We start from the raw sequence: 115,343 nt of genomic DNA, 5'->3' as shown, positions 1-115,343 counted from the left end.
CGGTGACCTTCCACCTGGTGCGCAATGCGGGCCTGTCGATGGCCGAGATCGACGACCTCTACAACAAGCAGTCGGGGCTCAAGGGCCTGGGCGGCCACAACGATATGCGGGTGATCGAGGAGCTCGCTGAGCAGGGCGAGCCGGATGCCTCGCTCGCTCTCGACGTCTACGTGCACCGGCTGCGCAAGTACGTCGGTGCCTACGCGGCGGTCATGGGCGGCCTGGACGCGCTGGCTTTCAGCGCCGGTGTCGGCGAGAACAGCCCCATCGTGCGCAGGCGTGCGCTCCATGGCCTGGAGTTCCTGGGCGTGGCGCTGGACGAGGATCGCAATGAGGCCGTGCAACGCGATGGATCCATCCAGGTCATCTCAGCCGAGGGATCCGAGGTCACGGTGCTGGTGGTCCCGACCAACGAGGAGCTCTCGATCGCCCAGCAGGCGCTCGCGGTGATCTGAACGGGTTTGCGACCGGGGCGGGTTCGAGACCCGGTCGCGTGCCCGGCTATGCCGGGTTCGGCGTACTCCGCCCCTGCTGTCCGCTGTCACCGTTGTTCTCCACAAAGGGCACGATGCTGGAGGCGTCCCCGACCTGACCGGAGCTGATCACCTGGAGGGCGATGTATCCCGCGACGACCGTCACGAGACTGTGGGTGATAGGGGTCCAGCCGGTCCAGAACTGCTCCATGTCCATCGTGTGATCTTGTCAGGATGCGGTTCACCTGGCGCGATGGGGTGACTCGGCAGTGGCGGTAGCCTGCATGTGATCTGTGGTTCCGCCCAGCATTGGACATCGAGGAACGATGACGCATTCAGGTTCTGCAGCTGCAGCCAAGCCCGGCGAGGATCTGCGCTGGCGCATTGCCCCACGCTGGGCGCAGGTCGCCCAGCTCGTGGTCGCATTGCTCTTTCTCGTCAATGTGGCGATTCAGAGCAACCTGAGTACGAGCGGTGGGTTGGTCAGCGTCGCGACGATGATCTCCTTCTTCGCGGCATGCACCTTTCTCGCGAACTTCATCGTGCTCGGCGGGTGGACCTCCGCGAACCGTGACGGACTGCGCACGTTCAACGGCCTCCGTCATTACGAGCTGCGCTGGGGCGAGATCGAGCAGATCGGGCGGAAGCGCCTCGCCATCTCGGCGACGGCCCGGAATGGCGAGACCGTCCGGCTCCCAGGGGTCATGCAGTCTCGCCTCGGCGAACTGACTCATATCTGGGCGCACTACCGGGGGGCCGACGTACCGCAGCAGGCGCTGGCCCACGATGCCCGTGGTGGACTGTGGCCCGTGGAGCCGTCGCGACGCTTCCAGATGCCCGGAGCGGTGCTCGCGATCCTCGCACTCGTCGGCGCGATGGTGACTGCTCTGGTCGTCGGCATCGCCGTTGGTCTCGCCACGGAGAACATCGTCTGGGTCATCCTCAGCATCAGCGTGCCCCTGGTGGTCTCCCTCATCCCGCCTGTGCGGATGGCCATTGCTGGGACCACGCTCACACCAGGCGGCATCGCCATCCGGTTGCCATGGACCACGCGAACCATCGCGTGGCAGGACGTGCAGCAGGTGGTCGGAGCCGGTGAGTACACCGGCGTCGTCAGCCGCGGTGGCCAGCGGTCGCTCTTGTACGGCGTGCCAGCAGCGCAATGGCAGGTGGTGGAGGGTCTGCGCGTGGCCGCTGGGCAGCGCCAGGGTTTTGCCTGAGGTTGACCTCTTGACGACGAATCGCTGACAAGGAACGATCAGCTCATGGAGCCCGCACCACGGCTGAGCCCCGGCGCACGATGGATCCCGGACGTGCGCGGGCACGGGCGCGGCGTGGTGGTGTCCGCCAGGCCTGAGGCCGGATTGATGACGATCAGCGTGTGGCGGGAGAACGTCTGCACGGCCACGCTCCGCCTCGAACCGGATGACGCTGCTGCGTTGATCAGTGCCCTCGCCGATGGTCTCGTCGACCTCGACGCTCCGGCGGAGCTGCGGCGACCGGCGTGAGGAACTCTCTACCACCCGGCGGGCGCCGGCAGTCATCCTGGCCGCGACACCGCAGACGGTGCCCACGCCGCACTCGAATGGGGAAATGATGACGAACCCGCGTTTCGGTGCGCACCACGGGCATCCTGGATCTGGCCCGCACGGCCCGTCCATGCCGGGCCTGGACTGACCTGACGGGGGACGGGCATACATCGGCCTGTAATACTTCCCGCTCGCCGGAAATACTCGGGGTGAGAGCAGGCTGTCGCAGCTGCCGACAGGGCATCCGAGTGGAAGGGCGCATGTGCCGGACTCACGAGGGCAGAGTGCCGACGACCACCGCGAGGAGTTCCGCGCCTTCTACACCGAGCATTATCGGCTGGTTCTCACCGTTGCCGAGCAGCGTCTGCGCGGACTCTCCGCCGCTGAGGATGCCACGGCCGAGACCTTCCGGATTGCCTGGGCGCACCATCGCGACGGCGCCGAGCTGAGCCTCCCCTGGGTCTACCGCACGCTCCGAAACGTCATCGGCAACGAGTACCGGCGTCGACGGCGCTCGGAGGAGTTCGTCCAGGGGGCAGGGCCGGTACTGGCGGGGGTCACTGAGGAGGAGCCGGCGGATGCGCTGCATGTGCGTCGCTGTGTCGCGGCGCTGCCCGAGGCGGATCGCGAGCTGATCCGGATGACCTATTGGGAGGAACTCAGCGGCGCGGAGATCGCCGGGATCCTGAGCTGCTCCGCTGCGGCCGCCCGTGTGCGCCTGCATCGCGCACGACGACGGCTGAAAGCGCTGCTGGCCGGGGACACCGGCGTCGTGGACATCGGTGCCGAGACGAAAGGGACGGCGTCATGAGCTTTGAAGACCGCATCCGCCGCGCCAGGCCTTCCAGCGGGCATCGCCATCTTCCGCTCACCCCGCGAGCCGAGCGCGACCTCAAGGAACTCCTCGACGGGACCACCACAACTGCGGATGGTGAGACCAGGCCGCAGGGCCACGTACCGCACGAACCTGCTTCGGTGGCGGCCAGCACGATGGTGCCGCTGAGACACGACGGAGGTGACGAGCGGCCCGCCAGGGCGCATCGCGCCTTGATGGCGCTGGTGGCTTGCGTGGTTCTCGCCATCGGTCTCCCACTCGGGATCCTCCTGTGGCCGGGCGAAGAGGACGCCGTACCTCCTGCTGTGCCGGGACCCGCCACCTCGGAACCGGCACCGAGTGATCAGCCAGCCGACGAGCCCGACGCGGAGCCAACGGACCAACCCAGTGGTTCCGCTGATTCAGCGGCTCCCGATGAACGCCTCACCGAGCTCCCCGACGGGGGAACGGAGCGTGTCGCGGACTCCGAGCTTCCCGGGCAGGACCGCACATCGCACGTCACGAACGCTGATCGAGTGGCCGATATCGTCATGGTCGATCACGACGACGTCCTCCACGTGCGTGCCGTGCCGGGCCCAGAGGGGGAGGTGGTCGGAGAGCTGCCGGCCGACGGTCACGTCGTTCTTGCCGGCCGCGAGCGGGCCCTCGGGCTCGAGGATGGCGAGGCGTGGTCGCCGGAGGAGAGCGTGTGGGCCGAGATCCGCCTGGACGACGGTTACGGCTGGGTGCACACCTACTACTTGGGATACCTGGGATACGTCGACGAGGATCCCGCGGTGGTCGACGATGTACCGCCGGCTACGGACCCCGCACAGATCGCTGCCTCGGTCGGAACGCGCGTGGCCTCGAGCTGGGAGCGGCCGGAGGGCGGTGCGGCCGCTCCGGCGCTCGGCGAGCCCGGCTGGTCTGTGGTGCACACCGAGCACGACGGCGGCCGCGCCCACTACTGGGTCGACGTCACGGGAATGGCCGACGATTCTGGCCGCGGCTCTCGCTATCAGCTCACCCTCCTCGATACCGGGCAAGGATGGGAGATCGACGAGGCGGTCGCCATCGCGATCTGCCGCCGAGGTGCCAGCGACGACTCGGGCTACTGCCAGTAGCTCCGCACGACCCTCGCGGGGAGCGGTGGGTGCCTGAGGGCCTGGGTGCCCGGACGTCGCGAGCGCACCCGGTAGCGTCGTGGCCGTGACATCTGCTTGCCGTCTTACGCAGCGTTTCCTTATGAGGGACTACCTCCGCACGGGGAACGCCCAGCAGCGGGCGGCTGCGCACACCCTCGACGCCCTGGAGCTGCACTCTCTGGTCACGGCGCGGGAATGGGTGCTGGCCGGCACGATTCCGATCGATATCGCCATCGATGGCTCGGACCTTGACGTGCTGGTGTGGGCCGACGACCCCGCGGCGACCCGCGATGAGCTGGCGGAGCGGTTCGGCGGGCGCCCCGGCTTTGCGAGCTGGCCGCACGGACGCGAAGCGAACGCCTGGTGTGTGAGCTTCGACGGGGACGGGGCGCCGGTGGAGTTCTTCATCCAGAACGTCCCGGTCGCCGAGCAGCGGGCCTTTCGGCACATGGTGGCCGAGGCCGCCCTGCTCGAGGCTCATGGGGTGTGGCTCCGCGAGCGCGTACTGGAGCTCAAGCGCGCGGGGATCAAGACGGAACCGGCCTTCGCGCAGGCATCAGGGCTCGAGCTGGGCGAGGACGGCGACCCTTACCTAGCGCTGCTCGACACCCAGGTGCTCGAGGCGGCCCTGCGCGGGTGACTGGTGTGCGCCCGGCTGGGGCGCAGCCGGGTATCTGGCCCGCGCCCGGCTGGCTCTCGCCCCAGCCCGTGACGGCAATGTCAGTGGCCGTACATATGTTTGATTCATGGCCAAGCGCGTCTTCGAGATCCCCGATCTGTCGGGCTCCGAACTCCTCGAGCAGTCCGCTCAGGTGACCGGACTGGAGCTCGCTGTGCTCGCCGACGCCGTCGCTGGCCCGCTCGATCCCTTCGACTCCCTCAATGCCGTAGCGCTGTGGGGCCGGGTGGCCTCCTGGGCTCAAGCACGGCAAGCCCAGGCCGCAGCCGCGGTCGAAGCACATGTCACAGCGATCTATGGTCCCGGTGATGTGGGGCGCCCTGACCCAACCTCGGACGGCCCGGGCGATTCCCGGAGCCGGCGCGCGATCGAGCCGCGCGCCTCCCGTGAGATCGCGATGCGGCTGGGCATCAGTCGTCCCGCTGCCGCCACCCTCATCAAGTCCGGCCGCGCCTGGCACGGTCCGATGAGTGCGACCGGTGAAGCCCTTGCCGAGGGCCGGCTGTGCTGGGCCAAGGCCCGCGCGCTCACCGGCGGCCTCGAAGGGCTCCCCGAACCACTGATCATGGACGTCGAGGACGCCCTGCTCCCCCGTGCGCCCGGCCGCACACCCGCGCAGCTCCGGCGCGACGTCGCCACGCTCGTCATCGCCGCCGACCCCGAGGGGGCGAGTGCCCGTCACCAGGCGGCTCGCGCCGAGCGCCGGGTGAACCGGCCTTCCCCCTTGCCCGACGGCATGGCCCGCATCTCGGCTGTCCTGCCCGCGGAAGACGCACTGGCGCTGGACCTCAGCCTCGATGGCGCAGCACGCCACGCGCGTACTCGGGCCGACGGCCGCACGAGCGATCAGTTGCGCGCTGACGCCCTCGCTGCCATCGGCCACCACGCCCTGACCACCGGTCGGGTCGAACTACCCGGCCAGGGGGCGATCACCGAGGAAGGTCAATCGGCACCTGCGCCACTGACCTTCCCTACGGCCGCCAGCACGGCTCCGCGGATCAACGTCACCGTCCCCGTCAGCACCCTTGTCGATGGCACCGTCGATGCCACGGGCAACGCCGATCCGTCTTCTGTAGACCTTCCCGAGGCGCAGACGGTAGCTGAACTCCACGGCTACGGCGCCATCGACCCCCTCACGGCGAGGTGTCTGGCCGCCGGTGGGATCTGGCGACGCCTGGTCACCGACGCCCCGACGGGCACGGTTCTGGATGTCGGCCGGCGCTCCTACCGGCCACCGGCGGAGCTGGCACGCTACGTCCGCGCACGCGATCACACCTGCAGCCGGCCCGGCTGCAGCGTGGGTGCCGAGGCCTGCGAACTCGACCATGTCCAGCCCTGGGAGCACGGCGGGGACACCTCGGCGACCAACCTGGTGGCCCTGTGCCCTAGCGACCACCGCGCCAAGTCCCGCGGCGACTTCCGGGTCAGCCGAGAGACCAACGGCACCATCGAGTGGACCTCACCGACCGGGCACATCTACCGCCGCGCGCCCGACGGCACCGTGGTCCACCTCGGGAAGCGTGACCACGAGTCGGCGCGGTCAGCCGGCCCACCGCCCTACTGATCGACAGCTGCCACGCTCGCAACAGCGGGCTCTCCCACGACCGCGGGCACACTCACGTCAGGTACCACTCTCGCGAAGGCTTGTGAAAGCGGCCCCACCCAGCAGGTCAGCGACCTCCCGGCAGGTTGAGGACGCAGCTCAGAAGTCCCCAGTCATGGAGCGCACGTCGAGAGCCGCGTCGAGCTGCTCCGCAGTGACCTCGCCGCGTTCGACGTACCCGAGCGCCTCCACGGCCTCGCGAACGGTCACACCTTCAGCCACGGCGTACTTGGCGATCTTCGCGGCTGCCTCGTAGCCGATCACACGGTTCAACGGAGTGACGATCGAGGGCGAGGACTCCGCGTACCGCAGCGTCTGCTCAGCGTCGGCCACGAGCCCGTCCACGGTCTTGGTGGCCAGCACCCGGGACATGTTGCCCACCAGGGTGATCGACTCCAAGATGTTGCGCGCCATCACCGGCAGCGTCACCAACAGGTCGAAGTTGCCCTGCGCGCCGGCGAAGGCGATCGCGGCGTCGTTGCCGATCACCTGGGCGGCCACCATCACGGTCGCCTCGGGAACCACTGGGTTGACCTTGCCCGGCATGATCGAGGAGCCCGGCTGCAGGTCGGGGATGCGCAGTTCACCCAGGCCGGTGTTCGGGCCCGATCCCATCCAGCGCAGGTCATTGGCGATCTTGGTCAGCGAGACCGCGATCGTGCGCAGTGCGCCGGAGGTCTCCACCAGGGAATCCTGCGCGGCCTGCGCCTCGAAGTGATTCGAGGCTTCCACCAGCGGAAGGCCGGTGTTCTCAGCGATCAGCTCGATCACGCGGGCCGAGAAGCCCTCGGGGGTGTTGATCCCGGTACCCACCGCGGTGCCGCCCAACGGCAGCTCGGCCAGGCGAGGCAGCGTGTTCTCCACCCGCGCGATGCCGTAGCGCACCTGGGTCACATAGCCCGAGAACTCCTGGCCCATCAGGATCGGCGTGGCGTCCATCAGGTGCGTGCGCCCCGACTTCACCACATCGCGGAACTCCTCGGCCTTGCGCTCCAGAGAGGTGGCCAGCACCTCCAGGCCGGGCAGCAGTTCCTGCGTCGCTGCCTGGTAGGCGGCCACATGGATCGAGGAGGGGAACACATCGTTCGAGGACTGCGAGGCATTGACGTGGTCATTCGGGTGCACCGCACGCCCCAGGCGCTTCGAGGCGAGATTCGCGATGACCTCGTTGGTGTTCATGTTCGAGGAGGTGCCCGAGCCGGTCTGGAAGACGTCCACCGGGAAGTGGGAGTTGTGCTCGCCGGCGATGACCTCGTCGGCGGCGGAGACGATGGCCTCCGAGACGTCCTGCTCCAGTACCCCGAGCTCGGCGTTGGCGATGGCCGCGGCCCGCTTGACCTGACCGAGCGCCGCGATGTGGTGCGCGGAGATACCCCGACCGGAGATCGGGAAGTTCTCCACCGCCCGCTGCGTCTGCGCGGAGTAGAGCGCATCGCGCGGGACGCGAACCTCGCCCATGGTGTCGTGCTCGATGCGGTACTCGGTCTCGGGCGTCTCGCTCACGCTGTCAGTCCTTGCCTTGTGGGTACGGAAAAGTCGGCGCGGCCATTCTCGCACCCGCGCGCACCCACCACGCGGGGAGACACCTGTCATCCAAGCGCACCGGCGCCGCGGAGACGCCGCACCGCGGGGCGCAGCATGCGTCCCGAGCGGCGACGGCGCCCCTCGTGGCGTCGTGGACCTACTCGTTGTCACCGCCGGTGTCGCGCAAGGTGCCGGCTGCCTCGCTGCCGCTCTGCCCGGCGTCCGGCCACACCCAGTCGGCCACCTCGGGGATGTCCTCGCCGAACTCCCGGGTGTACTCGCGGGCCGCCCACCGGGCATCCACCATCCGCTGCTTCAGCAGGCCGTGGCGCTGCATCAGGCCCGGCGTCCGGTCCAGCACGTCAATGACCAGGTGATAGCGGTCAAGGTCGTTCAACATGACCATGTCGAAGGGCGTGGTCGTGGTGCCCTCCTCCTTGTAGCCACGCACGTGCAGGTTCGCATGCCCCGCCCGGCGGTAGGTCAGCCGGTGAATCAGCCACGGATAGCCGTGGTACGCGAAGATGATCGGCTTGGAGGTGGTGAACACGGCGTTGAACTCGGCGTCGGTCAGGCCGTGCGGATGCTCACGCTCATCCTGCAGGCGCATCAGGTCCACCACGTTGACCACCCGCACCCGGAGGTCGGGGATCTCGCGGCGCAAGATGTCCGCGGCGGCGAGGGTCTCCAGCGTGGGCACGTCACCGGCACAGGCCAGCACCACGTCAGGCTCCTCGCCCGCCTCCTCGCTCCCGGCCCATTCCCAGATGCCGAGCCCCCGGGCGCAGTGGCGCGAGGCCTCCTCCACGGAGAGGAAGCTCGGGCCGGGTTGCTTGCCCGCGACCACCACGTTGATGAGCTGGCGCGAGCGCAAGGCGTGGTCATAGGTGACCAGCAGGGTGTTGGCGTCCGGCGGCAGGTAGACACGCACGATCTCGGCCTTCTTGTTCACCACGTGATCGATGAAACCCGGATCCTGATGGGAGAAGCCGTTGTGGTCCTGGCGCCAGACGTGGGAGGAGAGCAGATAGTTCAATGAGGCGATCGGCCGGCGCCACGGAATGTGGTTGGTGACCTTCAACCACTTGGCGTGCTGGTTCACCATGGAGTCGACGATGTGGATGAAGGCCTCGTAGGAGTTCATCATCCCGTGCCGGCCGGTGAGCAGGTACCCCTCCAGCCATCCCTGGCACTGGTGCTCGCTGAGCACCTCCATCACCTGGCCGGCACGCGCCAGGTGATCGTCCGCATCGGATGCGTGATAGCCCGCATTCCACTGCTTCGCTGTGTTCTCGTACACGGCCTGCAGCCGGTTGGACGCCGTCTCGTCGGGCCCGAAGATCCGGAAGCGCTCCGGATTCAGGCGGATCACCTCGCTGAGGTACTCACCGAGCACCCGGGTCGCCTCCTTCAGCGGGGCGCCAGGCGCCTCCACCTCCACGCCGAAGTCGCGCCAATCCGGCAGGCGAAGGTCTTTCAGGAGCAACCCGCCATTGGTGTGCGGGTTCGCCCCGAGGCGCAGGTCTCCGGCCGGCGCGAGGGAGGCGATGTCGCCCTTGAGCGCCCCGGTGTCATCGAAGAGCTCCTCTGGCCGGTACGAACTCAACCAGGACTTCAGGTCCTGCAGGTGCTCCTCGGTGTCCCGCGCGGAGGCGAGCGGAACCTGGTGGGAACGCCACGATCCCTCCGTGGGTTTGCCATCGATGCTCTTCGGGCCCGTCCAGCCCTTGGGCGTCCGCAGCACGATCATCGGCCAGCGCGGGTAGGCGTCATCGGTGGCATCGAACTCACCCTGCGCCGCACGTGCCTTGATCTCGGCGATCTCGTCCATGACTTGGTCGAGCAGCTCGGCGAAGCGGCGGTGGAAGGAGGAAGGCTCCTCGTCATCGAATCCCGCGGTGAAGAAGTAGGGCGTGTGGCCATAGCCGCGCATCAGCGCCGCCAGCTCTTCCTCCGGGATGCGGGCAAGCATCGTGGGGTTGGCGATCTTGTAGCCGTTCAGGTGCAGCACCGGCAGCACCACGCCGTCACGGCTGGGGTTGACCCACTTGTTGGAGTGCCACGAGGTCGCCAGCGGGCCGGTCTCAGCCTCGCCGTCACCGACGACGGCGAAGGCCAGCAGATCCGGGTTGTCGAAGATCGCGCCGTAGGCATGGGAGAGCGCGTAGCCGAGCTCGCCGCCCTCGTGGATCGAGCCGGGGGTCTCCGGGGCCACGTGGGAGGGGATCCCGCCGGGGAAGGAGAACTGCCGGAAGAGGCGCCGCACGCCCTCGGCGTCCGCGGTGATGTCCGGGTAGACCTCGGAGTAGGTGCCCTCCAGGTAGGTGCCGGCCACCAGACCGGGCCCGCCGTGGCCGGGGCCGGTCAGATAGAAGGCGCTCTGCTCCCGCTCGGCAATGACCCGGTTCAGATGCGCATACAGGAAGGTCAGCCCCGGGGTGGTTCCCCAGTGCCCGAGCAGGCGCGGCTTCACGTGCTCCGCCGTGAGTTCTTCACGCAGCAACGGATTGTCGAGCAGGTAGATCTGCCCCACAGAGAGGTAGTTGGCAGCCCGCCACCACGCGTCAATGCGCTGATAGGTGGCTTCATCCAAGGACACATCAGTGACCTCGGAGCGGCGACGCCATGCGGACGGGGCAGTGATGCGGTCCGGTGCACTCATACCGTCAGGCTACGGAATCCTCCCCGCTCCGCAGCCCCAACCACCGTCCCGAATGTGCGGGACCAAGGTCACCTGGCGAGCGCCTCGCCCGGCCGTGGTCACACCGGGTTGTACGGAGAGACGACGACCTCGACCCTCTGGAACTCCTTGAGATCGGAGTATCCGGTGGTGGCCATCGTCCGGCGGAGCGCGCCGATGAGGTTCAGGGTGCCGTCGGCGGAGTTCGAGGGGCCGTGCAGGATCTGCTCCAGGGTGCCGACGGTGTACACCTTGACCCGCTCTCCGCGCGGCAGCTCGGCGTGGTGCGCCTCGGAACCCCAGTGCCATCCTTGACCGGGAGCCTCCTCGGCCCGAGCCAGCGCAGCACCGAGCATGACCGCGTCGGCCCCGCACGCCACGGCCTTGACCAGATCACCGGAGCGGCCCACGCCGCCGTCGGCGATCACGTGCACGTACCGCCCGCCCGACTCGTCCAGGTAGTCCCGCCGGGCCGCAGCGACGTCGGCCACGGCCGAGGCCATCGGAGCGTGGATCCCCAGCGCCTGGCGCGTGGTCAGCGCCGCTCCCCCGCCGAAACCGACCAGCACGCCGGCCGCACCGGTGCGCATCAGGTGCAGCGCCGCCTGGTAGGTGGCCGCCCCGCCGACGATCACGGGCACGTCCAGCTCATAGATGAAGCGCTTGAGGTTCAACGGTTCGGCGCGCGAGGACACATGCTCGGCCGAGACGGTGGTGCCGCGAATGATGAACAAGTCCACGCCGGCCTCGACGACCACGCGCCAGAACTCATTCGTGCGCTGCGGGCTGAGCGACCCAGCCACCGTGTGGCCGGCGGCGCGCACCTCCTGCAGACGCGCGGTGATCAGCTCGGGCTTGATGGGCTCGGCGTAGAGGCGCTGCAGCATCGCCGTGGCCTCGGCCTCCGGAGCAGCGGCCACCTCCGCCAGCGCCGAGGTGGGGTCCTCGTACCGGGTCCACAGTCCTTCGAGGTCCAGTACCCCGATGCCGCCCAGGCGGCCGAGCTCGATGGCGGTGGCCGGAGACATGACGGAGTCCATCGGCGCCGCGAGCACCGGGATGTCCACGTGATAAGCGTCAATCTGCCACGAGACGTCAACGTCTTCGGGGTCCCGGGTGCGCCGGGAGGGCACGACGGCGACGTCGTCGAAGCTGTAGGCGCGCCGGGCACGCTTTCCGCGGCCGATCTCAATCTCGATACTCACAGCACCAGGCTAGCTGGATCACGCGCGGGGTCGAGCCAGGCAGGGCGCGGTGGCGTCCGAACTAGCCGTGGTAGTTCGGGGCCTCGGCCGTGATCTGCACGTCGTGCGGATGCGATTCCTGCAGCGAGGCCTGGGTGATGCGCATGAAGCGGCCCTGCTGTTGCAGCTCCGGCACGGTGCGCGCGCCGACGTAGAACATCGACTGATGGAGTCCGCCGACCAGCTGGTGCGCCACGGCGGACAGCGGCCCACGGTAGGCCACCCGGCCCTCGATTCCCTCGGGCACGATCTGGTCGTCCGAGGTGACCTCGGCCTGGAAGTACCGGTCCTTGGAGTAGGAGGTCTTGCCGCGGGAGGACATCGCACCCAGCGACCCCATCCCCCGGTACGCCTTGTATTGCTTGCCGTTCGCCAGCACCGTCTCACCCGGAGACTCCTCGCACCCGGCCAGGAGCGAGCCGAGCATGACGGCATCGGCACCGGCCACCAGCGCCTTGGCGATCTCACCGGAGTACTTCATCCCGCCGTCGGCGATGACCGGCACGCCGGCGGGCTTGCATGCCCGCGAGGCCTCGTAGACCGCCGTGATCTGCGGGACGCCCACCCCGGTGACCACACGCGTGGTGCAGATCGATCCTGGGCCCACGCCGACCTTGACGGCGTCCACGCCGGCGTCCACGAAGGCCTGCGCGCCAGAACGAGTGGCCACGTTGCCTCCGATGACCTGCACGTGGCGAGTAGCGGGGTCGCTCTTCAGGCGCTCGACCATGTCCAGCAGCAGCCGCACATGCCCATGGGCGGTGTCCGCCACCAACACGTCGACGCCGGCCTCGATCAGGGTGGTGGCACGCTGCCAGGCGTCACCGAAGTAGCCGATCGCCGCGCCGACCATCAACCGGCCCTGGGCGTCCTTGGACGCTTTGGGGAACTGCTCGGACTTCACGAAGTCCTTCACCGTGATCAAACCGGCGAGGCGCCCCGCGTCGTCGACCAGCGGCAGTCGCTCCAGCTTGTGCTGGCGCAGCAGTCCGGTGGCGTCCTCGCGAGAGATCCCGGCCGGCCCGGAGACCAGCGGCATGGGTGTCATCACGTCCCGCACGCGGGTCGTTGCCCACTCGGCCGCCGGGGTGAAGCGCAGATCGCGGTTCGTCACGATTCCCACCAGCGCGCCGTCGGCTCCGACCACCGGGAAACCGGAGATCCGGTACTGGCCGGCGCGGGTGTCGAGTTCTTCCAGGGTCGCGTCCGGCCCGATGGTGACGGGGTCGGAGATGATCCCGGTCTGCGTGCGCTTGACCAGATCCACCTGATAGGCCTGGTCCTCCACCGAGAGGTTGCGATGCAGGACGCCGATTCCACCCTGTCGCGCCATGGCAATGGCCATGCGCGACTCAGTCACGGTGTCCATGGCCGCACTGATCAACGGCGTACGCAACTCCAGCTCCCGCGTGAAGCGCGAACTCGTGTCGATCTCCGCAGGGGCGAAATCGGAGTATCCCGGCAGCAGCAGGACGTCATCGTAGGTCAGGCCGGTGGCCGCGAAGGGATCGGGCACAGCACCTTCCGGGGGCGGCGCCCCATGCTCCGAGGAACGCAGTGCATCGGGCGGGAAGGGAGGAAACTCGTTCGCCTGGGCCACGCCTCGATCCTAGGGGCGTAGCACGCCGCGGCGCATCGCCCCGGACGTGGCGGTGGGCACAGCGAAATGCCCTCCGGTCTATGCGCTTCGAACCGACTCGCGCGCCGCTGCGGCAATCTCCTCGACCGCGGCGGGGAGCGTGCGCACATGATGCACGCCCGGGAGCCACATCTTCGGCGCGTCCTCCCCCAGCAGGTAGACCGGGGTCTCTCCGCCTTCGGACAGTGATCGCACGACCTGCTCGAGGCCGTCAGGCGCGCCGAGCACAGCCAGGATCTTCGCCTGACCGGCGCGCGCCATATCGGGGGCCGAGCCGTCGAATCGCGGCACTCCGAGGATGCGGGAGGGTACGCCGGCCTCGGCCAGCGCTCCGCCGATGACGTGTGCGGAGAGCCGGTGACCCACCGGGGCGCAGACCAGCACGGGCGCGGCCTCGGGCTTGTCCTCCGTGGCAGCCTTTGCCGTGCTGGTGCGGAGCGCTTCCAGGAACGCCGCCCGCAGGACTGCCTCCGGCTCCACCCCGGGCAGGTTGGGCTTCTTGCGATCGGCCAGGGTCGCGAGCGCATCGGTGACCGTTTCGGTCCACGTGCGCGCCACACCTCGGTCCCCGATCTCCTGGGCAAGCATGCTCTCCACGCGGTCCGAATCTGCCTCGACGGCAGCCGCAGCCACAGAGAGCGGGTCCACCAGAACTCGCTCTCGCCTGTTCGCTCGTGGTGCACCATGGCGCCAGCGTGCCGGCGAGACGATCTCGGCGGAATCACTCGCCCGTGCCTCCTCGGCGAGCGAGCCTTCCGCCGGCGTACCGGTGAGCGGGACATCGGACACGGCAGCGCGGGCAGCATCTGCAGGAGCCACCCCTTGCAGGGTGAGCGCCCGCATGCGCTCGAGCCGGGCGACATCGTCGCGGGTGTACTTCCGGTGAGCGCCGGCGACATGCGCCGATGGCCCGAGACCATAGCGGCGGGCCCATGTCCGTAGCGTCGACGCAGCCACACCGAGCCGGCCAGCCACCCCCGCCACGGTCAGTGGAGCATCACTCCCGGTCGGAGAACCGGCCCCTGACACGGGATCAACCTCACCCGGAGTCGCTTCAGTCAACAGGCTCCCCCGAGCCGGTTGCGCAGATCGCGGTGGATGGCGCGCCCGGTCCCGCGATTCCCGGTGCTCGGCGCCGCTCTCCCCAGGGGGCGGAGCGCCACGCGGTGTCGACATGCCCACGATCTTGACCCTTTCTTGGCCCACGCGCCACTCGGCCCGCCGGTAGTGCACAACTTTGGTGGTGTCGCCACAGGAACGCCTCGCGACCTTCGTCGCAGGTACTGCACAGGGTTGTTCACTCCACGGATGCCGCACCGTGCCGCCGGATCCTCCCTGAGGGCGCTCGCCGCGAAGTTGTTCACAGATTGGTCGCCAGAGGGGGTTGAACAACTTCCGCAACGGCTGCTAGCTTGAGGCACAAGTTGTTCACAGCCTTGTTCAGCAGTTCTCCGGCACGCAGCCCGGGAACGCTTTGACACCGTACGAGAGGACCAGCCATGGCCGAACTATCCCGCCTCCCCGGCCCCGTGATGGACCTATGGGAATGGCAGTACGAGGGTTCCTGCCGCGAGGCAGACCCCGACCTCTTCTTCCACCCGGAGGGCGAGCGAGGCGGTACGCGCCGTCGGCGTGACGAGCAGGCCAAGCGCATCTGCGCAGGCTGCCCCGTCATCGAACAGTGCCGCGAGCACTCCCTCGCCGTTCGCGAACCGTACGGAGTCTGGGGTGGTCTCAGCGAAGACGAGCGCACCGACATCCTCACCGGCCGCCCTGCAGCAGTGCCGCCGGCCGCAGCCGCCTGAGGCAGTTGCCACCTGACCGCTCTCCTTCATTCACCGGCTGGTGCGGTGGCCGGTCGCGAAGGCGAGCGGCATGGCCCCCGGGTTCATCGTCCAGAGACGAGGAACCCGGGGGCCAGCTTGTCGGCGCTGATCAGAACCTGTCAGTTCCGATCTGCTGCCTGGCCCGGCTTGCGGCCTTGCGCTGCTCGGTGATCGTCAAGACACCACCGCACGCGATGAGCAGAAGCGCGACCAGCCCCATGCCCCACGGAAGCAGGGCGCCGGTGCTGGGCAGGCCCGGAACGGGAGGCTTGCCCGGGGCGTCCGGCGGGGTGGTGTGCTCGGTGGCGCAGCCGGCGTTGCCGTCGGCGGCGGGAACACAGACTGCCCGGTCGTCAGGGCTGGTGACCACATTGTGCAGCGTGGCCTCGGGCTCGTCGCCCACGGTGACGGAGTAGGTGATCTCGACCACCTGACCGATAGCCAGATCGCCGCTCCAGACCAACTCCTCATCCGCATAGGCGAGGTCGCCCGAATCGGCCTGCGCGTCATCGTTCCACTCCGCGTAGGCCAGCACCCCGGTGAGGTCATCGACCACGATCGCGTCCTGGACTCCCGCCGTGCCGTAGTGCTCGACCACCACCGTGTACGTCACCACCTCACCGGCCTCCACGACCGAACCCGAAGCCGGGTCCGAGGTCTTCGAGAAGGTGTAGGCACCGTTGTAGTGCTCCGTCGTACAGTCCGCGTTCTCGTCAGCTGCTGGAACACACACTGCGCGCTCGTCGGGGCTCGTCACCACGTTGACCATGGCGATCTCCTCCAGGTCACCCACGGTGACCGAGTAGGTGATCTCCACGACCTGGCCGACGGCCAGGTCACCCGTCCACGTCAGCGTCTCACCATCACGAACCACGGTGCCGTCTGTCGCCTCGGCGTCGTCATTCCAGGAGGCATACGGCAGCACCTGGGACAGGTCGTCGGTGACGATCGCCCCAGAGACGGGGGCGGTACCCACGTGCTCGACCTCAAGGGTGTAGGTCACGACCTCGCCGGGCCGAACCAGCGAGCCCGAGGGCGACTCGGAGCTCTTGGAGTAGGTGTAGGCACCGTTGATGTGCACGGTCCTGCAGGCCTCGTCCTGCCCCTCGGCCGGCACACACCAGCCATCGGTCGTCACGACGTTCTCCAGGTAACGGTCACCTTCAGCCGTGACGGTCACCGAGTAGGTCACCGTGACGACATCACCCTCAGAGAGGGCGCCCCACCAGGACAGCGTCTCGCCCTCGAAGCTGAACTCCCCGGCGCTGGCGCTCACGTCATCGTTCCAGATGGCGTCATCGAGAACGTCCGAGAGGTCGTCCACGAAAGAGGCCTCGACGTCGGCCAGACCGATGTGGGAGACGGTCACCGTGTAGTCGATGACGTCGCCGACCTCGACCGCCGACCCGGACTCGGGGTCCGAGACCTTGGTGACCTGGTAGTCACCGACGATGTGTTCCGTGGTGCAGTCGGGGTTCTCATCCGCGGCGGGAACACAGATCGCCTCGAGGCAGTCGGGGTCGTCCTCCGCGCACACCGAGCTGACCACGTTGCGCAGCTCGTAGTCACCCTCTCCGGTCACCGTCACCGAGTAGGTCACGTCGACAACGTCACCAACCTCCAGTGGGGCGGACCAGGACAGGATCGGCTCATCGAAGGACAGCTCACCATCGGTGGCTGCCGCGTCGTCGTTCCAGATCGCGTCATCGAGGACCTCGCTGAGGTCGTCAATGAAGAAGGCGTTATCGACCGCACCTTCGCCGTGCTGGGTCACCTGCACGTGGTAGGTGATCACGTCGCCGATGCGCACCGTCTCGCCCGGTGCGGGCTCCGCGGTCTTCGACACTGAGTAGTAGCCCACCAGGTGCTCCGTGGAGCAGGCTCCCTGGCAACCAGGCGAGGTGACCTGGTTGTTCAAGAACGTGTTGCTGTCACCTTCGCGCAGCTCCTCGGCGGCCTTCACCGTCACCGAGTAGGTGATCGTCGCGATCTCACCGACCGGCACGACGCCCTCCCACTCGAGGATGCCGTTCTCGAAGGACAGAACCTCTCCGTGGCTGGCAGTCACGTCACCGTTGTAGTCGGCGTCGTCCAACACATCAGACATGTCGTCAGAGAACCATGCACCAGCAGGCACATCACCCATCTGGGAGACGGTCACCGTGTACTCCACCACGTCGCCCGGGCGAACGGTGGAGCCGGACTCGGGGTTGGCGGACTTCTCCACCAGGTAGTCGGTCACCACCAGCGCCGCCGACGTCCGCATCACCAGTTCGGTGTGCTCGGCGCGCGCTTGCGCCCGGTTGACGAAGACGTCCTGGGCCTCAGCACCATCCGTGGTGATCGGCACCTGGAAGGAGAAGGAACCGCCGGTCGCCAGCGTCCCACCGATCACGCGGATAGCGGTCGGGTTCTCGGGCCTCTCGGTGCTCCACAGCGCCGAGGGAGCGTTGGGCGCACCATTCGACTCATGTGCCGGGTCGTCCGAGAGCGTCGCCGGGTCAGCGTCCGTGTAGTAGAGCGTGCCACCATCGAACAACACCACGTCACCCAGGGTGTAAGTACCAGAGAACGACGTCCCCCGACCATCGCCGTTGTACGGGAGGATGTCGATGGTGTCGGTCCAGGCCTGTGACTGCGGGTCGCGTGACTCGATCGTCACCGTCCACGAACCGCTGCCCACGCCGTCACCGAGACGGTTCGGGATGAACTCGACATCCGAGGTCTTCAGAATCGTGGTGAACCCGTTGTTCGCCGTGGTGACCGTGGCGCGTGCTGGTGAGGATGTCGTTCCGCCGAGACTGGCCGTGGCGGTATTGACCAACGGAGTGCCGGGGGCAACACTCGAGTCGGCCGCTGCCGCGTAGGTCAGCACGTTCTGCACATTGGTCGGCACGTTGTCGAAAGTCCACGTCAGCACCTGCTGGTTGTTCGCGTTCGTGGTCACCGTCGGCTCAGGATCTGAGGATCCCACCTCGTAGGTGACCAGCGGGGGCAGAGTGTCGACCACCGTGTAGCCATCGACGCTCTCCGGGATGCCCGCCCCGGTGTTGGCCGAGTAGCGCAGCGTGAACACCGTGGGCACCCCAGGGACAACTACGGAACGCTCCGCAGACTTCTGGATCGCTGGATTCGCGCTGATCACCCGAGCGATGTCGCGCCGCCCGTCCGTGTGGGGGTACCGAGCGTCAGGAGTCGGCGTAATAACCTCCTCCTGAGCGGGTCCGAACCACCCCCCATTACGCAGGCGGGAGCCGAACGTCCAAATATCTTGGCCCGGCTGGACGTCCTCGCGAACAGTGGTCCAACCCACAAGGTCGATAAATTCTCGACCCACCTCGTCGAAACTGGAGAAATCGTAGGTCACTCGTGCTGCGCGGATCGTCGAGAGATCGGCAGGCAGCTCGGTGGTCCAGCCACCGGGATCGCTGTCGCATTCGAACTGATCCGGGTTGTAGGCAGTATTGCCGGTGGCCGGATCGAGCAGCGTACTACCGCCCACGTAGTACTCGAGGACCGCCGAGGCGGGCCAGTCGTTCCGCGCCAGGAAGCCCGTGGCGACCGCGAGATCGAAATCGCGGTCGACGATCACGTATCGGGTGTCGAGCGCCAGGCAACTGCCGTACTGGGCGGTCGGTGCCACGTTCCGGTCACCGCTGTAGCCATTTCTGGCCTCGTTCCGCAGAGTGACACCGGGGGTGACGCGGTAAGAGTCGTCCCAGAAGGTCCCGCCGCTGCCGGTAGCCGATCGACGGAAGGAGGCGCTCCAGGCACCAGGAAGGGTGAAGGCCTTGGTGGTCTGGTTGTTGGTTCCCAGGTCCTCTGATGTCTGTCCGGTGGTCGCCGTGTAGGTCACGGGATCCATGGTCAGCGCCAACGACCCGTTACTGCCCGCGTTCACCTGGAACCACAGCGATCCACTAGCCACGTAATCCCAGTCCGCCGGCAACGGGGAGTTCGCGGTGCCGGCGTCATTCGTCGGCGCGTTCACCAGCGAGTAGTTGATGCCTTCCAGCGTGAGGTCGAAGACGCCGGGCTCGCCCGGCACCGCAGTCAGCGTGCAGGAGTCCACGAAGTTCGTGTGCCGCGGGTGCGGAGGGTTGGAGGAATACGGGTGGCCGGGGGCGTTGCTCAGGTCGAAGGGTGAGCAACCCACCACGCCGGTGTAGATGTGTGTGCCAACCTCCACCGTAGACCCCGCAGGAAAGATCGGGGCGATGCGCAATCGAAAGGTCTGGTTTGCCGGGCCCGGGTCCGAGCCCTTGCCCAACCTCAACGACCACTGCACGTCCAGATTGACGTTAGTGGGGTTCGATAGGCTATCCCACTCCCGCTGGTTGGTGTTCTGACCGAAATGCATGTCCATCCGGAAATCGTTCTGGATGGGAATCAAGGGCAGTTCCACCGTTTCGCCGGCCGGGCTGGTGCCGCTCAGGCTGACGTTCGTGCCCGTGACACCTTCGGTGATCACCGGGGTCTGCAGCGCGATCGAGCGACCCAGGGCCACCGTGCCGAAGTTGCAGGTCAGCAGCGAGCCATCGGCCGAGATCGAGGATGCCGGCTGCACCCCCGTGGTGAGGCAGAGGTCCGGAATGGTCTGGAAGACTGCGTTGCCGACATCGAAGGTGGCGACCACATTGTCGACCAGCTCGTTGCTCGGCGGGTTGTTGCCGTCGTTGACATTGATCCGCCAGTCGGCCACCACGGGGTTCCCCCGTGAGGTGACCTCCGGCTGCTCCAGCCAGACGCCGGTGATCTCGTAGACCGGGCTCGGCTCGGCGAAAGGGCTCACCTCGGCCAGCGTCGACACGTCATCGGACGACGTCGCTGGCGTGCCTTCGTCTGCCGTGTCCGAGAGCGTCTCGGTGTCCTCCTCCGCAGCAGCCTCGGTAGAGTCCGCCTCCGCTGCGGCATCGGCAGCGGCATCGGCATCCGCATCAGCATCAGCATCAGCATCAGCGGAGTCCGCTTCGATCGCGGGCTCTAGTGCAGTGTCGGCGGCAACCGGGACGGCCATGGCCATGGAACCCAGCACGCCGATCAACACCGCCATGAGCACGGCGATCCACCGCGGCGCGACAACCTCGAGATGACGACCGGCGAGCGCTGAAGCGCCCGCAGATCTTGAACGTTGGTGCATGGGGACCCCTAGAACGATGAATGCAGCCACTCCTGGCCACGGAGACGAACAGTGGGTCAGTTATGACAGGCAACACATGTGGTGTCCTTAAACGTGGTCTCTCGCCGTGGGGAATTTCACCCTGGGTTTCACCCTGCCGGTCTCCCACGCCCCCAACCGAGCGTGTCCCGGTGGCTCGGCGCTTCGGTTGCACGCCGGGCAGAACGGGCGCGACTCAGCCCGAGCACGATCAGGCCACCGGCCGATGCCGGCGCGATCAGAGGTCCGGGGAATGCTCCGCAGGCCCGGGGCGCTCAAGAAGGCCGGAGGCGAAAGCGACCGCCAAGGCCTCTTCCCTCCCTGTCGCCTCGAGCTTCCGGTAGAGGGAGCGCAGCTGACTCTTCACCGTGTTGGGCGAGACCACGAGATACTCGGCGATCTCGGCCTGGCTGCTGCGCTCGACCAGAGCATGGAGCACCACGCGCTCACGCTCGGTCAGCGAGACATCGGAGACCGCCTCGGGCAGCACCTCCGGAACACCCTCCAGGTCGAGGCAGCGCGTGACGAGACCGAGGTTCTTCTCTTCTGCCAGGACCCGCAGCGCCAGCAGGTCGCTCCGCGGAACCAGGGCGAGATGCGAGCGCAGCCCGCAGTCGGCCATCACGGCTGCCATCTTCTCCAGCGGCGCCACGGCGAGGTGCGGTCGATCAGCACGCAGCGCCGTGGCCGCCGCGAGCAGGTGAGCCAGTGCCGCGATACGCGGTGTGGTCTCGGGCGTGTGGGTGCGTGCCAGCAGACTGATGGCGCGTTCATGGTCCCCGGTGAGGTGCGACCGCAGTGCGCGGAGAATCATCACGACGGCACTCTTGGCCGGCAGCGACTTCAGGACCTGGTCGGCCCGGGCGACCTGGCCCTGCGCGAGGTGCAAGAGTGCCCGAACGGGCCCGAGGAGACGCTGGTCCAGCTGGGCGAGGTGACGGCGTCCCACGTCGCCCGTGGTGAAGCGGTCCAGGCGCTGCAGACCCAGTGCCGGGCTCCCCTCGGCGAGGTCGGCCAAGGCCTCGATGGCCACGAAGTAGGGCCGGTACTCGAGGGTCGCCATATGCGGGGCGAGCACCTCCACATGGCGGCGTGCACCCTCGACGTCGAAGTCCTCCATCGCCTGAATGGCCTTCGCCAGGTGGTAGGTGGCACCGGGGTAGTCATTCCGGATGGCGGCGGGCCACCGGCCCTCGTCGACAAGAGCCACGGAGGCGGCCGCCGACTTCATATCGCCGTCGAAGACCTGCAGAGCCGCCTGCAGTGACACAGTGGCCAGCGCTGGAGAGAGCGGAATCGACTCCAAGTCGGCCATGTTGTCACGCAGAGCAGCCCGCGCTTCGTCGGTGCGTCCGGCGCGCATGAGCGTCACGGCATTCTGGGACCGGAGGTAGGCGAGCTGGTCACGCAAGGGCGCGAGCAGCACAGGATCTCCGCGTAACAACCGCAGGGCTCGGCGGGCTGAGCTCACCCCTTGGGCGGGCCGTCCGGTGAGCCGGAACGCCACGCTCTCGACGGTCGCCAACGCGGCGCGCTCAGCCGGGCCGGCGCGCGAGCCCATCACCCGCGAGGCGGCGATCGCCACCGCGAAGTACTCGACAGCACGGAAACGCCGGTTCCGTCGTGCGTACGCGCCGACAGCAAGCATCAGGGCGATGAGCGGATGACGAGCAACTGCGGCCGCCGAGAGGTGGGACAGCATCGCGTAGACGTCCCGCTGAGGAAGGAGGCCGATGCCGTGAGCCAGCAAGATTTGGGAGACGAACTCGAGGTCGTGTGCCGCGACGGCGTGGCCGAGAGCTGCCTTCGGGGAGTCATGCGCCTCGCACCAGCGGGCCGCAATCCGGTGCAACCTGCTCAGCTCGCTCCCGAGCTGCGTCTCGCCCTCGATCAGCAGTGCCTCGCGCAACAGAGGGTGGTATCGGTACAGAGGTGCGTCTATGCGATCGGAACGCATGAGCACGCCTTGGGACTCCAGATGGTCCAGCTGCTCCTCCACGTTCTCACTGCCTGCGAGCGCCCGAGCGAGGGAGAGGTCGAACTCTTCTGGGATGGCGGTCTGCATCATGAAATGCCGCCGGGCCTCCGGCATGCCGCGGAGCAGATCGCTCACCAGTCCCTGGGCGACCACCCTGCTGCTCTCGTAGGTGATCGTGCCCGCGCCATGGCCACGGAGGAGGGCACGCAGGAGCAGCACGCTCCCGCCGGAGGCGTGGTGGAGCGCTGTGACCTCGGCAGGATCGGTGAGACCCGCCGCGGCGAGCACCTGGCCCGTCTCTTCCAGGCTGAGGGCCATGGACGGTGGCGTGATCACCACCCGGTCGAGCTTGGCGCCGGCGAGGCTTCCTTCCAGCGAACTCGGGGTCCGGGTGGTGACAGTGACCGACAGTTGAGGGCATGCCGCGAGGAGGTCGATGAGGTCCTCGGCCACCGTGTCGGGTTCCTGCAGGCTATGGAAGTCATCGAGGACGAGCATCACCGGCACACGCAGGGCGCTCATGGCAGTCCGCAGCAAGGGCTGGAGGTCGGAGACGGTGGTCGCCATCTCGCCCAACAGGTCAAGGCTGGAGCCCGGAGGCGCAAGGCCGGCACTCGTCAGCCGCCTGCCGACTGCCGACCAGAGTGCATGCCGCGAGCTGGTCGAGGAGTCGACGCTGACCCAGACGCCGGCAACGCCGGCCTCGTGCAACGAGCTGGCGACGAGGACCGTCTTGCCACAACCGCCCGGCCCTCGCACGACCGTCAGCGGCGCGCGTTCATCGAGGAGGCGCACCAGCCGATCGCGCCGGATCAGATCGGTGCTGAGGCGCGGAGCGCCATAGAGGATCGGGACGGCCACGAGTCGTCAGTCTAGGCCCGCTGCCTGAGCGTGCGAGAATGCCACCTGCTGCACGAGGCCCTCTTGTCGTTCTGGCAGGATGCTCACGTGCACCGCACCCTGCCATGGTCCCTGTTGGTGGCTGCCCTTTCCCTTCATCTGATCTTCGGTGCTCTCGCCGGGGTGATCGTGCCCGGGCTCGTGGCCCAGGCCGACGAGGACGCCAAGGAGACGAACCTCGCGCTCATCATGGCGGCGTCCTCACTGGCGACGATGCTGGTCTACCCCGCCATTGGAGCGTGGTCGGACCGGACCCGGACCCGCTGGGGCCAGCGGACGCCGTGGATCGTCGTCGGCGCTCTCGCCTCCGGGCTCGCCGTCGCCGCACTCGGGCGCGCAGAGACCGTGCTGGCGGTCGGCCTCGGATGGCTGCTCGTCCAGCCGCTGCTTCACCTCGTCCAAGCGCCGCTGGAGGCGGTGCTCGCGGATCGCGTCTCGCCCTCCCTGCGCTCGCGAGTGTCCTCGTCCTATACCTTCGGCGCAGTGCTCGGGCTCGCTGTGGGTGCCGCGAGCGCCGGGCTCCTGCTCGACCGGCCGGCTCTGCTGACCGCTGGACTCGCCATCGTCCTCGTCGTGACGATGCTGGGCTTCGTCCTCGTCGAGCCGGAACGGAGCGAGGTGCCGGGACCGCGCACCACGCAGGCGTGGTCGCGGGCATGGGCGATCCGCGACTTCCGGCTGGTGTTCCTCAGCCGGGCGCTCTTCACGCTCGGTAGCCAGTTCGTCGCGGGCTACCTGCTTTACATCGTCATGGACTTCAGCAACACCGATGAGGTCACGGCCGGACCGATCGTCGGCATACTCAGCGCCACCTACGTGGGCTGCCTGGCCGTGGGCACTCTCCTCGCGGCACGCATCGGCCAGAGGGACCGGGTGCGGACCGTGATGATCTCCACCGGTGTCTACGCCGCAGCGCTGGTGATCCCGCTGGCAACGCCCTCCGTGGGAGGCCTGGTGGCCTTTGTCCTCGTCGCGGGCATGGCGCGCGGCGCGTTCCTCTCAACCGGGCTCGCGCTCATGATCGACGTGCTGCCCTCCGGAACGAACCACGCTCGCGACCTCAGTGTGCTCGGACTGGCGACACTGCTGCCGTTGACTGTGGCGCCCCTGATGGCCGGGTCACTGCTCGCCGCGTCCGGCAACAGATACTCCGTGCTCTTCATCGCTGCCCTCATCACGTCCGTCGGATCGATCCCGGTGATCGGCCGGATCTCCCGCCCCCACCCTTCCGCTCCAGGGGGCTAACCGTCCGGAGCGGTCAGAGCTCCCCCGCAGACACGACACCCCTGGTCCGTCATGGACCAGGGGTGTCGTATCTATCGTGCGACGTGGCTAGGTGCTCACTTGTCCACAACGGCGAGGACGTCGCGCGCGGAGAGGATGAGGTACTCCTCGCCCGCGTACTTGACCTCGGTGCCGCCGTACTTGCTGTAGATGACGACGTCGCCTTCCTTGACGTCGACCGGCACGCGGTTGCCGCTGTCGTCAACGCGACCCGGGCCCACGGCCAGGACCTTGCCCTCCTGGGGCTTCTCCTGGGCGGAGTCCGGGATGACCAGACCGGATGCGGTGGTCTGCTCGGCCTCGAGGGTCTGCACAACGATGCGGTCCTCGAGCGGCTTGATGGAGACCGACACTGCGGACCTCCCCTTCTTCGTGAGATGGGACGGACAATGGTTCTCTCACCGTCGCCGTGCGGCCGCCGTCGCGGGAGCCGGACGCTCGTCTTACGGTGATGCAGCAGAAGCCGCTCAGCGGCTCCTGCGCGCTTCAATCTACAACACGGCTAGCACTCGCTCAAGGTGAGTGCTAAAGCTGCGCGGTCAGCCCGGCGCGCCGGGCCCCGCTCCACCAGACCAGAACCGCTCCGCCGAGGATCGCGAGCAACGCGAGCGGCACCATGCCCGCTGCGGCGGCGCCGGTCGCAGGCAGAGCGCCGGGTGTCGTGCCGGGGCCCCCGGAACCATCATCGGAACCCTCCTCACCGGACGGCGGATCAACGGGACCGGGATCGGTCGGCGGGCCACCCGGCCCAGGATCGGTCGTGGGCGGGTCCGTCGGCTCAGGATCCGGCCCGGCGTCGTCATCTCCGGCGAAGGCACCGCCGAAATCGAGTGTGTAGTCGTGCGAGTAGAACTTCTGCAGCTCTTGTGGCAGCTCCTGCGCTTCCAGGCCGTTGCCGTACAGGTCGACCGTGCCCACATCCTGCAGCACGCGAATCGTGGTGCCGTCCTCCAGCGAAGGAACCAGTGGCAGGGACTCGTAGGAGCCGTCCCGATCCCACATCCCCAGGGGGTTCGCCGACTCGACCGGCGCATCGTCTCGATCCCCGCTCCAGCCGTAGATGGCGAAGTTCCCGGTGTCGTCGGCGGAGCCGGCCTGGAGCGCGTAGTGACCGTCCGCGGTCTCGGTCATTCCCCGGAGCGCCCTGCCGTCCAGGTCGAGCGTGAACCAGTCGGTCACCTCAATCCCAGCACCGCCGAGGACCACGTCCGCGATGGAGCCGATCTCAACGATCAGTGCGCGCTCCCCCGCGGAGCCGGGAATCTCATTGTCGCCCACCGGCGCCTCGAGGTCGGGGCCGACCAGCGGGGAGCGGAAACCGAGCCACAGCGATTCGCCGTCGGGCGCGATCGCCGCAGCCTCGACGTTCAGGCTGTTCGGCCCTTCAGCCGAGTACCCGGCCTGCGTGGCGCGTTCGAAACGCAGCGCGCCCGGCGCGAGCCCGTGACCGCCGTCGTTGTCCCACGCGACGAGCGCGTCGGTGACACCGCGGGTGTAGCCGGCGAACGCCAGTTCCGTCCCCGCTCCGCTACCGCTGACTGTGGTGGCGGCGATGGTGTCCCGGTCCGGCCGGACATTGCCGGAGCGGGAGTTTCCCAGCGAGCCGATCCAGAAGATCGTGTCGCGGAGGCGGGCGGAGGCCTCGGTGTCCCAGGTCTCGCCGGGCTGGCGCACGTAGGGAATGTTCTCGTGGTTCTCCCCGTGGATGTCGAAGTGGGCCACCGGCTCACCGGAAGCCGGCCCGTAGAGCCGGATGCCGAGAGTGTCGTCATCGGCGACCAGCAGGTAGCCCTCGCCCACATCCTGCGCAGTGGAGGCATCGGCCAGGCCCACGTGAGCGCGGGCGTCCGCGGTCGGTAGGGCAGCCGAGACCCAGTAGCGCAGCGTGCTCCTCGCAAGGACCTCGCCCTCCCGCACGGCGAGCACGTCCAGATCGACGGTGCCGGTGCCCGCGGGTGTGGGCGCGATGCGGAAGGTCGTCCCGTCGAAGTCCACGTCGATGTCCTCCTCGCTCACCACCTCGGGCGCGGAGCTGGTGACCTGGATCTCGGCTCCGGTGAGGTCCGCGCCGTCGACCGGGAGCAGCCGACCGGTCGCGACCGCGTTGACCTCCTCACCGAGCACCGCCGACAAGGCGTTGCCCACACCGTGCGCCGTCCGCTGATCCCACGCGAACTCGGCGAGATAGTCCTCCTCGATGACCTCCACCGGCCCGCCAGGTTGGAAGCCCGGTGCGAGCGCCACGCCGCGGAAGGCAAAGTTCTCCGCGGCGACGGCCAGGACCTCCGGCTCCACCTCCGCGAACTCCCCTTCGTCCGCGATGCGCACCACGGAGTTGCCAAAATGCGAGCCAGCGGTGGCGTAGAGCACGGTGCCGGCTTCGCTGTCCCGAGCGGTCAGCCCCCAGAACTCGCCCTCCAGCGCCTCGTCTGCATCCCAGCCGCCGTCCTGCTGGGCGTATCGCACCAATGCCGGATCGGTGCCACCGGTGTAGGCGACGTAGAGATGCTCGCCGGCGAAGGCAAAATCGTGCGGCACGTCACGGCCGTCCGCCACGGGTGTGCGAGCGACGACCTCGAACTCCGCTTCGCTGATGGGGACGGCGGGCAGGCCCTCGCCCACCCGGACGATGCCGGAGTAGTCCGACCGGTCCGAGGAGACGTAGAGCTGTCCCTTGTGAATCACCGGGACGCGGTGGTTGCGGAGCTGCCCGCTGGATCCCGGAACGACCACGGTGGGATCGTCACCTCCGGCCTCGATGGTGAGCACTCCGGCGTCGTAGGGTGCGGGCGCACCACTGTTTCCGTGCCCGCCCACCCAGTACCGGGAGGCATCGGCGACGACGCCCCGGATGTGGCTGCCGGAGAAGGCACCGGCCAGCGAGGTGGACACGTCCACCGAACCATCCGGGGCCACCGCTCCCACCACGCGAAGCGTGTCCACGGTGGTGGAGGCGTTGGTCTGCGCGCCCAGGTCGGCGTCGTATCCACCGATCGTGAGCTCCGTGCCGTCGGCGGAGAGCTGGAGCGCCCCCGCCTGGTCACGATCGGCACCGAGGACGAAGCGATAGTTCTCCTCATCGCCGGCGTAGGGGATTCCCGTCTCGCCGATGAACGTGCCATCGGACTCGAGCAGATGAATGCTCACCGGCACCCCCTCATTGCCCGTGCGTGTGCCATCGCCGACCACCGAGACGGCGATCCGGTCCAGCTCGGGCTCAGGCGCTACGGGGACTGCGAGCGCGGGAGCGGCCAGAGCGGCCGAGGTGAGGGCGACAGCCAGGACTGCTGGCATCGCGAAGCGGCGCGGACGAGAGCGCATGGATCCTCCAGGTGGTGCCAGATGCACTGGCGCGGCGTCGGGGCTCCGTGGAGTGCACCAGGGCGCGGTGAACGCCGGATGTCGCCGGGGTGACGCCCGGACCGTTACGGGTGGCGGCACGGCCCATGTGAGGATCGGGCCATGGACTCCGCCGAACTCTCCGGACTGAAGCAGCTCCTCGACCCACAGGGCTGGGCGCTGCTGGAGATGTTGCCGCCCTACGACCAGGACAAGGCCATGGCCCTGTCCCAAGGCCTGCGCGCACGAGGGGTGGCACCTGATCTCGTGGCCGCGGCGCTGACGCAGTCCCAGCTGCGCGGCCAGGCCAGACGGAAATTCGGCGACTTCGCCGCCTCGATGCTCTTCACCCGCGCCGGCCTGGAGCAGGCGACGCGCCTGGTGGTCGGCGCCCACCACGCGCGGCGCTACCGCGATGCCGGTGCGAGCCTGGTGGCCGACCTCGGCTGCGGGATCGGCGGAGACTCCATGGCCCTGGCGGCTCTGGGTCTGCCGGTGCTCGCCGTCGAGGCGGACGAGGCCACTGCGGCACTGGCCACGGTGAACCTGCGGCCCTTCGAGAAGGCCCGGGTGCGACACGGCGATGCCCTCGAGCTCGATCTGGCGGCCGAGGGCGTGGATGCGGTCTTCGCGGACCCGGCCCGGCGCACTGCGGGGGGCAAGCGGATCTTCGACCCGGCCGGTTACACCCCACCCCTGGACCGGCTGCTCGACCTGCGGGAGCAGGTCCCGGCGTTGGGCCTGAAGGTCGCCCCGGGCATCCCGTACACCGCCATTCCCGGTGAGGCGCACGCCCAGTGGGTCTCCGTGGACGGCGACGTCGTCGAGGCGGGGCTCTGGTTCGGCCCGCTCGCGCCCGACGGGCCCGGCCGGAGCGCCCTGGTGCTGCGCGGGGATGAGGCGCACGTCCTGTCCGACTCGGGCACCGAAGCCGCCTCCGCGCCGAACTCCCCCGCACGGAGCGCCGAGGTCCGTGCGCTCGGCGACGTGCTCTACGAACCGGACGGCGCGGTGATCCGGGCCGGGCTGGTGGCCCGGCTTGCCGAGGACCTGGGCGCCGGGATCGTCAGCGACGCGATCGCCTACCTCACCGGGCCGGCAGTGGTAGAGACGCCCTTCGCCACCGGATACCGGGTGCTGGATCACTTCCCCTACTCGGCCAAGCGGCTCTCGGGCTACCTGCGCACGCACAAGATCGGGCAGGTGACGATCAAGAAGCGCGGCGTCGACGTCGATCCGGCACGGCTTCGCAAGCAGCTGGGACTGCGCGGAGAGAACGCCGCCACCGTGGTGCTGACCCGTCTCGCTGGCCGGCACAGTGCCGTGCTCGTGGAGCCACTCTGAGCCCAGGCGTGCAGACTGTGCAGATGGAAGGGTCACCGGCACCTCCCGGGCAGTTGAGATTCGCCCGATCACAGCGCTCCTCGCTCGGCATCGAGTGGGAGCTGCAGCTCCTCGATGCCGCTGGCGGCGATGCGCGCCAGGACGCCGATCTGATCATGGAGCGCGTGTGCGCCGGGCGCGCGGAGCAGAACCACCCGCACATCCATCGTGAGCTGCTGCGCAATACCGTGGAGCTGGTCTCCGGGGTGCACACCACCGTCGACGACGCCGTCTCCGACCTCCAAGGCACCCTCGCGGAGCTGCGCCGGGCCACCGATGAGCTGGGGATCGAACTCGGCGGGGGCGGCGCCCACCCCTTCGCGCGGCCGTCCATGCAACAGGTCACCGAGGATGACCGCTACACACGGCTGATCGACCGCACTCGCTGGTGGGGGCGGCAGATGCAGATCTTCGGTACCCACGTGCACGTGGGCATCGAAGACCGGGCCAAGGTGCTGCCGATCATGCGTGCCCTGGTCACCCGCTTCGCCCACCTGCAGTCGCTCGCCGCAGCCTCACCCTTCTGGGACAGCGAGCACACCGGCTACGCCACCAACCGGGCGATGATCTTCCAGCAACTTCCCACCGCCGGGGTGCCCTACCAGTTCGACTCCTGGACCGACCTGGAGGCCTACGTTCACGACATGACGCGCACCGGAGTGATCGACAGCTTCTCCGAACTGCGATGGGACATCCGCCCGTCACCGGCGCTGGGCACCATCGAGGTGCGGGTCTGCGACTCGGCCACCAACGTCACGGAGCTCCGCGCTGTCGTGGCCCTGACGCACTGCCTGGTGGAGCATTACTCCCGCATGCTCGACGCCGGTCGGGACCTGCCCCAGGCACCACGGTGGTTCGTGGCCGAGAACAAGTGGCGCTCGGCCCGGTACGGCATGGAGGCGGTGCTGATCAAGGACGAATCCGGTGAGCAGGAAGCCGTGGCGGAGACCCTCGCCGGCATGGTCACCGAGCTGGAGCCCATCGCGGCCGACCTCGGCTGCCTGGATGAGCTCGGCCTGATCCCCGCCCTGCTGCGTGCGAAGGCCCCCTACCAGCGCCAGCTCGAGGTCGCGGAGCGCCACGGCCTCACCGGAGTGGCCCTGCACCTGGCCGCAGAGATGCGCGCCGGGCACCCCCTGGAACCAGAGGCCTGAGCGCGCCCGGCGGCTCGACCGGGCAGCACCAGCACCGGCACCGGCACCGGCACCAGCACCAGCACCAGCACCAGCACCAGCACCAGCACCAGCACCAGCACCAGCACCGATCCTGTCACTCTTCCATTTCAGCACTAGTAGGTTTTGCCAACTAGTGGCACTCGTGATTAGTGTGTAGGCATGACCGATGGACCTGCAGCACCTAATCCCCAGCTCCTCAAAGGGGTCCTGCCGATGCTGGTGCTGGTCCTGCTCGACGAACAGGACTCCTACGGGTACGAGCTCGTCACCCGGCTGCGCGCGGCCGGGCTCGAGGAGGTCTCCGGCGGCTCGGTCTACCCGGTGCTCACCCGGCTCGAGCGCGATGCGCAGCTGACGTCCTACCTCGTGCAGTCCAGCGCCGGCCCCGCCCGCAAGTACTACTCGACGACCCCAGCCGGCCTGGCACTGCTCGAGCAACAGCGCCAGGACTGGCAGCACCTCACCGCCGTCGTCCATGCCGTGTCCGATCCTGAGGAGGTCGCCCGATGACAACCCACCCCGCCCCGCCGACCTCGGCTCACGAACCGAGCCAGCGCCCCTCCACGCTCGACCGGCTCCGCCGCACCTGGTACGTCACGAAAGTGGAGCTCTGGCTTGACGACGAGACCCCGCGCCACGAGGTCAAGAGCCTCACTGAAGGCTTGCGCGGCGATCTCGACGCCGCCGCGGCCGATTCCTCCATGCGCGAGGCCATCGCCGAGCTAGGCCCCGCACGTGAACTGGCGCGCAGCTATCGCCAGACGCTCTCCCGTACCCGCAAGCCGCTGTGGCTCACCGGCGTCGGGATGGCCAGCGCCTGGCTGCTCGTCGCCATGTTCGCCACCGCCTTCTTCGCCTCTGCGCTGTGGCAGTCCGCCGGCGAGCATGGCCGGGCCAGCGCCCAGCTGCTCTGGTCCGAGTTCGCCGTTGTGCGCACCGACACCGAGATCTCGACATCGATCAGCGGCGTGCACTGGACGGTGCTGATAGCGCTGGTGGTCTTCGTGCTCGGAGCGCGCCTGTGGCGGCTGATCCCTGCGTTGCGCCCCGGCACGGACGACTAGAGCGTGATGGTCTCCAACGGCATGCCCGAGTCCGTGGAGAGATCCCACGGTGAGGGCGCTGCGCCGGAGCGCACCACCGCCGAGCCCAGGGCCGCGATCATGGCGCCGTTGTCGGTGCAGTAGCGGATCGGCGGGATGCGCACGGTGATGCCTCGTTCGGCCGCTCGCTCGGCGGCGAGCTCCCGCAAGCGTGAGTTCGCCGAGAATCCCCCGCCGATCACCAGGGTGTCGCAGTCATGCGCCACGCAGGCATTGAGGGACTTGGTCACCAGCACATCGGCTACCGACTCCGAGAAGCCCGCCGCGACGTCGGCCGCAGGCAGGGCCTGGCCACGGGCCGCGCAGGCTTCCACGTAGCGCGCTACCGCCGTCTTCAGCCCGGAGAAGGAGAAGTCGTAGGCATAGCGGTGCTTGTCCTTGGCGGCGGTGAGGCCGCGCGGGAAGCGGATGGCGTCGGGGTCACCCTCGCGGGCCAGCCGGTCCACGTGCGGGCCGCCGGGGTAGGGCAGGCCGAGCAGGCGGCCCACCTTGTCGAAGGCCTCGCCCGCGGCGTCGTCGAGGGTCTGGCCGAGCTGACGCACCGAGGTGGCGATGTCATCCACCAGCAGCAGCGAGGTATGGCCGCCGGAGACGACCAACGAGACGAAGCGCTCCGGGAAGGCCCCGTGCACCAGCTCGTCGACCGCGGCGTGGCCAATGACGTGATTGATGCCGTACAGCGGCCTGCCGATCGACAGGGCCAGGCTCTTCGCGGCCGCGACCCCGACGGTCAGCGATCCCACCAGACCAGGTCCGGCGGTCACCGCGACGGCGTCGACCTGCGAGAGATCGACGTCAGCGCGCTCCAGGGCAGCATCGAGGGTGGGGACGAAGGCTTCGAGGTGAGCCCGGGAGGCGACCTCGGGAACGATCCCACCGAAACGGGCGTGTTCGTCCATGGAGGACGCAGTCACGTCGGCGAGCAGATCACGCCCGCGCACCAGCGCAACGCCGGTCTCGTCGCAGGAGGTCTCGATGCCCAGGACGAGCGGGCCGGCTGCATCAGTCACCGGTCCATTGTCCCACTGGCGATGCGGTGGCAGCGCAGGTCTCAGCCCCGGCCGGCGAGGGCCTTGCCGAGGTCGCGGTTCAAGGTGGAGATGACATCCAGCGGGATCTCCTTGGGGCACACCGCGGCGCACTCGCCGATGTTGGTGCAGCCACCGAAGCCCTCGGCGTCCTGCTGCTGCAACATGTTGACCACGCGCGCCTCACGCTCGGGCTGGCCCTGGGGCAGCAGGCCGAGGTGCGCGACCTTCGCGGCAGTGAAGAGCATCGAGGAGGCGTTCGGGCAGGCCGCCACGCAGGCGCCGCAGCCGATGCAGGCGGCGGCCTCGAAGGCACGGTCGGAGTCCTCCTTGGGCACCGGGGTGGCGTGCGCGTCCGGGGCGGCACCGGTGTTCACCGAGATGTAGCCGCCGGCCTGGATGATGCGGTCGAAGGAGGAGCGGTCGACCACGAGGTCCTTGATCACCGGGAAGGCCGAGGCGCGCCACGGCTCCAAGGTGATGACATCGCCGTCCTTGAAGGAGCGCATGTGCAGCTGGCAGACGGTGGTGCGTTCCGGGCCGTGAGCCTCACCGTCGATGACGATGCCGCACATGCCGCAGATGCCCTCGCGGCAGTCCGAGTCGAAGGCGACCGGGTCCTCACCGCGCTCGGTGAGTTCCTCGTTGAGCACGTCGAGCATCTCCAGGAAGGACATGTCACCGCTGATGCCCATGAGTTCGTACTGGACCAGCCGAGGCTCGGCAGACGGCCCGGTCTGGCGCATGACCTTGAGCGTGATCTTCACTTGTAGCTCCGCTGCTTCATCTCGACGTATTCGTACTGCAGGTCCTCCTTGTGGAGCACCGGCGCCTCGCCCTCGCCGCCCCATTCCCAGGCTGCGACGTAGGCGAAGTTCTCGTCGTCACGCAGTGCCTCACCGTCCTCGGTCTGGGACTCCGAGCGGAAGTGCCCACCGCAGGATTCGCGGCGGTGCAGGGCATCGACGCACATGAGCTCGCCCAACTCGAGGAAGTCGGCCACGCGGCCGGCCCGCTCGAGAGCCTGGTTGAGCTCCTCGTTCTCACCGAGCACCCGCACATCGCGCCAGAACTCCTCCCGGAGCTCACGGATGCGCCCGATGGCGTACTTCAGGCCCTCCTCGGAGCGGTCCATCCCGCAGTACTCCCACATGATCGTGCCGAGTTCGCGGTGGAAGGAATCGACCGAGCGCGAACCGTTGACGGAGAGCAGCTTGTGCACGCGCTCGCTGACCGAGGCGTGCGCCTCAGCCACCGCCGGGTGGTCCTCGGGCAGCGCCTCGAAGGGAGCGTCCGCGAGGTAGTCGTTGATGGTGTTGGGGAGAACGAAGTAACCGTCCGAAAGTCCCTGCATCAGCGCCGAGGCGCCCAGGCGGTTCGCGCCGTGGTCGGAGAAGTTCGCCTCACCGGTCACGAAGAGCCCGGGGATGGTCGACTGCAGGTCGTAGTCCACCCACAGCCCGCCCATCGTGTAGTGCACGGCCGGGTAGATCCGCATCGGCACCTCGTAGGGGTCCTCCCCGGTGATGCGCTGATACATATCGAAGAGGTTGCCGTACTTGGCGGCGACGGTGGATTTGCCCATGCGCTTGATCGCATCGGCGAAGTCGAGGTACACGCCGCGGCGCACCTGCTTGGTGGAGCCGTCCGGCTGAACCTCGTCCACCGCCGGGCCCACCCCGCGACCGTCGTCGCACTGGTACTTGGCCGAGCGTGAAGCGATGTCGCGCGGGACTAGGTTGCCGAATGCCGGGTAGATCCGCTCCAGGTAGTAGTCGCGGGCGTCCTCAGGAATCTCGCGCGGGTCCTTGTCGCAGTCGGCCGGGTCCTTGGGCACCCAGATGCGGCCATCGTTGCGCAGCGACTCGCTCATCAGGGTCAGCTTGGACTGGTGGGACCCGGAGACCGGGATACAGGTGGGGTGAATCTGGGTGTAGCAGGGGTTACCGAAGTAGGCGCCCTTGCGGTGTGCACGCCAGGCCGCCGAGACGTTCGATCCCATGGCATTGGTGGAGAGGAAGAAGACGTTGCCGTAACCACCGGTGCCCAGCACCACCGCGTCGGCCAGGTGAGTCTCGATCTCCCCGGTGACCATGTCGCGCACGATGATGCCGCGGGCTCGGCCGTCAGCCACGATCAGCTCGAGCATCTCGTGCCGCGCATAGGAGGTGACGGTGCCGGCGGCCACCTGGCGCTGGAAGGCCTGGTAGGCGCCGATGAGGAGCTGCTGGCCGGTCTGGCCGCGGGCATAGAAGGTGCGGGAGACCTGCACGCCACCGAAGGAGCGGTTGTCCAGCAAGCCCCCGTACTCGCGGGCAAAGGGCACGCCCTGGGCCACAGCCTGGTCGATGATGGCGGCGGACACCTCAGCGAGGCGGTACACATTGGACTCGCGGGCGCGGTAGTCACCGCCCTTGACGGTGTCGTAGAACAGCCGGAAGGTCGAGTCGTTGTCGTTCTTATAGTTCTTGGCGGCGTTGATGCCGCCCTGAGCGGCGATGGAGTGCGCGCGCCGGGCGCTGTCCTGGTAGTAGAAGGCCTTGACGTTGTAGCCGGCCTCGCCGAGGGTGGCCGCGGCCGAGGCGCCGGCAAGCCCGGTGCCCACGATGATCACGCTCATCTTGCGGCGGTTGGCGGGGTTGACCAGGCGGGCGGAGAACTTGCGCTCCTCCCAGCGGTTCTGCAGCGGGCCGGAGGGAGCCTTGCTATCGGCGATGGGCTCGCCCTCGCGGTAGAGGCCGTTGACGAGGCCCTCGCTGACGGCGGGTGCGGGAGTGTCAGTGGTGGTCATGGATCCTCGTTAGCTGATGATGCCGAACAGCATGGCGGTCGGCGGCGTCATGAAACCGATGAACAGAGCCAAGGCCACCAGGAGCGCCAGGATGTTGATCAGCCGCTGCTTGCGGCGGTCGGAGATGCTCAGGGTCTGCAGCGCGGAGAAGACGCCGTGGCGCACGTGGAGTGCGAGCGCGAGGTTGGCGATGAAGTAGAAGGTGTAGACCCACCAGGCCTCGGGCTGGAAAGCGGCCACCAGGCGGTCGTACTCGCTGTCGAAGCTTCCGCCGACCTCGAAACTCACCGTGGTGAACTGCAGGATATGGAAGATGATGAACAGCAGCAGGATCACACCGCCCCAGCGCATGGTGCGCGCGGCGTAAGAGGTTCCGGCTGAGCGCTTCTTCACCACGTAGGCGCGCGGGCGGGCCTTGCTGGCGCGCCGCCACAGCATCACCGCGGAGACGACGTGCACCACGAGCGCCACGGTCAGCACCACACGCTGGATCCACAGGAAGCCGTAATAGGGCAGCACCGGCGTCCCGAGCGTGCGCAAGGACTCCGCGTAGGCGTCGAAGCTCTCCTGACCTTCGAAGGCCTTGAAGTTGCCGTACATGTGCAGCAGCACGAAGCCCACGAAGAGGAGCCCGGAGATTGCCATGGCCCACTTGAGGGCCACTGTGGTGTACCTGGCCCGGCGGGGCACCGTCGGCGCCGGGGGTGCGGAGGTCGTCGCCATGAGGTCGATCCTAGCGAGACAGCGGCGATCCGCTGTCCGGATCCGTCCGGCGCGAGTGGCGGAATTTCGCGCGTCTCCCCTGACGAAAGGGGTCGTTCACCGCCGCGACGCCCGTCATGACGCGCTGTCAGCTAGGCCGGGATGGACCGCCTGGCCACCGTGCCACGCCCCACCACGGGCAGCTAGGTGACCCATCTCACCGTCGCCGATGGAACGCTGAGCGCTTCTGCGCGGTTACGTGCGGACATGAGCCCTGCCGTCTCGCACACGTCCGCACCTGCATCCGCAGCTCTGCCCGCCGAGATCCGGGAGACACTCTTCTCCGGAGCCCACACCACCCACCGCTATACCGCTGATCCCGTGGACGCGGCCACCATCCAGCAGGTGTACGAGGACCTGCGGTGGGCCCCGACGGCGATGAACACCCAACCCCTGCGCCTGACGGTGCTTGCCGGCGAGACGGCGCGCGGGTCGGTGATCGACCATCTCAGCGAGTCCAACCGTGACAAGACGCGCGCCGCGCCGCTGACGGTGGTGGCTGCTTTCGATCCGGCCTGGCACGAGCACATGGAGACCTTAGCGCCCCATCGGGCGGGGATGCGGGAGTCCTTCGCCGACCCGGCCAGGTCCGAGGCACGACTCGAGCTGGGCCGCTTCAATGGGTTGCTCCAGCTCGGCTACCTCATCCTGGGCCTGCGTGCCCACGGGCTGCAGGTGGGTCCGATGACCGGGCTGGATGCCGACGGTGTCGACTCCGCCGTGCATTCCGAGACCGGGTGGAGGACCTTGGCGGTCCTCAATGTGGGTCACGCGCCCGACCCCGAGGATCCGCAGGCGCAGCGCCCGCGCGCCGGCCGCCTGGAGTTCAGCCAGGCCGCCCAGGTGCTCTGAGCGTCAACTAGGTGCCGGTGACCTCAGCGCCGATCGGCCCCGGTCCGGTGTGGCGAGGAGGCCGTAGCCGCGCCCGCATCACCACGGCGTCCGCTCCCCCGGGGTAGTACCTGCGGCGCAGCCCCAGAGGCGTGAATCCGGCACGCGCGTAGAGCCGTTGCGCCCCCTCGTCTGCGGCGCGCACCTCCAGGAGGCAGCTGCGAGCACCGGCCTCGCGGGCCGCATCCAGCAGCGCGTCCACCAGGCGGGCGCCAATGCCCCGGCCCTGATGCGACTGCGCCACCCCGACGGTCATGATCTGGGCTTCGTCGGCGATGACCACGCCCGCATAGCCCACGAGATCGTCCTCGTCCACGGCGGCCACGTAGACGCGATCCGGCGCCTCAGTGAGCTCCTCGATGTAGGTGCCCCTCGGCCATGCACCGGCGCCGAAGAGCTCGGCCTCCAGTTCCATCACCCGATCAAGGTCGGCCAGGACCAAGGGCCGCAGTGACACGGCGGCCTGCGGCGCACCGGCCTCGTTCCCGCCCTGGTCCATCCACCCAGTCTCCCCCGGTGTTCCGTCGCGCCTCACACGGTGGCCGAGCGTGCTGCCACGGCGTCGGGGCGGCGCAGATAGCGAGGTTCGAGGCTCAGGTCCACCGCGGCACCTTCGGCCTGGGCGCGCAGGCGCCCGGCCACGATCCGGGCGAGCACAGCGGCGTCGACGGCGTGCACCAGGTCCGTCGCGCCCTCAGGTAGCCGCGGGGGCAGCAGATCGGAGTACAGAGCCGCCCCGGCGCCCACCACGGCGCCGTCCTCGCTGGCCAAGACTCCTGCCTGATCGGCGGTAACCTCGGCCGGCGCGCCGACGCCAGGGCCGGCCAGCGCGGTGACGTCCTGCTTCCCGGCGGCGCGATATCGCGCCCAGTAGACCTCACGGCGGCGCGCATCCGTCGCCACGAGCACCTCGCCGGTGGCACCGGCATCGAAGGCCTGGCGAGCCAGCACATCGAGCGAGCACACCCCGTAGACGGGGATACCGCGGCCACGGGCGAAGACACGGGCGGTCATCAGACCAGCCCGCAACCCGGTGAAAGGCCCTGGCCCTGTCCCTGCGGCCACCACATCCACCTCGCTGCCACGGCTCTCGAGCAAGGCGCCGATCATCGGAGTCAGTGACTCCGCATGCTGACGGGGGTTCTCCGAGGCGGAGCACCCAAGGACCGTGGCCGAGCCGTCGAGCACCTCCACGAGCGCGACGGTCGAGCCACCCGAGCTGTCGATACTGAGAATGCGCACAGTCCTAGGTTATGTCTCGGGCACACCCAAGCCGTCCGATCACGCCCGCGCGTTCGCCTCGAGGTTGTGGCCGCAGGCCTGCGACTGCAGGCCTGCGGCCACGCTTCCGGTCAGGAGCGTCGGCGCTGCCCCGTGCCACGCACGACGATCGCTCCGGTGAGCAGGAAGGCTGCCGCGAGGCCGATCAACCCGAAGGGCTGAACACCGGTGGACGGGAGCTTCTTGTCGTCCGGAGGCGACACGGCCGTGGACGTCGACGACGGATCGCTGACCATCGGTCCACCCCGTGGTGGCGTGCCCGTCGCGGTCGCCGTATTCACCAGTGTGGCGGCCGTGAGGTCAGCCGTGGTCACGGTGTACTCCGCGGTGAAGGTCGCACTCTCACCGGGAGCGAGTGTCACACTCACCGGCACGATCTCCCCCAACTCACCCGTCCCGGAGAACTCACCCTCCACCGGGGCGACATCGGTGAGCGTCACGTTTCCGGTGTTGGAGACCACGAACGAATAGACGATCTCCTCACCAGATGCGGTGACCTCGTCCAGATCGGCAGTCTTCACGACCGTGAGGTCTGGCTCGTGGAGAGCAGGCACCTCGTACTCCGACGGCGGGACCGGCGGTAGTTCCACATCTCCGGGCGGTGTGCCCGTCGCGGTCGCCGTGTTCGTCACCCCGCCCGCGTCGATGTCCGCCTGGGTGAGGGTGTACTCCGCGGTGAAGGTCGCACTCTCACCCGGGATCAGCGTCACGCTCTCCGGCGTGATCTCCCCCAACTCACCTGTCCCGGTGAACTCACCCTCGACTGGAGCGGCGTCCGTGATCGTCACATTTCCCGTATTGGTCACCACGAAGGAGTAGAGAATCTCCTGCCCGGCGGATGCCACCTCGTGCACATCAGCGGTCTTGATGACCATGAGGCCCGGCTCCGGAAGAACCGGGAGCTCGTTCTCCGACGGCGGGACCGGCGGTAGTTCCACATCTCCGGGCGGTGTGCCCGTCGCGGTCGCCGTGTTCGTCACCCCGCCCGCGTCGACGTCCGCCTGGGTGAGGGTGTACTCCGCAGTGAAGGTCGCACTCTCACCCGGGATCAGCGTCACGCTCTCCGGCGTGATCTCCCCCAACTCACCTGTCCCGGTGAACTCACCCTCGACTGGAGCGGCGTCCGTGATCGTCACGTTTCCGGTGTTCGTCACCACGAAGGAGTAGACGATCTCTTGACCGACTACATAGGAGTCAGGGTCCGACGGGCTCGCCGACTTGACGACCGACAGGCCCGGGTCGGCTTCCGCGGGCACCGTCACCTCGGACGGCGGCACCGGCGGCAACTCGACATCGCCCGGCGGTGTGCCCGTCGCGGTCGCGGTATTCGTGATTCCCCCGGCGTCGATGTCTGCCTGGGTGAGGGTGTACTCCGCGGTGAAGGTCGCACTCTCACCGGGAGCCAAGCTCACGCTCTCGGGCGTGATCGCGCCCAGCTCACCCGAACCGGTGAACTCACCCTCGACTGGAGCGGCGTCCGTGATCGTCACATTCCCGGTGTTCGTCACCACGAAGGAGTAGACGATCTCGTCACCGGCCTCCGACACCTCTTCCGGTTCAGCAGACTTCACCACCGAGAGGCTCGGATCTGACTCCGCGGGCACCGTCACCTCCGACGGCGGCACCGGCGGCAACTCGACATCGCCCGGCGGTGTGCCCGTCGCGGTCGCGGTGTTCGTGATTCCGCCCGCGTCGATATCTGCCTGGGTGAGGGTGTAGTCCGCGGTAAAGGTCGCACTCTCACCCGGGATCAGCGTCACGCTCTCCGGCGTGATCTCACCCAACTCACCTGTCCCGGTGAAATCACCCTCCACCGGAGCCGCGTCCGTGATGGTGACATTCCCCGTATTGGTCACCACGAACGAGTAGACGATCTCGTCACCGGCCTCCGACACCTCTTCCGGTTCCGCGGACTTCACCACGGTCAGGCTCGGATCTGACTCCGCGGGCACCGTCACCTCCGACGGCGGCACTGGCGGCAACTCGACATCGCCCGGCGGTGTGCCCGTCGCGGTCGCGGTGTTCGTGATTCCGCCCGCGTCGATGTCCGCCTGGGTGAGGGTGTAGTCCGCGGTGAAGGTCGCACTCTCACCCGGGATCAGCGTCACGCTCTCCGGCGTGATCTCCCCCAACTCACCTGTCCCGGTGAAATCACCCTCCACCGGAGCGACATCCGTGATCGTCACGTTCCCGGCATTGGTCACCACGAAGGAGTAGACGATCTCGTCACCGGCCTCCGACACCTCTTCCGGTTCTGCGGACTTCACCACGGTCAGGCTTGGGTCGGAGACGACCGGGAATTCGTTCTCCGAGGGCGGGACGGGTGGCAGCTCCACATCTCCGGGCGGCGTGCCGGTCGCGGTGGCAGTGTTGGTCACGCCACCGGCGTCGACATCGGCTTGGGTGAGGGTGTATTCCGCGGTGAAGGTCGCGCTCTCACCGGGAGCGAGCGTCACGCTCTCGGGCGCAATCTCCCCCAACTCACCCGAACCACTGAACTCACCCTCCACCGGCGCAACATCCGTGAGCGTCGTGTTCCCGGTATTCGTCACCACGAAGGAGTAGACAACCTCCTGGCCGGCCAGATATGAGTCTGGGTCGGACGGAGTCGAAGACTTGACGACACCTAGTCCAGGTTCAAGAACCGCGGGCACGGTCACTTCCGAGGGAGGCACCGGCGGCAACTCCGCATCTCCAGGCGGTGTGCCGGTCGCGGTCGCGGTATTCGTGATTCCCCCGGCGTCGATGTCCGCCTGAGTCACCACATAGCTCGCCGTGAACGTCGCCTCCTCACCCGGGATCAGCGTCACGCTCTCCGGCGTGATCTCCCCCAACTCACCCGTCCCGGAGAACTCACCCTCCACCGGAGCGGCATCCGTGACCGTCACATTCCCGGTGTTTGTCACCACAAAGGAATAGACAATCTCCTGCTCAGCCTCGGTGACCTCCTCCAGATCAGCCGACTTCACCACGGTCAGGCTCGGATCGCCAAGGATCGGGAGCTCGTTCTCTGACGGCGGGACCGGTGGCAACTCCGCATCGCCGGGCGGTGTGCCCGTCGCGGACGCGGTGTTGGTGACATTGCCGGCGTCGACATCGGCTTGGGTGAGGGTGTATTCCGCGGTGAAGGTCGCACTCTCACCGGGAGCCAAGATCACGCTCTCGGGGGTGATCTCACCGAGATCTCCCGTCCCGGAGAAGTCGCCTTCGACGGGCGCGGCGTCCGTGATCGTCACGTTCCCGGTGTTCGTCACTACGAAGGAATAGAGGATCTCCTGACCGACCACATACGAGTCGGGGTCCGACGGGGTTGAGGACTTCACAACGGTGAGCCCGGGATCAGGCTCGGCAGGCACGGTCACTTCCGAGGGAGGCACCGGCGGCAGCTCGACCCCGCCGGGCGGAGTACCCGTCGCAGTGGCCGTGTTCGTGATTCCACCGGCGTCGATGTCCGCCTGCGTCACCACATAGCTCGCCGAGAACGTCGCCTCCTCACCCGGGGCGAGCGTCACACTCTCCGGGGTAATCTCCCCCAACTCACCCGAACCGGAGAACTCACCCTCCACCGGAGCGGCATCCGTGATCGTCACATTCCCGGTATTCGTCACCACAAAGGAATAGACAATCTCCTGCTCAGCCTCCGACACCTCTTCCGGCTCCGCAGACTTCACCACCGACAGACCCGGCTCAGAGGCCGCGGGCACCGTCACCTCCGACGGCGGCACCGGCGGCAACTCGACACCACCGGGCGGAGCACCCGTCGCGGTGGCCGTATTCGTGATTCCCCCGGCGTCAATGTCCGCCTGCGTCACCACATAGCTCGCCGTAAACGTCGCCTCCTCACCCGGAGCGAGCGTCACACTCTCCGGGGTGATCTCACCCAACTCACCCGTGCCGGAGAAGTCACCCTCCACCGGAGCGGCGTCGGTGATCGTCACGTTTCCGGTGTTGGTCACCACGAAGGAGTAGAGGATCTCCTGCTCAGCCTCCGTCACCTCTTCCGGCTCCGCAGACTTCACCACGGTCAGACTCGGGTCGGCTTCCGCGGGCACGGTCACCTCCGACGGCGGCACCGGCGGCAACTCGACACCACCGGGCGGAGTACCCGTCGCGGTCGCGGTATTCGTGATTCCCCCGGCGTCAATGTCCGCCTGGGTCACCACATAGCTCGCCGTAAACGTCGCCTCCTCACCCGGAGCCAGGGTCACACTCTCCGGGGTGATCTCACCCAACTCACCCGAACCACTGAAGTCACCCTCCACCGGAGCGGCGTCCGTGATTGTCACGTTTCCAGTGTTGGTCACCACGAAGGAATAGAGGATCTCCTGCTCAGCCTCCGACACCTCTTCCGGCTCCGCAGACTTCACCACCGACAGAGCTGGCTCCGCTTCCGCGGGCACGGTCACCTCCGACGGCGGCACCGGCGGCAACTCGACACCACCGGGCGGAGTACCCGTCGCGGTCGCGGTATTCGTGACTCCGCCCGCGTCAATGTCCGCCTGAGTCACCACATAGCTCGCCGTGAACGTCGCCTCCTCACCCGGGGCCAAGGCCACGCTCTCCGGCGTGATCTCACCCAACTCACCCGAACCACTGAAGTCACCCTCCACCGGAGCGGCGTCCGTGATTGTCACGTTTCCAGTGTTGGTCACCACGAAGGAATAGAGGATCTCCTGCTCAGCCTCCGACACCTCTTCCGGCTCCGCAGACTTCACCACCGACAGAGCTGGCTCCGCTTCCGCGGGCACGGTCACCTCCGACGGCGGCACCGGCGGCAACTCGACACCACCGGGCGGAGTACCCGTCGCGGTCGCGGTATTCGTGACTCCGCCCGCGTCAATGTCCGCCTGAGTCACCACATAGCTCGCCGTGAACGTCGCCTCCTCACCCGGGGCCAAGGCCACGCTCTCCGGCGTGATCTCACCCAACTCACCCGAACCACTGAAGTCACCCTCCACCGGAGCGGCGTCCGTGATTGTCACATTCCCGGTATTCGTCACCACAAAGGAATAGACAATCTCCTGCTCAGCCTCGGTGACCTCCTCCAGATCAGCGGACTTCACCACCGACAAGGACGGGTCGGAGGCCACTGGGATCTCGACCTCCGAGGGCGGCACCGGCGGCAACTCGACGTCGCCCGGAGGCGTTCCCGTCGCGGTCGCGGTGTTCGTGACTCCGCCCTCGTTGATGTCGTCCTGGGTGAGGGTGTATTCCGCGGTGAAGGTCGCGCTCTCACCGGGAGCCAGGATCGCACTCTCGGGCGTGATCTCACCCAACTCACCCGAACCACTGAAGTCACCCTCCACCGGAGCGGCGTCCGTGATTGTCACATTCCCGGTATTCGTCACCTCGAAGGAATAGACGATCTCCTGGCCGACCACATACGAGTCGGGGTCCGACGGACTCCCCGACTTGACCACCGACAGACCTGGCTCAGAGGCCGCGGGCACGGTGACCTCCGAGGGCGGCACCGGCGGCAACTCCGCATCGCCGGGGGGCGTTCCGGTCGCGGTGGCCGTATTCGTGATTCCCCCGGCATCGATGTCCGCCTGGGTCACCACATAGCTCGCCGTAAACGTCGCCTCCTCACCCGGAGCCAGGGTCACACTCTCGGGCGTGATCTCACCCAACTCACCCGAACCACTGAAGTCACCCTCCACCGGAGCGGCGTCGGTGATCGTCACGTTTCCAGTGTTGGTCACCACGAAGGAATAGAGGATCTCCTGCTCAGCCTCCGACACCTCTTCCGGCTCCGCAGACTTCACCACCGACAGAGCTGGCTCCGCTTCCGCGGGCACGGTCACCTCCGACGGCGGCACCGGCGGCAACTCGACACCACCGGGCGGAGTACCCGTCGCGGTCGCGGTATTCGTGACTCCGCCCGCGTCAATGTCCGCCTGAGTCACCACATAGCTCGCCGTGAACGTCGCCTCCTCACCCGGGGCCAAGGCCACGCTCTCCGGCGTGATCTCACCCAGCTCGCCCGTGCCCGTGAAGTCCGCCTCTTCGGGCGCGACGTCCGTGATCGTGACGTTCCCGGTATTCGTCACCTCGAAGGAGTACACGATGACTTGGCCAGCGACATAGGCATCGGGGTCCGAAGGGCTCGCCGACTTGAGCACCGACAGGCCCGGCTCCGAGGCCGCGGGCACGGTCACCTCCGACGGTGGCACCGGCGGCAACTCCGCATCACCGGGCGGTGTGCCCGTCGCGGTCGCGGTATTCGTGATTCCGCCCGCGTCGATGTCCTCTTGGGTCGCTTCGTAGGTCGCGTTGAACACGGCGCTCTCCCCCGGAGCGAGCGTCACGCTCTCCGGGCTGATCTCCCCCAACTCGCCCGAACCCGAGAAGTCACCCTCCACCGGCGCAACGTCCGAGAGCGCCACATTGCCGGTGTTCGTCACCTCGAAGGAATAGGTGATTTCTTGGCCAGCTGCAGTGATCTCCTCCACGTCAGCGGACTTCAGCACGGTCAAGCTGGGATCGGGCTCATCCTCGAGGGTGACAATCATCGACCAGCCCTCATCGGACGACACTGTCGTTGCGGCACCACTGTTATTGCCGCGCAGAGCGATATCGAAGGTCAACTCGGTGATCCCGGTACCGGCAACCTGGAGGCTGCCACACCCAGCGAGGCCGTCGTAGCCCGTGTTAATGGTGCTGCACGAAGGACTCGCTCTCATGGTGCCGGCCTGGAAGGTCGTGCCCCCATTGACCACCTCAAGATTCGTGGCATCGCCCACGACCGACATCGTGGCGCCGGCAGGAGCCGAGGTGAGCGTGCCCACCGCGTGGAACGCAGCATTCGCCTGACCCGCGCCCAGTCCCGCGATGTGCACGGTCGGGTTGTCGACCGGGCGGTCGAAGGTGATGGTCACGGTGCCGCGGCCCGGGCAATCGAAGTCCCCGCCCGGCGCCGGGCAGTCCGCCGATGTCAGCAACCACGCCACATCCGTCCCGGCCGGAATCGGCTCCGAGTAGTTGTCCACGCTCGAGCCACGGTCGGGGTGTTGCTGGGTTCCGCTCGCCACCGTTGCCCCGGAGAAGGAGTAGGTGGCCACCACCGGATCGACGTTCGGCTGGGTGAAGGTCTGTGTGTAGCCCGAGCCTTCTGGAACGACCGGGCTGATGCGGGCGGCCTGCGCCGCAGGCGCAGCCATCACAAAGCTCACGCCGACCAGCAGGGTTGCCAGGAGGGCCGCTACTGTGCGCGTGATCGTGGGTAGGGTGCGAGATTCTAGGGCGGCAGTCACGGGCACTCCATTATGTCCAGGCGAAGCTCGGGAGAGGATACTTGACCCTACATTTATGGGGCTTTCCTGTCAGGCTTCCCGGCAGTTCCCTGCTTCAGACCTCCGCCCAGCGAGATTGACCTGACCGGACGGTTTCGATCTTCTCGCCCCGGCGAGCGCACGGCCGGAGAAGCCGGCACCACGCCTCGCCTCCCGGCGGCTCAGTCACCCTTGCGGAGCCAGACGATGGCCGCCGTGAGCATGAGCAGACTGCCCAGGATGCCCGCCGTCCAGATCGCGGGTTCCGCGCTGGCAGCCTCGCCGCCCTCTGCGGTGGCGTCTCCATCCGCCGCGTACCGCTCCGCCACGAAGAACTGGTAATCCCGCAGCGAGATCGAGCCGGCCAGGCTCTCGCGGGCAACCGCATCTGCCGGCTGTACCTCGCCGTCGACAATCGCGAACCACGCATCGAGCACCTCGTCGAAGACCAGCATCGCCTCGCTGTCCAGGCTGGCGAGATCGCGTGCTGGTGCGGCACCCGGCACGAAACTCTGCAGGCGGATACCGCCATTGTCGATCCGCTCGGCATGGAGCATTCCGAGGTACTCGCCAGGGTTTGCTTCCTCCTCCTCGGTCGCCGGATCCGGACTCTCGGCCGGATCGGCAACCGTGCGCTCGTCGGCCAGCCCGGCTGCGCTCTCGGCATCGCCGCTGTCTTCCGGGCTGCCGGTCTGCTCGACCTCCGGTTCGTCATCGGCGTCACCGTCGTCCGACGCCGGGCTCATGACCGGGGCGATCCACCGCTCCGCCGGCACGACCGGCTCGACGAGTGAAGTGGCCTCGATGTAGGAGGGAGACCAGGTCATCACCGAGCGGATCAGGCCGAGTTCCGCGGCTGCGGCGGCCTCCGGGGACAATCCCAGCACTTGGATCGCCTGGTTGGTGACCACCTGGCTCCCGGCGTCCAGGAACCACTCGACCACATCCTCAGGGACATCGGCCGCCGCGACCGGTCGGGGAGGATCGGTCTCCGCGAGTTCCTGGGCCACGGCCGGCGCGGTCCACACCGCGAGCAGCACTGCTCCGGCCAGCGCCGCGCGCAGGCCTCGCCCACTCCAGCGTGCCCGTGCGGCAGTGAGGCGCGTGCCCGGGCGCTCGTTCATGACTGCAGGTCCGCCGCGTCGAGGTCGCGCCAGCGCGAACCCACCGCGCGCACCGTGGCCCGGCGCGCAGCCGGCGCGGCAAGATCCTCCAGATCGATCGGTGCGTCGACCACCTCGGCCTCTCCTCCCACACCCGGCGTCGCGGCACCCTCCGGGCGCTGCAGCTCGACCTCAAGCCGGTCCGCGGACAGTGCCTCGGCGGTGCCGGCCCCCCACTCCACGACGGTCACGGACTCCTCCAGCGAGCTGTCCAGATCGAGCGCGTCGAGCTCGTCCAGCGAGCTGAGCCGGTAGGCATCGACGTGCACCAGATCCGGCCCATCAACGAGGGAGTGATGGACGCGCGCGATGATGAAGGTGGGCGAGGCGACGTGGCCGCGCACGTTCAGGCCGGCGCCGATGCCCTGGGTCAGGGTGGTCTTGCCCGCCCCGAGCCCGCCGGAGAGCAGGACGAGGTCGCCGGGGCGCAGCACCGCGGCCAGCCGCGCGCCGAAGTCACGGGTGGCCTCGGCATCGGGGAGCTCGATCTCGATGGTGTTCACGCGGTGGCCTCCTGGGTGATGACGGGCGATCCGGCAGGCGCAGACTCGCGCACGGGCAGGTAGATGCGCGGCACTCGGGTGCCGATGCGGGACACCATCTCGTAGCTGATTGTGCCGGAGAGCCGAGCCCAGTCATCGGCCGTGGGGTGGCCCTGTGCGCCGTCACCGAAGAGGGTGACCACGGTGCCCTCGCTGATCGAGTGATCCCGGCCCTGGAGGTCGACCACCAGCTGGTCCATGCACACCCGGCCGGTGACCTGGCGGCGCAGGCCCCCGATCAGCACGGGGCCGAGGTCCGAGGCGACCCGGGGCAGGCCGTCGGCGTAGCCGAGCGGCACCACGGCCAAGCGTGTCTCGGTGCTGGTCTGGGCGGTGCCGCCGTAGGAGACGGGCGTGCCGGGCGGCACGTCCTTGACCAGCACCACGCGGGCCTGGAGGTGCATGGCCGGGCGCAGGCCCACCTCTGCCGGGTTCTGCCCCGCCACGGGGCTCAGGCCGTACGTGGCGATCCCGGGGCGCACCAGATCGAAGTGTGCCCCGGGGTGGAACAGTGCTCCGGCCGAGTTCGCGAGGTGACGCACCTGCGGATCGATGCCCGCCTGACCCGCCTGGGCGAGGGCGGAGGTGAAGACCTCGATCTGCTCGGCGGTGAAGGAGTGCTCCGGTTCATCGGAGCGTGCCAGGTGCGACCAGATGCCGGTGATCTCCACCGCCCCCTCCGCGCGCGCCTGCGCCGCGGCGTGGAGGAGATCGCCGAAGTCTTCAGCCCGGGCTCCCCCGCGCCCCATCCCGGTATCGACCTTGAGGTGGATCCGGGCGGTCCGGCCGGTGCGGTGGGCGGCGGCGCTCACCTGCTGCACGCCCGCCGGGGTGGAGACCGAGAGATCGATGTCGGCGAGCAACCCGTCGTCGAGCGCAGCCGAGGGCGAGTACAACCACGCCAGGATGGGAGGGTGGAGCCCGTCGGCGGCCAGTTCGGCGCGCAACGCCAGGGCCTCGGTGAGCTGGGCCGTGCCGAGCCAGCTGGCCCCGGCCTGCAGGGCGGTGCGCGCCACCGGGAGCTGGCCGTGCCCGTAAGCGTCGGCCTTGACCACGGCCATGACCTCGGCGGCGGGCGTGACCTCGTTCAGACGGCGGGTGTTCTCGGCGATGGCCTGCAGATCGACCAGGGCGCGTGCCGGGTGTGGCTCGGCCCAGCCCGGATCGGGGGCCTCCTCAGTCACGGGGCCGCGGGGCGCACTCGTCATGGCCCCAGTCTCCCACCCGAGCCCGCTGCGTGAGCGTGAGCAACGCGGACCGCGCGGCAGTGGCGCGCTATCCGAGCAGCTCTCCGATGACGGCGGGGAGTGCTGCGGCCACGTCCCCGGCGCGCAGGGGGTGACCCGCAGGTCCCCCGGCCGCCGCCGGGAGCGCGTGTGGCGGGAGCCCGGCGGCGCGGCGAGCCGCCCGGCCGTGAACGAAGACCGCCAGGGCGGCGACGTCGGCGAGTTCCCGGGCCGTGACGCGGCGATGGCCGGCCTCGGCGGTGCTCTGCGCGGCTGTGGCCAGGGTGCCGAGCACGCCGGCGAGGACATCCCCGGCGCCGGCGGTGGCCAACCAGCCGGTGGCCTCGGCCTGGACATACCGGGGCCCATCCGGCGCTGCGATCACCGTGGCGCTGCCTTTCAGAAGCACCACGGCACCGGTGAGCTGCGCTGCGCGCCGGGCGTGAGCGGCCGGAGCGGCGTCGACCTCCGCGCGGGCGACGTCGTTCCCCCGGGCGGTCAGGAGCGCCGCGAGCTCTCCGGCATGCGGGGTGATCACCGTAGGCCCCTCGGCCTTGACCTCGCGTTCGTGCAGCAGGCTCAGTCCGCCGGCATCGAAGATCACGGGCACGCCTGCCTCCGCAGCGGCGTCGCGGTACTCAGCAAGCTCCTCCAAGCGGATCTCGTCGTCGGGGTCCACACCAGGGCCGAGCACCCAAGCCTGCACCCGGCCGGAGCCGGCCACCACCTCCGGATAGGCCCCCAGGACGGCGGCGCTGACCGAGGGCGCGCCGAGGTAGCGCACCATGCCTGGCCCGGTGGCGAGCGCCCCGGCCACGGTGAGGACGGCGGCCCCCGGGTACGTGGCTGAACCGGCGGCCACCCCGAGGACGCCGCGGGTGTACTTGTGATCAGCAGTGCCGGGAACAGGCCAGCGCGCAGCCGCATCGCCCTCCTCCAGGCTCATGGCCTCCGCCTCGCCCAGCTCCAGCCCGAGATCCACCACCTCGATGCGCCCGGCCAGTGGCGCGGCGGGCGGCAACACCAGCCCGGCTTTCACCGCGCCCATGGTCACGGTGAGATCGGCCGGCAGCACCGGGCCGGGCAGGCTGCCGTCGTCGACCCCGATCCCCGAGGGGACGTCCACCGCCACGATCAACGGCGGCGAACCGACCCTGCGGAGTTCTGCGGCGCGATCAGTGAGGGCCTCCACCGCTTCGGCCAGCGGGGAACGAAGGCCGCCCGAGGCCCCAATCCCCGTGAGGCCGTCCACCCACACCGGGTGCGATGCGGCGAGCGAGACCAGCCCGTCCTCACCGGCGACCTGCTCGACCTGGACGCCGGCCCGCCGGGCAGCGCTGAGACCGGCCGGATGGACCCGCGCTTCGGGTGCGAGCAGAGCCGCCCGCACCGCGCAGCCGCGCCGGGCGAGGTAGGCGCCGGCGTGCAGGGCATCTCCGCCGTTGTTGCCCCCACCGACCAGCAGCAGCACCCGAGCTCCGCTCACGGGCTGCTCACGCGCCCGCAGCTCTCGCGCGATGGCAGTACTCAGGGCAAAGGAGGCGCGTTCCATCAGCGGCACGCCCGCGGCGAGAAGGGGCTCCTCGGCCTCGCGTACAGCCTCGGCGGTGTGAGCGGTGATCATGTCCCTATGGTGCCGCCCCTACCTTTCGGCCACCACCATGGCGATGGCAGCGCCGCCGTCGTGACTCAGGGAGAGGTGCCAATGGGTGATGCCCAGCTCCTCGGCGCGGGCAGCCACCGCGCCACGCAGGTGCACCTCCGGCGCACCGGAGGCCGCGCTCCGCACCTCACAGTCCTGCCAGCTCAGACCACCAGGGGAACCCAGAGCCTTGGCCACCGCCTCCTTGGCGGCGAAGCGGGCCGCCAAGGATTCCACCGGCAGGCCGCGCTCGCCCGCGGTGAACAGCCGCTCGGCCAGGCGCGGGGCGCGTTCGAGGCGCTCGGCGAGCCGCCGCACGGCGCACAGATCGACGCCGATGGCCACGATCACGGTTCCAGCCTCCTCGTGGCCACTACTCCACCGTCACGGACTTGGCGAGGTTGCGGGGCTGGTCCACGTCCAGGCCCTTGGCTGCGGCGAGTTCCGCGGCGAAGATCTGCAGCGGCACCACCGTGACCAGCGGCATCATCAGCGTGGGCGTGCGGGGCACGCGGAAGATCACCTCGGCGAACTCCTCCACCGACTCATCGCCCTCCTCGGCGATGACCAGGGTGCGGGCGCCGCGGGCGCGCACTTCCTGGATGTTGGAGACCACCTTCTGGTGCAGCAGCGGCCGGCGCGGGGTGGGGACGATGACGAAGACCGGCTGACCGGGCTCGATCAGCGCGATCGGGCCGTGCTTGAGCTCGCCGGCCGCGAATCCCTCGGCGTGGATGTAGGCCAGCTCCTTGAGCTTCAGGGCGCCCTCCATGGCCACAGGGAAGCCCACGTGGCGGCCCAGGAACAGCACCGAGGTGTTGCTCTGCATGGCCCGGGCCACCGCCTTGATGTCCTCCTCCTGCTCCAGGACCTGTTCGATCTTGCCCGGCAGCTTGCCGAGTTCCTCGAGATAGCCGGCCACCTCGTCGGGGTACTTGTAGCCACGCACCTGCGATAGGTAGAGCCCGAGCAGGTAGCAGGCGGTGATCTGCGCCAGGAAGGCCTTGGTGGAGGCCACCGCCACCTCAGGGCCGGCATGGGTGTAGAGCACGGCGTCGGCTTCGCGGGCGATGGTCGAGCCATGGGTATTCACGATGGCGAGGACCTTCGCTCCCTGCTCGCTGGCGTGGCGCACCGCCATCAGGGTGTCCATGGTCTCCCCGGACTGGGAGATCGCCACCACCAGGGTGCGGACGTTCACCACGGGATCGCGGTAGCGGAACTCGTGCGCGAGCTCGACCTCGACCGGGATGCGGCACCAGTGCTCGACGGCGTATTTGGCCACGTGGCCGGCGTAGGCCGCGGTGCCGCAGGCCACCACCACGATCTTGTCCACCCCGCGGAGCACGGACTCGTCCACGCGCAGCTCGTCGAGCACCAGGTTCCCGGCTTCGTCGTGCCGGCCCAGAAGCGTGTCGGCCACGGCCTTGGGCTGATCGTGGATCTCCTTCTCCATGAAGGTCTCGAAACCGCCCTTGACGGCCGCTGCGGCATCCCAGTCCACGGTGAATCGCTTGCCCTCGGCCGGCTGCCCGGCGGCGTCGACCACGGTGACCGCATCGGCGGTGAGGGTGACGACCTGGTCCTGGCCGATTTCCATGGCCTCTTTGGTCGCCGAGATGAAGGCGGCGACGTCGGAGCCGAGGAAGTTCTCGCCCTCCCCCAGCCCCACCACGAGCGGGGAGTTGCGGCGTGCGGCGACGACTGTTCCCGGCTGCTCGGCGTGCAGGGCCAGGAGGGTGAAGGCGCCCTCCAGCCGGGCGGTGACGGCCAGCATGGCGGCGCTCAGGTCGCCGGAGGCGGTGTAGGCGCGGGAGAGCAGATGCGCTACGGCCTCGGTGTCGGTCTCGGAGGAGAACGAGACTCCCTCGGCCTCCAGCTCCGCCTTGAGTGCGGCGAAGTTCTCGATGATGCCGTTGTGGATGACCGCCAGCCGGCCATCCTCGGAAAGGTGGGGGTGGGCATTGATGTCGGTCGGCCCACCGTGCGTGGCCCACCGGGTGTGGCCGATCGCAGCAGTGCCCTCGGGCAACGGGCTCTCCTCGAGCACACCGCGCAAGTTCGCGAGTTTTCCGGCCTTCTTGGCCGCTGCCAGGGCGCCGGCGCCGGCCACAGCCACGCCGGCGGAGTCATAGCCGCGGTACTCGAGGCGAGCCAGGCCCTCCAGAGTGAGGTCGAGGGGGCGAGAGCTGGGGGAAGAGGGGCCGACGTAGCCCACGATGCCGCACATGCGCGCCAGCATAGGCAGACGGCCACCGGCGCGATGGGACAATGGTGGGGTGACGGTCAGCCCGCAGAGCCCACCTACGCCCTTCGTCGAGTTCGGCCGCGAGGCCTGGTCGCGTCTGGCGGCGACCACTCCGCTCCCCCTGACCTCGGATGACGTCGCGCTGCTGCGCGGGCTCGGCGACCCCACCGACCTCACCGAGGTCGACGACGTCTACCGGCCGCTGTCCGCGCTGTTGCAGCTCTATGCCGGAGCCACCGGCGCCCTGCACGAGGCGACCTCCTCCTTCCTCGGCGAGCGCCCGCGACGCACCCCCTACGTGATTGGCATTGCGGGCTCAGTCGCGGTGGGCAAATCCTCCACGGCGCGGCTGATGCGCGAACTCATGCGCCGCTGGCCGCAGACCCCGCGGGTGGATCTGGTGACCACCGATGGCTTCCTGTACCCCAATGCCGAGTTGGAACGGCGAGGGCTGTTGCAGCGCAAGGGCTTCCCGGAGTCTTACGACCGTCGGGCACTGCTGCGCTTCGTGGCCGAGGTCAAGGGCGGGGCCGCCGAGGTCTCCGCACCGCTGTACGACCATGTCACCTACGACATCGTTCCGGAGCGTCGCCAGGTGGTGCGCCGGCCCGATGTGCTCATCGTCGAGGGCCTGAACGTGCTCCAGCCCGCCCGGATCACCGCTGACGGCACGACGTCGATCGCGGTGAGCGACTTCTTCGACTTCTCGATCTATGTGGACGCACGCCGCCGGGACATCAAGCGCTGGTACGTGGATCGATTCCTGAAGCTGCGATCCACGGCCTTCTCCGAGCCGGGCTCGTACTTCCGTCACTTCGCCGAACTGGACGATGCCGCGGCGGTGACCCGGGCCGAGCAGATTTGGACCTCGATCAACGAGAGGAACCTGCGGGAGAACATCGAACCCACCCGTGGCCGGGCCACCCTGGTGGTGACCAAGGACGCCGAGCACCGCGTGCACCGCATGCGTCTGCGCAAACTGTGAGCGCTGCGCTGCCGCTCAGCGGGTGATCTCCCAGCTGACCACCACCCGGCGCAGCGCCCGGACGCTGACGTTCAACAGGATGCCCAGGGCCGACAGGATGATCAGGAGCGCGAACACCGCAGCCGTCTCCATCCGCCCTTGAGCTTGGAGGATCAGCATTCCCAGGCCCTGTTGAGCGCCGACGAACTCCGCGACGATCGCCCCCACCATCGCGTTGGCGACCGCGAGTTCCAGGCCGCTGAAGATCTGGGGCAGCGCCGAGGGGATCATCAGTCGCAGCCGCATCTGCACCGGACCGGAGCCATTGACCCGGAACAGGTCGATATGGTCCCGCTCGACTGCCCGTAGCCCGTGAATCGTGTTCACCAACACCGGGAAGAAGGCGAGCATGACCACCACGATCACCTTCGAGGTCAAGCCAAAGCCGAACCAGATCACGAAGAGCGGAGCCACGGCCACTTTCGGGATCGACTCGATGGCAACCACGTAGGGGAAGACCACGGCGTAGACGCGGGGCATTTCCGAGAGCACGATGGCCAGGAGGAGGCCGAGTGAGACGCCGATGGCGAGACCGAGCATCACCTCCGTCATCGTCACGGCCGCGTTCGACACGTACCTCGGGAAGGCCGCCGGGTCGGTGAGCGCCCGGAGCACATCGCTGAACACCGGCATCACATAGGACGGGGTGTTCAGCCATGCCGGCAGGAACTGCCACGCCAGGAGCACCACCAGCAGGACCGCCGAGGTGGCGAGGTACTGGCCACCACGGCCGCCGAGCAGGCGGCCGGAGCGGCGCGAGCCGGAGCGGCCCGGCTTCTGTGTGGGGCGGGCGGTCTCGCGCAGGCCCGGCTGGGCGAGGTCGTGCTGGGAGTCCTTGGTCATGAGCCTCTCACCTCGAAGTGCTCGCGGATGTGGCCGCACAGGGCGCCGAACTCCGGTTCGCCCAGCAAGTCAGGAGTGCGCACCGGGCCAAAGGGGATGCGGACCTCGTCGATGATCCTTCCCGGTCTCGGGCTCATCACGATCACCCGCTCGGCGAGGAAGACCGCCTCGGGGATGGAGTGGGTGATCAGCACCGCCGTCTTGTGGGTTTCCCGCCAGATCCTGTTGACCTCGACGTTCAGCGTGTCGCGGGTCATCGCGTCCAAAGCGCCGAAGGGCTCGTCCAGCAGCAGCAGGGACGGCTCGTGCACAAGGGCACGGCAGATCGCGGCACGCTGCTGCATGCCACCGGAGAGCTCGCCGGGGCGTTTGCCCGCGAACTCCTCGATGCCGGCCATCTCCAGCAGACTGAGCGCCGTCTGCCGGTCGGCCTTGCTCGCCCGGCGCCGAAGAGTGATCGGCAGCATGACATTGGCGAGAATGTCCATCCAGGGCAGCAGGGTGGCCTTCTGAAAGACCATGCCAACATCGCTGGATTGATCACCGAGCGGGGCGCCATGCATGGAGGCGCCACCCTCACTGTGGGTCTCGAGCCCGGCCAGGATCTTCAGTAGCGTGGTCTTCCCGCAGCCCGACGGCCCGACGATGGCGAGGAACTCTCCTTCCTCGACCTGCAAGTCGACACCGCTGAGCGCGAGGACGTCCCCGGTACGGGTGCGATAGGACTTGCTCAGCCCGTCGAGCTCGACCAGCGCGGTCATAGTCCGACCTCGTAGACGTCGCAGAGGTTCCGGTGCAGCACACGTTCGGCCAGCCAGCAGGCCTGGGACGTCGACCAGAGCCGGGAGCCCACCCCCTCGGCCAGGACGCCATCGAGTGCTGCGCGCGCTCGTTCTGTCGCTGAGACGTGCAGCTCGGGCGAGCCGGTGTCGGTTCCGTACATCACCCGGTCCGCCGGGAGGAACTCCAACCATTCCTCGAGCACTCGGCCCACCACGTGGTGATGGAGATAGGGCATCCAGGAGAAATCGAGATGGACGTTGCCGTACGCGTGGGCAAGTGCCGTCAGGTGCGAGCTGTAGGGGAAACCGCCATGAATGAGGATGACCTTGAGCCGGTTCAGGGCCGGGTCAGCGAGCAGCGGCTCCAGCAGCAGCGGGTCGGCCGTGGCCACGCGCAGGCCAGGCTCGGCGTGACCGAAACCGGTGTGGATCTGCACCGGCATGCCTTCTGCCGTGGCCCACTCCAGGATCGCGAAGACGAGGTGGTCCGAGAGCACACGATGCGCCGCTTCGGGGACCTCGCGCGGACCTCCGGCCAGAGCAGCCCAGGCCGCTTCGGCCTCGGCACGGCCAACTCGCTGGAAGGACAGCGGGCGCACATAGGCGGAGGCAATCTTGAGCCCGACGAACCCCTCCGACCGCCGCCGCCGCAAAGAGCTGAGCACGAAGTCCTCGTACTCCCCCAGGGTGCCGGGGAGCGCGATGCCCGCTCGCTCGAGCTGACGGTCCAGCACGTGCGAGAAGATGCGGCGGAACCGCGGGGTATCGCTGCCACGGCCCTGCCACCTCGGATGCCCGAAGGGGTAGAGGTACGGGTCGATCCGGGCGATCGGCTTGTATCGCCGGTGCGGCCAGGCCTCGGAGTCGATCTCGGGGATGTCGGTCAGCACGCCCGCGGTGCCGGAGAGGTGCAGCGCCCGGTCGTACAGGCCGGGGAAGTCGTCGGCGCGGGCCTGACGGCTCATCTCCACCAGCTCCGCCTCGGGGTGGTCCCCGTAGAGCGCTCGCGCACCATCGCGGAGGGCACGCGCATGCACCGTGGTGGACTGGAACCGCAGGCTCGCAGCCACCAGGGCAGGTACTCCGATCGACTCGGCGAGGGCCTGCGCCTCCTCATCCTTGCCGGATTCCTCCAGAGCCATGTACCGCTGATAGTCGTCGTGGTGCACGTTGCCCTCGACATGGCCCAGGGCGTTCTCCCGCTCGTAGGCGTCCAGGCCGGCGATGCGCTGGCCCGGGCGGACATATCCGGCGTGGGAGTGGTGATCGACGGCGGGCACACCGTCGGTGTAGGTCAGGGAGGTCATTCGCCCCACCCTTCGGCCTCGGCGATGACGGCCTCGCCGTCGAAGTCGTTGTAGGCCTCGACCAGCGTGTTCTGCGCGTAGGCGGCGGCGTCGATGTCGGATCCGATGATCCCGGCCTCGAGGGCGAAGTCGGCCCAGGATTCGATCGCCGCGGGCGCGTACTCGCCCCACGTGCCCTGGCCCTGCGGGTCGCCCGCCACCAGGAGCGCCAGGCGGCGTTCGAGTGCGATGAGGTCGATCTCGAGCTGCTCGTCCTCGCTCATCCCGGCCAGGCGGGTGTCCGGGTACTCCTCGTACATGATCTGCAGGGCCGCTTCGGGGTTGGTGGCGGTGAAGAGCGTGGCCTTCGCCATGGCGCGGCCGAAGCCCGCGATCGCCTCAGGAGACTCCTCCAGGTAGTCGGGGGTGACGAAGTACGTGGTGGAGAACAGCGATTCGACCTCGGGGGTGGTGAAGTAGTTGAGCTCGGTGCCGGCCGCCTCGAAGGCGGCATACTCGGTGTCCCACAGCGACAGGCCTTGCACCTGGCCGCTGTCCAGGGCTTGTAGCGCGGCCGCGCCGACTCCGACGGCGATGTTCTGGAAGTCGCGGTCCTCCTCCAGGCCCACGGAGGCGAGGATGCCGTTGGACAGCAGCAGGTTGCTCGAGCCGAGCGATTGCTGGCCGATCAACGCGCCTTCGAAGTCCTCGAGGTCCTGGATGGGGCCGTCGGCCAGGGAGACGATGGAGCCGGTCTGTTCCCGGATGTAGTTGTAGACCAACTGGATGTCGTTGCCCTGTTCGATGGACTGCCAGAGAGGCTCGGGAGGGGTGGAGCCGATCTCGAGGTTCCCGGAGTTGACGCCTTGGACGGCGGCCACGGACTCATCGGTGTAGACGATCTGGAGGTCGACGCCCTCCTCGTCGAAATACCCGAGGTGCTCGGCGACGGCCATGGGAGAGTTGTTCGCGCCCATCTGGGTCGGCAGGCCGAAGCGCACGAGCGTGGGCTCCTCGGCGCTGGCCTCCCCGGCGCCAGGATCGCTGGCGCAGGCGGCCAGGAGGCTGACAGTGGTGGCCGTGACGAGGGTGGAGACAGCAAGCTTTCTGGACATGGTGAACTCCCATGAGGTTCCGGAGGGTGAGCGGAGTGCGGCAGCGTGGCCGCTGCCGTGGTGCCTGCCCGGTTATCGCCCAGGCAGGGGGACGTCCGTAGGGCGGAGGTGCCCTAAGACGGGCGGTCGATCTTGGGATGGCGCGCGACGGCCGGCGGGCTGACGACCCAGACGGCTTCTGCCACGTCATCGCCGGTATTCATGAGCGAGTGCGGGATCGAGGTGCGGTACTCGATGCTGTCGCCGGCTTCCAGGAGATAGGTTTCGTCCCCGATCGTGAACTGGAGCCGGCCACGAAGCACGAGGCAGATCTCCTGGGAGTCCCCGTGTGTGTAGGTCTCGTCGCCGACCCCCCGGCCCGGCGCGTATTCGCTGACGAGGACCTCCACGTGGCCGATCGGCGGCTGAGTGATCCCATGGTGGATGACGTCCCCATCGGAGAAGATCCGAGGCCGCTCCCCCTTGCGGAGCACCCTGCCGTGGGCCGGCGCGGGTTCGAAGAGCTCCAACCAGGTGATGCCGAAGGCATCGGCAAGGGAACGCAGCACGGTGATGCTGGCAGCGGCGTGACCGTTCTCGATCTGACTGATGTAGCCCGCGCTGACTCCCGCGCGCGCCGCCAGCTTCCGCGTGGAGAGTCCGGCCTGACGTCGGAGCTCGCACACGCGGGCTCCAAGAGCGACGAGATCGGGAGCCTGGCCCGCCGAGTGATCACTTTGCTTACTCATAGTGAACACACCGTATTCTTCCCGGCGTTCCCGGTGGGTGTCGGTGCTGTAACCATTGCGTAAAGTCCTCGCTCCGGGCGAGGACGAGCCTCGGAGTCAGCGAGACCTCGGCGTCATCATTGACGCACGCCGACCTGCCGTCCGCTGGAAGCAGCCCGCGGGGTGGGGCCTCGTATCACGCGAACGCGATTCGCCGGGGTGGCCCCGGCGCTCGTACCGCGCAGGCTATTCGGCGCTGGCGCCGGCGTGTTGGCGCGCTGTGCTGGCACCGTCCTCGTCGATCTCCATCTCCTCCTCCGGGTCGGGCAGCTGCGGGAAGAAACGGTCGAAGACGCGGTGCAGCAGCTTGTCCACGGCGAAGCCCACCACGACGCCGCCGGCGACCCCGATGGTCACCGCGAGCAGCGGGTAGTCGGCGATGATGTTCGCCGCGGCGATCCCCATCCCCACGAGGTAGGCGGCCCAGACGAAAGCCGCGATCGCGTCGACGATGAGGAAGCGGCGCCAGGGATAGGCCACGGCACCGGAGGTCATGTTCACCGCCACGCGGCCCCCGGGGATGAAGCGGCCGGTCATGATCAGCAGCGTGCCGCGCCGGGCCATCTGCCGGCGGATCTTCTTCAGTGCGCGCTCCCCGCGCCCGGCCCGGAAGATCCGGAGCCTCTCGATGGGAATCTTGGTGCCGATGCCATAGGAGATGTTGTCGCCGCAGATCGCCCCCATCGTGGAGGCCACCAGCAGGAGCACCAGGTAGATCATCGGCAGATCGCCGGCGACCGCCACCACGGTCACCGAGATGACGATGGATTCCGCCGGAAAGGGAGGGAAGACGCCATCGAGGAGACAGAGCGCGAAGACGGCCACGACCAGCCAGGGTGAGGCCCCGAGATCGAGCACTGCCGACTCGATGCTGCTGAGAGCCTGGCTGACGGTCGACAGCAGCTCCATAGGTCCCTCTCCGTGCGATCTGGCGCCCTCTGCGGCACCCTCTCGCCATCACGATAAGCGATCGTTCCCGGCCGTGGTATCCCACCTGAGGATGATCGGGCGACCCCGAAAGTCGGACACAGACCGGGCTAGAGGGAGAGGCGATCCTTGACCGTCTCGGCCAGTGCGTGAGCCACAGCTGCGGCTTCGTCCTGCGTGGCGGCCTCGACCATGACCCGCACCAGCGGCTCGGTGCCCGAGGGCCGCAAGAGCACCCGACCATGATCCCCCAGTCGCGCTTCGGCCTCGCGCACGGCCTCGGCCACTCCCCCGTCGGTACTGGAGCGGGTCTTGTCCACGCCGGGCACATTGACCAGCACCTGCGGCAGCCGGGTGACCACGGAGGCGAGCTCGGCCAGGGAGGAACCGGTGGCGACCACCCGCGCGGCGAGCAGCAGCGAGGTCAGCACACCGTCGCCGGTGGTGGCGTAGCTGGCGTTGATGATGTGGCCCGACTGCTCACCGCCCAGGCCGAAACCGCCCTCCCGCATCGCCTCGAGGACGTAGCGGTCACCCACGCCGGTCTGCACGGTGGCGATTCCGGCCTCACGCATGGCGATCAGCAGGCCGAGGTTCGACATGGTGGTCACGACCAGGGTGTCCTGCGGGAGCTCCCCCGCCTCTTTCATGGCGGTGGCGAGCAAGCCCATGATCTGGTCGCCGTCGACCAGGGCACCGGTGTGATCCACGGCCACACAGCGATCGGCGTCGCCGTCATAGGCCACTCCCAGAGCGGCCTCGGAGGCAACCGTGACGGCTTGTAGCTGCTCCGGGTGGGTGGATCCGCACTTCTCGTTGATGTTGCGGCCATCAGGCGAGGCGTTGATGACCACCACATCCGCCCCGGCCTCCCGCAGAGCCAGCGGCGCAACCTCCGAGGCGGCGCCGTTGGCGCAGTCCAGCGCGATCCGGAGCCCGGCCAGAGGCTGGTCGGTGGCGGAGACCAGGTGGTCGATGTAGCTGCGGTCGGCAATCGCAGCATCGGTGGCGATACTGCCCACCGCCGCGCCGGTGGGCCGCTCCCAGGGCGCACCCATGCCGGCAGCGATCTCGTCCTCGATGGCGTCGGCAAGCTTGAAGCCCCCGCGTGCGAAGAACTTGATGCCGTTGTCCGGCATGGCGTTGTGCGAGGCGGAGACCACGACGCCGAGGTCGACGTCGGTGCTTGCCGTCAGGTGCGCCACACCCGGGGTGGGCAGCACGCCCACATCGGTGACATCCACCCCGGCGCTGGCCAGGCCGGCACACACGGCCGCCGAGAGGAACTCCCCGGAGATCCGGGTGTCGCGGCCGACCACCGCACGAGGCCGGCGCTCGGCGACGCCGCCGTGCTGCCGGGCAGTCAGGGTGTGCGCCGCCGACGCGCCCAGGTCCAGTGCGAGCTCCGCGGTGATGTCGCGATTCGCAAGCCCGCGCACTCCGTCGGTGCCGAACAACCGTGCCATGTCTCCTCCAGGGTGATCCGCAGGCCATCGTGCCATGGAAGCTCGCGACACCACGCGGAACGGCCCCGCATCGAGGATGCGGGGCCGTTCGTGTGACGCGCTACTCAGGCGCGCCTACTGGGTAGCGGTGCTGCGTACGGAGAGCAGCGCGCCAGTGCCCGTGCCGATGAGCAGGATCCCGCCCAGGACATAGAGCAGAAGGCTGGAGTCCAGGCCTGTCTCGGGCAGGGCGCCGGTGCCCGGAGGGCCTCCGGCGTCCACGTCGTCCTCAGTGGGCGTCGGCGTGGGTTCGTCAGTCGGCGACGGCTCCTCTGCGGGCGGCGGGGGCTCCTCCTCGGCCGCCACCACGGAGAAGGTCACGACCGCAGAGGCGAGCTCGTTCGCCGGCGGCTGCTCGACGGCCAAGGGCTGGACCTCGGCGAGCGGCTGGGCTGCGAGCGGCTGGGCCGCAGCAGCGAACTCGTCCTGCCCCCGGTCCGTGGCCGGCGAGGTGCTGGCTGCACCCGACAGGGGAGTCGGACCCGGCGTGGGGCCGGGCTGTTCGTTTCGCGGCTCAAGTTCGTGCTCGATGGTGAGGGTGTAGTCGCCCACCTCGAGGGCATCCCCGAAGTCGGTCGTCCACTCGCCGTCGACGATGGCCACCTCCGTGGCGGTCTCCGTGGTGCCGTCGGAGAGGACCGCGCCGGTGGTGATGTTGATGCTCTCGACCTCCCCGAAGAACGTGCCGTAACCGTCAAGCTCGGGGTCTACTGTGCCTGCGGCTCCGGTGGGCGCGGCGTCGAGCTCGAACTCCTCACCCATGGTGATCGACGTGATCGTCGTTGCCTCGAAGACCTCGACGAAACCGACGCTCGCCTCCGACCGGACGTCGTCGCCGGCGATTTGCTCAACGAAGAGGTCCACGCTGCCGCGCGCGATCACCGGGTCGAGTTCCAGGATCCACGTGCCGTCCGCGGCCACCTCGGTGGGGCCGTACTCGAAGGCCCCCAAGTCATCGCCCATGATGAGCTCGTAGACGTTCGCCTCGACTGTCACCTCTGCCCCGGGCTCGCCGGTGCCGCTGAGGGTGGTGATTGGCCCGGTGTAGAGGGTGTAGTCGGTGAAGTGGTCGAGCGTGACGTCGGCGGGCTCCACGGGCTCTTCGGGCTCCACGACGGAGAAGCTCACCGAGACCGGGGCGATGGCATTCACGAACTCGACCTCGGCGGGGTCCTGCTGTTGCAGCACGGCGACGTCGGACGGGGGCACCGGAGGCAGTTCGTCGTCAAAGATCGCCCCCAGATCGAACTCGTGGTCGATGGTGAGCGTGTAGTCGCCTACCTCGAGCTGGCCGTCGAAGTCGACGGACCAGGAACCGTCGTCGATCACGACGTCGAGGAGTCCCTCAGCGTCCCCGGAAAGGCTGGCCTCGACCGTGAACGGCGCCTCGGGAGCGAGGGTCAGGCGCCCGAGGACCGGGTCGATGCCTCCGGAGGCCTCAGCTGGAGCCTCATCAACATCAAAGGTCTCACCCTCGGCCACTGAGGTGATGGAGGTGGGAGTGAAGACAACGATCTGCGCGAGAAGTCCGTCGACGACCTCACCCTCGAGGGATTGCTCGAGGACCACGAGCATGGCGCCACGGTCGATCTGCGCCTCGAGCTCCAGCTGCCAGGTGCCGGCCTCGGACACCGTGACCGGATCGAGCACCAGGGGCTCGACCTCCTCCGGATCCGCGCCACCCTCGGCCAGTTCGAGGTCCACGTAGCGCAACTCGCCAGCGATCTCGGCACCGGGCTCGCCGGTTCCGGAGAACTCTGAGACGGCGCTCGTGGTGAACGTGGCAGTGCCGAACTCGTTCAAAGTGAGAGCCTGCGGCTCCTGTGGTGCAGGCACCCCGAGAGCGGGGGCCGCGAGAAGCGCTCCCGCCATTCCCAGAGCCGCGGTCAATCCCCATGCCCGAGAGGTCCGAGCTGTCATCGTGGTACGCCCTTTGAGGTTCGCAGTGAATAGGACCGGGAGGGAGTTCTCGCCACCCATCGAGCACAGTAGCGGAAGGACCCCCGGCGTACTAGATGTGATGTTCAGGGAGGTTGGTCAGTCGGGTGACTGGTGGTCGTCCTCCGGTTGAGGAGTGGGGACGGTGGTGATTGTAGAAGTGCAACCACTGCGGCAGGGCGTCGCGGCGCTGGGTCTCTGAGGTGTAGAAGCGGGCGTAGGCCCATTCCTCGGCCAGAGTGCGGTGGAAGCGTTCGATTTTTCCGTTGGTCTGGGGCCGATATGGCCGGATTCTCTTGGCCTTGATGCCAAGCTCGGCGCAGGCGTGAGCCCACAGCCGCGAGCGGTAGGCAGAGCCGTTGTCGGAAAGGACCCGCTCGACGGCGATCCCGCGCTCGGCGAACCAGGCCACTGCCCGGCGCAGCACGGCTGTGGCGGTGGTGGCCTTCTCATCGGCGTGGATCTCGGCGTAGGCGATCCGGGAGTGGTCATCGATGACCGTGTGCACGTAGCCCCGGCCCAGGCGTGGTGAGCGGTGGAGGGTTCGCTGCCCGGTGCGCTGAGCGGTGGATCGGCGGTTCTTCCCTCCCTGTTCACGCCCGAGGTAGCGGTGTCCGCCGCCGTCGGGGATGTTGCCGAACTTGGTGACATCGACGTGGATCAACGAGCCGGGGTGGTCGTGTTCGTAGCGGCGGATCGCTTCCCCGGTGACCCGGTCGATTCGGGAGAGCCGGTTCAGCCGGCAGCGCACCAGCACAGCGTGAACGGTGCTGGCCGGCACGCCCAGACGCCCAGCGATCTGGACCGGTCCCAGGCGGTGACGCAGCCGCAGCGAGACGATCCGGCGCACCACCTTCTGCGGGGTCTTTGAAGGGCACTGACGCGGGCGCGAGGACCGGTCAGCCATCCCGGCCACCCCTTCGGCGCGGTAGCGCTCAGCCCACTTCCTCGCAGTGTTGGGCGAGACCATGAACATCCGCGCTGCCGTCGTGGGGCTCCAGCCATCGTCAACGATCAGACGCGCCAGGCGCGCCCGGGCACGAGGGGTCAGAGCAGCGTTAGCGTGGGACACGAAGGCCTCCTGGTTGTGAAGCGGTTACTCGACATCTCCACTTCACAACCGGAGGCCTTCACCTCTCAGCAGGCCACGCCGCCCCAGCCCGAACAACCTCCCTGAACATCACAACTAGATCCCACGCACGCAAAACGGCCCCGCATCCGAAGATGCGGGGCCATTTCGAGCAAGCGAGGGAATTACCGCTTGGAGTACTGCGGGGCCTTGCGAGCCTTCTTCAGACCAGCCTTCTTGCGCTCCACCGCACGGGCGTCACGGGTGAGGAAGCCGGCCTTCTTCAGCGCCGCGCGGTTCGACTCCTCGTCGATACCGTTCAGCGCGCGGGAGATGCCCAGGCGCAGCGCGCCGGCCTGCCCGGCGATGCCGCCTCCGTCGATCCGCGCAATGACGTCGAAGCGGCCGTCGATGTCGAGCAGGTCGAAGGGCGACCGAGCGATCTGCTGGTGGAGCTTGTTGGGGAAGTAGTCCTCCAGGGTGCGGCCGTTGATCGTCCACTGGCCGGAGCCAGGAACGAGGCGCACGCGAGCCACCGCCTCCTTGCGGCGGCCGAGGGCCTGCCCGGGGGCCGTCAGCGAGGTGCCCTGACCGGCAGCCGGCCCTTCGGACTCGCTGGTGTAACTGCTGGGGACGTTTTCGTCGTCGGTGACGACGTCGTCGATCTCGGTCGTGGTCTCAGCCACAGTTCTCCTCAGTTCGTGAGGGCCTCAGGCGCCAGAGGCGCTTACTGGGCCACCTGGGTGATCTCAAAGGTCTGCGGCTTCTGCGCGCGGTGCGGGTGCTCGGACCCGGTGTAGACCTTCAACTTCTTGATCTGGTCGCGACCCAGAGAGTTCTTGGGCAGCATGCCGCGAATAGCCTTCTCCACGGCCCGCTCCGGGAACTTCTCCAGGAGCTCGGCGTAGTTGGTGGCCTTCAGGCCCCCGGGGTAACCGGAGTGGCGGTAAGCGATCTTCTTCTCGCGCTTGGATCCGGTCAGAGCGACCTTGTCGGCGTTGACGACGATGACGAAGTCTCCGGAGTCCACGTGCGGGGCGAAGGTCGGCTTGTGCTTCCCACGGAGCAGGGCTGCGACCTGGGTCGCGAGCCGGCCGAGCACGACGTCGGTAGCGTCGATGACGTACCAATTCTTCGTGACGTCGCCGGCCTTCGGTGTATACGTGCGCACTGGCGTAGCCTTCGTTTCTTCAGCGTTCGCGATGCGGGTGACCGGAATCCGGCTCCGCACCCATGGGCAATGGTGCTTCTCGTAGCCTCCGCGGTGGCAGGCGCTCGAACCGGCGAGTGGGGGGCACCGGCAAGCGCGCGCAGACGCGCTACGGATTTCCAGACTACCGGCCAGATGGCCCCGCGGCAAAGGCGCCCGGATGAGCCCACGAGGTGAGAACGGTCACCCGGTGGTGCCTCGTCAGCGGCGCCGGGCCGTGCCGTCCTCCCACACGGGCTCCTCGGTCTCGAGAACGGCCCCGTCGGCGCGCACCTGGAGGAAGCGGTCGAAGGAGCGCGTGAACCAGCGGTCGTGTGTCACAGCGATCACAGTGCCCTCGAAGGCACCCAGGGCGCTCTCCAGGGCCTCGGCAGAGTGCAGGTCCAGGTTGTCCGTGGGCTCGTCAAGTAGCAGGAGCGTGGCGCCGGAGAGCTCGAGCAGCAGGATCTGGAACCGCGCGGCCTGCCCGCCGGAGAGGTCCTCGACCCGCTGTTCGGCCGCATAGGCCAGCTCGTAGCGGTCCAGGGCCCGGCCGGCTGCCTCGCGGCCCATCCCGGGACGCGAGCCTTCGCCGCGATGCAGGATCTCCAGCAGCGTCCGGCCACTGAGGTCGCTGCGGAGGTGCGACTGCGAGAACCAGCCGGGGCGCACCCGTGCCCCGAGCCGCACGACGCCCGAGTGCGGAACGCGTTCGACCGGCCGCCCGTCGGCCGGGGCGTGCTCCGGCTCCGGGTCAGTGCCCCCGCCGGCCAAGAGCCTCAGGAGATGGGACTTGCCGGTGCCGTTGGCGCCCAGGACCGCCACGCGCTCGCCGAACCAGATCTCGGCGTCGAAGGGCCGGGTGAGCCCGTCGAGGGCGAGTCGCTCGCAGATGACGGCGCGCTTCCCGGTGCGGCCGCCGCGCAGGCGCATGTCCACGTGCTGCTCGGCGGTGACCGCCTGGGGCGGCCCGGCGTCCTCGAATCGGGCCAGGCGGCTACGAGCAGCCTGCAGCTTCGGGGCCATATCGGAGTTGTAGGCCGCCTTCTCCCGGTACATGATCACCAGCCGGCGGAGCTTGGCGTGCTCCTCCTCCCAGCGGCGCAGTTGCTCGGCGAGCTTGCTCATTCGTTCCGCCCGCGCGGCGTGGAAGGTGGCGAAGGAGCCGGTGTGCACCCAGCTCACCGAGCCGGCAGCACCCGGTTCCAGGGAGACGATGTGGGTGGCCGTGCGCGCGAGTAGTTCGCGGTCGTGGCTGACGTAGAGCACGCCCTTGGCACTTGAGCGCAACTGATCCTCGAGCCACCGCTTGGTGGGCACGTCCAGGGAGTTGTCCGGCTCATCGAGGATCAGGATCTCGGCCGAGGAGCGCAACAGCGCGGAGAGCACGATCCGCTTGGCCTCCCCGCCGGAGAGCGTGGTGACACGTCGATGTTGGGCGCGATCGTAGGGCTGGGCGAGCACCTCGGCGGTGATCTCGTCCCACTCGGCCTCGGCGGCGTATCCACCGACCTCGGCCCAGTCGGCGAGCGCCTGGGCGTAGGCGAGCTGGGCGGGCTCATCGTCCTGGGTCATCATGGCGATCTCCGCCACCTCGAGGCGCTGAGCCACCTCGCGCAGGCGCGTGGGGGCGTGCTCGACCAGGAGATCACCCACGCTGCGCTCATCGGCCACCCGGCCGACCATCTGATCGAGCACCGCGAGGGTGCCCTGGCGGGTCACCACACCCCGGTGGGCGCCGAGTTCTCCGGTGATGATCCGCAGCAAGGTGGTCTTCCCCGCTCCGTTGGGGCCCACGAGCGCCACTCGCTGCCCCGCGCCAACCCGGAAGCCGACATCGGCCAGGAGACCCCGTCCGTCAGGGAGGTCATAGCCGACTCCGGCCAGTTCGAGGTGCGCCACGAAGCCAGCCTCACCCGACGGGCGCCCCCGAGTCCAGATCTTTAGCGCACCCACCGGATGCGAGCTCGCCGCCGCAATGGCAGCGTGACACGGTCTGCACCACGCACCCGAGGAGGCTTCCATGTCGACGGACAACGCTGACCCGAACCCGAACCCTTCCGTACCCGCTGGGGACCAGTACGTGCCCGATGAGTCGCGTCAGCCCGGCGAGGACGACATGCTGCTCGGCAGTGGTGATCCACTCGATGAGGGCCTGACCGCTCCCGACGAGGACCCCCTGGCTGGCCTGGACCTCACCCCGGCCGGCGAGCGCGAGGGCGAGGAACTGGACGACCGGCTCGCCCGGGAAGAGCCCGAGGTCTGGGAGGACGAGCCCGCCATGGACGATGACCCCGAGGCTTCACCCCAGGCCGCACGCGGCCTCGCCGGCGAGCCGGCGCCCAGTGGCGGGCAAGCACCAGAGGAGGCGGCGCTGCGCGTCGATGCCGACCCCGACGCCGAGATCGCGATCGACGACGGCAGCTCGGTCGACCCGGACTGAGACGGCACCGGTGCTGCGGCCTCTCCGGCAGGGCGCGGTGCGCACCGAGCCGTTCAGCGCGGGGGGAGCTCGCGCAGCGTTCTGGCCGCGGCGGCTCGAGCAGCGACTTCGGCATCGGGTGGGTAGCGGACCTCCTCCAGAGTGAGGCCGTGGGCGGGAGCGACCGTCACCGCGTGGTGGCGCTTGCCGCCCTGGAGCACCTGTGATGGCCAGGCGACGTCCCGGCGGCCCGCGCCCACCGCCAGGCTTGCGCCGACCAGTCCGCGCACCATGGAATGGCAGAAGGCGTCCGCGCGCACCTCAGCCACCACCAGCCCGGCGTCGGGTTCACCCGCAGGCACACGACGCCAGCGCAGGTCGAGCAGTTCCCGCACGGTGGTGGCCCCTTCGCGCGGCTTGCAGTACGCGGCGAAGTCGTGTTCGCCGAGGAGGCCGACCGCAGCGGCGTTCATCGCGGCCACGTCCAGGGGCTGCCGGTGGGTCAACACCGCACACCGGCGCACGGGGTCGAGGGCCTGGGGCGTGTCGGCGATGCGGTAGCGGTAGCGCCGCCAGAGGGCGGAGAAACGCGCGTCGAAACCGGCCGGCGCCTCGGTGGCCTGGTACACCACGACGTCGCTCGCCCCACGAGGCACCTGTGTCAGTCCCGGGGCCGCGGCGGTCGCCCCCGGCGCGACGCCCCCCACCATCGCGGAGTACTCCTGGGCCAAGACGCCGCTCAGTCGCGCGACAAGAGAATCACCCGGGGTGAGCGCTGACCGGCCGGGGACGCTCTGCCACGCGGCGCGCGGGATGTCGAGGTGGGTGACCTGACTGCGGGCGTGGACACCGGCGTCGGTCCGCCCGGCAACGGTGAGCCGGGCACTCTCAGGCAGGCGCAGGACCGTACTCAAGGACTGCTCCAGGACCGCCTGGACCGTGCGCCGGCCGGGCTGTGTGGCCCAGCCGGAGAAACCAGTGCCGTCGTAGGCGAGATCCAGGCGGATGCGGACCAGGTCGGCCGCAGCGTCGTCGACTCCGTTCACAACACGAGCGTAGGCCAGCGCGCCTCCTGAGCCGTCCTGCCCGCCGACGCCGCGAACGCCGATAGCGGCGGACCCCACGTGACCGGGCGACTACGCTCGGTTCATGACCTCTTCGGGCCCGCTGACCCTCGCCGTCGACTGCGGCGGTGGCGGGATCAAGGCCTCCGTGCTCGATGCCTCCGGCACCATGCACGCCCAGCCCGTGCGCACTCCGACCAGCTATCCGCTCCCCCCGCAGAAGCTCGTGAACACCATGAGATCCCTGGCGAGCCAGCTGCCGGTGGCCGATCGCGTGACGGTCGGGATGCCCGGGATGCTGCGTCACGGCGTCGTGGTGCACACCCCGCACTACATCACCAAAGCCGGCCCGCGTACCCGGCCCCTGCCGGAGCTGCGCAAGCAATGGTCCGGCTTCGACATGGTAGGCGCGGTAGCCGAGGCGCTCGACATGCCGGCCATGGTGCTCAATGACGCCGAGGTCCACGGGGCAGGGGCCGTGACCGGAGCGGGCCTGGAGATGATCGTGACGCTGGGGACAGGCCTGGGCAACGCGGTCTTCGACGGTGGGCGCCTCGCCCCCCACGTGGAGATCAGTGCCGGCCCGGTGAAGTGGGGCCTGACCTACGACGACTACATCGGCGAACACGAGCGCCTGCGCCTCGGAGATGCGATGTGGTCACGGCGCGTGCGGTCCGTGGTGGAGGCCCTCCGGCCCATGTACTGGTGGGACCGGCTCTACCTCGGTGGTGGCAACTCCCGCCGCATCACCCCGCAGGTGCTCCAGCGCCTCGGAGACGACGTCGTCGTGGTGCCCAACTCGGCCGGTATCACCGGCGGCGTCCGCGCCTGGGATCTGCGGGAGTAGTCGTCTCCACTCGTGGACCACGCGGCGGGAGTGCCCTCTTGACTGCTCACATCGTCTCGCTTGGGCCACAAGACTGAGCGCAGCCACGAACATGATGGCCAGGATGACCCGGCCAGGAAGCGCGGTCGCTGCGTGCACGGCAGTCGCAAGTGGTGCGGTGAGGTGTCCCGTGCTGACTCCGGTGACATCAGCCTGGGTGACCCATGCGGGGTCGGCGACAGTGTTTGCATCACCTCGGAGCCGCGCGCGGTGGCCGTCGGCCTCGGTCACGCGGTGGAGGTAGGCGGTAGGGGGTTCGCCGATGAGCACGACCTCGCCGAGGCGGAGGTCGTGACCGGAGGGCGGCGTGACGAGGACGATGTCGCCCGGCTGATAGGCGGGTGCCATGGAGCCTCCGGCCACGGTGACCAGACGGACGCCGGCGAGTCCGAGCAGGAGAGGACCCGTTAGCAAGAGGACGGCAATCGCGGCCACGAGGGCACTGAGCCACCGCGGAGGTGCGGTCACGGCGAAAGCGGTGCCGGGATGATCAGGGATTGCTCCGGCTGCCAGCCGCGCAGGATGTAGTCGACCTCGTAGGTCACAGGGACGGACGGTCCCGGTGCGCAGCGCTCGTCGGCGATCAGCGTCCAGTCACCCGGGCACGCATCCGGGCTCAGGGCTCCGCTGGTGTCAACAGCGACCGGGACCGGACTGGGGGTGGTCTCGTTGTTCCCGAGGCGGCCGGAGCCTCCGTTGCCCCAGCAGTAGGCGCCACCGTCGGCGATCGCACAGACGTGGGCGTCCAAGGAAGCGATCGCGGTCACGGCCTTTCCGCCCAGCGCCCCAGACGTATCGACCGCCACCGGAACCGCGCTCGTGGCCGTATCGCCGTTTCCGAGGCGGCCGGAGCCTCCGTTGCCCCAGCAGTAGGCGCCACCGTCGGCGACCGCACACGAAGTGGTTTCCGAGGCGCCGATCGCGGTCACGGCCTTTCCGCCCAGCGCCCCAGACGTATCGACCGCCACCGGAACCGCGCTCGTGGCCGTATCGCCGTTTCCGAGCCGGCCGAAGCCTCCAGAGCCCCAGCAGTAGGCGCCACCGTCGGCGACCGCACAGGTATGGTGGGACGCGGTGGTGATCGCGGTGACAGTCTTGCCCGCCAGCACCCCGGACGTGTCGACCGCCACCGGGACGTAGCTGACACCCGTCTGACCGGTGCCCAACATCCCGTGAAGGCTGCTACCCCAGCAATAGGCGCCGCCATCGGCAATCACACAGGCATGGTTGGGCGCGGCGCTGATCGCGGTGACAGTCTTGCCCGCCAGCACCCCGGACGTGTCAACGGCGACCGGGACGGCGCTGTACACCGTGTCGCCGGTGCCCAGACGGCCATCGGCGTTCATTCCCCAGCAGTACGCACCACCGTCGGCAATGAGACACTGGCGCACAAAGCCAACCGTGATCGCCGTGACGGTCTTCCCCGCCAGCACCCCGGAGGTATCGACCGCCACCGGAACAGCGCTGGTGGTGGTCTGGCCGTCACCAAGCTCCCCGAGCCCCCAGCAGTACGCACCACCGTCTGCGACCGCACACGAAAGGAAGCTCCCGGTGCTGATCGCCGTGATGGTCTTCCCCGCCAGCACCCCGGAGGTATCGACCGCCACCGGAACAGCGCTGCCGGTGTTCTGACCATCACCCAGTTGCCCCTCTGCCCCGAGCCCCCAGCAGTAGGCCTCACCGTCGGCGACCGCACACGAATGGCTGGTACCGGTACTGATCGCGGTCACGGTCTTGCCGAGGAAGAAGGTGGGCAGGGTGAGGTCGTCGGCGAAGCCGGTGATGTCATCATGCGCGCTGGGTTCGACGGTGAGGGTCGTCGTCGTCCCGCCAACGCTGCGTTCGACCCGGTAGGCGGGTGGGACGTCCTGGGGCAGGGCCGGGGTGGGCCAGCTGACCTCGGCGCCGCCGTCGGCGTCTCGCTGCCCGGTCCCTCCATCGAGGGATGGTAGCTGCGCGGCGGTGGCCGAAGCGAAGTCAGGTACGGCGCTGGCGCCGGTGAAGGAGGCTCCGGCGGATGTCGTCTCGGTGGGCAAGAAGAGGAGCGTGGCTGCGGCGATTCCGGCGAGAGCGGTCCGGGGGATTCGGCTCATACTTGGGCTCCTGTGATCGTCAGTACCAGGGGGGCGCCTGCCTCTTGGACTTCATTGCCCGCACCGGTGGGGAAGGTGAGTGCCACCGAAACGGTGGTTACCTGACCGGGAGCCAGAAGCAGGGGCTGAGCGTGGTGCCCGACGAGAGTGCTGAGAGCGAACGGCGCGGTCTCGTCAGCGCTCTCCGGGAGAATCGCCACGGCGGAGACTTCGATTGTCTCCTCGAATAGGTTGGTGACCTCTGCGGTCAAGACGGTGGTGGTGTCCCCGGGGAGCAGGTCGGTCGCCGGGGGCATGTCGATGCCATCGACCGTGATCAGAGTGCAGCCTTCGTCGTAGTCCAAAACCGGTGCCGCAGCGGTGGCGGACGGTGCGACCATAGCCTGCATCCCGAGCCCGAGACCGACCACGAGGACCAGGACTGTGAGCGCCCGCGGCACGTCCCCCGTCGCTTCGGCGCTGCCGCGTTGCCGGGCACGCCGGACGGCGAGCAGGAAGAGCACACCGCCAGCGATCAGCACCACGGCGGCTGCCAGCAGTCCCCCTGGCACTGACGCACCCGTCACCGGGAGGGCCTCTGGCCACGGAGACCCGCCTATCGTGACCGTGCACACCTCCGGTGTCATGCGTCGCCTCGGTTCCGCCTGGCTCGCACGTCAGTCATCGCTGGTCCAGCCGGCAGTCGGGGCCGGCGTGTTGCGTTCCTGGATCGCGACGATCTCCGCCGAGAACTCCGTCGACGCGCCCTGCAAGGCGTTGCCGGCCGTCTCGGGCAGCGAAATGGTGAGGTCCGCGGTGGCAGTGTCCTCGGCGTCCAGGGGCTCACCGATCTGGAGGAGGCCACCCTGCCAGGCCGACAGCGACCTCGTCTCCGTGACGGAGCCAACTGTGACGGTGACGTCCAGACTGTCGTCGAGATCGGAGCCGGCGCCGGTGAGTGGCAGTGCGATCGAGTAGTAGACGGCGGCGGTGCCGGTGTTGTCGATGTCGATACTCGCCGCTGCGTTGTCACCGGGGAGCAGGTCGGTGACCTCGATCGGCGAGGAGGCCTCGCTGACACCGGCCGCGATCTGGACGGTTGCCGCGCCCACGGTCTGGCCCGTGACCGTGGCTTCGGAGGTGAAGAACGCGCTGGTCGCACCAAGACCGCCCCACACGACAGCAGCTGCGGCCGCCGGGATCGCGATGGCGACGACCGCACGACGGCGGCGTGGCGAGCCGTGCACAGGGGGCTCTAATTCCTGGATGTGAGCGGGCATGTTTCGGGATCCTGTCTGTCGCACACGGGAGAAGTGGGCCACGAAACCCGGCCCTGCCAGCGAATCTAGAAGCCGCGCCCGCACGGCCAACAGCGTGCTACACACCTGATTTTCCGCCGGTGAACGGAGCGCGCTGAGGTCCCTCAGCGGCGACGCGCCGGGGCGCGGCGGGTGAGTCCGTTCTTGCGGTAGAGCCGGCCGATGTGGCCCTCTACCGTGCGCCGGGAGAGCCCGAGGCGCAAGGCGATGTCCTCGTTGGACAAGCCCGAGGCGATGAGGGTGGCGATCTCCTGTTCCCGCCTGGTCAGTGTCCCGGACAGCGAGGACGCCATGAGCGGTCTGAGCAACGGATGAGTGCTCAGGTCCAGCGCGCTGACCTCACGCTGCACCTCGAGGTGAGCGCGACGGCGAACGGCGTCGGGCGCCTCCTCGAGGTGCGCCGCCAGGGCCCAGCTCTCCAGGGCGAGCAGTCGCAGGCCTGCCGACTCAAAACCGCTGGCAACCTCGAGGAGGCCGAGGCCGTCGCTGTCCAGTACCGCCTGCGCGTGCGCGGTGCGCAGTCCGTGCAGGGTGCCGTCCAAGCCCGGACCGATCTTCAGCAACGCCGCTGCCGCGCGGCGCCGGCCAAAGCGGACGCCTGAGTGGAGCACCTCGGCCGCGAGGCCCGCGTGCCCCTGGCGGGTGAACTCGCGTGCAGTCTCCATCAGGAGGGTGGCGCGAGAGTCGTTTCCGGTCAGCAGACGCGCCGCCGCCAGGTGAGCCTGGACGGCACCCTCGACGACAGCGCTGGAACGCACCGGCACGGTGATGGCGCGGGCGAAATGCTCGCTACTCGCCCCACGGCGCCCGAGCAGCGCGGAGGTCTGTGCTAGGAGAGCGAGAAGCGCTCGCGCCATGCCCGTGGCGTCAGCGTCGCGGGCTGCCGTTTCTGCCATCTCCGCAATTTGGTGCGCTTCCGCGATCCTCCCCTCGTGCACAGCGGCTGTAGCTCGGATGAGATGGAAGATCACGCTGTCCGGGCGCGCCTCGCCGTCCGCAGCTTGGTCGAGGTAGCGCATGAGCTGCGGATGCGCGGCGGGGCCATCACTGGCCCACGCGCACGCCACGTAGGTACTGCGCAACTCTTCGTCGGCCCAGGGGTCGTCGTGTCTCAAGATCTTCGCGAACGCGCCGGCGCGCGCCATGCCCCTGAGAGCCTGCAATGGGCGGCCGGCCGCGACGAGGTGATGGGATTCGGCGATCCGCAGACGGAGGCGAAGCCCTCGCGGCATGGACTGCAGCTCGTCTCGGACCTCGTCCAGGACTGCCGTGGCGTGCGCGTGCCGCCCTGCGAAGGTCAGGTTCAAGATCCGGTGCGCCACCAGTTCGGCACGCGACGCTGGGCTCAGGTGTCCGGCCGCGGCCTCCTCGAGGACATCCAGCGCGGCGTCGGGATCGCTGTGTTGAGCATGCAGCAGCTCCGCGCGGGCGATGGCCACTTGCACGGACGCCCACTCCGCATCAGCGGGCGCGAGCCCGGAGGTCAGCGCTGCCGCCGCGTGGAGGTGGGCCTGCGCCTCCTCAGTATCGGAAAGGAAGCGCCAGGCGAGAACCGCACGGAGATGAAGGCTGACCGCGCGGCACGGCTCGGGGACAGTGGCGAGCGCATGCTCGATGAGCTCGACGACCGTGGCCCACTGGTGGGCCTCGAGCGCACCCGTCACGGCGGCGTCCACCACATGATCGGGAAGCTCCTCACCGTGACGCAGCGCCCAGCAGACGGCCGGTGGCGTTGCCCGACCTGCGGCAAGTGCAGCGCGATGGGTCTGGGCGGTCAGCTCCTCCGGGGCCAGCGCACGCAGAGCAGCCGCGAGGGCGGGGGCGCGGAAGGCGAAACGGCCGTCCTCCCGTCGGCGGGCCATGGCGGTCTCGAGCAACCAGTCCAGTACTTTCTGCTCCCCGGCTGCGAAGGCCTGGGGTGGGGAGGGCTCCGTCAGGGCGAGACGGTGGAGCGTGCCTGCCGTGGCTGGATCGATGCCGGAGAGGAAGGCGCGCGCCCGGCCTCTGACGACATCCTCGAGCGGGGACACGAGCCGCCAGGAGGTACCGACCAACGCCAGTGCCCCGGCCCGCCGTGCCTCGTCGAGCAACCAGGCGAGCGTGCCTGGGACGAAACCAGCGGCGCTCCCGAACTGATGCGCGGCGGACAGGTCGATCGGGCCGCCGAGGCGGGCGGCGCAGAAATCGTGGAGCTCGGCCAGGGACAGGGCACCCACCGCCAAGACCTCCATCCGCAGACGTCCACTGGAGCGCAGCCAGACCGGAAGCTCGTCCAGGCGCCGGCAAGCCACGACCAGCGCTGTCAAAGGCCTCCCCGCCGGCGGCGGGTGACCGGGCAGATCCTCGGGTCCGCCAGCCACCTGGACTGCAGCGCTCGGATGCCAGGCCCCCCTCACCAGGCGGGCGCCCGGGAGTACAGCGGGTACGCGCACAGTCGCTATGCTCCGTGCGCCATGGCCCGGTTCGGCCAGAAGCACAACGGCTCGAGGCGGGCCACCTTCTTCGAGCAACGGATGGAGGAGATCCTCTATCTGACGCCGACCAGCGCGCACTGAGGTCACGGGCACAGCGGGGGGCATAACGAGGGGTTCGGACCTGGAGGTCATCGGTGCTCTCCGGAGATCAACGGAGCGTCGCATCTCGTACGTGGCCTGGAGAAGCCTGTGTGAGTGGCCTCCACGTCGGCCATGACGTGGCCATCACCTTACCCTCCTCATGCATTGTCAGGTCTCGCCGACCAGCAGAGCGCACGGACTTGCCGGCGTGTCAGGACGCCGCGGCGCGCGGGGGCGCCAGGCGCTCAACCTCGTCCAGGAAGCGCAGCATGATCCGGCCGAAGGCCACCGGTCGCACCAGCGAGACCAGGTGCTCCAGCGCCTCGGAGATGACGTCGTCGTGGTGCCCAACTCAGCCGGCATCACCGGTGGCGTGCGCGCCTGGGATCTGCGGGAGTAACGCCGGCCGAAAAAGTCTTGTCGCACTGCGCACGCACCGGCGAAGCTGCAGCGATGAGCATCCCCGAGGTCACGCTGCGCACCTACACCACCGAGGATGAGCCGAGCTGGCTGCGGTGCCGGGCGCTGGCCTTCCTCGGCACCCAGTACTACGACGACGTCCGCCCGAGCCGGCAGGACCTGGTTGAGCCGGCCATCGCGCTGGTGGCGGTGCGCGCCGGTGAGGTGCTCGGGATTCTCGACGTCGAGATCGAGGGCGAGTTGGCCACGATCGACACGGTCGCGGTCCATCCCGACCATCACGGCCGTGGCATCGCCACCGCACTGCTTGCCCGCGCCCTCGGTCACCTCGAGGCGCACCAGGTCACCGCCATCGATGCCTGGACCCGCGAGGACGTCGCGAGCAACCGGTGGTACGCGACGCAGGGGTTCACGGCGGAGCAGCACTATCTGCACGTGCACAAGGAGCACGACGACGATTCCGCGGGCTTCACCTCACCGGCGGGCCTCAGCGCTCCCGTGCGGGCCTTCGCCCACGCCAACCTGGATCAGGAAGCCGAGCTCCGGCGTCGCTACCGGAGGGTCTACGTCTGCCGGAGGTACGTGCGCCGGCTCGCCTGAGCTGGGGGCTTCGCCTCGGTCTCCCGGCGCGCACGGGGCGGCCGACGTCTCAAGATCCCCGGCCGCCAGACGCATCCTGGCGCTCGACCTCGTCGAGGAAGCGCAGCATGATCCGGCTGAAGGCCACCGGTCGCACCAGCGAGACCAGGTGGTGAGCGCCCGGCACGATGACGAGATGCCCGTCGTGCGCGGCGAGGAGGAAGCGGCGCTCGTGGATCCGGAAGTGGTCCCAGCGGCCGTTCACGAACCAGATGGGCACGTCGATGCTCGCGACGTCGGCGTGAGTGTCCACGGTGCCCATCTGCTCGAGCGCCGGCTCCATCACCTCCACCGCCACACCGCCCTGGAGAAGTGCCTCCTGACCGGATCTCGGGAGGAACACCCTCGCCATGGCATTCGAGACGGCCTCACCGCCGCTGCGCCGCCGGGACAGGACGCGTGCGACCCTGCGGTAGAGCTCGAGGCCGGAGCCCTGAGGTTGCGTACCGCACCCGGCCGCCAGCACCGCAGCGGGTGGATACTCGGTCCAGGCGGCCCAGTTCAGGGTGAGGTAGCCGCCCATCGACATCCCGACGACGGCGATGGGCGCACCCGGGTGTTCTGCGCGCAATGCGGACACGGCGTCCTCGATGGCCTGGCGGGCAGCGGCGATCGTGAAGGGCTCCCCGCGCCTTCTGCCGTGGCCGGGAAGGTCCGGCGCACGGTGCGGAATGCCCGCCCGGCGCAAGACCTCACGCTGGGGCGCCCACTGCGTCGCAGAGATCCGGATTCCGTGAACGAGAACGACCGCTGGGCGCACCCCCGCAGTCTAGGTGTACCCGGTCATGAGGTTGGTAGCAGCGTGGTGGTTTGAACGATGGAGAACCTCCGGGTGGGATGTGGCTTGTCGAAGGCCCACTCCAACCCAGAGGTTCTCGTGTCCCACCGTAGTGCCCGTCTCACCGTCCACGGCCGCCTGCTGATCGTCCAGCGCTACCAGGCCGGCTGGAAGCAAGCCCACATCGCCGCCGCCATGGGCGTCTCACGCAAATGCGTCAAGACCTGGATCGACCGGTACGCCACCGAGGGCGAGCCAGGGCTTCAGACCCGCTCCTCGCGGCCGCACACGATGCCGACCAAGACGCCGCAAGAGGTCGAGCAGACGGTGCTCACCGCTCGGGCCGAGCATCGCCAGGGCCCTGACGTGCTGAGCCCCAAAGTCGGCGTCGCGCCACGGACGGTGTCACGCATCCTGCGCCGCCACCGCGTGCCCTACCTGCGTGAGTGCGACCCCATGACCGGCGAGGTGATCCGCTCCTCGAAACACACCGCAACCCGCTACGAGCGCCAGCGCCCCGGCGAGCTGGTCCACATGGACGTCAAGAAGCTCGGCAGGATCCCCGACGGCGGCGGCTGGCGCGCCAACGGCCGCGCCGCGACCCAGGCGGCGAAGATGAGACGCGGCAAGATCGGCTACGACTACGTCCACTCACTGGTGGACGATCACTCCCGGCTGGCCTACTGCGAGATCCTGCCCGACGAGAAGGGCGCCACCTGCGCCGGATTCCTCAGACGGGCTGCGGCCTACTTCGCCGCAAAGGGCATCACCAGGATCGAGCGCGTCATGACGGACAACGCGTTCGCCTACCGGCACTCCAACGACGTCAAGCAGGCCTGCGCCGAGCTAGGAGCCACGCAGAAGTTCATCAAGCCTCACTGCCCCTGGCAGAACGGGAAGGTAGAACGACTCAACCGCACCCTCGCCACCGAGTGGGCCTACCGGCAGAACTTCACCACCAGCACCTCCCGATCCGCCGCCCTTGCACCCTGGCTCGAGCACTACAACACTGAACGCCGCCATAGCTCACTCGGAGGCAAGCCCCCGATCAGCCGCCTGTCACCAACGTGATGACCGGGTACACCTAGAGGGCAGTCGTGGTGCCGCCAGGCAGGGGTCAACGGCTGAGGTTCTGGAACTGCCGGACTGCCAGCGGCACGAAGACTGCCATGATCACCAGTGGCCAGATGAGTGCGCCGGCGATGGGGTGACCATCAATCCAGTAGCTGGGCTCGCCCAGGCCGGCACCGGGAGTGGCGAAGAGTTCGCGGATCGCATTGGCAGTGGAGGAGACCGGGTTCCAGGCCGCCACGGCACCGAGCCACCCCGGCATCATTTCCGGCGGGGCGAACACCGAGGAGATGAAGCCCAGCGGGAAGGCCACGGCGAAGAGCGAACCGGCCACCTCCGTGGTCCTGATCAGCAGCCCGAGGTAGATGCCGACGAAAATCAGCGCGAGGCGCAGCCACAGCAACAAGCCGAAGGCGGCCAGGGTCTCCATGAGGCCACCGCCGGATCTCCAGCCGATGGCCAGGGCGAGCCCGGCGATGATCGCCAGGTCGACGGCCGCGTGGATCACATCGGCCACGCCACGGCCGGTGACCACCGCCGAGGAGGCCATCGGCATGGAACGGAAGCGGTCCATGAAGCCTTTCTCCTTCTTCAACACCACCTCGAAGGCGGTGTTCATGAAGCCGAAGGCCATCGTCATGGCGAACATGCCGGGCATGGCGTAGTCGACGTAGCCCTCACCGGCGCCCTGACCGGTGACGTCCATGGCCGAGCCGAAAACGTAGACGAACATCAGCACCATCACCACCGGCATGCCGAGCTGCCAGGCAAAGGTGCCCGGTTGGCGATAAATGTGTGTGAACTCCTGCAGCACGATCGTGCGGCAGTCTCGCAGCGCCCAGATCATGCGGGAGCCAGGTGTGTCCGCAATCCCCTCGAGCGCGGAGCTGGTTGTGGCGGTCATCGGGCAACCTCCGTATCGCTGGTCAGGTGCAGGAAGGCCTCGTCGAGCGTGGGTCGGCGCAAACCGATGTCGGCCACCACCAGATCTCGCGTGCGGAGCTCGGCGGCCACCGAGGTCAGCGCTGCGACGCCGTCGGGCACGGGGGCGGTGACAGTTGCCGCCGGCTCGTCGACGCTCGCCGCGGCACCGGTCACCCGGCGGACGAGGTCGGATACCTCCGTCAGGCTCTGTGCGTCGGCGACCGTGACCTCCAAACGCTCATCACCGATCCTTCGCTTCAGCCCGCTGGGGGTGTCCTCGATGAAGTTCTTGCCGTGATTGATCACGCTGATCCGATCGCACAGCTGATCGGCCTCGTCCAGGTAATGAGTGGTGAGCAGCACCGTGGTGCCCTGCGCGGCGAGATCACGAACCGTCTGCCAAACCTCGCGGCGGCCGGCCGGATCCAGGCCCGTGGTGGGCTCATCGAGGAAGAGCACCTGGGGGGCGAGGATCATGCTGGCTGCCAGATCGAGGCGGCGCCGCATCCCACCGGAGAACTTCTTCGGTGTGCGGTCGGCCGCATCGCTGAGGCTGAAGATCTCCAGGAGCTCGTCGGCCCGGCGGCGGGCGGTGGCCTTGTCGAGCCGGAAGAGCCGGCCGAACATCGTGAGATTCTGCCGCGCTGAGAGCAGGTCGTCCACGGCCGTCTGTTGCCCCGTCAGCCCGATGGTGCGGCGGACCTGGCGGGCTTGGGTGACGACGTCGTACCCGGCGACCCGCGCGGTGCCACCGTCGGGACGAGTCAGGGTGGTCAGGATCCGGACGGCAGTGGTCTTCCCGGCCCCATTCGGTCCGAGCAGCCCGTGCACGCTGCCCCGGGGCACGGAGAGGTCGACGCCATTCAGGGCGAGGGTGTCTTTGTACTGCTTGGTCAGGCTGCTCGCTTCGACCGCGAGCTCAAGTGCTGCCACGGGCTCCTCCTATACTGAGTACGCTGCACGCAGCAACCTAGCGCACGCCGTACGCAATAGGCAAGTAGGCTGGTGGAGATGCCACAGGAACCACCCGAAACTCAGGGGACACCGGAATCCGAGAGCGGGTTGCCCTTTCTCGACCAGAGCCTCGAACTGCTCTGGCGTGGACTCCCTGACACGCGCCGCGGGCCACGCCGGACTCTGACCCTCGATCAGATCGCTGAGCAGGCCATCGACTTGGCGAGCACCGAAGGATTGGAGGCGGTCTCGATGCGTCGCCTCGCACGTGAGCTCGGTGTGGGGACCATGTCGCTCTACCGCTACGTACCCGACAAGAGCGTGCTTCACGACCTGATGCTGGACCGCGTCACCGCCCCCTCCGAGGCCAAGCTGAGCAACGCTGGCCGCCATTGGCGCGAGGTGCTGGAGATTGAGGCGCGCGAGTCCCGCGCGCTCTACCTGCGCCACCCCTGGGTCATGCAGATCAACTGGATCCGGCCGGTGCTGGGGCCTGGGAGCGTCTCCTCCATGGAGTTGGTCGTGGCAGGTCTGCAGAACCTGGAGATGAGCGACCGGGAAAAGATGATGCTGGTCTCGATCATCGACGGCTACGTGGTGGGAACTGTACGCCAGGAGATCCAGTACGAGGCCGCGGTGGGTGCGTCCGGAGTCTCCGACCAGAAGTTCTGGGAAGCTCAGCTCCCCCACCTCGAGCGAGCCATGGCCTCGGGCGACTATCCCGCCATGGCCGCCATGGACGAAGACAGCTACGACGCCGGCTGGGAGGAGACCTTCGAGTTCGGCCTCACGATGCTGCTGGATGGCATCGAAAGGGAGATCGATCGCCGGGCCCCTGGTCGCCCCGAGTGACGACGGCAGCACTGCCGCCCCGCTCCCCCGCGCGCCCCGCCCCCGGACACGCCACAGGCCCGCACCGTCGTGTGACGGCACGGGCCTGTGCGATGCGGGGGGGGATTCCCGCTGGCGACGCTGTGGTACTCGGCGGCGATAGATCAGGCCTTGTCGGCCTGAGCCTCTTCCGCTCGGTCATCGGCCGCAGCCGCGGACTCGGCGGCAGCGTCCTGCTGCGCCTCGACCGTCTCGGACGCCTCGACCGACTCGGTCTCGGAGCCCTGGTCACCGGGAGCTGCGGCGTCCTCCGTGGTCTCCTCGACCGTGGTCTCCTCCGGCTCAGCGGCGCGCTCGGTGGCCTTCTCTGCCTCGCGCACGGTGGCCTGCTTGGGGCTCACCGGCTCGAGCACCAGCTCGATGACGGCCATGGGGGCGTTGTCGCCCTTACGGGGAGCAACCTTGGTGATGCGGGTGTATCCACCGTTGCGCTCAGCGAACTTCGGCGCAGTCTCTTCGAAGAGCTCGGCGACGACGTCCTTGCTGCGGATGGACCTGAGCACCTTGCGGCGTGCGGCGAGGTCGCCGCGCTTCGCCTGGGTGATCAGCTTCTCCGCCACAGGCTGCAGACGCTTGGCGCGGTGCTCGGTGGTGGTGATCTGCTTGTGCTCGAACAGTGACGTGGCCAGGTTGGCCAGCATCAGGCGCTCGTGCGCCGGGCTGCCGCCCAGACGGGGGCCCTTAGCGGGGGTGGGCATGATCTCTCCTGATATCTCTGACGAAGCTGCGGGTCAGCCGCGGTCGTCGCTGAACTGAATGTCGCCGTAGGCCTCATCGTCGATCTCCTCGCCGGCGGCGGCGCTGAGGTCGAAGTCGGCCGGGCTGTCCTTGAGGCTCAGACCGATACCGGCGAGCTTCTCCTTGATCTCACCGATGGACTTCGCACCGAAGTTGCGGATGTCCAGCAGGTCGGCCTCGGAACGAGCGGTGAGCTCACCCACGGAGTGAATGCCTTCACGCTTGAGGCAGTTGTACGAGCGCGAGAGCAGCCCCAGCTCCTCGATGGGCAGTGCGAGATCCTGCGCAAGCGCGGCGTCGGTGGGCGAGGGGCCGATCTCGATACCCTCTGCCTCGACGTTGAGCTCACGGGCCAGGCCGAAGAGCTCCACGAGGGTCTTGCCGGCAGAAGCCAGCGCGTCGCGCGGGCTGATGGCGGACTTGGTCTCGACGTCGACGATGAGCTTGTCGAAGTCGGTGCGCTGCTCCACACGAGTGGCCTCGACCTTGTAGCTCACCTTCAGCACCGGGGAGTAGATCGAGTCGACCGGGATGCGTCCGATCTCGGCGTCCTCGGACTTGTTCTGCACAGCCGACACGTAGCCACGGCCGCGCTCGACGGTCAGCTCGACCTCGAGCTTGCCCTTGTCGTTCAGAGTGGCCAGGTGCAGGTCGGGGTTGTGCAGCTCGACACCGGTGGGGGGCGCGATGTCCGCAGCGGTGACGGTGCCGGGGCCCTGCTTGCGCAGGTACATCACGACGGGCTCGTCGTTCTCCGAGGAGACGACGATGTTCTTGATGTTCAGGATGAGCTCGGTGACGTCTTCCTTCACGCCCTCGATGGTGGAGAACTCGTGGAGCACTCCGTCGATGCGGATGGAGGTGACGGCAGCACCGGGGATGGAGGAAAGCAGGGTGCGGCGCAGGGAGTTACCGAGGGTGTAACCGAAGCCGGGCTCCAGCGGTTCAAGAGTGAACCGGGAGCGCGCATCGGAGATGACCTCTTCAGTCAGGGCGGGGCGCTGAGCGATAAGCACGTGCGGTGTCCTTTCCGTCGGCTGCCCGCTATATGACAGCCGTGATCGGGATAGAGCCCTCGCCGCGCCATGCGGCCGGCGAGGAAGTGGTGCTGCGCGGGGACGGGCCCTCGCGCAGCACCAGAGCCGTCAGACGCGGCGGCGCTTCGGGGGACGGCAGCCGTTGTGGGCCTGGGGCGTGACGTCCTGGATCGAACCGACCTCGAGGCCGGCGGCCTGAAGGGAGCGGATCGCGGTCTCGCGGCCGGAGCCGGGACCCTTGACGAAGACCTCGACCTTCTTCATCCCGTGCTCCTGAGCGCGGCGTGCCGCAGCCTCGGCAGCGAGCTGGGCAGCAAAGGGCGTGGACTTCCGCGAACCCTTGAAACCCACCTGGCCGGAGGAGGCCCAGGAGAGCACCGCACCCGAGGGGTCGGTGATCGAGATGATGGTGTTGTTGAAGGTCGACTTGATGTAGGCGTGGCCGTGCGAAACGTTCTTGCGTTCCTTGCGGCGGGGGCGGCGAGCCGCTGAAGCGGCGCGAGTCTTGGGGGGCATTGCCGTGTACTCCTAGGTCGTCGGACCGTGCGCGGCATGGTGCCGCGCGCCGGCTGCTATTACTTGGTGGCCTTCTTCTTGCCGGCCACGGTGCGCTTGGGGCCCTTGCGGGTACGCGCGTTGGTCTTGGTGCGCTGTCCGTGCACCGGGAGGCCGCGACGGTGGCGCAGGCCCTGATAGCTACCGATCTCGACCTTGCGGCGGATGTCGGCGGCGACCTCGCGGCGCAGGTCACCCTCGACGCGCAGGTTGGTGTCGATGTAGTCGCGCAGCTTGACGAGGTCTTCCTCGGCGGCGTCCTTGACGCGGGTGTTCGGGTCCACGCCGGTGGCCGCGAGGGCCTCCTTGGCGCGCGTGCTGCCGACGCCATAGATGTACGTGAGTGCGATCTCCAAGCGCTTCTCGCGCGGGATGTCGACTCCGGAAATACGTGCCACGTTCACTCCTGTGGATGGGTCGAAGGTCCTCCGCACCGTCCTCCCGCTCATGCGGGCCCCGGCCTTCGATCCGGGGGTGGCGGCACCTCAGGTTCATGAGGTACCGCTGGCGGTACGAGTGGCCGGCCCGAGGGCCGGCCGGTTCAGTTGTGCGAGATCAGTACGGAACTGAGCTCAGCCCTGGCGCTGCTTGTGGCGCAGGTTCGAGCAGATCACCATCACGCGACCGTGACGGCGGATCACCTTGCAGTTGTCGCAGATCTTCTTGACGCTCGGCTTGACCTTCATGATTCCTCCGCCGCCGCGTAGCCCTAGCGGGCGGCGGCGTCTCGCTGTGTGCGCTCGTGGTGCCGAACAGGTTCGTGGCCTGCCCGGCGGGATTACTTGTAGCGGTAGACGATCCGACCGCGAGTGAGGTCGTAGGGGCTCAGCTCCACCACCACACGGTCCTCGGGGAGGATCCGGATGTAGTGCTGTCGCATCTTGCCCGAGATGTGGGCAAGCACCTGGTGACCATTGGTCAGCTCCACGCGGAACATCGCGTTCGGCAGAGCCTCGGTCACGGTGCCTTCGATCTCGATGACGCCGTCCTTCTTCGCCATTACTCCCGCTCAGTAGTCGGTTCCGATCCAACGGTCTAGCTTAGGCCACACCGGCGCTGCGCGAAAGCCGATGCTCCGGTGATGGCCGTCACCGGGCCGCTAGACCACCGGGACGGGCGCAATGCCGTATGCGGCCAAGCCTGCCGCACCACCGTCATGGGCCGTCAACACCCAGATGCCGCCGTCATGGCGCGCCACAGAGTGCTCCACGTGCGCTGCACGCGAACCGTCAGCGGTGACCACCGTCCAGTCGTCGCCGAGCACCGCGGTGTCCTCGGTACCGGCGGTCAGCATCGGCTCGATGGCCAGGCACAGGCCTGGGCGCACACGGGGCGTGCGATCTCGGCTGGCGAAGTTCACCACGTCCGGGGGCAGGTGCATGGCGGAGCCGATCCCGTGCCCGGTGTACTCACGCACGATGCCGAAGCTGGGGTGGTGGGGGTCTTCCTCACGCTCCGCCAGCAGATGCTCGATGGCGAAGCCGATCTCCCCCACCCGGTCAGCGGTGGCGAAGGCGGCGATGCCTGCCCACAGGGCCGCCTCGGTGGCGTCGATCAGCAACTGGTCCTGGGCGCGCTGCGCGTCATCGCCGCCCTCGACCAGCACGGAGAAGGCGGCATCGCCATGGCGGCCCTCGACGACGGCCCCGCAATCGACGGAGACCAAGTCGCCCGGCTCGAGTACCCGATCGCCGGGGATGCCGTGCACGATCTCTTCGTTGACCGAGACGCAGATGGTGGCCGGGAAGCCGTGGTAGCCGAGGAAGTTCGACGTCGCCCCAGCCTCCTCCAGCACCCCACGGGCCATCTGGTCGAGTTCGGAGGTCCGCACACCGGGGCCGATGGCCTCCCGCAGGGCGGTGTGCATGTCGGCGACCACGCCGCCGGCCCGGTGCATCAGGCGCAACTGCGCCGGGCCCTGCAGTTCGAGTCGTTCGCGTCCGAGGATCATGGTTGCTCCAGCTCAGCATGCGCCGCCGAGACGGCGCAGCGGGGTGTCGCTCGGCTCAGAGCTTGGGCTCGAGCGCGGCGAGCAGTCGCTCGGTGACCTCATCCATCTCCCCGACGCCGTCGACCTGGACGAGCAGGTCCTTCTCGGCGTAGAGAGCGGCCAGGGGCGCGGTCTGCTCGGCGTAGACGGCCAGGCGACGGCGGATCACCGGCTCGGTGTCATCGGCACGGCCTTGTTCCTCGGCCCGCTTGAGCAGGCGCTCGACGACCTCATCGGTGTCCGCGGTGAGTTCGATCGCCGCATTCAGGGCGATGCCGGACTCCGCGAGGATGCTCTCGAGCACCTGCGCCTGAGCGGCGTTGCGCGGGTAGCCGTCGAGGATGAAACCCTCCGCGGCGTCCGGCTGCGCCAGACGCTCGCGCACCATGGCATCGGTGATCTCGTCGGGTACCAGCTCACCGGCATCCATGTAGCGCTGTGCGCGCTGGCCGAGCTCGGAACGTTCGGCGAGGTGCGACCGGAACATGTCGCCGGTGGAGATGGTGGGGACACCGAGGCGGTCGGCCAGGCGGGCCGCCTGGGTGCCCTTACCCGCCCCCTGGGGGCCCATGATGATCAAGCGTGCGCTCATCCGAGGAATCCTTCGTAGTGACGCTGCTGGAGCTGGGAGTCGATCTCCTTGACGGTCTGCAGACCGACGCCCACGACGATCAGCACCGAGGTGCCGCCGAAGACCATCATCCCCTGATCGATGCCCATCTGGGCGAAGACCACGGTCGGGATCAGCGCCACCAGGGTCAGGTAGATCGCACCCACGGTGGTGATCCGGCTACTGACGAACTGCAGGTAATCCGCCGTGGGCCGGCCGGCGCGAATGCCCGGGATGAATCCGCCGTAACGCTTCATGTTGTCGGCGACGTCATCGGGATTGAAGGTGATCGAGACGTAGAAGAACGTGAAGAAGAGAATCAGGAACGCGAACAGCGCCAGATACAGCGGGTCATCCGGCGAGGCGAAGTTCGAGCTGAGCCATTGGACCCAGGGCTCCTCCGCATCTCCGAACTGAGCTGCCAGGTTCGGGAGCATCAGCAGTGAGGACGCGAAGATCACCGGGATCACGTTCGCCATGTTGATCTTGATCGGAATGTAGGTGGAGGAACCGCCGTACATCCGGCGCCCCACCATACGCTTGGCGTACTGCACCGGGATGCGGCGCTGGGACTGCTCTACGAACACGATGAGCAGCGTGATGAGCAGGATCAGGCCGATCACCGCAGCGAAGCGGCCCACTCCCCCATCGGACTCAAGAATGGTGCCGAAGGCCGGCGGGAACGATGCTGCGATCGAGGTGAAGATCATCAGCGACATGCCGTTGCCGACACCGCGCTCGGTGATCATCTCGCCCATCCACATCACCAGAGCGGTTCCGGCGGTCATGGACAGAATCGCCATAGCCATGATGTACCAGCTGTCATCGGGGATGACTGCGGGGCTACCCGGGAAGAGCTGGGTGTTGGCCACCGTGACAAAGACCGAGGCCTGCAGCAGTGCGAGGCCCAGGGTCAGGTAGCGGGTGTACTGCGTGATCTTGGCAGTCCCCGACTGTCCTTCCTTGTGCAGCTCGGCCAGGCGCGGGATGACCACGCGCATGAGCTGCATGATGATGCTGGCGGTGATGTAGGGCATGACCCCGAGTGCGAAGATGCTCAGCTGCAGCAGCGCGCCACCGGAGAAGAGGTCGACGACGCCGAGCAGATCCGGCGTGGAGTCGGTGCGCGCCCGGATGTTCGCGGCGGAGACCCCCGGAGCGGGAATGTAGGTCCCCAGCCGGAACAGGGCCATGATGCCCAGCGTAAAGAGCAGCTTGCGCCGCAGGTCAGGCGTGCGGAACGCCTGGACGAATGCGCCGAGCACACTTCCTCCTGCAAATCGATAGATCGTGCGGCCATAGGAGAGCCGCCGGTCAGCCTACGCGATAGGAGCACCTGGCCGGTTCAGTACCGGGTATAACGCAACGTCGCGGAGAGACAACAACGCGGACGCCGGCGGCTGAGCCTCCGACGTCCGCGTGCTGAGTGGTGCCTGTACTCAGGCCTCGACGGCGGAGATGGATCCGCCGGCGGCCTCGATCTTCTGCTTGGCGGACGCCGACCAGGCGTCCACCGTGACGTCAAGCTTGACGTCGATCTCGCCGGAGCCCAGCACCTTCACGGGCTCACCGGAGCGCACCGCTCCCTTGGTGGCGAGGTCCGCGCGGGTGACGGTGCCGCCCTCGGGGAACAGGGCGCCGAGCTTGTCCAGGTTGACCACCTGGTACTCGGTGCGGAACGGATTCTTGAAGCCACGAAGCTTGGGCAGCCGCATGTGCAGCGGCATCTGCCCACCTTCGAAAGCTGCGGGAACCTGTCCACGTGCCTTGGTGCCCTTGGTGCCGCGACCAGCAGTCTTGCCGCGCTTACCGCCTTCACCACGACCCACGCGGATCTTGGCCTTCTTGGCGCCGGGCGCCGGGCGGAGGTGGTGGACCCGCAGTGCGGGGCCCACTTCCTCCTTCTTCTCGGTGGAGTCAGCCATTGTCGACCTCCTCGACGGTCACGAGGTGCGCAACCGTCATGATCTGGCCGCGCAACTCCGGGCGGTCCTCACGCACGACGGACTGGCCGATGCGCTTGAGTCCCAAGCTACGCAGCGTCTCGCGCTGGTTCTTCTTGCCACCGATGGTGGACTTGACCTGGGTCACCTTGTACTGAGCCATCACGCACCCGTCCCGACAGCCTGACCGGCCTCGTTCTCAGTGTTCTCGCGCTCCTTGGCTTCGCCCTCGGCGCGCTGGCGCAACAGCGAAGCCGGCGTCACGTGCTCCAGGGGCAGGCCACGACGTGCGGCCACGGCCTCGGGCGGCTCAAGCATCTTCAGTGCGGCCACCGTGGCGTGCACGATGTTGATCGCGTTCGACGATCCCAGCGACTTGCTGAGGATGTCGTGGATACCGGCGCACTCCAGTACGGCGCGCACCGGACCGCCGGCGATCACACCGGTACCCGGAGATGCCGGGCGCAGGAAGACCACGCCGGCCGCCTCTTCACCCTGCACGATGTGCGGAATGGTGCGGGCAATGAGGGGCACCTTGAAGAAGTTCTTCTTCGCGGACTCCACGCCCTTGGCGATCGCCGCGGGCACCTCCTTGGCCTTGCCGTAGCCAACGCCCACGGTTCCCGCGCCGTCGCCCACGACGACCAGCGCGGTGAAGGAGAAGCGCCGGCCACCCTGAACAACCTTGGACACGCGGTTGATCGTGACGACGCGCTCAATGTACTGGTTGCGGTCATCGCCGCGGCGGCCCTGGTCGCGACGACCCTGGCGGCCGCCCTCGCGGCGCTCGCGATTGTCGCCGGAGCTGGGGGCTTCCCCGCTCCTGCCTCGCTGCGGTGCAGCCATCAGATGTTCCTCTGCTCTCGTACGTGTCGTGTCACAGGGTCAGACCGCCCTCGCGGGCGCCTTCTGCCACAGCAGCGACCCGTCCGTGGTACTTGTTGCCGCCGCGGTCGAAAACGGCGGCCTCGATACCGGCGCTCTTGGCGCGCTCGGCGACGAGTTCGCCCACCTTGCGGGCCTTGTCGGTCTTGTCGCCCTCGGCGCTGCGCAGGTCGGCCTCGAGGGTCGAGGCGGAGACGAGCGTGCGGCCAGCATCGTCATCGACGAGCTGGGCCACCATGTGGCGCGAGGAGCGGGTGACCACCAGGCGCGGACGCTCGGCGGATCCGTTGATGCGCTTGCGCACCCGAATGTGGCGACGCTTGCGCGCGATCTGCTTGCCCTGGCTGTTGCCACGGCGCTTAATGGAGACGGCCATCGCTTACTTACCAGCCTTTCCGACCTTGCGGCGGACCTGCTCGCCGGCGTAGCGCACGCCCTTGCCCTTATAAGGCTCAGGCTTGCGGATCTTGCGGATGTTCGCCGCCGTCTCACCGACGAGCTGCTTGTCGATGCCGGAGACGGAGAACTTGGTGGGGCCCTCGACCGCGAAGGTGATGCCCTCAGGCGCCTTGACGGAGACCGGGTGCGAGAAGCCGAGCGCCAGTTCGAGATCCTGGCCCTTGGCCTGGACGCGGTAGCCGGTGCCGACGATCTCGAGGCCCTTGGAGTAACCCTCGGTCACGCCGGTGACGCAGTTGGCGATCAGGGTGCGAGTCAGGCCGTGCAGGGCACGCGACTCACGCTCGTCGTCGGGACGGCTGACCACAATCGCGCCATCGTCGTTCTTGGCGACCTCGATGGGCTCGGGAACCGAGTGGGACAGGGTGCCCTTGGGGCCCTTGACCGTGACCTCGCGACCGTCGATAGTGATCTCGACGCCCGAGGGGACAGTGACGGGGAGCTTGCCGATACGGGACATAGTGTGATCCTCCTTCCGTCACCAGACGTAGGCGAGAACTTCTCCGCCTACACCCTTGCTCTTGGCCTCACGGTCGGTCAGCAGGCCGGAGGAGGTGGACAGAATGGCCACCCCGAGACCGCCGAGGACCTTGGGCAGGTTCGTGGACTTGGCGTACACGCGCAGACCGGGCTTCGACACCCGGCGCACTCCAGCGAGGGAGCGCTCCCGGCTGGGGCCGAACTTCAGCTCCAGCACCAGCGTCTTGCCCACCTCGGCGTCCTCGACGGACGATCCGGCGATGTAGCCCTCGGCCTTGAGGATGTCGGCGATGTTCGCCTTGAGCTTGGAGTACGGCATGGAAACCGTCTCGTGGTACGCCGAGTTGGCGTTACGCAGACGCGTGAGCATGTCTGCGATGGGGTCAGTCATCGTCATTGGGCCTCAGCCCTTCCTCGTCGCGGTTTCCCTACGGACCTTCGACGTAGTGGTGTTACCAGCTGGACTTGGTCACGCCGGGGAGCTGGCCGGCAAGGGCCATCTCACGCAGGCAGATACGGCACAGGCCGAACTTGCGGTACACAGAGTGCGGGCGTCCGCAACGCTGGCAACGGGTGTAGGCACGCACCGCAAACTTGGGCTTGCGGTTGGCCTTCTGGACTAGTGCGGTCTTCGCCATCAGTTCTCCTTGAACGGGAAACCCAGGCGGCGCAGCAGGGCGCGGCCCTCGTCATCGTTGCTCGCGGTGGTGACCACGGTGATGTCCATGCCGCGGACCCGGTCGATCTTGTCCTGGTCGATCTCATGGAACATCGACTGCTCGGTGAGACCGAAGGTGTAGTTGCCGTTGCCGTCGAACTGCTTCGGGCTCAGGCCGCGGAAGTCACGGATACGGGGCAGCGCCAGGGAGAGCAACCGGTCCAAGAACTCCCACATGCGGTCACCACGCAGGGTGGTGTGCGCGCCGATGGGCTGTCCCTCGCGGAGCTTGAACTGGGCGATGGACTTCTTGGCCCGGGTCACCGACGGCTTCTGGCCGGTGATCGTCATCAGGTCGCGCACGGCGCCCTCGATGAGCTTGGAGTCGCGCGCTGCGTCTCCCACACCCATGTTGACCACGATCTTGGTCAGGCCGGGGACCTGGTGCACATTGGAGAAGTCAAACTCCTCGCGCAGCGCCGGGAGGATCTCCTCGCGGTAGCGCTGCTTGAGGCGCGGGATCTGCGTCTCGGTGGAGGTGGTGGTCATATCAGATGTCCTTACCGGAGCGCTTCGCCACGCGGACCCGCATGTTCCTGGTCCGGCCGTCGCGCTCGACCTGCTCGGTGCGGTAGCCCACCCGGGTGCCCTTCTTGGTCTCCGGGTCGACCACCATCACGTTGCTGACGTGAATGGGGGCTTCGACGGTCTCGATGCCGCCGGTCTGCGCACCGCGGGAGGACTGGCCCACCTTGGTGTGCTTGGTGATGCGCTGCACGCCCTCAACGATGACGCGGTCGGCGTCCTTGAAGACCTCGAGCACACGTCCCTGCTTGCCCTTGTCCTTGCCGGCGACGACGACCACGAGGTCGCCCTTCTTGATCTTCGCCATTCTCAGAGCACCTCCGGAGCCAGGGAGACGATGCGCATGAACTTCTTGTCGCGCAGCTCGCGGCCGACAGGGCCGAAGATGCGGGTTCCGCGCGGGTCGCCGTCATTCTTGAGAATGACGGCAGCGTTCTCGTCGAACTTGATGTAGGAACCGTCTGGACGGCGGCGCTCCTTGGCGGTGCGCACGACAACAGCCTTGACGACATCGCCCTTCTTGACGTTGCCGCCAGGGATGGCGTCCTTGACGGTGGCGACAATCGTGTCGCCGATTCCGGCGTAGCGCCGACCAGAGCCACCGAGCACACGGATGGTCAGGATTTCCTTCGCACCGGTGTTGTCGGCGACCTTGAGCCGCGACTCCTGCTGGATCATTGGGTGTTCTCCTTCGTCGTGCCGGTTCTCGGCCGATCTGGTGCCGACCGAGCCTGGCCGAACGGATATGCGGGCCTGGAGGCCTTACTTGGCCTTCTCGATGACCTCGACCACGCGGTTGCGCTTGGTGGCCGAGAGCGGTCGGGTCTCCATGATGCGAACGAGGTCACCAACGCCGACCTCGTTGTTCTCATCGTGCGCCTTGACCTTGGTGGTGCGGCGGATGACCTTGCCGTACAGAGCGTGGGTCACGCGGTCTTCGACCTCGACGACAACGGTCTTGTCCATCTTGGCCGAGACCACGTAGCCACGACGCACCTTGCGGGCGTTGCGCTCGTCGGTGCCGGTCTCAGTCACGGTCTCGCTAGTGGCGTTCTCGCTCACTGGTTCCTCACTCCTCAGTGCTCGGCGCGGTGCGGATACCGAGCTCGCGCTCGCGCACGATGGTGTAGATGCGGGAGATGTCGCGCTTGACCGCCTTGAGCCGACCGTGGTCCTCGAGCTGGCCGGTGGCCGCCGAGAAACGGAGGTTGAACAGCTCGGCCTTGGCCTTCTCCAGCTCCTGGGCGAGACGGGAATCGTCCATCGCGTCCAGGTCGGCCGGCATGAGGCCCTTGGTCCCGATGGCCATCAGCCCTCACCACCTTCACGGGTCACAAAACGGGTCTTCATCGGCAGCTTGTGCTGCGCGCGAGAGAGGGCTTCACGTGCCAGGGACTCGTCGACGCCGGCGAGCTCAAAGAGCACACGACCGGGCTTGACGTTGGCGATCCACCACTCGGGGGAACCCTTACCGGAGCCCATACGGACTTCGGCGGGCTTCTTGGTCAGGGGGCGGTCCGGGAAGATGTTGATCCAGACCTTGCCGCCACGCTTGATGTGGCGCGTCATGGCAATACGCGCGGCCTCGATCTGCCGGTTGGTGACGTAGGCGGGCTCGAGAGCCTGGATGCCGAAGTCACCGAAGCTGATCTCGGTGCCGCCCTTGGCCACGCCACGGCGTGCGGGACGGTGCTGCTTGCGGTGCTTGGTCCGCCGGGGGATGAGCATGAGACTCAGGCCTCCGTTCCGGTGGTAGCCGGGGCCTCAGCGGGAGCTGAACCCTCGGGAGTGGTTCGACGCGGGCCGCGGGGGCGCTCAGCGGGGCCGCCGTCGCGACGGGGGCCACGACCACGCGGGCCACGACCACGGGCGGGGGCCTCAGCCTGCTCGCGGGCGTATTCCTTCTCGGTGACATCGCCCTTGTAGATCCAGACCTTCACGCCGATGCGACCGAAGGTGGTCTTGGCCTCGAAGAAGCCGTAGTCAATGTTCGCCCGCAGCGTGTGCAGGGGCACGCGGCCCTCGCGGTAGAACTCCGAGCGCGACATCTCGGCGCCACCGAGGCGGCCGGCGCACTGCACGCGGATGCCCTTGGCGCCGGCCCGCTGCGCGGACTGCATGCCCTTGCGCATCGCGCGACGGAAGGACACACGAGAAGCGAGCTGTTCAGCGATGCCCTGGGCGACGAGCTGCGCGTCGGCCTCGGGGTTCTTCACCTCGAGGATGTTGAGCTGGACCTGCTTGCCGGTCAGCTTCTCGAGCTGGCCACGCAGACGGTCCGCCTCCGCACCACGCCGACCGATCACGATGCCCGGGCGGGCGGTGTGCAGATCCACGCGGACACGATCGCGGGTGCGCTCGATGTCTACCTTGGCAATGCCGGCGCGCTCGAGGCCCTCGGACATCAGGGCGCGGATCGCGACGTCCTCGCGGACGTAGTCGCGATAGCGCTGCCCCTCCTTGGTGGAGTCGGCGAACCAGCGAGAGCGGTGGTCGGTGGTGATGCCGAGTCGGAACCCGGTCGGGTTGACCTTCTGACCCATCAGCGGGCCCTCCCCTTCTTCTCTCCGGTGTTGGACTCGCCCACGACCACGGTGATGTGGCTAGTGCGCTTGTTGATTCGACTGGCCCGGCCCTGGGCACGTGGACGGAACCGCTTGAGAGTCGGCCCTTCGTCTACATATGCCTCGAGCACGACGAGATCGGATTCCACAAAGGCTTCGCCGGCCTGATCGGCCTTCACCCGCGCATTGGCGAGCGCGGACTCGACGACCTTGCGTACCGGCTCGGCGGCCGACTGCGGAGCGAACTGCAGCGTGGTCACGGCGTCCCCGACTCGCCGACCGCGGACAACGTCCACGATGCGGCGTGCCTTCATGGGCGTGACGCGCACAAATCGCGCCTGCGCCTTGGCTTCCATGTTCCTGCCTTACCTAGATCGGGGCGCGCGCCTCAGCGGCGGCGAGCCTTGCGGTCGTCCTTGTCGTGCCCACGGAAGGTGCGGGTCGGGGCGAACTCCCCGAGCTTGTGACCAACCATCGACTCGGTGACGAACACCGGGACGTGCTTGCGACCGTCGTGGACCGCAAAGGTGTGGCCCAGGAAGTCGGGGGTGATCAACGAGCGACGTGACCAGGTCTTGATGACGTTCTTGGAGCCCGATTCGTTCTGGACGTCCACCTTCTTCTGCAGGTGGTCGTCAACGAAGGGGCCCTTCTTGAGGCTACGCGGCATGGCTTCGAATCTCCTCAGCGCTTCTTGCCGGTCCGGCGACGACGCACGATGAGCTTGTCGCTGGGCTTGTTCGGACGTCGGGTACGGCCCTCGGGCTTACCCCAGGGGCTCACCGGGTGGCGACCACCGGAGGTCTTACCCTCACCGCCACCGTGGGGGTGGTCGACCGGGTTCATGACGACACCACGCACGGTCGGGCGCTTGCCCTTCCAGCGCATGCGGCCGGCCTTGCCCCAGTTGATGTTGGACTGCTCGGCGTTGCCCACCTCGCCGACCGAGGCGCGGCAGCGCACGTCGACGTTGCGGATCTCGCCCGAGGGCATGCGCAGCTGCGCGTACTTGCCCTCACGAGCGACCAGCTGCACCGAGGTGCCGGCGGAGCGGGCGATCTTGGCGCCGCCACCGGGGCGAAGCTCGATCGCGTGCAGCACGGTACCGACCGGGATGTTGCGCAGCGGCAGGTTGTTGCCGGGCTTGATGTCAGCGCCGGCGCCGTTCTCGATCTGGTCGCCCTGCTTGAGCTTGTTCGGCGCGAGGATGTAACGCTTCTCGCCGTCGGCGTAGTGCAGCAGTGCGATACGGGCGGTCCGGTTGGGGTCGTACTCGATGTGAGCGACCTTGGCCGGAATGCCGTCCTTGTCGTGACGACGGAAGTCGATGACGCGGTAGGCACGCTTGTGGCCACCACCCTTGTGCCGGGTGGTGATCTTGCCGGAGGCGTTGCGTCCGCCGGTCTTGCTCAGCGGGCGAAGCAGCGACTTCTCCGGCTCCGAGCGCGTGAGTTCCACGAAGTCGGCCACGGACGAGCCACGTCGGCCCGGCGTCGTCGGCTTGTACTTACGGATTCCCATGGATCAGATCCTTATCGAATCGGCGCCGGCCTCAGCCGGCGACCTCGCCGAAGATGTCGATTGAGCCCTCACGCAGCGTGATGATCGCGCGCTTGGTGTCCTTCCGCTTACCCAGGCCGTAGCGGGTGCGGCGGGACTTGCCCATGCGGTTGGCGGTGTTCACCGCGGCGACCTTCACGTCGAAGATCTTCTCCACGGCGTTCTTGATCTCCGTCTTGTTCGAGCGCGGGTCCACCTCGAAGGTGTACTTACCCTCGTCGATGAGCGTGTAGCTCTTCTCGGAGACGATCGGCTTGATGATGATGTCGCGGGGGTTTTTCGAGACCTCGATGCTCACTTCTCCTCCTCCGCCTTGGTCCGGCCCTGCAGGAACTCCTGCAGTGCGCCGGAGGTGAACACGACGTCGTCGTGAACGAGCACGTCGTAGGTGTTGAGCTGATCGGCCCAGAGCACGTGCACCTCGGGGGCGTTGCGCAGGCTGAGCTCGGTGACGCGATCGGTGCGCTCGACCACCACGACGGCGGTACGCTCGGCCACCACAAGACGCAGCGCGGCGAGCGCGTCCTTGGTGCGGGGCACATCGCCGGTGATCAGTTCGCTGACCACGTGCACGCGGCCGGCACGCGCCCGGTCGGAGAGGGCGCCACGCAGAGCGGCAGCCTTCATCTTCTTGGGGGTGCGCTGGCTGTAGTCACGCGGCTGCGGGCCGTGGACGATGCCACCACCGGCGTACTGCGGTGCGCGGATCGAACCCTGACGGGCGCGACCGGTGCCCTTCTGGCGGTAAGGCTTGCGCCCACCACCGCGCACGTTGCCGCGCGTCTTGGTGGCGTGCGTGCCCTGGCGTGCTGCCGCCTGCTGGGCGACAACCACCTGGTGGATCAGCGGGATGTTGGTCTGGACATCGAAGATCGCGGCGGGAAGTTCGGCCGAGCCGGCCTTCTTCCCCGCGGCGTCGAGGACGTCCACGGACTTCGCGGTGTTTTCCGTCATGTCCTTCAGGCCCCCTTCACGGCGGTCTTGACGACGAGGAGTCCACCCTTGGGGCCCGGGACGGCGCCCTTGACCAGGAGCAGACCCTTCTCCGCGTCGACGGCGTGGATCGTCAGGTTCTGGGTGGTCTGGCGGGCGTGGCCCATCCGTCCGGCCATCCGCATGCCCTTGAAGACACGGCCGGGGGTGGAGGCGCCGCCGATGGAACCAGGCTTGCGGTGGTTGCGGTGCGCACCGTGCGAGGCGCCGACGCCGGCGAAGCCGTGGCGCTTCATCACACCGGCGGTGCCCTTGCCCTTGGTGGTACCGACGATGTCGACCTGCTGGCCGGCCTCGAAGACCTCAGCAGTCAGCTCCTGGCCCGCTGCGTAGTCAGCGGCATCCGCGGTGCGGACCTCGACGAGGTGGCGGCGCGGGGTGACCTCGGCCTTGGCGAAGTGGCCCTTGAGCGGCTGACCGACCCGGCGAGGGTCGATCTGACCAACGGCGAGCTGGACGGCGCTGTAGCCGTCGGTCTCGGCGGAACGCACCTGAGCGACGACGTTGGTGCCCACCTCGACAACGGTCACGGGGACCAGGCGGCCGGCGTCGTCCCATACCTGGGTCATGCCGAGCTTGGTACCGAGCAGCGCCTTCACGGCGCGCTGGGAAGTCGTGGTCATGGTGGCGATCCTCAGAGCTTGATCTCGATGTTGACGTCGGCCGGCAGGTCGAGTCGCATCAGCGAGTCGACAGCCTTCGGCGTCGGGTCCACGATGTCGATGAGGCGCTTGTGGGTGCGCATCTCAAAGTGCTCGCGGCTGTCCTTGTACTTGTGGGGCGACCGAATCACGGTGAAGACGTTCTTTTCGGTCGGCAGCGGCACCGGCCCCACGACCTGCGCACCAGCGCGGCTCACCGTCTCGACGATCTTGCGCGCCGAGCTGTCGATGACCTCGTGGTCGTAGGACTTAAGCCGGATGCGGATCTTCTGTCCCGCCATGGCGTCGTGTTACCTCTCTCGTACCGCTACCTTGTCCGACCCCCGCGCTCGGGCGTGTCGCTTGGAATGACACGCCTGCCGGGTAGTCGATAACGGGGTGGTCGTAGTGTCGCAGGCCGGGATCATGAGCGGATGTGCTCTCGTTCCTCAGCCGGGTGCCAGCCGGCACGTTCGCTGAACGCGTGAGTTCGCTCAGCAAGCCCTACCGCAGGCAACCGCTCCAGTCTGCCAGAAGCGGCAGGCATATGGCCAGCCCTGTAGCTCATCCCTGGGTGAGGCCTCAGTCACGCGGACGAGGTCATCCGCTCGCATCTGCACGCTAGCAAGCCCCGGCATGCGACGCGACCGCAGGTCCGGGAGCGACGAAAGGCCCCTGGCGATTGCCAGGGGCCTTTCGTGCGCTGTGTCAGCGAGAGGTCAGATCAGGCGAGGATCTTGGTGACCCGGCCTGAACCCACGGTGCGTCCACCCTCACGGATGGCGAAGCCGAGGCCCTCCTCCATGGCGATCGGCTGGATCAGCTCGACCGTCATTTCGGTGTTGTCTCCGGGCATGACCATCTCGGTGCCCTCGGGCAGCTCGATGACGCCGGTGACGTCGGTGGTGCGGAAGTAGAACTGCGGGCGGTAGTTCGAGTAGAACGGGTTGTGGCGGCCGCCCTCATCCTTGTTGAGGATGTAGACCTGGCCCTCGAACTTGGTGTGCGGGGTGATCGAGCCCGGCTGCACGACGACCTGACCGCGCTCGACGTCCTCGCGCTTGGTGCCACGCAGCAGCAGGCCGACGTTCTCACCCGCGTCAGCGGTGTCGAGCAGCTTGCGGAACATCTCGATGCCCGTGACCGTGGTGGTCTGCTTGTGCTCCTTGATACCCAGGATCTCGACCTCGGCGTTGACCTTGAGCTGACCGCGCTCCACACGACCGGTGACCACGGTGCCGCGGCCGGTGATGGTGAAGACATCCTCGATCGGCATGAGGAACGGCTTGTCGATGTCGCGCTTGGGCTCCGGGACGTTCTCGTCCACAGCGTCCATGAGCTCGGCAACGGTGGCGGTCCACTTCTCGTCGCCCTCGAGAGCCTTCAGGCCCGAAGTGCGCACGACCGGAACGTCGTCGCCGGGGAAGTCCTGCGAGGACAGCAGCTCGCGAACCTCCATCTCGACGAGCTCGAGGATTTCCTCGTCCTCGACCATGTCGGACTTGTTCAGCGCGACCAGCAGGTAGGGCACGCCCACCTGGCGGGCGAGCAGCACGTGCTCGCGCGTCTGGGCCATCGGGCCGTCGGTCGCAGCGACCACCAGGATCGCGCCGTCCATCTGGGCGGCACCGGTGATCATGTTCTTGATGTAGTCAGCGTGACCGGGCGCGTCAACGTGCGCGTAGTGCCGCTTCTCCGTCTGGTACTCAACGTGCGAGACGTTGATGGTGATGCCGCGCTGGCGCTCCTCAGGAGCGTTGTCGACCTGGTCGAACGGGGTGTACTCGTTCAGATCCGGGTACTTTTCCGCCAGCACCTTGGAGATCGCGGCGGTCAGCGTCGTCTTTCCGTGGTCGACGTGACCGATGGTGCCGATGTTGACGTGCGGCTTGGTCCGCTCGAACTTGGCCTTCGCCACTGGGGTCCTCCTGGGACTCGGGTAGTTTCTCAGCTCGCAGGGTCTTGCCCTGCGGGGACTGTCGTGATCCTACGGGGTCGGATTACTGGGTGTCGTGCGATCGACCTGTGGGACTCACTCGCCCCGGGTCTTCTTGATGATCTCCTCGGCGACGGCGCGAGGAACCTCCGCATAGCTGTGGAACTGCATGGAGTACATCGCTCGACCCTGGGTCTTCGACCGCAGGTCACCAACGTATCCGAACATTTCCGACAGCGGCACCAGGGCGCGGACGACCTTCACGCCGCTCGCGTCCTCCATGGACTGGATCATGCCACGGCGGGAGTTGATGTCGCCGATGACGTCGCCCATGTACTCCTCAGGCGTACGTACCTCGACGTCCATCGTCGGCTCGAGCAGGGCAGGATCCGCGCGGCGGATCCCTTCCTTGACCACCATCGAGCCGGCAATCTTGAAGGCCATCTCCGAAGAGTCGACGTCGTGGTAGGCGCCGTCGAGCAGAATGGCCTTGACGCCCACCATCGGGTAGCCCGCGAGGACACCGTTCTGGAGTGCGTCCTGAATGCCGGCATCCACGCTGGGAATGTACTCGCGTGGAATGCGGCCACCGGTGACCTCGTTGGCGAACTCGTAGAACTCGCCTTCCGAGGTGTCGAGCGGCTCGAAAGTGACCTGCACCTTCGCGAACTGCCCGGAGCCACCGGTCTGCTTCTTGTGCGTGTAGTCCACCTTCACGGCCTCGCGGCGGATGGTTTCGCGGTAGGCGACCATCGGGGCGCCGACGTTGGCCTCGACCTTGAACTCACGCTTCATGCGGTCGACCAGGATGTCGAGGTGGAGCTCACCCATACCGCCGATGACGGTCTGGCCGGTCTCGTCGTCCAGGCGCACGGAGAAGGTGGGATCCTCCTCGGCGAGCTTCTGGATCGCGGTGGACAGCTTCTCCTGGTCGCCCTTGGTCTTGGGCTCGATCGCCACGTGGATGACCGGCTCGGGGAAGGACATCGACTCCAGGATGACCGGCGCGTTCGGGTCGCACAGCGTGTCACCCGTGGTGGTGTCCTTGAGGCCGATGAAGGCGTAGATGTGACCCGCGTGGGCTTCCTCGACCGGGTTCTCCTTGTTGGAGTGCATCTGGAAGAGCTTCCCGACACGCTCCTTCTTGCCCTTGGTCGAGTTGATGATCTGAGCGCCCTGCGCCACCTTGCCGGAGTAGACACGCACATAGGTGAGCTTGCCGAAGAAGGGGTGCACGGCGACCTTGAAAGCCAGCGCAGAGAAGGGGTCGGTCTCGTTGGCGTGACGCTCCACGACCTTCTCCTCATCGCCGACGGCGTGGCCCTCGACAGAGGGCACGTCCAGCGGGGAGGGGAGGTAGTCGATGACCGCGTCGAGCATGGGCTGGACGCCCTTGTTCTTGAAGGCCGAGCCACAGAAGACCGGGTAGGCCTCGCCGGCGACGGCCAGAGCCCGCACGCCACGCTTGATCTCGGCTTCGGTCAGCTCTTCTCCACCGAGGTACTTCTCGAGCAGCTCCTCGTCCGCTTCGGCGATCTTCTCGACCAGCGCGAGGCGGTACTCCTGAGCCTTCTCCTGGAGGTCGGCCGGGATGTCCTCGAGCGAGTAGTCCTCACCGATGGCCACCTCGCCACGCCAGTACAGGGCCTTCATCCGGACGAGGTCGACCACGCCTTCGAACTCGTTCTCAGCGCCGATGGGCAGCTGCATGACCAACGGCACGGCCTTGAGGCGGTCCTCGATGGTCTTGACGGTGAAGTAGAAGTCAGCGCCCAGCTTGTCCATCTTGTTGACGAAGCAGATGCGGGGCACGCCGTACTTGTCGGCCTGACGCCAGACGGTCTCGGACTGGGGCTCGACGCCTTCCTTACCGTCGAAGACGGCCACCGCACCATCGAGCACGCGCAGGGAGCGCTCCACCTCAACGGTGAAGTCGACGTGCCCGGGGGTGTCGATGATGTTGATCTGGTTGTCTTTCCAGTAACAGGTCGTCGCGGCGGACGTGATCGTGATGCCGCGCTCCTGCTCCTGGGCCATCCAGTCCATCGTCGAGGCACCGTCGTGGGTCTCGCCGATCTTGTAGTTGATGCCCGTGTAGAACAGGATCCGCTCGGTGGTGGTCGTCTTACCGGCATCGATGTGCGCCATGATGCCGATGTTGCGGACCTTGGTGAGGTCGGTCAGCACGTCAAGTGCCACGTCAGGCTCTCTTCACTCGTCGTCAGTTGCGAAAGTCCGGGCCGCCGCAGGGGCGGACACGGAGTCAGGCCGGAAGGATCACCAGCGGTAGTGGGCGAAGGCGCGGTTGGCCTCGGCCATGCGGTGCGTGTCCTCGCGGCGCTTCACAGCGGCACCCAGGCCGTTGGAGGCGTCAAGGATCTCGTTCATGAGGCGCTCGGTCATGGTCTTCTCACGACGGGCACGCGCGTAGTCGACCAGCCAGCGCAGGGCCAGCGTGGTCTGACGCGAGGTGCGCACCTCGACGGGGACCTGGTAGGTAGCGCCACCGACACGACGCGAACGCACCTCAAGGGAGGGGCGGACGTTCTCCAGCGCGCGCTTGAGCACCACGGCCGGATCCTGGTCGGTCTTGCCACGCACGCCCTCAAGCGCTCCGTAGACGATGCGCTCTGCGGTGGACTTCTTGCCGTCCTGCAGCACGCGGTTCACCAGCTGGGTGACCATCGGCGAGGCGTAGACCGGGTCGTTGACCAGCGGCCGCTTCTTGACGGGGCCTTTACGAGGCATTACTTCTTCTCCTTCTTGGCGCCGTAGCGGCTACGGGCCTGCTGGCGGCCGCGCACGCCCTGGGTGTCCAGAGCTCCGCGCACGATCTTGTAGCGCACACCGGGAAGGTCCTTCACACGACCCCCACGCACGAGCACAATGGAGTGCTCCTGGAGGTTATGGCCGACACCCGGGATGTAGGCGGTGACCTCAATGCCGGAGGACAGGCGGACACGCGCGACCTTCCGCAGAGCCGAGTTCGGCTTCTTCGGGGTCGTGGTGTAGACGCGGGTGCAGACGCCGCGCCGCTGCGGGCTGCCCTTAAGGGCCGGCGTCTTCGACGCACCCGGCTTGACGCTGCGGCCCTTGCGGACGAGCTGCTGGATCGTGGGCACTACTACTCCGTCTCAGGTTCTGACGCTTGCATTCTGATGAGCTTTCCTGCCCGGCCGGTCTCGGCCGCGAGGTTCGAGACCGCGGTTTCTTCGCCCCCGGTGTCGGGCGTGTCGCCCGGCCGAATCTCGGCGCAGTCTTGAGGTCTCAGGAGGATCCTGACCGGATCCATTGAGGCTGTGCGACGCGCACACACGAGGGCCCGACGTCCGGGCACCGTCGTCCAGAGTACTCTGCCGCGGAATCTCGCGTCAAAGGATGGAAGAACGGCATCCGCGTGGCATGCGACACCATTGGTCCTGCGCACCTGGCGAGGAGCGCAGCGCAGCTGAGCCACTCCCCCGGCACGGCCGACGGGGCCGGCCACAGCACCCAGATGGTGCCGGACCGGCCCCGCCGGACTACCTGGAGTTCTCAGCGGAACTCAAGGCCGTAGTTGTTCTGCCCGAGGTCGAAGTCCAGCAGCATCGAATCGTCGCGGCCGCCGGCCGGGGCGAAGTCGATGTCGCTGTAGCCCAGCTGCGCGAAGGCGTGCTGCTTGGCTTCCTCGGTGGGCTCGACGACCACGTCGCGGTACCGCGGCAGGCCGGTCCCGGCGGGGATCAGCTTACCGAGGATGACGTTCTCCTTCAGGCCGAGCAGCGGGTCACGCTTGCCCTCCATCGCGGCCTCGGTGAGCACCTTGGTGGTCTCCTGGAAGGAAGCCGCCGAGAGCCAGGACTCCGTAGCCAATGAGGCCTTGGTGATGCCCATGAGCTCGGAGCGACCGGCCGCCGGCGTTGCTCCTTCGGAGACCACACGGCGGTTCTCCTTCTCGAAGCGCGAGCGCTCGACCAGCTGGCCGGGCAGCAGCCGCGATTCGCCGGAGTCGAGGATCGTGACCCGGCGGAGCATCTGCCGGACGATGACCTCGATGTGCTTGTCGTGGATGTCCACACCCTGCGAGCGGTAGACCTTCTGGACCTCGTCCACCAGGTGCTTCTGCGTCTCGCGGCCACCGAGGATGCGCAGCACCTTCTTGGGATCGACCGCACCGGCGATGAGCTGCGTGCCCACGGCCACATGCTCGCCGTCCTGGACGAGCAGACGCGACCGCTTGGTGACCGGGTAGACGGCATCTTCCTGGCCGTCATCGCGGGTGATGATGATCCGCCGCGAGCGGTCGGCGTCCTCGATGGTGACGCGTCCGGTCGCCTCGGCGATCGGTGCCTCACCCTTGGGGGTACGGGCCTCGAAGAGCTCCTGCACACGGGGCAGACCCTGAGTGATGTCCTCCGTGGAGACAGCACCACCGGTGTGGAAGGTACGCATGGTCAGCTGCGTGCCCGGCTCACCGATGGACTGCGCGGCGATGATGCCGACGGCCTCACCGATGTCCACGAGCTTGCCGGTGGCCAGGGAGCGGCCGTAGCACTTCGCGCAGGTACCCACCGCCGACTGGCAGGTCAGCACGGAGCGGATCTTGACCTCGGTGACCCCGGCGGCGACCAGACGGCCAATCACCACGTCACCGGCGTCCTCGCCCGCCTGTGCCAGCACGGTGCCCTCGGCGTCGGAGACGTCCTGGGCGAGCGTGCGCGAGTACACGCTGGTCTCGACCGTCTCAGCGCGCTGCAGCGTGCCGTCGGGGCCTTCCTCGGCGATCGGCATGGTCAGGCCGGCGCGGGTGCCGCAGTCCTCCTCGCGGATGATGACGTCCTGGGAGACGTCCACCAGACGACGGGTGAGGTAGCCGGAGTCCGCGGTGCGCAGCGCCGTGTCCGCCAGGCCCTTACGAGCACCGTGGGTGGCGATGAAGTACTCCAGCACCGACAGGCCCTCGCGGTAGTTCGAGGTGATCGGGCGGGGCACGATCTCACCCTTGGGGTCGGCGACCAGACCGCGCATACCGGCGATCTGACGCACCTGCATCCAGTTACCTCGCGCACCCGAGGAGACCATCCGGTTGACCGTGTTGTGCTCGGGGAAGTTCTCCCGCATCGCGACGTCGACCTCGTTGGTCGCACGGGTCCACAGGTCGATGAGCTCCTGACGTCGCTCGTCGTCCGTGGTCAGACCCAGGTCGTACTGCTCCTGGATCTTGGCGGCCTCATCCTCGTAACGCGAGAGGATCTCGGTCTTCGACGGCGGGGCGACGACGTCGGAGATCGCGATGGTCATCCCCGACCAGGTGGCCCAGCGGTAGCCGGCCTCCTTCAGAGCATCCAGCGAGGCACCGACGTCGACCTTGGGGTAGCGCTCGGCCAGATCGTTGACGATCGCGCCGAGGACCTTCTTGTCGGCCACATGGTTGATGTAGGGGTAGTCGTGCGGGAGCGCCTCGTTGAAGATCGCCCGGCCCAGGGTGGTCTCGAGGATGATCGAGTCGTCCTCGTCCTTGCCCTCGGCGGGGGTCCACCCGGTCGGCGGCACCAGACCCTCGATCCGCAGGCGGATCGGAGCGTTGATGTCCAGCTCGTTCAGGTCGTAGGCCATCTCCGCCTCAGCCGGCGAGGAGAAGAAGCGCCCCGCGCCCTTGGCGTCGGCCTTCTCCACCGTCAGGTGGTGCAGGCCCACGATCATGTCCTGGCTGGGCATGGTCACCGGGCGGCCGTCGGAGGGCTTGAGGATGTTGTTCGAGGACAGCATCAGGATGCGGGCCTCGGCCTGCGCCTCCGCGGACAGCGGAAGGTGCACGGCCATCTGGTCGCCGTCGAAGTCGGCGTTGAAGGCGCCACACACGAGCGGGTGCAACTGGATCGCCTTGCCCTCGACCAGCTGCGGCTCGAAGGCCTGGATGCCCAGGCGGTGCAGCGTGGGGGCACGGTTCAACAGCACCGGGTGCTCGCGGATGACCTCGTCGAGCACGTCCCACACCTGGGGGCGGGAGCGCTCGACCATGCGCTTGGCGGCCTTGATGTTCTGCGCGTGGTGCAGATCCACCAGGCGCTTCATCACGAAGGGCTTGAAGAGCTCCAGCGCCATCTGCTTGGGCAGACCACACTGGTGGAGCTTGAGCTGCGGGCCGACCACGATGACCGAACGGCCCGAGTAGTCCACGCGCTTACCGAGCAGGTTCTGACGGAAACGACCCTGCTTGCCCTTGAGCATGTCCGAGATCGACTTCAGCGCGCGGTTGCCGGGCCCGGTGACCGGGCGGCCACGGCGGCCGTTGTCGAAGAGCGCGTCCACAGACTCCTGCAGCATGCGCTTCTCGTTGTTGACGATGATCTCGGGCGCACCGAGGTCGAGCAGCCGCTTGAGGCGGTTGTTGCGGTTGATCACCCGGCGGTAGAGGTCGTTCAGGTCCGAGGTGGCGAAACGGCCACCGTCGAGCTGAACCATCGGGCGCAGGTCCGGCGGAATCACCGGGACGGCGTCGAGCACCATGCCCTGCGGGGAGTTCCCCGTGGTCAGGAAGGCGTTGACGACCTTGAGGCGCTTGAGCGCACGGGTCTTGCGCTGACCGGAGCCGGTGGCGATGAGCTCACGCAGCTTGACGGCTTCGGCGTCGAGGTCGAAGCTCTCCAGGCGGCGCTGGATGGCCGCGGCGCCCATCGAGCCCTGGAAGTAGATGCCGTAGCGCGAGTTGAGCTCGCGGTAGAGCATCTCATCGCCCTCGAGGTCGCCGACGGCGAGGTTCTTGAAGCGGTCCCAGACCTTCTCGAGGCGGTCGAGGTCCTGGTCGGCGCGCTTGCGGAGCTGGTTCATCTCCTTCTCGCCGGCCTTGCGGACCTTCTCGCGCGCGTCGGCCTTGGCGCCGTCCGCCTCGAGCTGCTCGAGGTCAGCCTCGAGCTTCTGGGCGCGGGCCTCGATGTCGACGTCGCGCTGGGTCTCGACCCGCTTCTTCTCGGCGTCCATCTCGTTCTGCAGCGAGGGCAGATCCTCGTGGCGGCCCTCTTCGTCCACCTCGGTGATCATGTAGGCCGCGAAGTAGATGACCTTCTCGAGGTCCTTCGGCGCGAGGTCAAGCAGGTAGCCCAGGCGCGAGGGCACGCCCTTGAAGTACCAGATGTGGGTGACGGGGGCGGCGAGCTCGATGTGGCCCATCCGCTCACGACGCACCTTCGAGCGGGTGACCTCAACACCACAGCGCTCGCAGACGATGCCCTTGTAGCGCACGCGCTTGTACTTGCCGCAGGCGCACTCCCAGTCACGGGTAGGGCCGAAGATCTGCTCCCCGAAGAGCCCGTCCTTTTCCGGCTTCAGGGTGCGGTAGTTGATGGTCTCAGGCTTCTTGACCTCACCGTGTGACCAGTCACGGACGTGGCCCGCCGTGGCGAGCGAGATGTGAAGCTGATCGAAGAGATTTACGTCGAGCAAGGGTTCCTACTTCCGATCGGTAGAACCGTTCAGTGTGTTTCTGGTGGGCGGCGGGCGGGTCGCCGGATCCCTCCGGCCCCGCCCGCCGGCCCGTTAGAGCTCGTCGACGCTGGTGGAGGCGTCGGGGCGGCGGGAGAGGTCGATGCCAAGTTCCTCGGCAGCGCGGTACACCTCGTCATCGGAGTCGCGGAGCTCGATGGCGTTGCCATCGGCGTCCAGGGCCTCGACGTTCAGGCACAGCGAGCGCATCTCCTGGATGAGCACCTTGAAGGATTCCGGGATACCGGGCTCGGGGATGTTCTCTCCCTTGACCACAGCCTCGTAGACCTTCACACGACCGGTGACATCGTCGGACTTGATGGTCAGCAGTTCCTGCAGGGCGTAGGCGGCGCCGTAGGCCTCCAGGGCCCAGACCTCCATCTCGCCGAAGCGCTGGCCACCGAACTGGGCCTTACCACCCAGCGGCTGCTGCGTGATCATCGAGTACGGGCCGGTCGAGCGGGCGTGGATCTTGTCGTCCACCAGGTGGTGGAGCTTCAAGATGTACATGTAGCCCACGGCGATCGGGTCCGGGAAGGGCTCGCCGGAGCGTCCGTCGAACAGCTGGGCCTTGCCGTCGGGGCCCACCATGCGCTCGCCATCGCGGTTCGGGAGGGTGTTGGCCAGCAGGCCCTCCAGCTCCTCCTGATCGGCGCCGTCGAAGACCGGGGTGCCCACCGGACTGCGCGGGTCGGCCTTGTGCGCGACCTCCGGCAGCTTCTTGGTCCACTCCTCGGCGGCCTTGACCGCCTCGGTGACGTCCCAGCCCTGGGCTGCGATCCAGCCCAAGTGCAGTTCCAGCACCTGGCCCACGTTCATCCGGCCGGGCACACCCAGCGGGTTGAGCACGACGTCGACCGGGGTGCCGTCGGGCAGGAAGGGCATGTCCTCAACCGGGAGGATCTTGGAGATGACGCCCTTGTTGCCGTGGCGGCCGGCCAGCTTGTCGCCGTCGGTGATCTTGCGGCGCTGCGCGATGTAGACGCGAACCATCTGGTTCACGCCCGGGGGCAGTTCGTCGCCCTCCTCCTCGGAGAACTCCCGCACACCGATGACGATGCCGCCCTCGCCGTGGGGAACCTTCAGGGAGGTGTCGCGCACTTCGCGGGCCTTCTCACCGAAGATGGCGCGCAGCAGGCGCTCCTCGGAGGTCAGCTCGGTCTCGCCCTTGGGGGTGACCTTGCCGACCAGGATGTCGCCGGAGACGACCTCGGCACCGATGCGGATGATGCCGCGCTCGTCGAGGTCGGCCAGGGTCTCCTCGGAGACGTTCGGGATGTCCCGCGTGATCTCCTCGGCGCCCAGCTTGGTCTCGCGGGCGTCGACCTCGTGCTCCTCGATGTGGATCGAGGTCAGGACGTCGTCCTGCACCAGACGCTGGGACAGGATGATCGCGTCCTCGAAGTTGTAACCCTCCCAGGACATGAAGGCGACCATCAGGTTCCGGCCGAGGGCGAGCTCGCCCTCGTCCGTGGCCGGACCGTCGGCGAGGACGGAGCCGACCTCGACGCGCTGGCCGTCGTCGACCAGCACGCGCTGGTTGTAGGAGTTGCCCTGGTTCGAGCGGCGGAACTTCGCGACCCGGTAGGTCTGGTGCGAGCCGTCGTCCGCGGCGACGTGGATGGTGTCGGCCGAGACCTCGGTGACCACACCGGCCTTCGAGGCGACGATGACGTCACCGGCGTCGACTGCTGCGCGGCGCTCCATACCGGTACCCACGAGCGGGGCCTCGCTGCGCAGCAGCGGCACCGCCTGACGCTGCATGTTGGCACCCATGAGCGCACGGTTGGCGTCGTCGTGCTCGAGGAAGGGAATCATCGCGGTGGCGACCGAGACCATCTGGCGAGCCGAGACGTCCATGTAGTCGATCTCGTTCACCGCCACCAGCGCCGGCTCACCACCGGAGAGGCGGCACAGGGCCTGGTCCTCCACGAAGGTGCCGTCCTCGTTCAAGGGCGCATTGGCCTGAGCGATGGTGTGGCGGTCCTCGTCGTCGGCCGTGAGGTAGACGACGTCATCGGTGACCCGGCCACCGGAGACCACGCGGTACGGGGTCTCCACGAAGCCGAAGGGGTTGATCCGCGCGAAGGACGCCAGCGAGCCGATCAGACCGATGTTCGGCCCTTCCGGGGTCTCGATGGGGCACATGCGGCCGTAGTGCGAGGGGTGGACGTCACGGACCTCCATGCCGGCGCGGTCACGGGAGAGACCACCCGGGCCCAGCGCGGACAGACGCCGCTTGTGCGTCAGGCCCGCGAGGGGGTTGTTCTGGTCCATGAACTGCGAGAGCTGCGAGGTGCCGAAGAACTCCTTGATCGAGGCCACCACAGGGCGGATGTTGATCAGGGACTGCGGGGTGATCGCCTCGACGTCCTGGGTGGTCATCCGCTCACGGACCACGCGCTCCATCCGCGACAGGCCCGTGCGGACCTGGTTCTGGATGAGCTCGCCCACCGCACGGATGCGGCGGTTGCCGAAGTGGTCGATGTCGTCGGTCTCGGCCTGGATCTCGGCGGGCTCGCCGTTGCGCACGCCCGGGACGGTCTCCTGACCCTTGTGCAGGGCGAGGAGGTACTTCAGCGTGGCGGTGACGTCCTCCAGGCGCAGCACTGACTCGCTGAGCTCGGTGTCCAGGCCGAGCTTCTTGTTGATCTTGTAGCGACCCACCTTGGCGAGGTCGTACCGCTTGGAGCTGAAGTAGTAGTTCTCCAGCAGGTTACGGCCGGCCTCGACCGTGGGGGGCTCGCCGGGGCGGACCTTGCGGTAGATGTCGAGCAGTGCCTCGTCCTGCGTGGCGACCGAGTCCTTCTCGAGGGTCTCGAGCAAGACGGGGAAGTCGGCGAACTCCTCGCGGATCTCGCCCTCAGTCATGCCGAGCGCGCGCAGGAAGTGCGTCACGGACTGCTTGCGCTTGCGGTCCACGCGCACGGCCACGAAGTCACGCTTGTCGATCTCGAACTCGAGCCACGCACCACGCGAGGGGATGACCTTGGTGGAGAAGACGTCCTTGTCGGAGGTCTTGTCCACGGACTTCTCGAAGTACACACCGGGCGAACGCACGAGCTGCGAGACGACCACGCGCTCAGTGCCATTGATGATGAAGGTGCCGCGCTCAGTCATGAGCGGGAAGTCGCCCATGAACACGGTCTGCGACTTGATCTCACCGGTGGTGTAGTTCACGAACTCCGCCGTCACGAACAACGGTGCGGCGTAGGTGAAGTCCTTCTCCTTGCACTCCTCCGGGGTGTACTTGGCCGGCTCGAAGCGATGGTCGCGGAACGACAGCGACATCGATTGGCCGAAGTCCTCGATCGGGGAGATCTCCTCGAAGATCTCCTCCAGGCCGGAGGTGGTGTGCTGGTTCTTGTCGCCGCGCTTGAGTGCGGCCTCAACCCGCTCACGCCAGACGTCGTTACCGAGCAGCCAATCGAAGCTCTCGGTCTGGAGGTTGAGCAGATCCGGCGCCTGCAGCGGCTCGTGGATCTTCCCGAAGGAGATCCGGCGCGAGGCGGTACGGTTGGCGATGGCTTCAGCGGTGGGTGCGGAAGAGGTGCGCGAGGCAGCCAAAGGGGGTCCTTCCCTGCGAGTGGGGTGCACACTGCGCTGTGACCTACCGGTCCTCCGCCTAGTACCTGCGAGAATGCCGGGCCAGGCATCCGAATCGCGGTGGGTCCTCAGGCCCGACCGCGCGCGAGGTCTGCAGGATGGCAGGCAGAGTCAGCGCAAAGCGTCAGCATACCGGTGTGCTATGGCAGAAGCAACCGGCATGTGGTCGTACTACCGAGTGGTAGTCGTCTCATGGCACGAGGCCCGCACCTGCATGGTGCGGGCCTCGTGCTGAGGTGAGACCCGGAGCGGCCGCTAGGAGCGGACTCCCCGGGAGGGGCTCACTTGAGGGTGACGGTGGCGCCGGCGCCCTCGAGGGCTTCCTTGGCCTTCTCCGCAGCGTCCTTGTCGACGCCTTCGACAACGGCCTTGGGAGCGCCGTCGACCAGGTCCTTGGCCTCCTTGAGGCCGAGAGAGGTCAGACCGCGCACCTCCTTGATGACCTGGATCTTCTTGTCGCCCACGGATTCGAGGATGACGTCGAACTCCGTCTGCTCCTCGGCGGCGGCGGCTTCGCCTCCGCCAGCGGCCGGAGCGGCGCCGGCAACGGCGACCGGTGCGGCGGCGGTGACCTCAAAGGTCTCCTCGAACTGCTTCACGAACTCCGAGAGCTCAATGAGAGTGAGCTCCTTGAAGGCTTCGATGAGCTCTTCGGTGCTGAGCTTCGCCATGGTGGCGTTCCTTCCTGCTGGATCTTGCTCGGGCCAGCTACGTGCGGCCGAGTCCTGGATGGTGAGATGCCTGCCCCGGTGGGGTCAGGCCTCCTCGGCCTGCTTGGCACGCAGGGCCTCGATGGTGCGCGCCGCCTCGGTGGCCGGTGCGTTGAAAACGTAGGCGGCCTGGAAGAGCGCCGCCTTCATGGCGCCGGCTGCCTTACCCAGCAGCACGTCGCGGGACTCGAGGTCGGCGAGGGACTTGACGTCCTGCTCGGAGAGCTTGTTGCCCTCCAGGACGCCGCCCTTGACCACGAGCTTGTCATTGGCCTTCGCGAAGTCGCGCAGCGCCTTGGCAGCCAGCACCGGTTCCCCGGTGACGAAAGCAATCGCGGTGGGGCCATGGAGGTCCTCGTCGAGGCCCTCGATGCCCGCCTCCTTGGCGGCAATAGTCGCAAGCGTGTTCTTCACGACGGCGTAGTCGGCGTTCTCGGCGAGCGAGCGACGCAGCTCCTGGAGCTGGCCGACGCTCAGGCCGCGGTACTCGGTGAGCAGCACGGCACTGGACGTACGGAAGCGCTCCGTCAGCTCGGCAACAGCGGCCACCTTTTCAGGGTTCGCCATGGCCCTCCTTCCGGTCGTGTCGCCGATCGTGGGCCCGGACCACGAAAAAGAGCCCCATGCGCAGGGCACGGGGCTCATCAGGCGGCGATCGCGGCGCACGGGGCGGCATGAACGTCGTCGAGCTTGTGGCACCTACGCAGGCCCTGCATCGTGATGCGGGTTTGTTCCCACCCTGGCGGGCAGGAGACCGGCGGTCTTTGGTAAGTACCACACTATCGGCACCGGAGGCCGACGGACAGAGGGATGGGCCGCGCGGGCCCGTGCCCTTGGTCACGTTGTCCAGGGCGCTCGGCCGGCGCCCTCATCCGGGGCCCTCTGCCGAGGTCCTCGACCGGGGCCTGCGCTCGCCCGCACCACGCGATTGTGCTCACTACTTGTCGGAATGGTGCCCGGCAACCGGGCCTGGAGCGACGGTCAGTGAGCACAAACGCTCCTCGTACCTCCCCCGTCCCGCGCGCCACTGTGCCGTGGGTGGGAACGGCATCTCCCGCACGGACGGGACCGGCAGCACCGGCAGCACCGGCAGCACCGGCAGCACCGGCAGCACCGGCAGCACCGGCAGCACCGGCAGCACGGCAGCACGGCAGCACGGCAGCACCGGCCAACCCTCCCGCGTCCCCTATCGTCGTCCGGGACGCCGAAGCCCGGCCCCCCGCATCGGGGAGGGCCGGGCTTCAGCAGCGAGCAGCCAAGGCTCAGGACTGACTGGGACTCAGGAGGCGTTCTCCGAGGTCAGGTTCCGCGTCTTGGACGAGTCCAGCGGAATGCCGGGGCCCATGGTGGTGGTCATGGTCGCCTTGGTGATGTAGCGGCCCTTCGAGCTGGAGGGCTTCAGGCGCAGGATCTCCTCGAGTGCGGCGGCGTAGTTCTCCACCAGCTGGGTCTCCGAGAAGCTCACCTTGCCCACCACGAAGTGCAGGTTGGCGTGCTTGTCCACGCGGAACTCCACACGACCACCCTTGATGTCCGTCACCGCCTTGGTGACGTCCATGGTGACGGTGCCGGTCTTCGGGTTCGGCATGAGGCCACGCGGGCCGAGCACACGGCCCAGGCGACCGACCTTGCCCATGAGGTCCGGCGTGGCGACAGCGGCGTCGAAGTCGGTCCAACCACCCTGAACGCGCTCGATCAGGTCGTCGGCGCCCACCTCATCCGCTCCGGCGGCGCGAGCCTGCTCCGCACGGTCGCCCTGAGCGAAGACGATCACCCGGGCGGTCTTGCCGGTGCCGTGCGGCAAGTTCACCGTGCCGCGAACCATCTGGTCGGCCTTACGAGGGTCCACACCCAGTCGGAAGACGACCTCGACGGTCTGGTCGAACTTGCCGCCCTCTGCGCCCGCCTTGGCGAGGCGCACGGCCTCCAGGGGGGCGTAGATCTCGTTGGCGAGGATCTTCTCCGCTGCCTTGCGGTAGGTCTTGCTGCGTGTACTCATCTGCTTCTCATTTCTCGCAGTCGTGGTGCGGGCCCGCAGGTGCAGCCCTCCCACTGTTCGGTGCGGGCGACGGGGAGGTCGCCCGCTAGCCGGCACCGGGTGGCGCCGGCCGGGGTGATCAGGATTCGACGGTGATGCCCATGGAGCGGGCGGTGCCGGCGATGATCTTCGCGGCGGCGTCGATGCTGTTGGCGTTCAGGTCTTCCTGCTTGGTGCGAGCGATCTCCTCGACCTGCTCGCGGGTCAGCGAGGCGACCTTCACGGTGTGCGGGGTGCCCGAGCCCTTGGTGACGCCGGCAGCCTTCTTGATGAGCTCAGCGGCTGGCGGGGTCTTGGTGATGAAGGTGAAGGAACGGTCTTCGTAGACCGTGATCTCCACCGGGATCACGTTGCCGCGCTGGGACTCCGTGGCCGCGTTGTAGGCCTTGCAGAACTCCATGATGTTGACGCCGTGCTGACCGAGTGCCGGGCCGATGGGCGGGGCGGGGGTCGCGGCGCCAGCCTGGATCTGGAGCTTGATCAGGCCGGAGACCTTCTTCTTGGGAGGCATAGTTCCCTGCTTTCTCTTCGTGGGCCGACGCCATGGGCGATGACCCGGTTGCATGCGACAGCGCAGGTGCGCTGCCGCCTTGGTGCGACCGGGCTCCAGGCCCGGCGGTGTGCTGGGCCCGAGAGCCCAGCACCGCTGCACTCGATCAGATCTTGGCGACCTGGTTGAAGGACAGCTCGACCGGGGTTTCCCGGCCGAAAACAGTGACGAACACGGTGAGCTTCTGGTGCTCGGCGTCGATCTCGGAGATGGAGGCGGGCACGCCCTCGAAGGGCCCGTCGGTGACGGTGACGGACTCGCCGATCTCGAAATCGACCTTGATCGCCGCGCGTGCACCCGAGCCGCTGGAGGCCTGACCGGCGTCGCCGCTGTCGGTGCCTGCTGGGGCCGGGGCGCTCACCATCGAGGGGGCGAGCATGGAGTAGACCTCGTCCAGGCTCAGCGGAACGGGCTGGTGGGTGTTGCCCACGAAACCGGTGACACCGGGGGTGTGGCGCACCGCACCCCAGGACTCATCGGTCAGATCCATCCGCACCAGGGTGTAGCCGGGGATTCGTACCCGGTTGACCACCTTGCGCTGCGAGTTCTTGATCTCGACGACCTCTTCCATCGGGACCTCGACCTGGAAGATGTGGTCTTCCATGTTCAGGGACTCGGTGCGGTGCTCGAGGTTGGTCTTGACCCGCTTCTCGTAGCCGGCGTAGGTGTGCACGACGTACCAGTCGCCGGGCAGCATGCGCAGTTCACGGCGGAAGGCCTCGGCGGGGTCCTCCTCAACGGCGGGGGTGCCATCGGTGGCCACCTCGGTGTCGGCCAACTCCTGGGGCTCCTCGGACACTGCGGACCTGCTTTCCACTACTCGTTGCTGATGCGGGCTTGCTGACAAGGGCGGCGTACTAGCCGAAGACCCAGAAGGCCAATCGGGTAAAGGCCAAGTCGAGCAGGCCGACGTACGTCATGATCACGGCGACGAAGACCAGGACGACGAGGAAGAAGGTCCACAGCTCGTTACGAGTGGGCTGGACGACCTTCTTGAGTTCGCCGATGACCTGTCGCACGAAGAGGATGATGCGGCCGAAGAAGCCAGGCTTCTTGGCGTCCGCGGCACCGGTGGCGTCGCCGGGGCGCCCGGGGGTCGCGCTAGCGGACTCGCTCACGGATGACCGTCCTCTTCTTGATCGACGTTAACTACCAAGCCGCACGGCGCGACCCGCACGGGGCGAGCACGCACACCGGCCTGGAGCCGGAGCGACCTTGCAGGGCAGGCGGGACTCGAACCCGCAACCGCCGGTTTTGGAGACCGGTGCGCTACCAATTGCGCCACTACCCTTCGCGGACCGTTACCGCACCCGGTGCTGCGCCATCCCATGAGCACGACGGCCGCCGGGCACGCTTCAGCGAGGTGGAAGATCCACGGGGGTCAACTGTACGCGGTCATCGGCATCCAGGTCGAACCTTGCCCGAGGGGAGCCTGCTCACACCGGCGCGCCCCTGCGCGCGGGGGCTTCCCCTGGGATGGATTCTGCCCGCGACGAGCATCCGTGGAATCATGAAGGCGTGAGCACCCCCACTCCGGCATCGAACGCCAAGCCCCGAGTCTCTGCCCGTCTGGCCGCGATCGCTGAGTCGGCCACTCTCGCCGTCGACGCGAAGGCGAAAGCCCTCAAGGCCGCCGGCCGCCCGGTGATCGGTTTCGGCGCTGGGGAGCCCGACTTCCCCACGCCCGACTACATCGTCCAGGCTGCTGTCGAGGCCGCGCAGGACCCGGCCACGCACCGCTACTCCCCCGCCAAGGGACTGCCCGCACTGCGCGAGGCCATTGCAGCCAAGACCCTGCGCGACTCCGGTTACGAGGTCTCCGCCGACAACATCCTGGTGACCAACGGCGGGAAGCAGGCGGTCTACCAGGCCTTCGCCGCCATCGTGGACCCGGGTGACGAGGTCCTCCTTCCCGCGCCGTACTGGACCACCTACCCCGAGGCCATTGCCCTGGCCGGAGGCCGCACCGTCGAGGTCTTCGCCGGCGCCGATCAGGACTACCTGGTCACGGTCGACCAGCTCGAGGCTGCGCGAACCGAGCGCACCAAGGTGCTGCTGTTCTGCTCTCCGTCGAATCCGACCGGCGCGGTCTACTCTCCCGAGCAGACTGCGGAGATCGGACGCTGGGCACTCGAGCACGGCATCTGGGTCATCACCGACGAGATCTACGAGCACCTTGTCTACGACGACGCCGCCTTCACCCCGGTCGTGCGGGCGGTGCCGGAGCTGGCCGAGACCTCGATCGTGCTCAACGGCGTAGCGAAGACCTTCGCGATGACCGGATGGCGCGTTGGCTGGATGATCGGCCCCAGTGACGTCATCAAGGCCGCGACCAACCTGCAGTCGCACCTGACCTCGAATGTCGCGAACGTGTCGCAGCGGGCAGCGCTTGCTGCGGTCAGCGGCGATCTCAGCGCCGTCAGCGACATGCGCGCCGCCTTCGACCGGCGCCGGCGGACCATGATCGAGATGCTCGAAGCCATCGACGGCGTGCAGGTGCCCACCCCCAAGGGCGCCTTCTACGCCTACCCCTCCGTGGAGGGCGTGCTGGCGCGCACCATCGCGGGGCGGACCCCGACGACG

The 115,343-nt window shown here is 68.0% G+C and carries 107 protein-coding genes, 1 tRNA gene and 1 pseudogene (2 of these 109 cut by a window edge); 22 read left to right on the top strand and 87 right to left on the bottom strand.

The window, feature by feature from the left end; all coding sequences use genetic code 11:
* Nucleotides 1–455: the 3' end of an acetate/propionate family kinase gene (locus EDD31_RS09970; RefSeq protein WP_245991110.1), read on the top strand. 739 nt of this gene lie to the left of the window's left edge; the window shows 455 of its 1,194 coding nt (coding positions 740–1,194); the start codon falls outside the window, past its left edge; it ends in the stop codon at nt 453–455.
* 46 nt (nt 456–501) lie between these two features.
* Here the strand turns inward: EDD31_RS09970 and EDD31_RS09965 are convergent, their stop codons facing one another.
* A complete protein-coding gene (locus EDD31_RS09965) occupies nt 502–690 on the bottom strand; it encodes a hypothetical protein (RefSeq protein WP_148058923.1) in 189 nt (62 codons plus the stop codon).
* 109 nt (nt 691–799) lie between these two features.
* Here EDD31_RS09965 and EDD31_RS09960 point away from each other — a divergent pair, with 109 nt between their 5' ends.
* The 6 genes from EDD31_RS09960 (at nt 800) to EDD31_RS09935 (ending at nt 6,204) form a co-directional block, all read left to right on the top strand.
* A complete protein-coding gene (locus EDD31_RS09960; RefSeq protein ID WP_123304015.1) occupies nt 800–1,693 on the top strand; it encodes a PH domain-containing protein in 894 nt (297 codons plus the stop codon).
* A 45-nt stretch (nt 1,694–1,738) separates the two neighbouring features.
* Nucleotides 1,739–1,981, top strand: a complete 243-nt coding sequence (locus EDD31_RS09955) for a hypothetical protein (protein ID WP_123304014.1) — start codon at nt 1,739–1,741, stop codon at nt 1,979–1,981.
* A gap of 283 nt (nt 1,982–2,264) precedes the next feature.
* Nucleotides 2,265–2,813 (top strand): RNA polymerase sigma factor, encoded by a 549-nt coding sequence (locus EDD31_RS09950; protein WP_170163265.1) that lies wholly within the window; start codon nt 2,265–2,267, stop codon nt 2,811–2,813.
* Nucleotides 2,810–3,940 carry an SH3 domain-containing protein gene (locus EDD31_RS09945; protein WP_123304012.1) on the top strand — a complete coding sequence of 377 codons (1,131 nt, stop codon included), beginning with the start codon at nt 2,810–2,812 and terminating at the stop codon, nt 3,938–3,940. The genes EDD31_RS09950 and EDD31_RS09945 overlap by 4 nt, the downstream gene beginning before the upstream one ends.
* A 121-nt stretch (nt 3,941–4,061) precedes the next feature.
* Nucleotides 4,062–4,601, top strand: a complete 540-nt coding sequence (locus tag EDD31_RS09940) for a DUF4269 domain-containing protein (protein WP_123304011.1) — start codon at nt 4,062–4,064, stop codon at nt 4,599–4,601.
* 106 nt (nt 4,602–4,707) lie between these two features.
* A complete protein-coding gene (locus EDD31_RS09935; RefSeq protein WP_123304010.1) occupies nt 4,708–6,204 on the top strand; it encodes an HNH endonuclease signature motif containing protein in 1,497 nt (498 codons plus the stop codon).
* A 138-nt stretch (nt 6,205–6,342) separates the two neighbouring features.
* On the opposite strand, the gene EDD31_RS09930 is transcribed toward EDD31_RS09935, so the two are convergent.
* The 5 genes from EDD31_RS09930 to EDD31_RS09910 all read right to left on the bottom strand — a co-directional run bounded on the left by EDD31_RS09930 (nt 6,343) and on the right by EDD31_RS09910 (nt 14,392).
* Nucleotides 6,343–7,746, bottom strand: a complete 1,404-nt coding sequence (locus EDD31_RS09930) for a class II fumarate hydratase (RefSeq protein WP_281270435.1) — start codon at nt 7,744–7,746, stop codon at nt 6,343–6,345.
* Nucleotides 7,747–7,924: 178 nt separating this feature from the next.
* Nucleotides 7,925–10,429 (bottom strand): phosphoketolase family protein, encoded by a 2,505-nt coding sequence (locus tag EDD31_RS09925; RefSeq protein ID WP_123304008.1) that lies wholly within the window; start codon nt 10,427–10,429, stop codon nt 7,925–7,927.
* 98 nt (nt 10,430–10,527) lie between these two features.
* Nucleotides 10,528–11,652 carry a GuaB3 family IMP dehydrogenase-related protein gene (locus EDD31_RS09920; protein WP_123304007.1) on the bottom strand — a complete coding sequence of 375 codons (1,125 nt, stop codon included), beginning with the start codon at nt 11,650–11,652 and terminating at the stop codon, nt 10,528–10,530.
* 61 nt (nt 11,653–11,713) lie between these two features.
* Entirely contained in the window at nt 11,714–13,207 is a 1,494-nt protein-coding gene (guaB, locus tag EDD31_RS09915) for an IMP dehydrogenase (protein ID WP_123305394.1), read from the bottom strand.
* 162 nt (nt 13,208–13,369) lie between these two features.
* The gene (locus EDD31_RS09910; RefSeq protein ID WP_170163264.1) at nt 13,370–14,392 is read right to left on the bottom strand and encodes a MerR family transcriptional regulator; all 1,023 of its coding nucleotides are present in this window, start codon (nt 14,390–14,392) and stop codon (nt 13,370–13,372) included.
* Between the two features lie 437 nt (nt 14,393–14,829).
* Between EDD31_RS09910 and EDD31_RS09905 the strand changes: the two genes are divergently transcribed.
* Nucleotides 14,830–15,135, top strand: coding sequence for a WhiB family transcriptional regulator (locus EDD31_RS09905; protein ID WP_123304005.1), 306 nt, complete (start codon nt 14,830–14,832; stop codon nt 15,133–15,135).
* A gap of 130 nt (nt 15,136–15,265) precedes the next feature.
* Here EDD31_RS09905 and EDD31_RS09900 read toward each other — a convergent pair whose 3' ends face one another.
* Both EDD31_RS09900 and EDD31_RS09895 read right to left on the bottom strand, forming a co-directional pair.
* Nucleotides 15,266–20,296, bottom strand: coding sequence for a DUF7927 domain-containing protein (locus tag EDD31_RS09900; RefSeq protein WP_123304004.1), 5,031 nt, complete (start codon nt 20,294–20,296; stop codon nt 15,266–15,268).
* 256 nt (nt 20,297–20,552) lie between these two features.
* Nucleotides 20,553–23,153, bottom strand: a complete 2,601-nt coding sequence (locus EDD31_RS09895; RefSeq protein ID WP_123304003.1) for a winged helix-turn-helix domain-containing protein — start codon at nt 23,151–23,153, stop codon at nt 20,553–20,555.
* An 87-nt stretch (nt 23,154–23,240) separates the two neighbouring features.
* Between EDD31_RS09895 and EDD31_RS09890 the strand changes: the two genes are divergently transcribed.
* Nucleotides 23,241–24,437: an MFS transporter gene (locus tag EDD31_RS09890; protein WP_170163263.1), complete on the top strand. Its 1,197-nt coding sequence runs from the start codon at nt 23,241–23,243 to the stop codon at nt 24,435–24,437.
* A 95-nt stretch (nt 24,438–24,532) separates the two neighbouring features.
* On the opposite strand, the gene groES is transcribed toward EDD31_RS09890, so the two are convergent.
* Together groES and EDD31_RS14785 are read right to left on the bottom strand one after the other, a co-directional pair.
* Nucleotides 24,533–24,829, bottom strand: a complete 297-nt coding sequence (groES, locus tag EDD31_RS09885; protein ID WP_123304001.1) for a co-chaperone GroES — start codon at nt 24,827–24,829, stop codon at nt 24,533–24,535.
* Between the two features lie 172 nt (nt 24,830–25,001).
* Nucleotides 25,002–27,797 carry a hypothetical protein gene (locus EDD31_RS14785; protein WP_170163126.1) on the bottom strand — a complete coding sequence of 932 codons (2,796 nt, stop codon included), beginning with the start codon at nt 27,795–27,797 and terminating at the stop codon, nt 25,002–25,004.
* Between the two features lie 141 nt (nt 27,798–27,938).
* On the opposite strand from EDD31_RS14785, the gene EDD31_RS09875 reads away from it, so the two are divergent.
* From EDD31_RS09875 to EDD31_RS09855, 4 genes are all read left to right on the top strand, one after another.
* Nucleotides 27,939–29,159 carry a class I SAM-dependent methyltransferase gene (locus tag EDD31_RS09875; RefSeq protein WP_123304000.1) on the top strand — a complete coding sequence of 407 codons (1,221 nt, stop codon included), beginning with the start codon at nt 27,939–27,941 and terminating at the stop codon, nt 29,157–29,159.
* Between the two features lie 23 nt (nt 29,160–29,182).
* Complete coding sequence (locus tag EDD31_RS09870; protein ID WP_123305389.1) at nt 29,183–30,352, top strand: glutamate--cysteine ligase; 1,170 nt, start codon at nt 29,183–29,185, stop codon at nt 30,350–30,352.
* A 180-nt stretch (nt 30,353–30,532) separates the two neighbouring features.
* Nucleotides 30,533–30,883: a PadR family transcriptional regulator gene (locus EDD31_RS09860; RefSeq protein ID WP_123303999.1), complete on the top strand. Its 351-nt coding sequence runs from the start codon at nt 30,533–30,535 to the stop codon at nt 30,881–30,883.
* Complete coding sequence (locus EDD31_RS09855) at nt 30,880–31,437, top strand: HAAS signaling domain-containing protein (RefSeq protein ID WP_123303998.1); 558 nt, start codon at nt 30,880–30,882, stop codon at nt 31,435–31,437. The genes EDD31_RS09860 and EDD31_RS09855 overlap by 4 nt, the downstream gene beginning before the upstream one ends.
* Here the strand turns inward: EDD31_RS09855 and tsaD are convergent.
* Genes tsaD through EDD31_RS09835 form a run of 4 tightly spaced genes read right to left on the bottom strand, consistent with a single transcriptional unit; the run spans nt 31,434 to nt 36,018 of the window.
* Nucleotides 31,434–32,486 carry a tRNA (adenosine(37)-N6)-threonylcarbamoyltransferase complex transferase subunit TsaD gene (gene tsaD, locus EDD31_RS09850; protein WP_123303997.1) on the bottom strand — a complete coding sequence of 351 codons (1,053 nt, stop codon included), beginning with the start codon at nt 32,484–32,486 and terminating at the stop codon, nt 31,434–31,436. The two genes, EDD31_RS09855 and tsaD, sit on opposite strands and share 4 nt — an antisense overlap.
* Before the next feature lie 41 nt (nt 32,487–32,527).
* Nucleotides 32,528–33,271 (bottom strand): succinate dehydrogenase/fumarate reductase iron-sulfur subunit, encoded by a 744-nt coding sequence (locus EDD31_RS09845; protein WP_123303996.1) that lies wholly within the window; start codon nt 33,269–33,271, stop codon nt 32,528–32,530.
* A complete protein-coding gene (locus EDD31_RS09840) occupies nt 33,268–35,295 on the bottom strand; it encodes a fumarate reductase/succinate dehydrogenase flavoprotein subunit (RefSeq protein WP_123303995.1) in 2,028 nt (675 codons plus the stop codon). Before EDD31_RS09840 ends, EDD31_RS09845 begins: the two co-directional genes overlap by 4 nt.
* Before the next feature lie 9 nt (nt 35,296–35,304).
* A complete protein-coding gene (locus EDD31_RS09835) occupies nt 35,305–36,018 on the bottom strand; it encodes a succinate dehydrogenase cytochrome b subunit (RefSeq protein WP_123303994.1) in 714 nt (237 codons plus the stop codon).
* 246 nt (nt 36,019–36,264) lie between these two features.
* Between EDD31_RS09835 and EDD31_RS09830 the strand changes: the two genes are divergently transcribed.
* Nucleotides 36,265–36,909: a malonic semialdehyde reductase gene (locus tag EDD31_RS09830; RefSeq protein WP_123303993.1), complete on the top strand. Its 645-nt coding sequence runs from the start codon at nt 36,265–36,267 to the stop codon at nt 36,907–36,909.
* A 7-nt stretch (nt 36,910–36,916) separates the two neighbouring features.
* On the opposite strand, the gene rimI is transcribed toward EDD31_RS09830, so the two are convergent.
* The 9 genes from rimI to glmS form a co-directional block, all read right to left on the bottom strand.
* Complete coding sequence (rimI, locus tag EDD31_RS09825) at nt 36,917–37,447, bottom strand: ribosomal protein S18-alanine N-acetyltransferase (RefSeq protein WP_123303992.1); 531 nt, start codon at nt 37,445–37,447, stop codon at nt 36,917–36,919.
* 32 nt (nt 37,448–37,479) lie between these two features.
* Nucleotides 37,480–38,190: a tRNA (adenosine(37)-N6)-threonylcarbamoyltransferase complex dimerization subunit type 1 TsaB gene (tsaB, locus tag EDD31_RS09820; protein WP_123303991.1), complete on the bottom strand. Its 711-nt coding sequence runs from the start codon at nt 38,188–38,190 to the stop codon at nt 37,480–37,482.
* Nucleotides 38,191–38,300: 110 nt separating this feature from the next.
* Complete coding sequence (locus tag EDD31_RS09815) at nt 38,301–45,482, bottom strand: DUF7507 domain-containing protein (RefSeq protein WP_148058921.1); 7,182 nt, start codon at nt 45,480–45,482, stop codon at nt 38,301–38,303.
* 200 nt (nt 45,483–45,682) lie between these two features.
* A complete protein-coding gene (locus EDD31_RS09810; RefSeq protein ID WP_123303989.1) occupies nt 45,683–46,624 on the bottom strand; it encodes a hypothetical protein in 942 nt (313 codons plus the stop codon).
* Complete coding sequence (gene tsaE, locus EDD31_RS09805; RefSeq protein ID WP_211336100.1) at nt 46,621–47,166, bottom strand: tRNA (adenosine(37)-N6)-threonylcarbamoyltransferase complex ATPase subunit type 1 TsaE; 546 nt, start codon at nt 47,164–47,166, stop codon at nt 46,621–46,623. Before tsaE ends, EDD31_RS09810 begins: the two co-directional genes overlap by 4 nt.
* Entirely contained in the window at nt 47,163–48,413 is a 1,251-nt protein-coding gene (gene alr, locus EDD31_RS09800) for an alanine racemase (RefSeq protein WP_123303987.1), read from the bottom strand. The genes tsaE and alr overlap by 4 nt, the downstream gene beginning before the upstream one ends.
* 67 nt (nt 48,414–48,480) lie before the next feature.
* Nucleotides 48,481–50,055: a bifunctional ADP-dependent NAD(P)H-hydrate dehydratase/NAD(P)H-hydrate epimerase gene (locus EDD31_RS09795; protein WP_123303986.1), complete on the bottom strand. Its 1,575-nt coding sequence runs from the start codon at nt 50,053–50,055 to the stop codon at nt 48,481–48,483.
* Between the two features lie 18 nt (nt 50,056–50,073).
* Nucleotides 50,074–50,424: a holo-ACP synthase gene (locus tag EDD31_RS09790; protein WP_123303985.1), complete on the bottom strand. Its 351-nt coding sequence runs from the start codon at nt 50,422–50,424 to the stop codon at nt 50,074–50,076.
* A gap of 22 nt (nt 50,425–50,446) precedes the next feature.
* The gene (gene glmS / locus EDD31_RS09785) at nt 50,447–52,303 is read right to left on the bottom strand and encodes a glutamine--fructose-6-phosphate transaminase (isomerizing) (RefSeq protein ID WP_123305387.1); all 1,857 of its coding nucleotides are present in this window, start codon (nt 52,301–52,303) and stop codon (nt 50,447–50,449) included.
* On the opposite strand from glmS, the gene coaA reads away from it, so the two are divergent.
* Complete coding sequence (gene coaA / locus EDD31_RS09780) at nt 52,302–53,306, top strand: type I pantothenate kinase (protein ID WP_123303984.1); 1,005 nt, start codon at nt 52,302–52,304, stop codon at nt 53,304–53,306. The two genes, glmS and coaA, sit on opposite strands and share 2 nt — an antisense overlap.
* A gap of 15 nt (nt 53,307–53,321) precedes the next feature.
* Here the strand turns inward: coaA and EDD31_RS09775 are convergent, their stop codons facing one another.
* The 12 genes from EDD31_RS09775 to EDD31_RS09720 form a co-directional block, all read right to left on the bottom strand.
* Nucleotides 53,322–54,188 (bottom strand): ABC transporter permease, encoded by an 867-nt coding sequence (locus EDD31_RS09775; protein ID WP_123303983.1) that lies wholly within the window; start codon nt 54,186–54,188, stop codon nt 53,322–53,324.
* Entirely contained in the window at nt 54,185–54,949 is a 765-nt protein-coding gene (locus EDD31_RS09770) for an ABC transporter ATP-binding protein (RefSeq protein ID WP_123303982.1), read from the bottom strand. The genes EDD31_RS09775 and EDD31_RS09770 overlap by 4 nt, the downstream gene beginning before the upstream one ends.
* Complete coding sequence (locus EDD31_RS09765) at nt 54,946–56,277, bottom strand: amidohydrolase family protein (RefSeq protein WP_123303981.1); 1,332 nt, start codon at nt 56,275–56,277, stop codon at nt 54,946–54,948. The genes EDD31_RS09770 and EDD31_RS09765 overlap by 4 nt, the downstream gene beginning before the upstream one ends.
* Nucleotides 56,274–57,371, bottom strand: coding sequence for an ABC transporter substrate-binding protein (locus EDD31_RS09760; RefSeq protein ID WP_123303980.1), 1,098 nt, complete (start codon nt 57,369–57,371; stop codon nt 56,274–56,276). The genes EDD31_RS09765 and EDD31_RS09760 overlap by 4 nt, the downstream gene beginning before the upstream one ends.
* A 113-nt stretch (nt 57,372–57,484) precedes the next feature.
* Nucleotides 57,485–58,099 carry a cupin domain-containing protein gene (locus EDD31_RS09755; RefSeq protein WP_123303979.1) on the bottom strand — a complete coding sequence of 205 codons (615 nt, stop codon included), beginning with the start codon at nt 58,097–58,099 and terminating at the stop codon, nt 57,485–57,487.
* Between the two features lie 225 nt (nt 58,100–58,324).
* The gene (locus EDD31_RS09750; RefSeq protein WP_123303978.1) at nt 58,325–59,047 is read right to left on the bottom strand and encodes a DedA family protein; all 723 of its coding nucleotides are present in this window, start codon (nt 59,045–59,047) and stop codon (nt 58,325–58,327) included.
* A gap of 128 nt (nt 59,048–59,175) precedes the next feature.
* Entirely contained in the window at nt 59,176–60,531 is a 1,356-nt protein-coding gene (gene glmM / locus EDD31_RS09745) for a phosphoglucosamine mutase (protein WP_123303977.1), read from the bottom strand.
* A gap of 114 nt (nt 60,532–60,645) precedes the next feature.
* Nucleotides 60,646–62,373, bottom strand: coding sequence for a hypothetical protein (locus EDD31_RS09740; RefSeq protein ID WP_148058920.1), 1,728 nt, complete (start codon nt 62,371–62,373; stop codon nt 60,646–60,648).
* A 208-nt stretch (nt 62,374–62,581) separates the two neighbouring features.
* A complete protein-coding gene (locus EDD31_RS09735; RefSeq protein ID WP_123302418.1) occupies nt 62,582–63,580 on the bottom strand; it encodes an IS481 family transposase in 999 nt (332 codons plus the stop codon).
* 182 nt (nt 63,581–63,762) lie between these two features.
* Nucleotides 63,763–64,263, bottom strand: a complete 501-nt coding sequence (rpsI, locus tag EDD31_RS09730; protein WP_123303975.1) for a 30S ribosomal protein S9 — start codon at nt 64,261–64,263, stop codon at nt 63,763–63,765.
* A 41-nt stretch (nt 64,264–64,304) separates the two neighbouring features.
* On the bottom strand, nt 64,305–64,748 hold the full coding sequence (gene rplM / locus EDD31_RS09725; RefSeq protein ID WP_123303974.1) for a 50S ribosomal protein L13: 444 nt from the start codon (nt 64,746–64,748) through the stop codon (nt 64,305–64,307).
* A gap of 240 nt (nt 64,749–64,988) precedes the next feature.
* Entirely contained in the window at nt 64,989–66,668 is a 1,680-nt protein-coding gene (locus EDD31_RS09720; RefSeq protein WP_123303973.1) for an ABC-F family ATP-binding cassette domain-containing protein, read from the bottom strand.
* Nucleotides 66,669–66,789: 121 nt separating this feature from the next.
* Here EDD31_RS09720 and EDD31_RS09715 point away from each other — a divergent pair, with 121 nt between their 5' ends.
* On the top strand, nt 66,790–67,209 hold the full coding sequence (locus tag EDD31_RS09715; RefSeq protein ID WP_123303972.1) for a hypothetical protein: 420 nt from the start codon (nt 66,790–66,792) through the stop codon (nt 67,207–67,209).
* Between the two features lie 53 nt (nt 67,210–67,262).
* On the opposite strand, the gene EDD31_RS09710 is transcribed toward EDD31_RS09715, so the two are convergent.
* Nucleotides 67,263–68,234: a tRNA pseudouridine synthase A gene (locus EDD31_RS09710; protein WP_245991105.1), complete on the bottom strand. Its 972-nt coding sequence runs from the start codon at nt 68,232–68,234 to the stop codon at nt 67,263–67,265.
* 103 nt (nt 68,235–68,337) lie between these two features.
* Here EDD31_RS09710 and EDD31_RS09705 point away from each other — a divergent pair, with 103 nt between their 5' ends.
* Nucleotides 68,338–69,099: an ROK family protein gene (locus EDD31_RS09705; RefSeq protein WP_123303971.1), complete on the top strand. Its 762-nt coding sequence runs from the start codon at nt 68,338–68,340 to the stop codon at nt 69,097–69,099.
* A 503-nt stretch (nt 69,100–69,602) separates the two neighbouring features.
* Here EDD31_RS09705 and EDD31_RS09695 read toward each other — a convergent pair.
* From EDD31_RS09695 to EDD31_RS09680, 4 genes are all read right to left on the bottom strand, one after another.
* Nucleotides 69,603–71,231 (bottom strand): RCC1 domain-containing protein, encoded by a 1,629-nt coding sequence (locus EDD31_RS09695; protein ID WP_123303970.1) that lies wholly within the window; start codon nt 71,229–71,231, stop codon nt 69,603–69,605.
* Nucleotides 71,228–71,797 (bottom strand): hypothetical protein, encoded by a 570-nt coding sequence (locus tag EDD31_RS09690; RefSeq protein WP_123303969.1) that lies wholly within the window; start codon nt 71,795–71,797, stop codon nt 71,228–71,230. The genes EDD31_RS09695 and EDD31_RS09690 overlap by 4 nt, the downstream gene beginning before the upstream one ends.
* Before the next feature lie 90 nt (nt 71,798–71,887).
* Entirely contained in the window at nt 71,888–72,490 is a 603-nt protein-coding gene (locus tag EDD31_RS09685) for a hypothetical protein (protein WP_148058919.1), read from the bottom strand.
* 143 nt (nt 72,491–72,633) lie between these two features.
* On the bottom strand, nt 72,634–74,835 hold the full coding sequence (locus tag EDD31_RS09680) for a LuxR C-terminal-related transcriptional regulator (RefSeq protein WP_123303967.1): 2,202 nt from the start codon (nt 74,833–74,835) through the stop codon (nt 72,634–72,636).
* A gap of 562 nt (nt 74,836–75,397) precedes the next feature.
* On the opposite strand from EDD31_RS09680, the pseudogene EDD31_RS15140 reads away from it, so the two are divergent.
* Nucleotides 75,398–75,484, top strand: a pseudogene (locus tag EDD31_RS15140) (ROK family protein); the annotation flags it as partial.
* 53 nt (nt 75,485–75,537) lie between these two features.
* Complete coding sequence (locus EDD31_RS09665) at nt 75,538–76,104, top strand: GNAT family N-acetyltransferase (RefSeq protein ID WP_123303965.1); 567 nt, start codon at nt 75,538–75,540, stop codon at nt 76,102–76,104.
* A gap of 49 nt (nt 76,105–76,153) precedes the next feature.
* Here EDD31_RS09665 and EDD31_RS09660 read toward each other — a convergent pair whose 3' ends face one another.
* Complete coding sequence (locus tag EDD31_RS09660) at nt 76,154–76,903, bottom strand: alpha/beta fold hydrolase (RefSeq protein WP_123303964.1); 750 nt, start codon at nt 76,901–76,903, stop codon at nt 76,154–76,156.
* Between the two features lie 117 nt (nt 76,904–77,020).
* On the opposite strand from EDD31_RS09660, the gene EDD31_RS09655 reads away from it, so the two are divergent.
* Nucleotides 77,021–77,992 (top strand): IS481 family transposase, encoded by a 972-nt coding sequence (locus EDD31_RS09655; RefSeq protein ID WP_123305383.1) that lies wholly within the window; start codon nt 77,021–77,023, stop codon nt 77,990–77,992.
* Nucleotides 77,993–78,038: 46 nt separating this feature from the next.
* On the opposite strand, the gene EDD31_RS09650 is transcribed toward EDD31_RS09655, so the two are convergent.
* A complete protein-coding gene (locus tag EDD31_RS09650) occupies nt 78,039–78,896 on the bottom strand; it encodes an ABC transporter permease (protein ID WP_123303963.1) in 858 nt (285 codons plus the stop codon).
* On the bottom strand, nt 78,893–79,849 hold the full coding sequence (locus tag EDD31_RS09645; protein ID WP_123303962.1) for an ATP-binding cassette domain-containing protein: 957 nt from the start codon (nt 79,847–79,849) through the stop codon (nt 78,893–78,895). The genes EDD31_RS09650 and EDD31_RS09645 overlap by 4 nt, the downstream gene beginning before the upstream one ends.
* A gap of 78 nt (nt 79,850–79,927) precedes the next feature.
* On the opposite strand from EDD31_RS09645, the gene EDD31_RS09640 reads away from it, so the two are divergent.
* Nucleotides 79,928–80,722, top strand: coding sequence for a TetR/AcrR family transcriptional regulator (locus EDD31_RS09640; RefSeq protein WP_123303961.1), 795 nt, complete (start codon nt 79,928–79,930; stop codon nt 80,720–80,722).
* Between the two features lie 143 nt (nt 80,723–80,865).
* Here EDD31_RS09640 and rplQ read toward each other — a convergent pair whose 3' ends face one another.
* From rplQ to EDD31_RS09420, 44 genes are all read right to left on the bottom strand, one after another.
* Nucleotides 80,866–81,459, bottom strand: coding sequence for a 50S ribosomal protein L17 (rplQ, locus tag EDD31_RS09635; RefSeq protein WP_123303960.1), 594 nt, complete (start codon nt 81,457–81,459; stop codon nt 80,866–80,868).
* A 33-nt stretch (nt 81,460–81,492) separates the two neighbouring features.
* Nucleotides 81,493–82,515 (bottom strand): DNA-directed RNA polymerase subunit alpha, encoded by a 1,023-nt coding sequence (locus EDD31_RS09630; protein WP_123303959.1) that lies wholly within the window; start codon nt 82,513–82,515, stop codon nt 81,493–81,495.
* Nucleotides 82,516–82,644: 129 nt separating this feature from the next.
* Complete coding sequence (gene rpsK, locus EDD31_RS09625; RefSeq protein WP_123303958.1) at nt 82,645–83,052, bottom strand: 30S ribosomal protein S11; 408 nt, start codon at nt 83,050–83,052, stop codon at nt 82,645–82,647.
* A 59-nt stretch (nt 83,053–83,111) separates the two neighbouring features.
* Nucleotides 83,112–83,489 (bottom strand): 30S ribosomal protein S13, encoded by a 378-nt coding sequence (rpsM, locus tag EDD31_RS09620; RefSeq protein WP_123303957.1) that lies wholly within the window; start codon nt 83,487–83,489, stop codon nt 83,112–83,114.
* Nucleotides 83,490–83,663: 174 nt separating this feature from the next.
* A complete protein-coding gene (gene rpmJ, locus EDD31_RS09615) occupies nt 83,664–83,777 on the bottom strand; it encodes a 50S ribosomal protein L36 (protein WP_123303956.1) in 114 nt (37 codons plus the stop codon).
* A gap of 92 nt (nt 83,778–83,869) precedes the next feature.
* On the bottom strand, nt 83,870–84,091 hold the full coding sequence (gene infA / locus EDD31_RS09610) for a translation initiation factor IF-1 (RefSeq protein WP_123303955.1): 222 nt from the start codon (nt 84,089–84,091) through the stop codon (nt 83,870–83,872).
* 99 nt (nt 84,092–84,190) lie between these two features.
* Nucleotides 84,191–85,042, bottom strand: coding sequence for a type I methionyl aminopeptidase (map, locus tag EDD31_RS09605; protein WP_483964255.1), 852 nt, complete (start codon nt 85,040–85,042; stop codon nt 84,191–84,193).
* Between the two features lie 55 nt (nt 85,043–85,097).
* Complete coding sequence (locus EDD31_RS09600; protein ID WP_211336099.1) at nt 85,098–85,673, bottom strand: adenylate kinase; 576 nt, start codon at nt 85,671–85,673, stop codon at nt 85,098–85,100.
* Nucleotides 85,670–86,956 carry a preprotein translocase subunit SecY gene (gene secY, locus EDD31_RS09595; protein WP_123303954.1) on the bottom strand — a complete coding sequence of 429 codons (1,287 nt, stop codon included), beginning with the start codon at nt 86,954–86,956 and terminating at the stop codon, nt 85,670–85,672. Before secY ends, EDD31_RS09600 begins: the two co-directional genes overlap by 4 nt.
* Before the next feature lie 174 nt (nt 86,957–87,130).
* Entirely contained in the window at nt 87,131–87,616 is a 486-nt protein-coding gene (gene rplO / locus EDD31_RS09590; protein ID WP_123303953.1) for a 50S ribosomal protein L15, read from the bottom strand.
* Nucleotides 87,609–87,797, bottom strand: coding sequence for a 50S ribosomal protein L30 (gene rpmD, locus EDD31_RS09585; protein ID WP_123303952.1), 189 nt, complete (start codon nt 87,795–87,797; stop codon nt 87,609–87,611). Before rpmD ends, rplO begins: the two co-directional genes overlap by 8 nt.
* On the bottom strand, nt 87,797–88,480 hold the full coding sequence (gene rpsE, locus EDD31_RS09580; protein WP_123303951.1) for a 30S ribosomal protein S5: 684 nt from the start codon (nt 88,478–88,480) through the stop codon (nt 87,797–87,799). Before rpsE ends, rpmD begins: the two co-directional genes overlap by 1 nt.
* A 31-nt stretch (nt 88,481–88,511) precedes the next feature.
* Nucleotides 88,512–88,895 carry a 50S ribosomal protein L18 gene (rplR, locus tag EDD31_RS09575; RefSeq protein WP_123303950.1) on the bottom strand — a complete coding sequence of 128 codons (384 nt, stop codon included), beginning with the start codon at nt 88,893–88,895 and terminating at the stop codon, nt 88,512–88,514.
* 3 nt (nt 88,896–88,898) lie between these two features.
* Nucleotides 88,899–89,438 (bottom strand): 50S ribosomal protein L6, encoded by a 540-nt coding sequence (gene rplF / locus EDD31_RS09570; protein WP_123303949.1) that lies wholly within the window; start codon nt 89,436–89,438, stop codon nt 88,899–88,901.
* 18 nt (nt 89,439–89,456) lie between these two features.
* The gene (gene rpsH / locus EDD31_RS09565) at nt 89,457–89,855 is read right to left on the bottom strand and encodes a 30S ribosomal protein S8 (protein WP_123303948.1); all 399 of its coding nucleotides are present in this window, start codon (nt 89,853–89,855) and stop codon (nt 89,457–89,459) included.
* Nucleotides 89,856–89,910: 55 nt separating this feature from the next.
* Nucleotides 89,911–90,096: a type Z 30S ribosomal protein S14 gene (locus tag EDD31_RS09560; RefSeq protein ID WP_123303947.1), complete on the bottom strand. Its 186-nt coding sequence runs from the start codon at nt 90,094–90,096 to the stop codon at nt 89,911–89,913.
* The gene (gene rplE / locus EDD31_RS09555) at nt 90,096–90,665 is read right to left on the bottom strand and encodes a 50S ribosomal protein L5 (protein ID WP_123303946.1); all 570 of its coding nucleotides are present in this window, start codon (nt 90,663–90,665) and stop codon (nt 90,096–90,098) included. The genes EDD31_RS09560 and rplE overlap by 1 nt, the downstream gene beginning before the upstream one ends.
* Nucleotide 90,666: 1 nt before the next feature.
* Complete coding sequence (gene rplX / locus EDD31_RS09550) at nt 90,667–91,008, bottom strand: 50S ribosomal protein L24 (protein ID WP_123303945.1); 342 nt, start codon at nt 91,006–91,008, stop codon at nt 90,667–90,669.
* A 2-nt stretch (nt 91,009–91,010) separates the two neighbouring features.
* The gene (rplN, locus tag EDD31_RS09545; RefSeq protein ID WP_123303944.1) at nt 91,011–91,379 is read right to left on the bottom strand and encodes a 50S ribosomal protein L14; all 369 of its coding nucleotides are present in this window, start codon (nt 91,377–91,379) and stop codon (nt 91,011–91,013) included.
* Nucleotides 91,380–91,463: 84 nt separating this feature from the next.
* Nucleotides 91,464–91,763, bottom strand: coding sequence for a 30S ribosomal protein S17 (gene rpsQ / locus EDD31_RS09540; RefSeq protein ID WP_211336098.1), 300 nt, complete (start codon nt 91,761–91,763; stop codon nt 91,464–91,466).
* Between the two features lie 7 nt (nt 91,764–91,770).
* A complete protein-coding gene (gene rpmC / locus EDD31_RS09535) occupies nt 91,771–92,010 on the bottom strand; it encodes a 50S ribosomal protein L29 (protein ID WP_123303943.1) in 240 nt (79 codons plus the stop codon).
* Nucleotides 92,010–92,429, bottom strand: a complete 420-nt coding sequence (gene rplP, locus EDD31_RS09530; protein ID WP_123303942.1) for a 50S ribosomal protein L16 — start codon at nt 92,427–92,429, stop codon at nt 92,010–92,012. Before rplP ends, rpmC begins: the two co-directional genes overlap by 1 nt.
* Before the next feature lie 5 nt (nt 92,430–92,434).
* On the bottom strand, nt 92,435–93,244 hold the full coding sequence (gene rpsC, locus EDD31_RS09525; protein ID WP_123303941.1) for a 30S ribosomal protein S3: 810 nt from the start codon (nt 93,242–93,244) through the stop codon (nt 92,435–92,437).
* Nucleotides 93,244–93,621 (bottom strand): 50S ribosomal protein L22, encoded by a 378-nt coding sequence (gene rplV / locus EDD31_RS09520; protein WP_123303940.1) that lies wholly within the window; start codon nt 93,619–93,621, stop codon nt 93,244–93,246. Before rplV ends, rpsC begins: the two co-directional genes overlap by 1 nt.
* A 32-nt stretch (nt 93,622–93,653) precedes the next feature.
* A complete protein-coding gene (gene rpsS, locus EDD31_RS09515) occupies nt 93,654–93,935 on the bottom strand; it encodes a 30S ribosomal protein S19 (RefSeq protein WP_123303939.1) in 282 nt (93 codons plus the stop codon).
* A 14-nt stretch (nt 93,936–93,949) separates the two neighbouring features.
* Nucleotides 93,950–94,786, bottom strand: coding sequence for a 50S ribosomal protein L2 (gene rplB, locus EDD31_RS09510; RefSeq protein ID WP_123303938.1), 837 nt, complete (start codon nt 94,784–94,786; stop codon nt 93,950–93,952).
* 31 nt (nt 94,787–94,817) lie between these two features.
* Nucleotides 94,818–95,123: a 50S ribosomal protein L23 gene (gene rplW, locus EDD31_RS09505; protein WP_123303937.1), complete on the bottom strand. Its 306-nt coding sequence runs from the start codon at nt 95,121–95,123 to the stop codon at nt 94,818–94,820.
* Nucleotides 95,120–95,779 (bottom strand): 50S ribosomal protein L4, encoded by a 660-nt coding sequence (gene rplD / locus EDD31_RS09500; RefSeq protein WP_123303936.1) that lies wholly within the window; start codon nt 95,777–95,779, stop codon nt 95,120–95,122. The genes rplW and rplD overlap by 4 nt, the downstream gene beginning before the upstream one ends.
* Nucleotides 95,780–95,784: 5 nt before the next feature.
* Nucleotides 95,785–96,441, bottom strand: a complete 657-nt coding sequence (gene rplC / locus EDD31_RS09495) for a 50S ribosomal protein L3 (RefSeq protein WP_123303935.1) — start codon at nt 96,439–96,441, stop codon at nt 95,785–95,787.
* A gap of 11 nt (nt 96,442–96,452) precedes the next feature.
* The gene (gene rpsJ, locus EDD31_RS09490) at nt 96,453–96,761 is read right to left on the bottom strand and encodes a 30S ribosomal protein S10 (protein WP_123303934.1); all 309 of its coding nucleotides are present in this window, start codon (nt 96,759–96,761) and stop codon (nt 96,453–96,455) included.
* Between the two features lie 422 nt (nt 96,762–97,183).
* Entirely contained in the window at nt 97,184–98,377 is a 1,194-nt protein-coding gene (gene tuf, locus EDD31_RS09485; protein ID WP_123303933.1) for an elongation factor Tu, read from the bottom strand.
* Nucleotides 98,378–98,491: 114 nt separating this feature from the next.
* Complete coding sequence (gene fusA / locus EDD31_RS09480) at nt 98,492–100,594, bottom strand: elongation factor G (RefSeq protein ID WP_123303932.1); 2,103 nt, start codon at nt 100,592–100,594, stop codon at nt 98,492–98,494.
* A 78-nt stretch (nt 100,595–100,672) separates the two neighbouring features.
* On the bottom strand, nt 100,673–101,143 hold the full coding sequence (gene rpsG / locus EDD31_RS09475; RefSeq protein ID WP_123303931.1) for a 30S ribosomal protein S7: 471 nt from the start codon (nt 101,141–101,143) through the stop codon (nt 100,673–100,675).
* Nucleotides 101,143–101,517 carry a 30S ribosomal protein S12 gene (gene rpsL / locus EDD31_RS09470; RefSeq protein ID WP_123303930.1) on the bottom strand — a complete coding sequence of 125 codons (375 nt, stop codon included), beginning with the start codon at nt 101,515–101,517 and terminating at the stop codon, nt 101,143–101,145. Before rpsL ends, rpsG begins: the two co-directional genes overlap by 1 nt.
* A 412-nt stretch (nt 101,518–101,929) precedes the next feature.
* Nucleotides 101,930–105,817 carry a DNA-directed RNA polymerase subunit beta' gene (locus EDD31_RS09465; protein ID WP_123303929.1) on the bottom strand — a complete coding sequence of 1,296 codons (3,888 nt, stop codon included), beginning with the start codon at nt 105,815–105,817 and terminating at the stop codon, nt 101,930–101,932.
* A gap of 93 nt (nt 105,818–105,910) precedes the next feature.
* The gene (gene rpoB, locus EDD31_RS09460) at nt 105,911–109,423 is read right to left on the bottom strand and encodes a DNA-directed RNA polymerase subunit beta (protein WP_123303928.1); all 3,513 of its coding nucleotides are present in this window, start codon (nt 109,421–109,423) and stop codon (nt 105,911–105,913) included.
* A 320-nt stretch (nt 109,424–109,743) separates the two neighbouring features.
* On the bottom strand, nt 109,744–110,133 hold the full coding sequence (rplL, locus tag EDD31_RS09455) for a 50S ribosomal protein L7/L12 (protein ID WP_123303927.1): 390 nt from the start codon (nt 110,131–110,133) through the stop codon (nt 109,744–109,746).
* A gap of 84 nt (nt 110,134–110,217) precedes the next feature.
* Nucleotides 110,218–110,739 (bottom strand): 50S ribosomal protein L10, encoded by a 522-nt coding sequence (gene rplJ, locus EDD31_RS09450; RefSeq protein ID WP_123303926.1) that lies wholly within the window; start codon nt 110,737–110,739, stop codon nt 110,218–110,220.
* A 370-nt stretch (nt 110,740–111,109) separates the two neighbouring features.
* Nucleotides 111,110–111,337 (bottom strand): hypothetical protein, encoded by a 228-nt coding sequence (locus EDD31_RS14780; RefSeq protein WP_170163262.1) that lies wholly within the window; start codon nt 111,335–111,337, stop codon nt 111,110–111,112.
* A 114-nt stretch (nt 111,338–111,451) separates the two neighbouring features.
* Nucleotides 111,452–112,171: a 50S ribosomal protein L1 gene (rplA, locus tag EDD31_RS09440; RefSeq protein ID WP_123303924.1), complete on the bottom strand. Its 720-nt coding sequence runs from the start codon at nt 112,169–112,171 to the stop codon at nt 111,452–111,454.
* A 118-nt stretch (nt 112,172–112,289) separates the two neighbouring features.
* Nucleotides 112,290–112,721, bottom strand: coding sequence for a 50S ribosomal protein L11 (gene rplK, locus EDD31_RS09435; protein WP_123303923.1), 432 nt, complete (start codon nt 112,719–112,721; stop codon nt 112,290–112,292).
* A 145-nt stretch (nt 112,722–112,866) separates the two neighbouring features.
* On the bottom strand, nt 112,867–113,607 hold the full coding sequence (gene nusG / locus EDD31_RS09430; protein WP_123303922.1) for a transcription termination/antitermination protein NusG: 741 nt from the start codon (nt 113,605–113,607) through the stop codon (nt 112,867–112,869).
* 10 nt (nt 113,608–113,617) lie between these two features.
* Nucleotides 113,618–113,878, bottom strand: a complete 261-nt coding sequence (secE, locus tag EDD31_RS09425; protein ID WP_123303921.1) for a preprotein translocase subunit SecE — start codon at nt 113,876–113,878, stop codon at nt 113,618–113,620.
* Between the two features lie 100 nt (nt 113,879–113,978).
* A tRNA-Trp gene (locus EDD31_RS09420) sits at nt 113,979–114,051 on the bottom strand.
* A 227-nt stretch (nt 114,052–114,278) separates the two neighbouring features.
* Between EDD31_RS09420 and EDD31_RS09415 the strand changes: the two genes are divergently transcribed.
* Nucleotides 114,279–115,343, top strand: partial view of a pyridoxal phosphate-dependent aminotransferase gene (locus EDD31_RS09415; protein ID WP_245991101.1) — the 5' portion only. Its footprint extends 159 nt past the window's final position; the window shows 1,065 of its 1,224 coding nt (coding positions 1–1,065); its start codon is at nt 114,279–114,281; the stop codon falls past the right edge of the window.

Origin of the sequence: Bogoriella caseilytica (assembly GCF_003752405.1) — a bacterium.
Taxonomy (GTDB): Bacteria; Actinomycetota; Actinomycetes; order Actinomycetales; family Actinomycetaceae; genus Allobogoriella; species Allobogoriella caseilytica.
The sequence above is the reverse complement of the archived record's forward strand: the minus strand, read 5'-3'. Positions and strand labels throughout refer to the sequence as shown.

Excerpts from the sequence above, each read along its gene's own strand:
- EDD31_RS09965 (WP_148058923.1), bottom strand. The coding sequence starts at position 690 with ATGGACATGGAGCAGTTCTGGACCGGCTGGACCCCTATCACCCACAGT.
- EDD31_RS09960 (WP_123304015.1), top strand. The coding sequence starts at position 800 with ATGACGCATTCAGGTTCTGCAGCTGCAGCCAAGCCCGGCGAGGATCTG.
- EDD31_RS09955 (WP_123304014.1), top strand. The coding sequence starts at position 1,739 with ATGGAGCCCGCACCACGGCTGAGCCCCGGCGCACGATGGATCCCGGAC.
- EDD31_RS09945 (WP_123304012.1), top strand. The coding sequence starts at position 2,810 with ATGAGCTTTGAAGACCGCATCCGCCGCGCCAGGCCTTCCAGCGGGCAT.
- EDD31_RS09940 (WP_123304011.1), top strand. The coding sequence starts at position 4,062 with ATGAGGGACTACCTCCGCACGGGGAACGCCCAGCAGCGGGCGGCTGCG.
- EDD31_RS09935 (WP_123304010.1), top strand. The coding sequence starts at position 4,708 with ATGGCCAAGCGCGTCTTCGAGATCCCCGATCTGTCGGGCTCCGAACTC.
- EDD31_RS09925 (WP_123304008.1), bottom strand. The coding sequence starts at position 10,429 with ATGAGTGCACCGGACCGCATCACTGCCCCGTCCGCATGGCGTCGCCGC.
- EDD31_RS09905 (WP_123304005.1), top strand. The coding sequence starts at position 14,830 with ATGGCCGAACTATCCCGCCTCCCCGGCCCCGTGATGGACCTATGGGAA.
- EDD31_RS09900 (WP_123304004.1), bottom strand. The coding sequence starts at position 20,296 with ATGCACCAACGTTCAAGATCTGCGGGCGCTTCAGCGCTCGCCGGTCGT.
- EDD31_RS14785 (WP_170163126.1), bottom strand. The coding sequence starts at position 27,797 with ATGCGCTCTCGTCCGCGCCGCTTCGCGATGCCAGCAGTCCTGGCTGTC.
- EDD31_RS09875 (WP_123304000.1), top strand. The coding sequence starts at position 27,939 with ATGGACTCCGCCGAACTCTCCGGACTGAAGCAGCTCCTCGACCCACAG.
- EDD31_RS09870 (WP_123305389.1), top strand. The coding sequence starts at position 29,183 with ATGGAAGGGTCACCGGCACCTCCCGGGCAGTTGAGATTCGCCCGATCA.
- EDD31_RS09860 (WP_123303999.1), top strand. The coding sequence starts at position 30,533 with ATGACCGATGGACCTGCAGCACCTAATCCCCAGCTCCTCAAAGGGGTC.
- EDD31_RS09855 (WP_123303998.1), top strand. The coding sequence starts at position 30,880 with ATGACAACCCACCCCGCCCCGCCGACCTCGGCTCACGAACCGAGCCAG.
- EDD31_RS09840 (WP_123303995.1), bottom strand. The coding sequence starts at position 35,295 with ATGACCACCACTGACACTCCCGCACCCGCCGTCAGCGAGGGCCTCGTC.
- EDD31_RS09835 (WP_123303994.1), bottom strand. The coding sequence starts at position 36,018 with ATGGCGACGACCTCCGCACCCCCGGCGCCGACGGTGCCCCGCCGGGCC.
- EDD31_RS09830 (WP_123303993.1), top strand. The coding sequence starts at position 36,265 with ATGAGCCCTGCCGTCTCGCACACGTCCGCACCTGCATCCGCAGCTCTG.
- rimI (WP_123303992.1), bottom strand. The coding sequence starts at position 37,447 with ATGGACCAGGGCGGGAACGAGGCCGGTGCGCCGCAGGCCGCCGTGTCA.
- EDD31_RS09810 (WP_123303989.1), bottom strand. The coding sequence starts at position 46,624 with ATGAACGAGCGCCCGGGCACGCGCCTCACTGCCGCACGGGCACGCTGG.
- alr (WP_123303987.1), bottom strand. The coding sequence starts at position 48,413 with ATGACGAGTGCGCCCCGCGGCCCCGTGACTGAGGAGGCCCCCGATCCG.
- EDD31_RS09795 (WP_123303986.1), bottom strand. The coding sequence starts at position 50,055 with ATGATCACCGCTCACACCGCCGAGGCTGTACGCGAGGCCGAGGAGCCC.
- coaA (WP_123303984.1), top strand. The coding sequence starts at position 52,302 with ATGCGCGCCAGCATAGGCAGACGGCCACCGGCGCGATGGGACAATGGT.
- glmS (WP_123305387.1), bottom strand. The coding sequence starts at position 52,303 with ATGTGCGGCATCGTGGGCTACGTCGGCCCCTCTTCCCCCAGCTCTCGC.
- EDD31_RS09775 (WP_123303983.1), bottom strand. The coding sequence starts at position 54,188 with ATGACCAAGGACTCCCAGCACGACCTCGCCCAGCCGGGCCTGCGCGAG.
- EDD31_RS09770 (WP_123303982.1), bottom strand. The coding sequence starts at position 54,949 with ATGACCGCGCTGGTCGAGCTCGACGGGCTGAGCAAGTCCTATCGCACC.
- EDD31_RS09765 (WP_123303981.1), bottom strand. The coding sequence starts at position 56,277 with ATGACCTCCCTGACCTACACCGACGGTGTGCCCGCCGTCGATCACCAC.
- EDD31_RS09760 (WP_123303980.1), bottom strand. The coding sequence starts at position 57,371 with ATGTCCAGAAAGCTTGCTGTCTCCACCCTCGTCACGGCCACCACTGTC.
- EDD31_RS09755 (WP_123303979.1), bottom strand. The coding sequence starts at position 58,099 with ATGAGTAAGCAAAGTGATCACTCGGCGGGCCAGGCTCCCGATCTCGTC.
- EDD31_RS09750 (WP_123303978.1), bottom strand. The coding sequence starts at position 59,047 with ATGGAGCTGCTGTCGACCGTCAGCCAGGCTCTCAGCAGCATCGAGTCG.
- glmM (WP_123303977.1), bottom strand. The coding sequence starts at position 60,531 with ATGGCACGGTTGTTCGGCACCGACGGAGTGCGCGGGCTTGCGAATCGC.
- EDD31_RS09715 (WP_123303972.1), top strand. The coding sequence starts at position 66,790 with ATGTCGACGGACAACGCTGACCCGAACCCGAACCCTTCCGTACCCGCT.
- EDD31_RS09705 (WP_123303971.1), top strand. The coding sequence starts at position 68,338 with ATGACCTCTTCGGGCCCGCTGACCCTCGCCGTCGACTGCGGCGGTGGC.
- EDD31_RS09695 (WP_123303970.1), bottom strand. The coding sequence starts at position 71,231 with ATGAGCCGAATCCCCCGGACCGCTCTCGCCGGAATCGCCGCAGCCACG.
- EDD31_RS09685 (WP_148058919.1), bottom strand. The coding sequence starts at position 72,490 with ATGCCCGCTCACATCCAGGAATTAGAGCCCCCTGTGCACGGCTCGCCA.
- EDD31_RS09665 (WP_123303965.1), top strand. The coding sequence starts at position 75,538 with ATGAGCATCCCCGAGGTCACGCTGCGCACCTACACCACCGAGGATGAG.
- EDD31_RS09650 (WP_123303963.1), bottom strand. The coding sequence starts at position 78,896 with ATGACCGCCACAACCAGCTCCGCGCTCGAGGGGATTGCGGACACACCT.
- EDD31_RS09640 (WP_123303961.1), top strand. The coding sequence starts at position 79,928 with ATGCCACAGGAACCACCCGAAACTCAGGGGACACCGGAATCCGAGAGC.
- rplQ (WP_123303960.1), bottom strand. The coding sequence starts at position 81,459 with ATGCCCACCCCCGCTAAGGGCCCCCGTCTGGGCGGCAGCCCGGCGCAC.
- rpsK (WP_123303958.1), bottom strand. The coding sequence starts at position 83,052 with ATGCCCCCCAAGACTCGCGCCGCTTCAGCGGCTCGCCGCCCCCGCCGC.
- rpmJ (WP_123303956.1), bottom strand. The coding sequence starts at position 83,777 with ATGAAGGTCAAGCCGAGCGTCAAGAAGATCTGCGACAACTGCAAGGTG.
- infA (WP_123303955.1), bottom strand. The coding sequence starts at position 84,091 with ATGGCGAAGAAGGACGGCGTCATCGAGATCGAAGGCACCGTGACCGAG.
- map (WP_483964255.1), bottom strand. The coding sequence starts at position 85,042 with ATGATCCTCGGACGCGAACGACTCGAACTGCAGGGCCCGGCGCAGTTG.
- EDD31_RS09600 (WP_211336099.1), bottom strand. The coding sequence starts at position 85,673 with ATGAGCGCACGCTTGATCATCATGGGCCCCCAGGGGGCGGGTAAGGGC.
- rplO (WP_123303953.1), bottom strand. The coding sequence starts at position 87,616 with ATGGCTGACTCCACCGAGAAGAAGGAGGAAGTGGGCCCCGCACTGCGG.
- rpmD (WP_123303952.1), bottom strand. The coding sequence starts at position 87,797 with ATGGCTCAGTACAAGGTGACCCAGGTCAAGTCCACCATCGGTGGCAAG.
- rpsE (WP_123303951.1), bottom strand. The coding sequence starts at position 88,480 with ATGGCTGCACCGCAGCGAGGCAGGAGCGGGGAAGCCCCCAGCTCCGGC.
- rplR (WP_123303950.1), bottom strand. The coding sequence starts at position 88,895 with ATGGCCGTCTCCATTAAGCGCCGTGGCAACAGCCAGGGCAAGCAGATC.
- rplF (WP_123303949.1), bottom strand. The coding sequence starts at position 89,438 with ATGTCCCGTATCGGCAAGCTCCCCGTCACTGTCCCCTCGGGCGTCGAG.
- rpsH (WP_123303948.1), bottom strand. The coding sequence starts at position 89,855 with ATGACGATGACTGACCCCATCGCAGACATGCTCACGCGTCTGCGTAAC.
- EDD31_RS09560 (WP_123303947.1), bottom strand. The coding sequence starts at position 90,096 with ATGGCGAAGACCGCACTAGTCCAGAAGGCCAACCGCAAGCCCAAGTTT.
- rplE (WP_123303946.1), bottom strand. The coding sequence starts at position 90,665 with ATGACCACCACCTCCACCGAGACGCAGATCCCGCGCCTCAAGCAGCGC.
- rplX (WP_123303945.1), bottom strand. The coding sequence starts at position 91,008 with ATGGCGAAGATCAAGAAGGGCGACCTCGTGGTCGTCGTCGCCGGCAAG.
- rplN (WP_123303944.1), bottom strand. The coding sequence starts at position 91,379 with ATGATCCAGCAGGAGTCGCGGCTCAAGGTCGCCGACAACACCGGTGCG.
- rpmC (WP_123303943.1), bottom strand. The coding sequence starts at position 92,010 with ATGGCCATCGGGACCAAGGGCCTCATGCCGGCCGACCTGGACGCGATG.
- rplP (WP_123303942.1), bottom strand. The coding sequence starts at position 92,429 with ATGCTCATCCCCCGGCGGACCAAGCACCGCAAGCAGCACCGTCCCGCA.
- rpsC (WP_123303941.1), bottom strand. The coding sequence starts at position 93,244 with ATGGGTCAGAAGGTCAACCCGACCGGGTTCCGACTCGGCATCACCACC.
- rplV (WP_123303940.1), bottom strand. The coding sequence starts at position 93,621 with ATGGAAGCCAAGGCGCAGGCGCGATTTGTGCGCGTCACGCCCATGAAG.
- rpsS (WP_123303939.1), bottom strand. The coding sequence starts at position 93,935 with ATGCCGCGTAGCCTCAAGAAGGGCCCCTTCGTTGACGACCACCTGCAG.
- rplB (WP_123303938.1), bottom strand. The coding sequence starts at position 94,786 with ATGGGAATCCGTAAGTACAAGCCGACGACGCCGGGCCGACGTGGCTCG.
- rplD (WP_123303936.1), bottom strand. The coding sequence starts at position 95,779 with ATGACGGAAAACACCGCGAAGTCCGTGGACGTCCTCGACGCCGCGGGG.
- rplC (WP_123303935.1), bottom strand. The coding sequence starts at position 96,441 with ATGACCACGACTTCCCAGCGCGCCGTGAAGGCGCTGCTCGGTACCAAG.
- rpsJ (WP_123303934.1), bottom strand. The coding sequence starts at position 96,761 with ATGGCGGGACAGAAGATCCGCATCCGGCTTAAGTCCTACGACCACGAG.
- rpsG (WP_123303931.1), bottom strand. The coding sequence starts at position 101,143 with ATGCCTCGTAAAGGCCCCGTCAAGAAGCGGCCGCTGGTCAACGACCCG.
- rplL (WP_123303927.1), bottom strand. The coding sequence starts at position 110,133 with ATGGCGAAGCTCAGCACCGAAGAGCTCATCGAAGCCTTCAAGGAGCTC.
- rplJ (WP_123303926.1), bottom strand. The coding sequence starts at position 110,739 with ATGGCGAACCCTGAAAAGGTGGCCGCTGTTGCCGAGCTGACGGAGCGC.
- rplA (WP_123303924.1), bottom strand. The coding sequence starts at position 112,171 with ATGAGTACACGCAGCAAGACCTACCGCAAGGCAGCGGAGAAGATCCTC.
- rplK (WP_123303923.1), bottom strand. The coding sequence starts at position 112,721 with ATGCCTCCCAAGAAGAAGGTCTCCGGCCTGATCAAGCTCCAGATCCAG.